At 66.6% G+C, this 113,488-nt stretch carries 107 protein-coding genes, 2 tRNA genes, 1 pseudogene, 1 riboswitch and 1 other annotated feature; of the genes and pseudogenes, 56 read left to right on the plus strand and 54 right to left on the minus strand.

All coding sequences use genetic code 11. The features are described 5' to 3' along the window. Window positions 1-73: 73 nt before the first annotated feature. Genes ACWAUG_RS06345 through ACWAUG_RS06355 form a run of 3 tightly spaced genes read right to left on the minus strand, consistent with a single transcriptional unit; the run spans window position 74 to window position 2,455 of the window. A complete protein-coding gene (locus ACWAUG_RS06345; RefSeq protein ID WP_460801861.1) occupies window positions 74-496 on the minus strand; it encodes an NUDIX hydrolase in 423 nt (140 codons plus the stop codon). 30 nt (window positions 497-526) lie between these two features. Continuing rightward, the gene (locus ACWAUG_RS06350; RefSeq protein WP_460801862.1) at window positions 527-1,657 is read right to left on the minus strand and encodes an aminotransferase class V-fold PLP-dependent enzyme; all 1,131 of its coding nucleotides are present in this window, start codon (window positions 1,655-1,657) and stop codon (window positions 527-529) included. Window positions 1,658-1,675: 18 nt separating this feature from the next. Beyond that, window positions 1,676-2,455: a hypothetical protein gene (locus tag ACWAUG_RS06355; protein WP_460801863.1), complete on the minus strand. Its 780-nt coding sequence runs from the start codon at window positions 2,453-2,455 to the stop codon at window positions 1,676-1,678. A gap of 277 nt (window positions 2,456-2,732) precedes the next feature. Here ACWAUG_RS06355 and ACWAUG_RS06360 point away from each other — a divergent pair, with 277 nt between their 5' ends. After that, complete coding sequence (locus tag ACWAUG_RS06360; protein WP_298040800.1) at window positions 2,733-3,812, plus strand: 3-deoxy-7-phosphoheptulonate synthase; 1,080 nt, start codon at window positions 2,733-2,735, stop codon at window positions 3,810-3,812. Window positions 3,813-3,834: 22 nt separating this feature from the next. On the opposite strand, the gene ACWAUG_RS06365 is transcribed toward ACWAUG_RS06360, so the two are convergent. Further along, window positions 3,835-4,113: a hypothetical protein gene (locus tag ACWAUG_RS06365; protein WP_460801864.1), complete on the minus strand. Its 279-nt coding sequence runs from the start codon at window positions 4,111-4,113 to the stop codon at window positions 3,835-3,837. Window positions 4,114-4,278: 165 nt separating this feature from the next. Here ACWAUG_RS06365 and ACWAUG_RS06370 point away from each other — a divergent pair, with 165 nt between their 5' ends. The 3 genes from ACWAUG_RS06370 to ACWAUG_RS06380 all read left to right on the plus strand — a co-directional run bounded on the left by ACWAUG_RS06370 (window position 4,279) and on the right by ACWAUG_RS06380 (window position 6,499). After that, complete coding sequence (locus ACWAUG_RS06370; RefSeq protein WP_460801865.1) at window positions 4,279-4,452, plus strand: YiaA/YiaB family inner membrane protein; 174 nt, start codon at window positions 4,279-4,281, stop codon at window positions 4,450-4,452. An 81-nt stretch (window positions 4,453-4,533) separates the two neighbouring features. After that, window positions 4,534-5,697, plus strand: a complete 1,164-nt coding sequence (locus ACWAUG_RS06375; RefSeq protein WP_460801866.1) for an alpha/beta fold hydrolase — start codon at window positions 4,534-4,536, stop codon at window positions 5,695-5,697. 88 nt (window positions 5,698-5,785) lie between these two features. Further along, the gene (locus tag ACWAUG_RS06380; RefSeq protein WP_298040808.1) at window positions 5,786-6,499 is read left to right on the plus strand and encodes a hypothetical protein; all 714 of its coding nucleotides are present in this window, start codon (window positions 5,786-5,788) and stop codon (window positions 6,497-6,499) included. A gap of 55 nt (window positions 6,500-6,554) precedes the next feature. Here the strand turns inward: ACWAUG_RS06380 and ACWAUG_RS06385 are convergent. After that, window positions 6,555-6,627, minus strand: a tRNA-Ala gene (locus ACWAUG_RS06385). A 120-nt stretch (window positions 6,628-6,747) separates the two neighbouring features. Here ACWAUG_RS06385 and ACWAUG_RS06390 point away from each other — a divergent pair. After that, window positions 6,748-8,082: a ClC family H(+)/Cl(-) exchange transporter gene (locus ACWAUG_RS06390; protein WP_460801867.1), complete on the plus strand. Its 1,335-nt coding sequence runs from the start codon at window positions 6,748-6,750 to the stop codon at window positions 8,080-8,082. Between the two features lie 63 nt (window positions 8,083-8,145). Here ACWAUG_RS06390 and ACWAUG_RS06395 read toward each other — a convergent pair. The 11 genes from ACWAUG_RS06395 to dnaA all read right to left on the minus strand — a co-directional run bounded on the left by ACWAUG_RS06395 (window position 8,146) and on the right by dnaA (window position 21,066). Beyond that, window positions 8,146-8,219: transfer RNA gene (locus ACWAUG_RS06395), tRNA-Ile, on the minus strand. 54 nt (window positions 8,220-8,273) lie between these two features. Then, on the minus strand, window positions 8,274-9,089 hold the full coding sequence (locus ACWAUG_RS06400; RefSeq protein WP_460801868.1) for a hypothetical protein: 816 nt from the start codon (window positions 9,087-9,089) through the stop codon (window positions 8,274-8,276). Beyond that, window positions 9,086-9,778, minus strand: coding sequence for a response regulator transcription factor (locus tag ACWAUG_RS06405; RefSeq protein ID WP_460801869.1), 693 nt, complete (start codon window positions 9,776-9,778; stop codon window positions 9,086-9,088). Before ACWAUG_RS06405 ends, ACWAUG_RS06400 begins: the two co-directional genes overlap by 4 nt. Continuing rightward, window positions 9,766-11,031 carry a sensor histidine kinase gene (locus tag ACWAUG_RS06410; protein WP_460801870.1) on the minus strand — a complete coding sequence of 422 codons (1,266 nt, stop codon included), beginning with the start codon at window positions 11,029-11,031 and terminating at the stop codon, window positions 9,766-9,768. The genes ACWAUG_RS06405 and ACWAUG_RS06410 overlap by 13 nt, the downstream gene beginning before the upstream one ends. A gap of 123 nt (window positions 11,032-11,154) precedes the next feature. Next, window positions 11,155-11,559 (minus strand): DUF3566 domain-containing protein, encoded by a 405-nt coding sequence (locus ACWAUG_RS06415; protein ID WP_460801871.1) that lies wholly within the window; start codon window positions 11,557-11,559, stop codon window positions 11,155-11,157. Continuing rightward, window positions 11,556-14,114, minus strand: a complete 2,559-nt coding sequence (gene gyrA / locus ACWAUG_RS06420) for a DNA gyrase subunit A (protein WP_460801872.1) — start codon at window positions 14,112-14,114, stop codon at window positions 11,556-11,558. Before gyrA ends, ACWAUG_RS06415 begins: the two co-directional genes overlap by 4 nt. A gap of 25 nt (window positions 14,115-14,139) precedes the next feature. After that, a complete protein-coding gene (gene gyrB / locus ACWAUG_RS06425; protein WP_460801873.1) occupies window positions 14,140-16,185 on the minus strand; it encodes a DNA topoisomerase (ATP-hydrolyzing) subunit B in 2,046 nt (681 codons plus the stop codon). Window positions 16,186-16,304: 119 nt separating this feature from the next. Next, window positions 16,305-16,787 (minus strand): DciA family protein, encoded by a 483-nt coding sequence (locus ACWAUG_RS06430; RefSeq protein ID WP_460801874.1) that lies wholly within the window; start codon window positions 16,785-16,787, stop codon window positions 16,305-16,307. Further along, on the minus strand, window positions 16,784-17,995 hold the full coding sequence (recF, locus tag ACWAUG_RS06435; RefSeq protein ID WP_460801875.1) for a DNA replication/repair protein RecF: 1,212 nt from the start codon (window positions 17,993-17,995) through the stop codon (window positions 16,784-16,786). Before recF ends, ACWAUG_RS06430 begins: the two co-directional genes overlap by 4 nt. 63 nt (window positions 17,996-18,058) lie before the next feature. Then, window positions 18,059-19,201 carry a DNA polymerase III subunit beta gene (gene dnaN / locus ACWAUG_RS06440; RefSeq protein WP_460801876.1) on the minus strand — a complete coding sequence of 381 codons (1,143 nt, stop codon included), beginning with the start codon at window positions 19,199-19,201 and terminating at the stop codon, window positions 18,059-18,061. A 473-nt stretch (window positions 19,202-19,674) separates the two neighbouring features. Next, complete coding sequence (gene dnaA / locus ACWAUG_RS06445) at window positions 19,675-21,066, minus strand: chromosomal replication initiator protein DnaA (protein WP_460801877.1); 1,392 nt, start codon at window positions 21,064-21,066, stop codon at window positions 19,675-19,677. 324 nt (window positions 21,067-21,390) lie between these two features. Between dnaA and rpmH the strand changes: the two genes are divergently transcribed. The 10 genes from rpmH (at window position 21,391) to ACWAUG_RS06495 (ending at window position 31,465) form a co-directional block, all read left to right on the plus strand. Beyond that, the gene (gene rpmH / locus ACWAUG_RS06450; protein ID WP_013584598.1) at window positions 21,391-21,528 is read left to right on the plus strand and encodes a 50S ribosomal protein L34; all 138 of its coding nucleotides are present in this window, start codon (window positions 21,391-21,393) and stop codon (window positions 21,526-21,528) included. A 5-nt stretch (window positions 21,529-21,533) separates the two neighbouring features. Next, entirely contained in the window at window positions 21,534-21,884 is a 351-nt protein-coding gene (gene rnpA, locus ACWAUG_RS06455) for a ribonuclease P protein component (protein ID WP_460801878.1), read from the plus strand. Beyond that, window positions 21,881-22,231: a membrane protein insertion efficiency factor YidD gene (gene yidD / locus ACWAUG_RS06460; protein WP_460801879.1), complete on the plus strand. Its 351-nt coding sequence runs from the start codon at window positions 21,881-21,883 to the stop codon at window positions 22,229-22,231. The genes rnpA and yidD overlap by 4 nt, the downstream gene beginning before the upstream one ends. 3 nt (window positions 22,232-22,234) lie before the next feature. Then, complete coding sequence (gene yidC / locus ACWAUG_RS06465) at window positions 22,235-23,305, plus strand: membrane protein insertase YidC (protein WP_460801880.1); 1,071 nt, start codon at window positions 22,235-22,237, stop codon at window positions 23,303-23,305. After that, the gene (locus tag ACWAUG_RS06470) at window positions 23,305-23,799 is read left to right on the plus strand and encodes a Jag family protein (RefSeq protein ID WP_460801881.1); all 495 of its coding nucleotides are present in this window, start codon (window positions 23,305-23,307) and stop codon (window positions 23,797-23,799) included. Before yidC ends, ACWAUG_RS06470 begins: the two co-directional genes overlap by 1 nt. 31 nt (window positions 23,800-23,830) lie before the next feature. Beyond that, the gene (gene rsmG, locus ACWAUG_RS06475) at window positions 23,831-24,457 is read left to right on the plus strand and encodes a 16S rRNA (guanine(527)-N(7))-methyltransferase RsmG (RefSeq protein WP_460801882.1); all 627 of its coding nucleotides are present in this window, start codon (window positions 23,831-23,833) and stop codon (window positions 24,455-24,457) included. 3,260 nt (window positions 24,458-27,717) lie between these two features. Continuing rightward, complete coding sequence (locus ACWAUG_RS06480) at window positions 27,718-28,641, plus strand: ParA family protein (protein WP_460801883.1); 924 nt, start codon at window positions 27,718-27,720, stop codon at window positions 28,639-28,641. Then, window positions 28,641-29,618, plus strand: a complete 978-nt coding sequence (locus tag ACWAUG_RS06485; protein ID WP_460801884.1) for a ParB/RepB/Spo0J family partition protein — start codon at window positions 28,641-28,643, stop codon at window positions 29,616-29,618. The genes ACWAUG_RS06480 and ACWAUG_RS06485 overlap by 1 nt, the downstream gene beginning before the upstream one ends. Before the next feature lie 71 nt (window positions 29,619-29,689). Then, entirely contained in the window at window positions 29,690-31,129 is a 1,440-nt protein-coding gene (locus ACWAUG_RS06490) for a sugar porter family MFS transporter (RefSeq protein WP_460801885.1), read from the plus strand. 9 nt (window positions 31,130-31,138) lie between these two features. Continuing rightward, window positions 31,139-31,465 carry a tryptophan synthase subunit alpha gene (locus tag ACWAUG_RS06495; RefSeq protein ID WP_298041016.1) on the plus strand — a complete coding sequence of 109 codons (327 nt, stop codon included), beginning with the start codon at window positions 31,139-31,141 and terminating at the stop codon, window positions 31,463-31,465. A gap of 103 nt (window positions 31,466-31,568) precedes the next feature. On the opposite strand, the gene trxA is transcribed toward ACWAUG_RS06495, so the two are convergent. The 4 genes from trxA to ACWAUG_RS06515 form a co-directional block, all read right to left on the minus strand. After that, entirely contained in the window at window positions 31,569-31,892 is a 324-nt protein-coding gene (gene trxA, locus ACWAUG_RS06500; RefSeq protein WP_460801886.1) for a thioredoxin, read from the minus strand. Window positions 31,893-31,951: 59 nt separating this feature from the next. Continuing rightward, window positions 31,952-32,923, minus strand: a complete 972-nt coding sequence (gene trxB / locus ACWAUG_RS06505; RefSeq protein WP_460801887.1) for a thioredoxin-disulfide reductase — start codon at window positions 32,921-32,923, stop codon at window positions 31,952-31,954. A gap of 113 nt (window positions 32,924-33,036) precedes the next feature. Beyond that, window positions 33,037-34,653, minus strand: a complete 1,617-nt coding sequence (gene murJ / locus ACWAUG_RS06510) for a murein biosynthesis integral membrane protein MurJ (protein ID WP_460801888.1) — start codon at window positions 34,651-34,653, stop codon at window positions 33,037-33,039. Continuing rightward, complete coding sequence (locus ACWAUG_RS06515; protein ID WP_298041026.1) at window positions 34,646-36,778, minus strand: DUF6049 family protein; 2,133 nt, start codon at window positions 36,776-36,778, stop codon at window positions 34,646-34,648. Before ACWAUG_RS06515 ends, murJ begins: the two co-directional genes overlap by 8 nt. A gap of 105 nt (window positions 36,779-36,883) precedes the next feature. Here ACWAUG_RS06515 and ACWAUG_RS06520 point away from each other — a divergent pair, with 105 nt between their 5' ends. The 4 genes from ACWAUG_RS06520 (at window position 36,884) to ACWAUG_RS06535 (ending at window position 39,582) form a co-directional block, all read left to right on the plus strand. After that, a complete protein-coding gene (locus tag ACWAUG_RS06520; RefSeq protein WP_298041028.1) occupies window positions 36,884-38,398 on the plus strand; it encodes a DUF7059 domain-containing protein in 1,515 nt (504 codons plus the stop codon). Window positions 38,399-38,470: 72 nt separating this feature from the next. After that, the gene (locus ACWAUG_RS06525; RefSeq protein WP_460801889.1) at window positions 38,471-38,752 is read left to right on the plus strand and encodes a type II toxin-antitoxin system RelE/ParE family toxin; all 282 of its coding nucleotides are present in this window, start codon (window positions 38,471-38,473) and stop codon (window positions 38,750-38,752) included. Between the two features lie 10 nt (window positions 38,753-38,762). Further along, a complete protein-coding gene (locus ACWAUG_RS06530; RefSeq protein ID WP_460801890.1) occupies window positions 38,763-39,059 on the plus strand; it encodes a HigA family addiction module antitoxin in 297 nt (98 codons plus the stop codon). 46 nt (window positions 39,060-39,105) lie between these two features. Then, window positions 39,106-39,582: a YbaK/EbsC family protein gene (locus tag ACWAUG_RS06535; RefSeq protein WP_460801891.1), complete on the plus strand. Its 477-nt coding sequence runs from the start codon at window positions 39,106-39,108 to the stop codon at window positions 39,580-39,582. 33 nt (window positions 39,583-39,615) lie between these two features. Here the strand turns inward: ACWAUG_RS06535 and ACWAUG_RS06540 are convergent, their stop codons facing one another. After that, window positions 39,616-40,938, minus strand: coding sequence for a DUF4041 domain-containing protein (locus ACWAUG_RS06540; protein WP_460801892.1), 1,323 nt, complete (start codon window positions 40,936-40,938; stop codon window positions 39,616-39,618). Beyond that, on the minus strand, window positions 40,935-42,185 hold the full coding sequence (locus ACWAUG_RS06545; RefSeq protein ID WP_460801893.1) for a hypothetical protein: 1,251 nt from the start codon (window positions 42,183-42,185) through the stop codon (window positions 40,935-40,937). Before ACWAUG_RS06545 ends, ACWAUG_RS06540 begins: the two co-directional genes overlap by 4 nt. A gap of 119 nt (window positions 42,186-42,304) precedes the next feature. Between ACWAUG_RS06545 and ACWAUG_RS06550 the strand changes: the two genes are divergently transcribed. Then, complete coding sequence (locus ACWAUG_RS06550; RefSeq protein WP_460801894.1) at window positions 42,305-43,357, plus strand: LLM class flavin-dependent oxidoreductase; 1,053 nt, start codon at window positions 42,305-42,307, stop codon at window positions 43,355-43,357. 9 nt (window positions 43,358-43,366) lie between these two features. Here ACWAUG_RS06550 and ACWAUG_RS06555 read toward each other — a convergent pair whose 3' ends face one another. Beyond that, window positions 43,367-43,762, minus strand: a complete 396-nt coding sequence (locus ACWAUG_RS06555; protein ID WP_460801895.1) for an SRPBCC family protein — start codon at window positions 43,760-43,762, stop codon at window positions 43,367-43,369. Window positions 43,763-43,984: 222 nt separating this feature from the next. Here ACWAUG_RS06555 and ACWAUG_RS06560 point away from each other — a divergent pair, with 222 nt between their 5' ends. Beyond that, the gene (locus ACWAUG_RS06560; protein ID WP_460801896.1) at window positions 43,985-44,782 is read left to right on the plus strand and encodes an alpha/beta fold hydrolase; all 798 of its coding nucleotides are present in this window, start codon (window positions 43,985-43,987) and stop codon (window positions 44,780-44,782) included. 16 nt (window positions 44,783-44,798) lie between these two features. On the opposite strand, the gene ACWAUG_RS06565 is transcribed toward ACWAUG_RS06560, so the two are convergent. Then, on the minus strand, window positions 44,799-45,245 hold the full coding sequence (locus ACWAUG_RS06565; protein ID WP_460801897.1) for a hypothetical protein: 447 nt from the start codon (window positions 45,243-45,245) through the stop codon (window positions 44,799-44,801). Window positions 45,246-45,283: 38 nt separating this feature from the next. Here ACWAUG_RS06565 and ACWAUG_RS06570 point away from each other — a divergent pair, with 38 nt between their 5' ends. Next, window positions 45,284-46,330: an FUSC family protein gene (locus ACWAUG_RS06570; protein WP_460801898.1), complete on the plus strand. Its 1,047-nt coding sequence runs from the start codon at window positions 45,284-45,286 to the stop codon at window positions 46,328-46,330. 77 nt (window positions 46,331-46,407) lie between these two features. On the opposite strand, the gene ACWAUG_RS06575 is transcribed toward ACWAUG_RS06570, so the two are convergent. From ACWAUG_RS06575 to ACWAUG_RS06625, 11 genes are all read right to left on the minus strand, one after another. Next, window positions 46,408-46,974 (minus strand): hypothetical protein, encoded by a 567-nt coding sequence (locus ACWAUG_RS06575; protein WP_460801899.1) that lies wholly within the window; start codon window positions 46,972-46,974, stop codon window positions 46,408-46,410. 4 nt (window positions 46,975-46,978) lie between these two features. Beyond that, window positions 46,979-47,794 carry a hypothetical protein gene (locus ACWAUG_RS06580; protein ID WP_460801900.1) on the minus strand — a complete coding sequence of 272 codons (816 nt, stop codon included), beginning with the start codon at window positions 47,792-47,794 and terminating at the stop codon, window positions 46,979-46,981. Then, window positions 47,794-48,831 carry a type IV pilus assembly protein PilM gene (gene pilM, locus ACWAUG_RS06585; protein ID WP_460801901.1) on the minus strand — a complete coding sequence of 346 codons (1,038 nt, stop codon included), beginning with the start codon at window positions 48,829-48,831 and terminating at the stop codon, window positions 47,794-47,796. Before pilM ends, ACWAUG_RS06580 begins: the two co-directional genes overlap by 1 nt. A gap of 40 nt (window positions 48,832-48,871) precedes the next feature. Next, window positions 48,872-49,687 carry a prepilin peptidase gene (locus ACWAUG_RS06590; protein WP_460801902.1) on the minus strand — a complete coding sequence of 272 codons (816 nt, stop codon included), beginning with the start codon at window positions 49,685-49,687 and terminating at the stop codon, window positions 48,872-48,874. Beyond that, the gene (locus ACWAUG_RS06595; protein ID WP_460801903.1) at window positions 49,684-51,228 is read right to left on the minus strand and encodes a hypothetical protein; all 1,545 of its coding nucleotides are present in this window, start codon (window positions 51,226-51,228) and stop codon (window positions 49,684-49,686) included. Before ACWAUG_RS06595 ends, ACWAUG_RS06590 begins: the two co-directional genes overlap by 4 nt. After that, entirely contained in the window at window positions 51,225-51,878 is a 654-nt protein-coding gene (locus ACWAUG_RS06600) for a PulJ/GspJ family protein (RefSeq protein WP_460801904.1), read from the minus strand. The genes ACWAUG_RS06595 and ACWAUG_RS06600 overlap by 4 nt, the downstream gene beginning before the upstream one ends. Then, the gene (locus tag ACWAUG_RS06605; protein WP_460801905.1) at window positions 51,863-52,495 is read right to left on the minus strand and encodes a prepilin-type N-terminal cleavage/methylation domain-containing protein; all 633 of its coding nucleotides are present in this window, start codon (window positions 52,493-52,495) and stop codon (window positions 51,863-51,865) included. The genes ACWAUG_RS06600 and ACWAUG_RS06605 overlap by 16 nt, the downstream gene beginning before the upstream one ends. A gap of 94 nt (window positions 52,496-52,589) precedes the next feature. Then, a complete protein-coding gene (locus ACWAUG_RS06610) occupies window positions 52,590-53,036 on the minus strand; it encodes a type IV pilin protein (RefSeq protein ID WP_460801906.1) in 447 nt (148 codons plus the stop codon). 286 nt (window positions 53,037-53,322) lie between these two features. Then, a complete protein-coding gene (locus tag ACWAUG_RS06615; protein ID WP_460801907.1) occupies window positions 53,323-54,570 on the minus strand; it encodes a type II secretion system F family protein in 1,248 nt (415 codons plus the stop codon). A 2-nt stretch (window positions 54,571-54,572) separates the two neighbouring features. Further along, window positions 54,573-56,441, minus strand: a complete 1,869-nt coding sequence (locus tag ACWAUG_RS06620) for a type IV pilus twitching motility protein PilT (RefSeq protein ID WP_460801908.1) — start codon at window positions 56,439-56,441, stop codon at window positions 54,573-54,575. Window positions 56,442-56,514: 73 nt separating this feature from the next. After that, a complete protein-coding gene (locus ACWAUG_RS06625) occupies window positions 56,515-58,437 on the minus strand; it encodes a GspE/PulE family protein (RefSeq protein WP_460801909.1) in 1,923 nt (640 codons plus the stop codon). 254 nt (window positions 58,438-58,691) lie between these two features. On the opposite strand from ACWAUG_RS06625, the gene ACWAUG_RS06630 reads away from it, so the two are divergent. The 7 genes from ACWAUG_RS06630 to ACWAUG_RS06660 all read left to right on the plus strand — a co-directional run bounded on the left by ACWAUG_RS06630 (window position 58,692) and on the right by ACWAUG_RS06660 (window position 66,167). Then, complete coding sequence (locus ACWAUG_RS06630; protein WP_460801910.1) at window positions 58,692-60,119, plus strand: CCA tRNA nucleotidyltransferase; 1,428 nt, start codon at window positions 58,692-58,694, stop codon at window positions 60,117-60,119. Between the two features lie 52 nt (window positions 60,120-60,171). Beyond that, complete coding sequence (locus ACWAUG_RS06635) at window positions 60,172-60,813, plus strand: hypothetical protein (protein WP_460801911.1); 642 nt, start codon at window positions 60,172-60,174, stop codon at window positions 60,811-60,813. 105 nt (window positions 60,814-60,918) lie between these two features. Then, a complete protein-coding gene (locus tag ACWAUG_RS06640; RefSeq protein ID WP_460801912.1) occupies window positions 60,919-62,250 on the plus strand; it encodes a GAF domain-containing protein in 1,332 nt (443 codons plus the stop codon). A 121-nt stretch (window positions 62,251-62,371) separates the two neighbouring features. Beyond that, a complete protein-coding gene (gene exaC / locus ACWAUG_RS06645; RefSeq protein ID WP_460801913.1) occupies window positions 62,372-63,922 on the plus strand; it encodes an acetaldehyde dehydrogenase ExaC in 1,551 nt (516 codons plus the stop codon). Window positions 63,923-63,939: 17 nt separating this feature from the next. Further along, window positions 63,940-64,329, plus strand: coding sequence for a DUF779 domain-containing protein (locus tag ACWAUG_RS06650; RefSeq protein WP_460801914.1), 390 nt, complete (start codon window positions 63,940-63,942; stop codon window positions 64,327-64,329). A gap of 183 nt (window positions 64,330-64,512) precedes the next feature. Beyond that, window positions 64,513-65,142, plus strand: a complete 630-nt coding sequence (locus ACWAUG_RS06655; protein ID WP_460801915.1) for an alpha/beta hydrolase — start codon at window positions 64,513-64,515, stop codon at window positions 65,140-65,142. Next, complete coding sequence (locus tag ACWAUG_RS06660; RefSeq protein ID WP_460801916.1) at window positions 65,139-66,167, plus strand: LLM class flavin-dependent oxidoreductase; 1,029 nt, start codon at window positions 65,139-65,141, stop codon at window positions 66,165-66,167. The genes ACWAUG_RS06655 and ACWAUG_RS06660 overlap by 4 nt, the downstream gene beginning before the upstream one ends. 230 nt (window positions 66,168-66,397) lie before the next feature. Here the strand turns inward: ACWAUG_RS06660 and ACWAUG_RS06665 are convergent, their stop codons facing one another. Further along, the gene (locus ACWAUG_RS06665) at window positions 66,398-67,522 is read right to left on the minus strand and encodes a hypothetical protein (protein WP_460801917.1); all 1,125 of its coding nucleotides are present in this window, start codon (window positions 67,520-67,522) and stop codon (window positions 66,398-66,400) included. An 18-nt stretch (window positions 67,523-67,540) separates the two neighbouring features. On the opposite strand from ACWAUG_RS06665, the gene ACWAUG_RS06670 reads away from it, so the two are divergent. Further along, window positions 67,541-67,894 carry a hypothetical protein gene (locus ACWAUG_RS06670; RefSeq protein ID WP_298041245.1) on the plus strand — a complete coding sequence of 118 codons (354 nt, stop codon included), beginning with the start codon at window positions 67,541-67,543 and terminating at the stop codon, window positions 67,892-67,894. Window positions 67,895-67,898: 4 nt separating this feature from the next. On the opposite strand, the gene ACWAUG_RS06675 is transcribed toward ACWAUG_RS06670, so the two are convergent. Continuing rightward, complete coding sequence (locus ACWAUG_RS06675) at window positions 67,899-68,423, minus strand: Lrp/AsnC family transcriptional regulator (RefSeq protein WP_460801918.1); 525 nt, start codon at window positions 68,421-68,423, stop codon at window positions 67,899-67,901. A 218-nt stretch (window positions 68,424-68,641) separates the two neighbouring features. On the opposite strand from ACWAUG_RS06675, the gene ACWAUG_RS06680 reads away from it, so the two are divergent. From ACWAUG_RS06680 to dnaB, 10 genes are all read left to right on the plus strand, one after another. Continuing rightward, entirely contained in the window at window positions 68,642-70,216 is a 1,575-nt protein-coding gene (locus ACWAUG_RS06680; protein ID WP_460801919.1) for an ABC transporter substrate-binding protein, read from the plus strand. 8 nt (window positions 70,217-70,224) lie between these two features. Continuing rightward, the gene (locus ACWAUG_RS06685) at window positions 70,225-71,283 is read left to right on the plus strand and encodes an ABC transporter permease (protein WP_460801920.1); all 1,059 of its coding nucleotides are present in this window, start codon (window positions 70,225-70,227) and stop codon (window positions 71,281-71,283) included. Then, window positions 71,280-72,197: an ABC transporter permease gene (locus ACWAUG_RS06690; protein ID WP_298041251.1), complete on the plus strand. Its 918-nt coding sequence runs from the start codon at window positions 71,280-71,282 to the stop codon at window positions 72,195-72,197. Before ACWAUG_RS06685 ends, ACWAUG_RS06690 begins: the two co-directional genes overlap by 4 nt. After that, entirely contained in the window at window positions 72,194-73,006 is an 813-nt protein-coding gene (locus ACWAUG_RS06695; protein ID WP_298041253.1) for an ABC transporter ATP-binding protein, read from the plus strand. Before ACWAUG_RS06690 ends, ACWAUG_RS06695 begins: the two co-directional genes overlap by 4 nt. Beyond that, entirely contained in the window at window positions 72,999-73,838 is an 840-nt protein-coding gene (locus ACWAUG_RS06700) for an ABC transporter ATP-binding protein (RefSeq protein WP_460801921.1), read from the plus strand. Before ACWAUG_RS06695 ends, ACWAUG_RS06700 begins: the two co-directional genes overlap by 8 nt. Window positions 73,839-73,996: 158 nt before the next feature. Further along, window positions 73,997-74,365 (plus strand): 30S ribosomal protein S6, encoded by a 369-nt coding sequence (gene rpsF, locus ACWAUG_RS06705; protein ID WP_298040339.1) that lies wholly within the window; start codon window positions 73,997-73,999, stop codon window positions 74,363-74,365. Between the two features lie 5 nt (window positions 74,366-74,370). Beyond that, window positions 74,371-74,883, plus strand: a complete 513-nt coding sequence (locus ACWAUG_RS06710; RefSeq protein ID WP_298040340.1) for a single-stranded DNA-binding protein — start codon at window positions 74,371-74,373, stop codon at window positions 74,881-74,883. Between the two features lie 46 nt (window positions 74,884-74,929). Further along, a complete protein-coding gene (gene rpsR / locus ACWAUG_RS06715) occupies window positions 74,930-75,184 on the plus strand; it encodes a 30S ribosomal protein S18 (RefSeq protein ID WP_071641238.1) in 255 nt (84 codons plus the stop codon). Between the two features lie 12 nt (window positions 75,185-75,196). Next, on the plus strand, window positions 75,197-75,649 hold the full coding sequence (gene rplI, locus ACWAUG_RS06720) for a 50S ribosomal protein L9 (protein WP_298040341.1): 453 nt from the start codon (window positions 75,197-75,199) through the stop codon (window positions 75,647-75,649). 258 nt (window positions 75,650-75,907) lie between these two features. After that, a complete protein-coding gene (gene dnaB / locus ACWAUG_RS06725; RefSeq protein WP_460801922.1) occupies window positions 75,908-78,718 on the plus strand; it encodes a replicative DNA helicase in 2,811 nt (936 codons plus the stop codon). Window positions 78,719-78,781: 63 nt separating this feature from the next. Here dnaB and ACWAUG_RS06730 read toward each other — a convergent pair whose 3' ends face one another. The 5 genes from ACWAUG_RS06730 to ACWAUG_RS06750 all read right to left on the minus strand — a co-directional run bounded on the left by ACWAUG_RS06730 (window position 78,782) and on the right by ACWAUG_RS06750 (window position 82,051). Beyond that, window positions 78,782-79,156 carry a cupredoxin domain-containing protein gene (locus ACWAUG_RS06730; RefSeq protein ID WP_460801923.1) on the minus strand — a complete coding sequence of 125 codons (375 nt, stop codon included), beginning with the start codon at window positions 79,154-79,156 and terminating at the stop codon, window positions 78,782-78,784. Then, window positions 79,153-79,374 (minus strand): RNA-binding S4 domain-containing protein, encoded by a 222-nt coding sequence (locus tag ACWAUG_RS06735; RefSeq protein WP_298040344.1) that lies wholly within the window; start codon window positions 79,372-79,374, stop codon window positions 79,153-79,155. The genes ACWAUG_RS06730 and ACWAUG_RS06735 overlap by 4 nt, the downstream gene beginning before the upstream one ends. Window positions 79,375-79,526: 152 nt before the next feature. Then, on the minus strand, window positions 79,527-80,525 hold the full coding sequence (gene zapE / locus ACWAUG_RS06740; RefSeq protein ID WP_460801924.1) for a cell division protein ZapE: 999 nt from the start codon (window positions 80,523-80,525) through the stop codon (window positions 79,527-79,529). After that, complete coding sequence (locus ACWAUG_RS06745) at window positions 80,522-81,454, minus strand: J domain-containing protein (RefSeq protein ID WP_298040346.1); 933 nt, start codon at window positions 81,452-81,454, stop codon at window positions 80,522-80,524. The genes zapE and ACWAUG_RS06745 overlap by 4 nt, the downstream gene beginning before the upstream one ends. A gap of 42 nt (window positions 81,455-81,496) precedes the next feature. Continuing rightward, window positions 81,497-82,051 carry a TetR/AcrR family transcriptional regulator gene (locus tag ACWAUG_RS06750; RefSeq protein WP_460801925.1) on the minus strand — a complete coding sequence of 185 codons (555 nt, stop codon included), beginning with the start codon at window positions 82,049-82,051 and terminating at the stop codon, window positions 81,497-81,499. A gap of 98 nt (window positions 82,052-82,149) precedes the next feature. Between ACWAUG_RS06750 and ACWAUG_RS06755 the strand changes: the two genes are divergently transcribed. Next, on the plus strand, window positions 82,150-83,181 hold the full coding sequence (locus tag ACWAUG_RS06755; protein WP_460801926.1) for a hypothetical protein: 1,032 nt from the start codon (window positions 82,150-82,152) through the stop codon (window positions 83,179-83,181). A gap of 54 nt (window positions 83,182-83,235) precedes the next feature. On the opposite strand, the gene pnuC is transcribed toward ACWAUG_RS06755, so the two are convergent. The 4 genes from pnuC to ACWAUG_RS06775 all read right to left on the minus strand — a co-directional run bounded on the left by pnuC (window position 83,236) and on the right by ACWAUG_RS06775 (window position 86,729). Beyond that, window positions 83,236-83,946: a nicotinamide riboside transporter PnuC gene (pnuC, locus tag ACWAUG_RS06760; RefSeq protein WP_460801927.1), complete on the minus strand. Its 711-nt coding sequence runs from the start codon at window positions 83,944-83,946 to the stop codon at window positions 83,236-83,238. Window positions 83,947-84,012: 66 nt separating this feature from the next. Beyond that, a riboswitch (FMN riboswitch) is annotated at window positions 84,013-84,141 on the minus strand. 52 nt (window positions 84,142-84,193) lie between these two features. Beyond that, on the minus strand, window positions 84,194-85,114 hold the full coding sequence (locus ACWAUG_RS06765; RefSeq protein WP_460801928.1) for a DUF808 family protein: 921 nt from the start codon (window positions 85,112-85,114) through the stop codon (window positions 84,194-84,196). A gap of 38 nt (window positions 85,115-85,152) precedes the next feature. Then, entirely contained in the window at window positions 85,153-85,983 is an 831-nt protein-coding gene (locus ACWAUG_RS06770; RefSeq protein ID WP_460801929.1) for an SDR family NAD(P)-dependent oxidoreductase, read from the minus strand. A 35-nt stretch (window positions 85,984-86,018) separates the two neighbouring features. After that, complete coding sequence (locus ACWAUG_RS06775) at window positions 86,019-86,729, minus strand: FadR/GntR family transcriptional regulator (RefSeq protein WP_460801930.1); 711 nt, start codon at window positions 86,727-86,729, stop codon at window positions 86,019-86,021. Between the two features lie 133 nt (window positions 86,730-86,862). On the opposite strand from ACWAUG_RS06775, the gene ACWAUG_RS06780 reads away from it, so the two are divergent. The 8 genes from ACWAUG_RS06780 to ACWAUG_RS06815 all read left to right on the plus strand — a co-directional run bounded on the left by ACWAUG_RS06780 (window position 86,863) and on the right by ACWAUG_RS06815 (window position 95,892). After that, window positions 86,863-88,464: an ABC transporter substrate-binding protein gene (locus ACWAUG_RS06780; RefSeq protein ID WP_460801931.1), complete on the plus strand. Its 1,602-nt coding sequence runs from the start codon at window positions 86,863-86,865 to the stop codon at window positions 88,462-88,464. 81 nt (window positions 88,465-88,545) lie between these two features. Next, the gene (locus tag ACWAUG_RS06785; protein WP_460801932.1) at window positions 88,546-89,502 is read left to right on the plus strand and encodes an ABC transporter permease; all 957 of its coding nucleotides are present in this window, start codon (window positions 88,546-88,548) and stop codon (window positions 89,500-89,502) included. A 5-nt stretch (window positions 89,503-89,507) separates the two neighbouring features. Continuing rightward, window positions 89,508-91,574, plus strand: coding sequence for a dipeptide/oligopeptide/nickel ABC transporter permease/ATP-binding protein (locus tag ACWAUG_RS06790; protein ID WP_460801933.1), 2,067 nt, complete (start codon window positions 89,508-89,510; stop codon window positions 91,572-91,574). After that, the gene (locus ACWAUG_RS06795) at window positions 91,571-92,371 is read left to right on the plus strand and encodes an ABC transporter ATP-binding protein (protein ID WP_460801934.1); all 801 of its coding nucleotides are present in this window, start codon (window positions 91,571-91,573) and stop codon (window positions 92,369-92,371) included. The genes ACWAUG_RS06790 and ACWAUG_RS06795 overlap by 4 nt, the downstream gene beginning before the upstream one ends. A 29-nt stretch (window positions 92,372-92,400) precedes the next feature. Further along, window positions 92,401-93,339, plus strand: a complete 939-nt coding sequence (locus ACWAUG_RS06800; RefSeq protein WP_460801935.1) for a dihydrodipicolinate synthase family protein — start codon at window positions 92,401-92,403, stop codon at window positions 93,337-93,339. After that, on the plus strand, window positions 93,339-94,274 hold the full coding sequence (locus ACWAUG_RS06805; RefSeq protein ID WP_460801936.1) for an ROK family protein: 936 nt from the start codon (window positions 93,339-93,341) through the stop codon (window positions 94,272-94,274). The genes ACWAUG_RS06800 and ACWAUG_RS06805 overlap by 1 nt, the downstream gene beginning before the upstream one ends. Then, on the plus strand, window positions 94,274-94,978 hold the full coding sequence (locus tag ACWAUG_RS06810) for an N-acetylmannosamine-6-phosphate 2-epimerase (RefSeq protein ID WP_460801937.1): 705 nt from the start codon (window positions 94,274-94,276) through the stop codon (window positions 94,976-94,978). The genes ACWAUG_RS06805 and ACWAUG_RS06810 overlap by 1 nt, the downstream gene beginning before the upstream one ends. Next, window positions 94,975-95,892, plus strand: a complete 918-nt coding sequence (locus ACWAUG_RS06815) for a DUF4862 family protein (protein ID WP_460801938.1) — start codon at window positions 94,975-94,977, stop codon at window positions 95,890-95,892. Before ACWAUG_RS06810 ends, ACWAUG_RS06815 begins: the two co-directional genes overlap by 4 nt. Before the next feature lie 47 nt (window positions 95,893-95,939). On the opposite strand, the gene ACWAUG_RS06820 is transcribed toward ACWAUG_RS06815, so the two are convergent. The 7 genes and pseudogenes from ACWAUG_RS06820 to ACWAUG_RS06850 form a co-directional block, all read right to left on the minus strand. Then, window positions 95,940-96,878: an alpha/beta hydrolase gene (locus ACWAUG_RS06820; RefSeq protein WP_460801939.1), complete on the minus strand. Its 939-nt coding sequence runs from the start codon at window positions 96,876-96,878 to the stop codon at window positions 95,940-95,942. A 75-nt stretch (window positions 96,879-96,953) separates the two neighbouring features. Further along, window positions 96,954-97,538, minus strand: coding sequence for a hypothetical protein (locus ACWAUG_RS06825; RefSeq protein WP_460801940.1), 585 nt, complete (start codon window positions 97,536-97,538; stop codon window positions 96,954-96,956). A 117-nt stretch (window positions 97,539-97,655) separates the two neighbouring features. Beyond that, a pseudogene (locus ACWAUG_RS06830) lies at window positions 97,656-98,916 on the minus strand (IS3 family transposase). Then, window positions 98,483-98,617: a sequence feature (AL1L pseudoknot), on the minus strand. (Overlaps the previous pseudogene by 135 nt.) Window positions 98,917-98,957: 41 nt before the next feature. Beyond that, complete coding sequence (locus ACWAUG_RS06835) at window positions 98,958-99,230, minus strand: hypothetical protein (protein ID WP_460801941.1); 273 nt, start codon at window positions 99,228-99,230, stop codon at window positions 98,958-98,960. 138 nt (window positions 99,231-99,368) lie between these two features. After that, on the minus strand, window positions 99,369-100,061 hold the full coding sequence (locus ACWAUG_RS06840) for a DNA-3-methyladenine glycosylase (RefSeq protein ID WP_460801942.1): 693 nt from the start codon (window positions 100,059-100,061) through the stop codon (window positions 99,369-99,371). Beyond that, window positions 100,058-101,026 carry an arsenic resistance protein gene (locus tag ACWAUG_RS06845; RefSeq protein WP_460801952.1) on the minus strand — a complete coding sequence of 323 codons (969 nt, stop codon included), beginning with the start codon at window positions 101,024-101,026 and terminating at the stop codon, window positions 100,058-100,060. The genes ACWAUG_RS06840 and ACWAUG_RS06845 overlap by 4 nt, the downstream gene beginning before the upstream one ends. 47 nt (window positions 101,027-101,073) lie before the next feature. Continuing rightward, window positions 101,074-102,273: an ROK family transcriptional regulator gene (locus ACWAUG_RS06850; RefSeq protein ID WP_460801943.1), complete on the minus strand. Its 1,200-nt coding sequence runs from the start codon at window positions 102,271-102,273 to the stop codon at window positions 101,074-101,076. A gap of 366 nt (window positions 102,274-102,639) precedes the next feature. Here ACWAUG_RS06850 and ACWAUG_RS06855 point away from each other — a divergent pair, with 366 nt between their 5' ends. The 6 genes from ACWAUG_RS06855 to ACWAUG_RS06880 all read left to right on the plus strand — a co-directional run bounded on the left by ACWAUG_RS06855 (window position 102,640) and on the right by ACWAUG_RS06880 (window position 111,852). Beyond that, window positions 102,640-104,040 carry an ABC transporter substrate-binding protein gene (locus ACWAUG_RS06855; protein ID WP_460801944.1) on the plus strand — a complete coding sequence of 467 codons (1,401 nt, stop codon included), beginning with the start codon at window positions 102,640-102,642 and terminating at the stop codon, window positions 104,038-104,040. Window positions 104,041-104,130: 90 nt separating this feature from the next. Continuing rightward, on the plus strand, window positions 104,131-105,123 hold the full coding sequence (locus ACWAUG_RS06860; RefSeq protein ID WP_460801945.1) for a carbohydrate ABC transporter permease: 993 nt from the start codon (window positions 104,131-104,133) through the stop codon (window positions 105,121-105,123). Further along, on the plus strand, window positions 105,120-105,995 hold the full coding sequence (locus tag ACWAUG_RS06865; protein ID WP_460801946.1) for a carbohydrate ABC transporter permease: 876 nt from the start codon (window positions 105,120-105,122) through the stop codon (window positions 105,993-105,995). The genes ACWAUG_RS06860 and ACWAUG_RS06865 overlap by 4 nt, the downstream gene beginning before the upstream one ends. Continuing rightward, window positions 105,995-107,323, plus strand: a complete 1,329-nt coding sequence (locus tag ACWAUG_RS06870; RefSeq protein WP_460801947.1) for an alpha-L-fucosidase — start codon at window positions 105,995-105,997, stop codon at window positions 107,321-107,323. Before ACWAUG_RS06865 ends, ACWAUG_RS06870 begins: the two co-directional genes overlap by 1 nt. Next, entirely contained in the window at window positions 107,320-110,268 is a 2,949-nt protein-coding gene (locus ACWAUG_RS06875; RefSeq protein ID WP_460801948.1) for a glycoside hydrolase family 2 TIM barrel-domain containing protein, read from the plus strand. The genes ACWAUG_RS06870 and ACWAUG_RS06875 overlap by 4 nt, the downstream gene beginning before the upstream one ends. A gap of 72 nt (window positions 110,269-110,340) precedes the next feature. Next, window positions 110,341-111,852, plus strand: coding sequence for a right-handed parallel beta-helix repeat-containing protein (locus tag ACWAUG_RS06880; RefSeq protein ID WP_460801949.1), 1,512 nt, complete (start codon window positions 110,341-110,343; stop codon window positions 111,850-111,852). 70 nt (window positions 111,853-111,922) lie between these two features. On the opposite strand, the gene ACWAUG_RS06885 is transcribed toward ACWAUG_RS06880, so the two are convergent. Beyond that, window positions 111,923-112,624 (minus strand): FAD-dependent monooxygenase, encoded by a 702-nt coding sequence (locus ACWAUG_RS06885; RefSeq protein WP_460801950.1) that lies wholly within the window; start codon window positions 112,622-112,624, stop codon window positions 111,923-111,925. A gap of 67 nt (window positions 112,625-112,691) precedes the next feature. Between ACWAUG_RS06885 and ACWAUG_RS06890 the strand changes: the two genes are divergently transcribed. Beyond that, a partial coding sequence (locus ACWAUG_RS06890; protein ID WP_460801951.1) for an IS256 family transposase occupies window positions 112,692-113,488 on the plus strand: 797 nt, incomplete at its 3' end.

Raw genomic sequence — 113,488 nt, forward strand, 5'->3', positions numbered from 1 at the left:
ATCCGACAGCAACTGGAATCGCGACACCATCCCAGACTCTCAGCCCGACCCCGAACAATTTATCAGACACGCCCTAGAGGATGTCGGCCATCCGCAGTGCGATGTCGACGAGCTTGACCCGCTGCAGCGGCTTCACCTCGGGCAGGGCGAACCATGCGGCCATGTCGGTCGACCCGTTCTTCTCGAAGCGAAGGCTCCCGCCCGTTATCGTCGCGCGGTAGACGATGCGCAGCGTGTGCAGCGGAACCTTCGAGCGTGGAACGCGCCGTCCCGCGGGGATCACCCGTGAGTGGACCCCGAGGAGTTCGTCAACACGCACATCGAAACCGGTCTCCTCGCGAACCTCCCGGCGCACGGCGTCGAGCGGGTCCTCACCGGATTCGATTCCGCCGCCCGGCATCGTCCATGCGGTGCGCCGGCCCTCCGTCCATCGCGCGAGCAGGACACGACCGTCATCGTCGGTGATGACGGCATACGCTGCGACCCGCAGATCCATGCGTACACCCTACTGGCATCCCGGCAGACCTCAACGTCTGATGACGTCGAGCGCGCGGCGCAGCCGTTCCACGGTGCCGTCGATGTCGGCGAGCTTATCGAGTCCGAAGAGGCCGATGCGGAATGTCGAGAACCCTTCGGGCTCCTCGCAGTGCAGAGGGACGCCCGCGGCGATCTGCAGTCCGTGTTCACGGAATGCCGCCCCGCTTTTCAGCGCCGGGTGATCGGTGTGAACCACCACGACGCCGGGTGCGTCGAAGCCGGGCGCCGCGACGGAGGCCAGGCCATGCTCGGCCAGCAGCGCACGGATACGACCGCCCAACTCGATCTGGGCCTCGCGCAGCGCGTCGAAACCACGATCGCGCGTCTCGATCATCGCTGACAGATTGCGCACGAGGGAGTCCGTCGGCATCGTCGCATGGTAGCCCGCTCTGCCGTCCCGATAATCGTCGGCGATCCGGAGCCAGCGGCCGAGGTCGAGCGCGAAACTCGTCGTTCCGGATGCCTCGACAGCTGCCCGCCCTGCGGCGTTCAGCATCACGTACCCCGCCGAAGGGGTGCCGCTCCAGCCCTTCTGCGGCGCGCTGATCAGGACATCCACGCCGACGGCATCCATGTCGACCCACATCGCGCCGGACGCGATGCAGTCGAGGACGAGGACACCGCCGACCTCGTGAGTCGCCTCCGCCACGGCCCGCAGGTAGTCGTCCGGCAGGATCATGCCGGCCGCGGTCTCTACGTGCGGTGCGAAGACGACCTCCGGTCTGCGTGCGCGGATCGCGGCGACGACCTGCTCGATGGGCGCCGGCGACCACGGCGCCTGCACGTGCTCGGACTCCGGGCGGGCGATCATCACGGTGACGTCTTCGCTGATGCCTCCCCCCTCGAGGATCTGCGACCACCGGTAGGAGAAGAGTCCGTTGCGGATCACGAACGCGCGACGGCCGGTCGCGAGCGTGCGAGCGACCGACTCCATCGCGTAGGTGCCGCCACCGGGGACGATGGCGGCACCCTCCGCATTATATGCTTCTTTCAGAATATTCAGGATCTGCTGCATCGAATCGATGAAGCGCGATGACATGTGGTTCAACGAGCGATCGGTGAACACCACCGAGTACTCGAGCAGGCCATCGGGGTCGACATCATCGTGAGGCAGATTCATGGGGCCAGCATCCCATAATCACTCCACCGGAACGATCTCCACCGGCTCGCCCAGCTCGTACCAGGTCTGCGTCGTCGTCTCGGTCATTCCGAACATCTCGACCGTGCCCCGCACGCCCACGGGCACCCAGCCCTCGGCGAACCAAGCGAGCGACGCCGTGACCGGAATGTCGTTCCAGGTGAAGGGAGCGGTGACGGCGATCGGGTAGGCCTCGATGTTCTCGCCGTTCCCCAGTGTCACGCTCTCGGCCGCGCCGACTCGCCATTCGGCGCCCGCGCTGATGAGGTCCGCGTAGTGGACCGGGTCGGCGTACGTTCGGAAGATTTCAGCCGTCGCGCCGATCATCTGCGCCTCCTGGTCATCCGAGTTCACATCGCCCTTGACCCAGCCGGAACCGGAATCCATCCACATCGTCCCGTCGAGCATCGTGAACTGCGTGGTGCCACCGTCGCCATCGAAACCGCCCTGCATGTCCAGTTCGGTGCCGCTGTAGCGGAACACGACCTCGCCGGACTGCATGCTCGTCTCGACGAACTCCTTGCCGGTCACGAAACTAGGCAGCGCCTCAGCGATGCAACCGCCCAGCACGCTTCCGGGCACGATCACATCCGGAGTCAGGTCGATGTCCTGGCAGACGGCCGGTGCCGCCCAGGTGGGCTCATCGCTGGGGTCCTCCGCAGCAGGCGTCTCCGCAACGGCATCCGGGGTCTTCTGCGTCGGCGTCTCCGATGCCGCGCAGCCCGACAGCACGACGACGATTCCCAGGGCTGCCAGCGCGGCAGCGGTATTGATCTTCACTGATTCCCTCTTCCTGTTCAGGACGCCTTCCCACAAGGCGCGCGTGAAGATTATCAGCGTCATCGACCGTCATGTGGATCCGACAGCCCCGGGAATGGGGTATGTTCTTTCGCATGACAACCCGTTGGTATGCGTATTTCGAGTCGGCTCTGGAGGGGCCGACGCCGATGTAGCGTCTACCGACCCCTTCAGAGCCGACAAGCCAGAGCATTGCTCTGGCTTTCGCCGTTTCGGCGGGCTCTGAATCCGGGTCCGCCCTCATCACAGGACAGGACCCATGAACACCATCGATACCGCCGAAGCGACCAGCGACCTGCACGTCGCGAAGTTTACGACTCTTCCCACCCCGGCAGAACTCAGCGAGACGCTTCCGATCGGTGATGAGCGCACCGCACTGGTCGCCCGCACCCGCGACGAGGTGCGCGCCATCATGAACGGCCAGGATGACCGTCTCCTCGTCGTCGCAGGCCCCTGCTCGATCCACGACACGGAAGCAGGTCTCGAATACGCCGGGCGCCTCATGATGGAGGCCGAGAAGCACCGCGACGATCTGCTGATCGTCATGCGCACCTACTTCGAGAAGCCCCGTACGACCGTCGGATGGAAGGGCCTCATCAACGACCCGCACCTCGACGGCAGCCATGACATCGAAACGGGGCTGCGCATGGCACGCGCGTTCCTGCGCGATGTGACCGCGCTCGGAATGCCGTGCGCGACCGAGTTCCTGGAGCCGATCAGCCCCCAGTACACCGCCGACCTCATCACCTGGGGCGCCATCGGCGCGCGGACGACCGAGAGCCAGATCCACCGTCAGCTGGCGTCGGGATTGTCGATGCCGATCGGTTTCAAGAACGGAACCGACGGAGGATTGCAGGTGGCGCTGGATGCCGCGACCGCCGCATCCAGCCCGCAGGCGTTCCTGGGCATCGGTGCGGACGGGCGTGCGAGCCTGGTCTCCACGACCGGAAACCCCGACACCGCGGTCATTCTGCGCGGCGGCGCGGATGGTCCCAACTACGACGCAGAAACCGTTCTCCAGGCGGCTCAGCGCCTGGATGCTGCGATGCTGACGCCGCGTCTCGTCGTCGATGCCAGCCACGCCAACAGCGGCAAGGATCACATCCGTCAGGCGGAGGTCGCCCGTGAGATCGCGGCGCAGATTGCCGCCGACGGCCGGGCGATCGCGGGCGTCATGCTCGAGAGCAACCTGGTCGCCGGAGCGCAGAAGCTCGACATCGACGCCGGACGCACCCGTCTCACCTACGGGCAGAGCGTCACGGATGCGTGCATGGGGTGGGAATCGACGACCACCGCGCTGTCGCAGCTCGCCGCGGGTGTGCGCGAACGTCGTGCCTGAGCGCTGCCGGCTGGCCTCCGGGTCAGCCGGCGCTGCGCACGCTGAGCAGCTGCCATCCCTCGGGGACCTGGGCCAGGAGTACATCCATGTCGTCGCCCTCGATCTCCCGGATGCCATCGCGGCGCGCGAACGTACCGGTCGCCTCGAGCACCGGAGCGCCCTTGATCATGCGCACGGGGGCCGAGATGAGGTCGAACCCCTCGGGGCGAAGCGCTTCGAGCTGATTCTGGACACCGGCGAGATCGGCGGATTCGACGTCGAAGGTCTGAACCTCGACAGGACGCATGAGACCGATGAGCACTCTCCGATTCTACGTCGAACAGAAACGCGAGGATTTATCCCCCCTACGGAATATATAGGTGGCTATGTTCATTGCCAATCAGGAATTCTTTGATTCCTGATCTGATACCCAGTGGGGACATTTTATCTGAGCGCCACAAGCAAGAAGCACTCGGCCGACCGGAACGTGCTTCTGTCAGAGAAGGGCTTCTACCTGACGGTCTTCCTTCTCGGTCTGTTCGCCGCGATCTCTGTCCAGAAGAACGTGCGCGACATCGCCGCGCACCGCGATGTGTACCCCGATCTGCACCGTCGCCCCGAGCGGAACGAGCCGCCGGCCCCGCCGCAGTGGACTGTCTAACACCCCCAGCCCCTTGTTAACAACCTTGTTAACACCTGTGGATAACGGCCAACCGCAGCGTGTGCGGGTAGCATCCTCACGATGAGACGAGTGCTTCGCCCCGCGGACGCGAACGGTCCGGCCTTCACCTCCGCATATGTCCGGACCGGGCCTCGCACGCCCCATCCCACCGTCGTCATCCCGGGCGGCCCCGGCCTCGGCTCGATCCTTCCGTATCGAGGACTGCGCCGACAGGCCGCCCGGGGTGGCCTCGACGTCATCATGATCGATCATCGCGGAGTGGGCTTCTCCCGCGATGACAGGCACGGGCGCCGGCTTCCGCAGTCGGCCATGCGCATCCGCGATGTCGTCGACGACATCGCCGCGGTCCTGGATGCAGAGGGCGTCGAACGCGCGTATATCGCCGGATCGTCATACGGCAGCTATCTGGCCGGCTCATTCGGTGCGCAGCATCCGACCCGTGTCGCAGGGATGCTGCTCGACTCCGCATTGCAATCCACCGATGACATGCGGATCGAGCGCGAGATCATCCGCGCGCATTTCTGGGATGCCGATACCGCCGTCGCTTCCGCCGTGCACGCGTTGGCGGCCGAGGGCGTACCGGACCGCCCTCTGCTCGACGGGATTCGTGCGGCTTTCGAACTCGGCGGCGATGACCTGGTGATCGCCATCGCGGAGGCGAAGCTCCGGCATCCCTGGAGCGCCGTCTGGCGGGGACTCGGGATCTATGCAGCACGAGACGAATCGATCATCCGCATCCCCGGCTTCTACGAGTTCGACACGGTGGGCGCCATCGGCTTCCGCGAGCTCGGCTACGGGGGAGAGGCGGATGGTCTCCCGCTCGATCCCGCGCTGACCTATGCACGTCTCGCCGATCGTTTCCCGCCGTTCTCCGGCGCCCCCTACGACCTGACGAAGGAGATCGCCGCATTCGACTGGCCGCTCGTCGCCCTGAGCGGCCGTCGGGACCTGCGAACCCCTCCCGTGATCGCCCAACGCGCTGTCGACACGGCACCGGATGGTGTGCTCGTTGAAATCGAGAACGGCCATAGCGCACTCGACATGCATCCGCTCGCATTCCTCAACGCCGTTCGGGCGCTGGTGCATGGAACACAGCACCGTCTGCCCGCGCTGGAGGACCGCCTCGACGCACTGCCCCTGCATGGGCTGTCCGCCAATCTCCCGCGTGTGCTCCGCGCGGGTGCAGGAATCGAACGGATGCTTCCCCCAGCGCCCTGGCGATGAACGGCGCGTCACGCCCCCGTACACTGGGCGTCGGCGCATCCGTTCGGGTGCGTATCGACCAGCGATACGTCCACAGGAGCACGTCGGGATGGCAGAGATCTTAGGGTGGGCCACCGCGCTCCTCTCCCTCATCGGGTTCGGACTCTCCCTGGGGCTGAACCCGGCCCTGTACGGGGCGACCGCCGACATGCTGGCGCGCAAGACCTCGGTACCGGTGCACCTGGGGTCCATGATCCTCGGGCTTTACATCGGCGCGAGCGCCCTGTTCCTGCTCCTGCAGGCGTTCAACCCGACGAGCTTCGTGAGCGCGGTGAAGCAGCGCGCTCACGATGAGCTGTTCAACCGCGCCGTCGATCTCGGTGCCGGTCTCGTATTCCTCGTATTGGCGATCGTCATCGCGGTGTGGGCGCTGCGCGTCCCCGAACGCGCTCCGAAGCCGACGAAGGATACGAACACCGACAATGCGCAGGGGTCCCACCCATGGACCTACCTGCTCATCGGCTTGTCCAGCTCGGTGATCGGCTTCACGACTTTGCCGATCATGTACCTCGTCGGACGCGTCACCACCTCTGTGACACCGCATCTCCTGCTGCGTCTGCTGGCGTTCGCCGTGTTCCTCGTCGCCCTTGCCGCACCCTTCATCGCCATGGCCTGGGTCTGGCGCCGATTCCCGAACCGTGCGAACCAGGTCAGCGAGCTGTACGCGCGCGCACTCGCCCGGGACTACCGCTGGGCAGGAGCCGGCATTCTCGCGGTGTGCGCCTGCATCTTCTTCGCGCTGGGGTTCTTCCTCCCCCGCTGACCGGTCCAAAACGAGAGAACCCCCGGGCTTTCGCCTCGGGGGTTCTTCTTGACTGTGGAGCCTAGGAGATTCGAACTCCTGACATCCTGCTTGCAAAGCAGGCGCTCTACCAACTGAGCTAAGGCCCCATGTGGGGTGTCCCAACTCGACTACTCTACCCGGGTGCGCGCACTGGCGCAAAACGAGCCGCGCCGGGCCGCAGCCGATCGATCCTCCACCATCGGCAGACCGGACGCTATGGTGATCCCGTGATCAAAGTCGCGGATCCTCGGGGGGAGGGTTCCGAACCGGATTCCTCCGGCCGGGCCCTCACGATCCTCGCAGTGCTCGCACTCATCGCCGGAGTGGTCACGGGTCTCATCGGCGGCGCGTTCCGTTGGACGCTGCTGCGCGCCCAGGACCTCCGTGAGTCACTGCTCGACTGGGCGCATGACCTGGGCGCTGTCGGAGTCATCGTGATGATGCTGGCCGTGGCCGTCTGCGCAGCAGTCGCAGCTCTGATCGTGCGCTTCGTCCCCCGCACGGGCGGCAGCGGCATCCAGATCATCGAGGCGGTTCAACGCGATCAGGCCGAGGCGCCGCGTCTGCGCGTGCTGCCCGCGAAATTCTTCGGCAGTCTGCTCGCCCTCGGATCCGGCCTCGTCCTTGGACGCGAAGGGCCGACGGTGCACATGGGCGCGGTGATCGGTGCCGAAGCCGGCCGGATCTCCCGTCGCAGCAGCGCCGACATCACCACCCTGCAGACGAGCCTCGCCGGGGCCGGTCTCGCGGTGGCGTTCAACGCCCCGATCGGCGGGGCGCTGTTCGTCTTCGAAGAGGTCACCCGGTCGTTCCACCTGCGAACAGTGGTCCCGGTGACGATCGGCGTCTCATCGGCGGTCTGGACATCATGGGCGCTCGTCGGCACGCGGACCGACTTCAGCACGGTGCAGTTGGATCCGCCTCGCCTGGATGTTCTCCCTCTCTTTCTGTTCTTCGGTGTGCTGACGGGCCTGATCGGCGCCGTTTACAACCGGGCGGTGATGACCAGCCTCACAACGGTCGACCGGTTCTCGCGCATGCCGCGTGAAGCCACCGCCGCCATCATCGGTCTCCTCATCGGATGCGCGCTGTTCATCGACCCGAATCTCGCCGGCGACGGCGACTCCATCGTGCAGTCGCTGCTCAGCGGCACCGCCTACGCAATCCCGATCATGCTGCTGTGGGTCGTCGTCCGATTCGGGCTCGGCCCGCTGTCTTACGCGGCGGGCACCCCGGGCGGACTCTTCGCCCCCATCCTGGCGGTCGGCGCGCTCTGGGGTGCGATCTTCGCCGCAGTCGTCTCCTGGTTCATCCCCAGCGACCCGCTCACGATCCCCTTCGCGATCGTCGGCATGGCGACGTTCTTCGCCGCCACCGTCCGTGCACCGTTCACCGGAGCGGTGATCGTACTCGAGATGACGGGGGCGACGGTGCTCGCCGTGCCGTTGATCATCGCCGCCGGATGCGCGGTGCTCACAGCATCCCTCGTCCGCTCCGAGCCGATCTACGATTCTCTGCGCGCCCGGATGCTGGGCGATTCTAGACCTGCCGATGCGCGATGAACCGCGACTAGACAGGAACGACGAAAGCCACGCGATTCCTCGCGTGGCTTTCGTGTTGAAGTGTGGGGCTACCAGGACTTGAACCTGGGACCTCTTCATTATCAGTGAAGCGCTCTAACCGCCTGAGCTATAGCCCCGTCAACCTCATAAACTTTACCCGAAGATTCCGAAGATTCCGAATCGAGCCCGACCTACCGGGCGGGTCGCAGCACAGCGGTCCCGGCGGAGAGGCTGACCACGACGGAGTTTCGTGCTTCAGAACTCGTTCGCAGACGATTGTCGAGAACCCCCGCGCTGACCTCCTGACGCACGTCGTACGCGGTATCCGGCAAAGACAGCTCGAGTGAACCGGCGCTGACCTCGATCTCGGTCAAACGCGGAGCCTCCCCGGTGAAGACGGCGATGAAGCGCCCGGCCGAGACCGCGATATCCGCCTCGGAGACGTCGGCGAGCGAAAGATCCGCGCGCCCGGCGCCGAGGTCCGCGTCCAGACTCCGTGCTGATCCGTCGATCGTGACGCCACCCGCGGAGATGTCGAGATCGAGCTCGCCGAACTCGCCGCGCGCATCGAGGCTCCCCGCCCCCAACGACAGATCCGCGTCGATTCCCGCGAGCGAGTTCGGCAGGACGAGCTCGATCTGCTCAGCGCCGATCCCGCTTCCGAACCATGACCAGTCCTGTCCGCCCCACCCGAACCAGCCGTTCGAGTCGCGGAGCACGAGATCCTCGTCGTCCCGCTCGAGGACCCAGCTCGCCTGCTGCGCCCCACTCACGATGAGCTTCGCGTCCTCCACGTCGTCGAAGCGGATCATGACATCGCCGGCGGCGACGTCGACGCTGAGCGCCTCGACGCCGCGCACATCGGCGGTCTGCGCGTCATCCGTGTGAGAGAGCGCGTGGACCGAGGCGACTGCGGCCTGCGTTCCCGAACCGATCAGCGCGACCCCGCCGATCACGGCTGTGATGATCCCGATGGTCTTCGCGGCGGGGTTCTTCGTAGCGGTCATCGTCCTGATCCTGTCTGCGGGGGCGTTCCGTTCGCGGATCCGCCGGTGTTCTCGATGTGTGCAAGGACCGCGAGCACGCGCCGGTTACCCGACTCGTCCTGCTCGAGCCCCAACTTCTGGAAGATGGAGGTGATGTTCTTCTCGACGCTCGCCTCCGAGAGGAAGAGCGTCACGGCGATCGCCTGATTCGACTTGCCCTCCGCGATGAGCGCGAGAACGGTGCGCTCCCGATCTGTGAGCGACAGCATCCGATCGTCACGATGACGACGGGTGAGCAGCTGGGCGACGACCTCCGGGTCGAGGATGCTGGTGCCGGCGGCGATCCGCTCGACCGTGGCGACGAACTCGGAGACGTCCGCGACCCGGTCCTTGAGCAGGTATCCGAGCGCTCCACCCTCCGCGGCGATGAGTTCACTCGCGTATCGCTCCTCGACGTACTGCGAGAGCACGATCAGGGGCAGCGATGGATGTGTGGAACGCAGCGCGAGCGCCGCACGGATGCCCTCATCGGTGAACGTCGGGGGAAGACGCACATCGAGGATGCAGAGCTCGGGATCCTTCTCCCGGATGCTCTCGCCGAGCATCGTCGTGTCGGGCAGCGCCGCGACGACCGCGTGGCCGGAATCCTCGAGCAAGCGGATGAGTCCCTCTCGGAGGAGGACGGAATCCTCACAGATCAGGATGCGCACGGCACACTCACCTCCAGCGACGTCGGTCCGCCCTGAGGGCTGTCCAGCCAGAACGTGCCCCCGGCCGCGAGCACACGGTTCGAGATCCCGTCCAGGCCTCCGCCGGGTTGGATCTGCGCGCCGCCGAGTCCGTTGTCCTCGACCCGCACCCACAGCACATCGCCCTCGCGCATGCGCACGATGACCCGGCATTCGCTGGCCCGGGAGTGCTTCGCGGCGTTCGTGAGCGACTCGGCGATCGAGAAGTAGACCGCCGCTTCCGCATCCCGGCAGCGGACGCCGCCCTCCGGCAGGCGAACGTCGAGTTGAACCGGGATGTGGGATCGGCCGGCGAGGGCCGACAGCGCAGCGTCCAGACCCCGATCATCGAGCACGGAGGCGTGGATGCCGCGGGCGAGCTGTCGCAGTTCGGTGATCGCCGCCTTCGTGGAGGTGTGCGCCTCGCCGATGAGTTCCTTGGCGGCATCCGGATCCGTGTCGATCTTCTGCTGCGCGAGCCCCAGGGTCATCCCCACCGAGACGAGACGCGGCTGGACGCCGTCGTGGAGGTCGCGCTCGATGCGGCTGCGCTCGACATCGGCCGCGCGGACGGCTCCCTCGCGCTGTGCGCTCGTGGCGCGCACCTGCTCGGTGAGCTCCGCTTCACGACTGGGGACGACGATCGCCCGGGTCAGTGTGCGGTGCAGAACAGCGAGACCGAGGATCGCCGCGATCGCGAGGACAGCACCGAGGATCCCGACCACCGGCGCCCACGATGCCGCCGCCGGGACGCCGAACGGCCCGATCACGCTGTCCACGCCCGTGAGCGGTGCGAACACGATCGCCACCGAACGGATCACCATGACCAGTAACTGCAGCACGAGAGCACCCATGAAGCATGCGATCACAAGGTTCGCGACAGCGCGCCACATCCGGCCATCCCCCAACTGACGCCACAGGGAGTGCAGCCAGCCGCCGAATCCCTTTCGGGGGCTTCCCCGCCACCGCAACGGCTCCAGGTCGAGGTGGTACAGCCCCGAAGCGCGTGCGATCTCGAACCACCCGGTCGCGAAGAGCCCGTAGATGAAGCCGACCAGCAGGATCAGGCCGACGCCGAAAACCAGTGCGAGACCGAGACCGACGCCGAGCAGTGTGCTCAAGACCGTGAGGATGACGGCACCGATCACGCCGAGACCCGCGAGATGCAGCACCGTCGGGAACAGGCGCAGCGGAGGCGCGGGAGCCTGTGCCGGGGAAGCGGGATGAGTTGTCATGCTTCAAAGGTAGGCCGCGGGCCTTCCGCACGACACCGAGGAAACCGGAGAGCTCGATTCGGGTTTTCCCTACCGACGACGACGGGCGGATGCCGAAGCATCCGCCCGTCGTGAAGAAAACCGTCAGTTCGACATGAAGCCGACCAGCAGACCGCCGGTGACCTTGACCGCCAGGTTGTAGATTCCGGCGACGACCGCGCCGAGAACCGTGACGACGATCAGGTTCAGGATCGCGACGACCGCCGCGAACGCCATGACCTGTGGCAGACCCATGAGAGCCGCGATCGACACCGCGCCATCCGTGATCTGCCCGACGAACTCATCGGCCCCCGCCAGGATCCCCGTCGCCTGGAGAACCAAGTAGATGAGGAAGAACGACACAATCGTCACGATCGCCAGCGCGACCGCGGCGAGGAAGGACAGCTTCACAGCCGACCAGAAGTCGATGTAGACCAGGCGCAGACGGACCTGCTTGCCGCCGGTCTTGCGCGTGGACTTCTTCGCCAGTTTGTCGGCTACTGTGCTCATGCGTCTGTTTCCTCAGTGGTCTCTGTGGCGGGGTTCTCCGCAGCCTCGACAGGCTCTTCCGCCTCGTCGTCTTCGGCCAGGCCCCGCTCGCTGTTGCGTGCGATGGCGAGGATGCGATCCTTCTCGGATGTCCGGGCGAACACCACTCCCATGGTGTCTCGACCCTTCGCAGGCACCTCGGCCACGGCAGAGCGTACCACCTTGCCGCTGGAGAGAACCACCAAGACCTCGTCGTCCTCGCTCACGATCAGACCACCCGCGAGAACCCCCCGATCGTCGTTGAGCTTGGCGACCTTGATGCCGATTCCGCCGCGTCCCTGAACACGGTATTCCGTGATCGAGGTGCGCTTGGCGTAGCCGCCATCAGTCACGACGAAGACGAAGCCGTCCTCATCGGCGACGGATGCCGAGAGCAGAACGTCATCGCCGCGGAAGCCCATGCCCTTCACACCGGCTGTCGCGCGTCCCATCGGACGCAGCGCCTCGTCCGTCGCGTTGAAGCGCAGGGACATGCCATGACGGGAGATCAGCAGGATGTCATCGGTGTTGTCGACGAGCATCGCGCTGACGAGCTCATCCTCCTCGCGCAGGCGGATCGCGATGACGCCGCCCTGACGGTTGGTGTCGTACTCGCTCAGACGCGTCTTCTTGACCAGGCCGTCGCGGGTGGCGAGCACGAGGTACTCGGCCTCCTCGTAATTCGGAATGGCGAGGATCTGAGCGATCTTCTCATCCGGCTGCAGCGCGAGAAGGTTCGCGACGTGCGTGCCCTTGGCATCGCGGCCGGCCTCGGGCACTTCGTACGTCTTCGTGCGGTAGACGCGGCCCTTGTCGGTGAAGAACAACAGCCAGTGGTGCGTGGTCGTCACGAAGAAGTGCTCGACGATGTCATCGGCACGCAGCTGCGCGCCCTTCACGCCCTTGCCGCCGCGGTGCTGCGAACGGTAGTTGTCGCTGCGCGTGCGCTTGATGTAGCCCTCGCGCGTGACCGTGACCACCATCTCCTCTTCGGCGATGAGGTCCTCGATCGACACATCGCCGTCGAAGCCGTGCAGGATGTGCGTGCGGCGGTCGTCTCCGAAACGGTCGACGATCTCGGTCAGCTCTGCGCGGATGATCTCCCGCTGGCGGGCGGGGGTGACGAGGATGTCGTTGTAATCGGCGATCTTCGCCTCGAGCTCGGTGGCCTCGTCGATGATCTTCTGCCGCTCGAGGGCAGCGAGCCGACGCAGCTGCATCGCGAGGATGGCATCCGCCTGGATGTCATCGATCGCCAACAGGTCCTTCAAACCGTTGCGGGCATCCTCCACCGTGGGGGAGCGGCGGATCAGTGCGATGACCTCGTCGAGAGCATCCAACGCCTTGAGGTAGCCGCGCAGGATGTGCATGCGCTCCTCCGCCTTGCGCAGACGGAACTGCGTGCGACGGATGATGACGTCGATCTGGTGCGCGAGCCAGTGCGAGATGAACCCGTCGAGGGCCAGCGTGCGCGGCACACCGTCGACGATCGCCAGCATGTTCGCGCCGAAGTTGTCCTGAAGCTGCGTGTGCTTGTACAGGTTGTTCAGAACGACCTTGGCGACGGCATCCCTCTTCAGGACCACGACGAGACGCTGGCCCGTGCGATCACTGGTCTCATCGCGGATGTCGGCGATGCCCGTGATCTTGCCATCGCGGGCCAGATCACCGATCTTGACCGCGAGGTTATCGGGGTTGACCTGGTAGGGCAGCTCGGTGATCACCAAGCACGTGCGGCCCTGGATCTCTTCGACGTTCACGACCGCGCGCATCGTGATCGAGCCGCGGCCCGTCCGATAGGCCTCGTGGATGCCCTTCGACCCGAGGATCTGCGCACCGGTCGGGAAGTCCGGGCCCGGAACACGCTTGATCAGACCCTCGAGGAGCTCCTCGCGCGGCAGATCGGGGTTGTCCATGGCCCACAGAGCCGCCTCGGAAACCTCGCGAAGGTTGTGCGGCGGGATGTTCGTGGCCATTCCGACCGCGATGCCCACCGAACCGTTGACGAGCAGGTTCGGGAAACGAGCCGGCAGAACCGTCGGCTCCTGCGTCTGACCGTCGTAGTTGTCCTGGAAATCGACGGTCTCCTCTTCGATGTCGCGCACCATCTCGAGCGCGAGCGGAGCCATCTTCGTCTCGGTGTAGCGGGGAGCAGCCGCGCCCATGTTGCCGGGGGAGCCGAAGTTTCCCTGCCCGAGGGCGAGCGGGTAACGCAAAGACCAGGGCTGCACGAGACGGACGAGCGCGTCATAGATCGCGCTGTCGCCGTGCGGGTGGTACTGGCCCATGACCTCGCCGACGACGCGGGCGCACTTCGAGAACGACTTATCGGGTCGGAACCCGCCGTCGTACATGCCGAAGAGCACACGGCGGTGCACGGGCTTGAGACCATCGCGCACATCGGGCAGCGCACGACCGACGATGACGGCCATCGCGTAGTCGAGATAGCTGCGCTGCATCTCCGACTGCAGATCGACCTGATCGATCTTGCCGTGGTCGTGCGTCGGAGTGAGGTCGGGGCGTTCTTCGTCAGTCATATCGTTCTCTTCTCGGCTTCCCGGATCAGATGTCCAGGAAACGGACGTCCTTGGCGTTGCGCTGGATGAACGTACGGCGGGACTCCACGTCCTCGCCCATCAGCACGCTGAAGATCTCATCCGCACTCGCGGCATCCTCGATCGTGACCTGACGCAGAGTGCGCGTCGTGTGGTCCATCGTGGTCTCCCACAGCTCCTTGGCGTTCATCTCGCCGAGACCCTTGTAGCGCTGAACGCCAGAATCCTTGGGAAGACGCTTGCCGTTGGCGAGACCGTGCTCCATGAGAGCATCGCGCTCGGCATCGGAGTACACGTACTCATGCGGCTGATTCGACCACTTCAAGCGATACAGCGGCGGCATCGCGAGATACACGAAGCCAGCCTCGATGAGCCCGCGCATGTAACGGAACAGCAGCGTCAGCAGCAGGGTCGTGATGTGCTGGCCGTCGACGTCGGCGTCCGCCATCAGCACGATCTTGTGATAGCGCGCCTTCTCGATGTCGAAGTCCTCGCCGATGCCCGTGCCGAAGGCCTGGATCATCGCCTGGACTTCCTTGTTGCCCAGAGCCTTGTCGAGACGCGCGCGCTCGACGTTGAGGATCTTTCCGCGCAACGCGAGGATCGCCTGCGTGTGCGGGTCGCGCCCCTGAACGGCGGAACCACCGGCCGAGTCACCCTCGACGAGGAAGATCTCGCTGATCGACGGGTCCTTGCTCGTGCAGTCCTTGAGCTTGTCGGGCATCGCGGCCGACTCGAAAACGCTCTTACGACGCGCGGTCTCCCGGGCCTTGCGAGCAGCCATGCGCGCGGTCGCGGCATCGATGGCCTTGCGGATGATGTTCTTCGCCAGAGCCGGGTTGCGGTCGAACCAGTCGCCGAGCTGATCGCCGACGACCTTCTGCACGAACGCCTTCGCCTCGGTGTTTCCGAGCTTGGTCTTGGTCTGACCCTCGAACTGGGGTTCGCCGAGCTTGATCGAGATGACGGCCGTCAAACCTTCGCGGACATCGTCGCCGGAGAGGTTGTCGTCCTTCTCCTTGAGGAGGTTGTTCGCACGGGCGTATTTGTTCACGAGGGTGGTCAGCGCTGCTCGGAAGCCCTCTTCGTGGGTTCCGCCCTCATGCGTGTTGATCGTGTTCGCGTAGGTGAAGACGTTCTCGGTGTACCCGGTCGTCCACTGCATCGCGATCTCCAGAGAGATCTTGCGTTCGACGTCCTCGGCGTCGAAGTCGATGATCTCCTCGGTGACGACCTCGGCGTGACGCACCCTGTTGAGGTATTCGACGTAGTCGACGAGACCGCGCTCGTAGAGGAAGACATCCGATCGCTGCTTCGTGATCGTCGTGCCGTCCTCCTCGATCTCGATCGTGGCGCCATCTCGCTCGTCATGCAGCTCGATGCGCAATCCCTTGTTCAGGAACGCCATCTGCTGGAAACGGGTGCGCAGCACGTCGTACTCGAAATCAACCGACTCGGTGAAGATCTCGGGGTCGGGCCAGAACGTGATCGTCGTTCCGGTCTCATCCGTGGCCGGGCCCTGGACGAGAGCCTGCTGGGGGTGCCCGCCGTTGGCGAAGCGGTGGTTCCAGATGTATCCCTGACGCTTGATCTCGACGTCGAAGCGCGTGGAGAGAGCGTTGACGACCGAGGATCCGACGCCGTGCAGACCACCGGAGACCGCATACCCGCCGCCGCCGAACTTGCCACCGGCGTGCAGGATCGTCAGGACGACCTCGACGGTCGACTTCGACGGATCGGAGGAGTGCGGATCGACGGGGATGCCTCGACCGTTATCGACGACGCGGACGCCGCCGTCCGGGAGGATCGTGACGACGATCGCATCGCAGTATCCGGCGAGGGCCTCATCGACGGAGTTGTCGACGATCTCGTACACCAGGTGGTGCAGACCGCGCGGTCCGGTGGAACCGATGTACATGCCCGGGCGCTTGCGAACCGCTTCCAGACCCTCAAGGATCTGAATGGCGTCGGCGCCGTAATCAACGGGCACGTTCTCCGCGGGGGAGCCCCCGGTTGTCGATTCAGGCTCGTCAGCAGGGGATTCAGTCGTCATCTGAAAGCAATCTCCACATCGATATCTCGATTGCCCAGTCTACCCTCACAAATGGGGTAACACGCGGCTGAACGGCCGCGTGTGGCCCTGAAATCGATCGAGAGGGCTCCGTCGATGCCCTACCCGTAGGTATCGCGCGGACCCCGCCCTGGGACGGCTCTCGGCCCCCATTTCCAGGAGGGGACGTCCGGTCCGATGAAACGCAGGTTCTTCACACCGGCCTGCGGATACCTCAGAGTGATCTCCGTCATGATCGTCGCACGCATGAACTGCAGGTTCTTCGCCCAGGCCGTCGAATCGCACTTCACTGTCAGCATGCCGTTCTCGAGCGAAACCGGCTCGGAGTGCTTCGCGGTATCGGCTCCGGCGAGCTCGCCCCACTGACGCACGAGGTCTTCGCGGGCGAGCGTGATCTCCCACCCGGAATCCCGGCTGAGCTTGTCGAGCACCGCACCGAGGGTTCCCGGGTCGCGCCCCGGGGTGAAAGGAGCATTGTCATCATCGACGATGCGCTTCTTCCGCTTCCAGGATGACGAACTCGGCTTCAGACCGCGCAGACGCAGGTAGGTCGCGACGGTTTCCGGAGTTCCGGCGTCACTCATGCCCCTTCCTCCTTCTCCTCGGCGTCTCCATCGGACTGGTGAGCCCGAGCATCCGTGATCTTTCCCGCATTCACCCTCACCACATGCCGGTGCAGCACGTCCGGAATGTCCTCCTCGACGGCCGCCGTCACGAGAACCTGCTCATATCCGGCGGTCAAGGACGCCAGTCGCCGACGACGATCTGCATCGAGCTCGGCGAATACGTCATCGAGGATCAGCACCGGGTCGCCGGCGGGGGATTCTGCGCGCAACAGCTCGGCCGAGGCCAGCCGCAGCGCAAGGGCGACCGACCAGGACTCTCCGTGCGAGGCGTAACCCTTCACGGGAAGGTCGCGTACCCGAAGAATCAGGTCGTCGCGGTGCGGCCCCACGAGGGTGAGCCCGCGATCCAGCTCGGCGGAGCGCTTCTCATGCAGCGCGCTGCGGAACATCTCGGCGATCTTCGCCCGAGATCCCTGCGCTTCGCGCAGCGTCGTGCCGTCTTCGGGATCGCCGTCTTCGGGATCGCGACCGCCGATGGACAGGGCCCAGTCGATCTCCGGATTGTGATCGGCGCCGGCGATCGCACTGTATGCGTCGATCAGCGGCTGGGTGAGATCGGATGCCAGCCGAATGCGCGCATCGATGATCTCGGAGCCGAGAGCGATGAGCTTGTCATCCCAGACATCGAGGGTGTTCAGCCCCTCACCGCGGATGCCACGAGCCCGAGCAGACTTCAGAAGAGCGCTGCGCTGCTTGAGAACGCGGTCGTAATCGGCGAGCACACCGGCCAGGCGAGGAGTGCGCTGAATCAGCATCTGATCGGCGAATCTTCTTCTCGATGAGGGATCGCCCCGTACGATCTGCAGGTCTTCCGGTGCGAAGAGGACGACGTGGGCGTACCGGGGGAGCTCACTGGTCTTCGACGGTGCACCGTTGATGCGGGCCTTATTGGATCCCTGTCGATTGATCTGCACCTCGGTGAGGACCTGGCGCTCTCCGACAGCGAGACGAGCGCGGATCACGGCGAATTCCCGACCGTCCTTCACCATCGGCGCATCCGAGGAGACCCGGTGCGAGCCGAGCGTCGCCAGGAAGACGATCGCCTCGGCAAGGTTCGTCTTGCCCTGACCGTTGCGGCCCACGAGAACGTTCGGCCCGGGGTGCAGACGGAGTTCGGCGGTCGCGTAATTGCGGAAATCGCCCAGACTCAGGTGCTCCACAATCACGGAATCAGCCTACCTTCGAGGTCTGACACCGCCTCGGAGACCTGTCTCCGAGGCGGTTGGCGATCAGCGCAGCAGGAGATTCGGCTGCAGCAGGTACTTGTACGAGTCGTTCCCCGCCTGGTCGACAGAGGTCTGGCTCGTGATCAGCACCGGGCTGAGCTTGTTGGCGTTGTCGCTCGAGGTGAACGTCACGCGGACGAATTCGCTCTTGACCGCGCTGAGCGCTTCGGTCAGGTACTGCGGGTTCAGACCGAGAGTGACATCGGACCCACCCGAGAGGTGAGCGTCGACGGATTCGGATGCTCGGGCCTGCTCACTGCCCGAAGCATCCATCGTGACGCTGTCCGAGGTGAAGGTGAAACGCAGCGGAGCGGCACGGTCCAGGACCAGCGCAACACGGCGTACCGCTTCGATGAGGTCGGCCGTGTTCACGACGGCGTAGTGCTCGGTCTGCTCCGGGAACAGACGGCGGACCGGCGGGAAATTGCCCTTGATCAGCAGAGAGGTCACGGTCTTGTTGCCCGCGGTGAACGCGATGATCTCGCGATCGCCCTCACCGGAGAACGAGATCTGAATGGTTCCCGCGTGGCCGAAGGTCTTACCGACCTCGGTGAGTGTGCGGGCCGGGACGAGTGCCGTCTGCTCTGACGCCTCACCGTCCCACGGGACATCGCGCAGCGAGACGCGATAACGGTCCGTCGCGACGAGACTGAGGTTGTGGCCCGAGACTTCGAGCTGAACGCCCGTGAGCACGGGGGTGACGTCATCGCGCGAAGCGGCGAATCCGACCTGGGCGATCGCGGTTCCGAAATCGTCTGCGGGAACGACGCCGGAAGAGCCGGACACCTCAGGGATCGAGGGATATTCCTCGACCGGCATGGCTGCAAGGGTGAATCGTGCTGAACCGCAGGTGACCGCGATGCCGCCGTCTTCTTCCACGGCGATCTGGATCGGAGCGTTCGGCAGCCGGCTCGCGATGTCGGAGAGGAGCCGACCGTGCACGAGGATCGTGCCGGGAACATCGACAGTCGCCTCAATGGTCGTACGAGCGGATGCCTCGTAGTCGAAGGCGGAGAGGGTCAGTCCTTCTGGGCCGGCTTCGATGAGCACACCGGCAAGGATCGGCTGAGGATTGCGCTGCGGAAGCAGTTTGACGACGAAGGACACAGCTTCGCTGAACACATCGCGGTTGACCTGGAACTTCACTGGCGCTCCCTCGTCGTGAATGGCAGAAAACCTGACGTGCGTGTTTCCGCGTCAGGGGATCCCATCGTATCCCCAGACCTGTCGTCGTCCCTACGCCGGGTTCTTCACACTCGGGAGGTGATCGAATCGCCCTTTCAAGGATTAACTTCTTAACGGTGTTAACAGCTGTGGAAACTGTGGATAACTCGGTGGATAGCAGTCGCGAGTAGGGAACTACACGCTTGTTACTTGTGGAATCAGTGAGGAAACCGCGTGAACAGTGGGATCGCGGTCGACCGGCTTCCCCCGGGGTTATCCACAGGTTGGGGGGATTCCCACACATCCGTCCCGATGTTAAGACCCATTCATCCACAGGTTATCCACATGTGCAAAGACGCATTTTTCTCGCTCCCACGGCGCGTCGTGCGCCTCGGAGAACGACAAAACGCCCTCGGACCTTCTTCAGAAGGGTCCGAGGGCGTTGCGAGCGCCAGTCAGCGACGACCGAGCTGCGTCGTGATCTCCGTCACCTGGTTGTAGATCGAACGACGCTCCTTCATGAGGTCGCTGATCTTCTTGTAGGCGTACATGACTGTGGTGTGATCGCGGTTGCCGAAGAGCTGTCCGATCTTCGGAAGAGACAGATTCGTGCGCTCGCGGCACAGATACATGGCGATCTGACGCGACGTGGCGATCTGCTGAGAGCGGCTGGAACCGTAGAGATCGTCGACCGTGAGCTTGAAATACTGCGCCGTCGCCGTGATGATGTCCGTCGGCGAGATGATGTTGTCCTCAGCCGTATCGACGATGTCGCGCAGCACTGTCTGCGCCAGGGAGATGTCGAGCGCCGAGCGGTTCAAGCTCGCGAACGCTGAGACGCGGATCAGTGCGCCCTCCAGCTCCCGGATGTTCGATGAAACAACTGTGGCGATGTACTCGAGCACCTCATCGGGAACGTGCAGTGCCTCGCTCTGCGCCTTCTTCCGGAGGATCGCGATGCGGGTCTCGAGGTCGGGTGCCTGCACATCCGTGATCAGGCCCCACTCGAAGCGACTGCGCATGCGGTCCTCGAAGCCAGTCAGGTGCTTGGGCGCGACGTCACTGGTGATCACGATCTGCTTGTTGTGATCGTGCAGCGTGTTGAAGGTGTGGAAGAAGCTCTCCTGCGTCTCCGCACGACCCTGCAAGAACTGAATGTCGTCGATGAGCAGGATGTCGACATCGCGGTAGCGCGCTTGGAAGGCGGAACCGCGGTTGTTGGCGATCGAGTTGATGAAGTCGTTCGTGAACTCCTCGCTCGAGACGTACCGGACCTTCACGCCTGTATAGAGGGACTGCGCATAGTCGCCGATCGCATGCAGGAGGTGAGTCTTGCCCAGACCCGAATCGCCGTAGATGAAGAGCGGGTTGTACGCCTTCGCCGGCGCCTCGGCGACCGCGACGGCCGCCGCATGGCTGAAACGGTTGGACTGGCCGATGACGAAGTTGTCGAACGTGTACTTCGGGTTCAGACGCGAGTCATGCCGGGCCGGCGTCGGAAGCTCCGTCGGCAGATCTGTGCGCGGAGCTTCGGGCCGGCCGAAATCCGCGACCGCGATCGGAGCCGTCGGCTGATCAGCGAGATCGTGATTCACCACGACTCGGAAAGAGGTGACATCTCCGCCGATCTGCGCGAGCGCCTCGACGAGGGGAACCCGCAACCGCTTGTTGATCTGCGCAGAGGTGAGATCGTTGGGCACATCGAGATAGAGCGAACCGCCCATGACGCCGGCGGGTACAGCCAGGTTGAGGAAGCCGCGCAGCTGCGGCGTCACGCGCTCGTCCCGGTCGAGAAGCTCCATGACCTGCGCCCAGATCGGGACATCGGGCTGGGCGGAAGAGGACATGGTGCTCCGGCGGGGGTAGCGGAGGGCGCGGCTGTTCTGCCGCTGTTCCCCCCTGTGGATAACTTCGGATGCAACGGTAGCCACCCAACCTGTGAACGGCAACCTGCCCACGGAATATCAAGCGTGTGTCGAAGCATCCGCGAGTGTTGAGGTTGTGGATAATTGTCGTAACGACCGATGAGTCACACACCTCTCCCCGCGTTGAGATTTGCTCTCTGCGCCGCCAGGACGTACCCTTAATCGGTTGACTTATGCCCGGTCCAGGGCAGTTCCCTATGTCTCCGGTCGTATTCATCCGGTGACAGCGTTCCCGGAGTGATCCCCATGAGCAAGCGTACTTTCCAGCCCAACAACCGTCGTCGCGCCAAGAAGCACGGCTTCCGCGCCCGCATGCGCACCCGTGCCGGCCGCGGCATCCTGGCCGCACGCCGCGCGAAGGGCCGCACCGAGCTCTCGGCGTAAGCCTCGTGCTCGCCCGCCCGCTCCGATTGACGCGAGGCACCGACTACCGGTCGGTCGTTCGTCGCGGCATCCGGTGCGGGGGCGCCCGTGTCGTCACCTCGATGTTGACGACCGGTGAGACACGTGAACCCCGATTCGGGTTCATCATCAGCAAACAGGTGGGCAACGCTGTTGTGCGCAACACCGTGCGTCGACGGCTTAAAGCCGTCTGCGCGGAAGCGCTCTTGAGCGTGCCCGAGGGCACGGATGTCGTCATCCGTGCCCTTCCTGCATCCGCCACAGCGACATACGGCGAGCTCCTCGCCGACGTGACCCGTTGTTTGGCGCGTCTCAACCGGACAAGGGCGTCGGTATGAGCGCTCTGCCGTCCTATGCGATGGGAACAGCCCGTCTCCAGAACCAGGATTTTCTGCGAAGCATCCCTTTGCTTCCCCGCAACCTGGTTCTCGGGTTGCTCGCCGTATACCGCACGGTCATCTCCCCCATCTATGGAGACGTCTGCGCCTACTACCCCTCGTGCTCTGCTTACGCTGTAGGAGCGGTGCAGCAGCACGGTGCGGTCAAGGGAGCAGCGCTCTCGGCGTGGCGAGTGCTGAGATGCAATCCCTGGACTTCCGGCGGCGTCGATGACGTTCGGCCTCACGACCATTTCCGACACGACCTGACCGCCCGAGGTTTCGTCGTACCCTCTCGAAAGGACTGAACAGTGGGTCTTGACCTTCTGCTCGCCTCCGCAGCGACCGCGTCTTCCTCTGATGAGGGCGCCGGCTTCGACCTGTTGGGCACCATCCTGTGGCCGTTGAAGTGGGCCGTCGAGCTCATTCTCGTGGCATGGCACTGGCTTTTCACCGCTTTCGGTATGGATGCGGCCTCGGGTCTGACCTGGGTCCTCTCGATCGTCGGACTCGTGATCGTGGTCCGCGCCGCCGTCTTCCCGCTCTTCGTCCGGCAGATCAAGAGCCAGCGGAAGATGATGGAAGTCGCTCCTGAGATGAAGAAGATCCAGGAGAAGTACAAGGGCAAGAAGGACCAGCTCTCTCGCGAAGCCATGAGCCGCGAGACCATGGCGCTGTACAAGAAGCACGGCACCTCGCCGATGTCGAGCTGTCTGCCGCTCATCGTGCAGATGCCGATCTTCTTCTCGCTGTTCAGCGTGCTGCGGGATGTCTCGGCGCACGCGCTGGCGAAGACCGGTGGTGTCGGTCTGCTCAACGCCGAGCTCACGCAGGAGTTCTACGACGCGAAGCTGTTCGGCGTCGTCTCGCTGCACGAGACGCTCGGCGATGCGGTCAACAACAAGAACACGACGGCGATCATCCTTCTGGTGATCCTCGTCGTGCTGATGATCGCCTCGCAGTTCATCACGCAGCTGCAGATCATCTCGAAGAACCTGTCGCCCGAGGCCAAGACCGGCCAGGCGTACCAGATGCAGAAGATCATGCTCTACGTTCTGCCCTTGGGCTTCATCTTCTCGGGTGTCTTCTTCCCGCTCGGCGTGGTCATCTACTGGTTCGTCTCGAACCTGTGGACGATGGCTCAGCAGTTCCTCGTCATCCGTGAGATGCCGACCCCCGGCTCGGAAGCCGCGAAGGCTCGCGAAGAGCGTCTCGCTCGGAAGGGCAAGGCGATCGATTCCTCCGGCAAGGTCGTGCCCATGGCCGCCTATGAAGCAGAGCAGCAGCGGATGCTCGAAGAGGCTGAAAAGGCCAAGGCCGAGGCGCCGAAGCGTCAGCAGCCGGTCGGTAAGAAGCGCGCGAAGAAGAAGGGCTCGAACTGATGACCACGGAGAACACCATCGAGCGCGCTGAGCCGACGATCGACGAGCTCGAGCACGAGGGCGACGTCGCGGCTGACTTCCTCGAGGAGCTTCTCGATATCGCGGACATCGACGGAGATTTGAATCTCGACGTTCGTCAGGGACGTGCCTATGTCTCGGTCGAGTCCGAGGATGAGAGCATCGCCGTTCTTTCAGATCCGAATACGGTGCAGGCACTGCAGGAGATCACTCGTCTCGCTGTTCAGAGCAAGACCGGATCATTCTCGCGCCTGATCCTCGACGTCGGGGGTTCGCGCGATGCACGGCGCCGGCAGCTCGAGAAGCTCGTGGATGCCGCGGTCTCCAAGCTCGACGAAGGCGCGTCGCAGGCGTCGCTTCCGTCGATGTCGAGCTATGAGCGCAAGCTCGTCCACGACATCGTGGCTGATCGCGATTTGGTCTCGGAGTCCTACGGCGAAGGCGCTGAGCGCCACACCGTGATCCGTCGTCGCTGATGTTTCACGTGAAACATCACGGGAGGATGGCATGACTGAGGTTGAGAACGAACCTGCTGTTGCGGCGACGCTTTTCGGAGATCGCATTGACGTTGCACGTGCATTCACAGCGCACCTCGCCGATCAGGGGGAGGAGCGCGGGCTGATCGGCCCGCTCGAACTGCCCCGTTTGTGGACGCGACACATCCTCAACAGTGTGATTGCCGCTCCATTGTTCTCGGGCAGCGTTGCTGACATCGGATCAGGAGCTGGTCTCCCGGGTCTCGTTCTCGCGATCGCCCGACCTGATGTGTCATGGACACTCATCGAACCGATGGAACGACGAGTCACCTGGTTGAACGAGCAGGTCGAAGCGCTTGGCCTCGAGAACGTCACCGTGCTGCGAGCTCGGGCGGAAGAAGCTACGATCGGTGACGGCTTCGACATGGTCACGGCTCGTGCAGTGAGTGCTCTGCGCACCCTTCTTCCGTTCACCGCTCCTCTCCTGAAAGACGGCGGTGAGCTCGCGCTACTCAAGGGGAAGAACGCGGAGGCAGAGATCGAGGCCGCTGCGAAGCAGATCAAGAAATTCAAGCTCAGCGATGTGCGCGTCGAGGTCCTCGGTGAAGGCATTATCGACGAGACGACGCGCGTGGTTCGCGCCACGGTCCGCGGCTGATCAGCACCGATATCCGGAGCGCCATGAGTGCGTCTCGTGTTGATCTGTGTTCGTCCTCCCTTTTTCAGCGGCGATTATTCGTCCACGACTGCGGCTGATGCAACGGCGCTGAGCATTCGCTTCTCTGCAGCGGGGGATGAAGCACGGTTTTCCTGTGCGATCTCGTCTTTTTGCCGTGCTGAGTCAGCTCCAGTTTCGCGGCAAGATCTCACTGAGAGCGGCCTTGGCTTGGCATCTCACGTGAAGCAAATCGATGACTCAGCAGGGCGCATGGAGAGTAGCCAGTCCTGAGGCTGGAGGTCTCATCGCGCGACTGATGATCATGGTCGGAGCAGCGGTGCTGTTCGTATGAGGTTTTGGGTCTTGGGGCTGGTGATGCGCGGTCGTCAACGAGAGCCTTCCGTTCATTGATCGCGTCCGGATGGATAGGTCTCTCAATTCTCGGAGCAGGTAGTTTCACGTGAAACGCTGAGTTGTGCTGGCGTCATGAATCCGAATACCAGTCGCCGATCTGGCGCAGGTGCCGGGGAATGCCGAGCCTTGAAGCGCTCGTGCTCGAGTTTTGTCTACTGCAATCACGGGTTCGTGCCGATTGATTGGGGACTCGGGAACGCCGCCGCCACGGAAGAGGGGGAGGACAGGTTGGTTGGGGATACGAGGCGTTACTGTATTTCTGCGCTTTCGGCTGAGGGTTGTTTCACGTGAAACGCGGGAAATCTCACCAGGGATCCTGGAAAGCCGGCAGCGGGCGGTTCCTGTTCCGGCTGCGCTGGTGGCCTCCCTGCGTCACATGGGCTCGCGCATCCAATCGCCGCGCCTGTCGCTGCATTGCGTATGGGTCAGGAAGCCAGGCGGTTGGGAGTGGATGGATGCCGACCTCATAGGGTGTGGAGTCCTCAGAAAGTGGGTCACTGCGTGAGGCCTGTAGGTTTCTGTTCTCCTGTGACGCCGCGACATAGTTGCGTTCGGGCTGGTTCATGCGCTGGTTCAACGTGTGCGTTCCAGTACGGAAGACCGGGTAAGTGGCGACGTGGATGGGCGGGATGCTGGCGCACGTACGTGCCGACTCGAAGCTCCCGTTCGATGAGGGAACCGCAGGCGCCAAAGCATTATCCGGGCACTCCCGCGAGGGGTTTCTTCTGAGTGGCCACGAAGCGACAAAGTCCAGCTCGAAGAAGATCGTACTGACCTCGGGAATGTTTCACGTGAAACATAGCGATCTTCTTCGACCAAAAGCCATGTGGGGCGAAAGGGTGATGATCTCGTGTCGCAGCGGCAGGGAGAACTAACGCGCTTCGCGATCGAACATAGTCAGTCAAGTGAGATCCAGACCCGTGCGTCGGGGGAGTGGATCCTATGGGGCTTGGCCTCCTAAAATGAAGGTCTCACAGGTGAGCGATTGGTGCGCTCATGAGGTCATGAGTTCGTCGGTGGTGGTCACCCCTTGTGTCCACTGGTTCAATGGTTGGTTCTTGCGATTACTGGCTCGCCCGGGTGTTCGCATCGACGGGATCGAACACGCAGCGACCTGGGGACATCCACTTCAGATCCCCGTCGCGGCTGGCCCACACGGGGTTGGGATCGGTGCGCGTTATCGCGGCACGAGAAGTGTCCTGGGCATCGTGGATTCGCGAATAGAAGTAGCTGAAGGACGGCAGGTCTCACTCGAAGCGAGAAATGGCTTCTTCAACCATGAACCTTTTGCCGTCACCGAACTGGAGTAGCACCCGTCCCAATGGGTCGCGTAAGAGCGTGACAACCCCGAAGATTGCTCTGACACGGTGGATCAGTAGGAACGCTTCGTGTCCGGTGACGTGACCTGATCCGCGGACGCCATTGATGAAGTCGCGCCCGAAGACATTGCGGCCCTTGTCGTTCTTGTCGTCGGGATCGATGAGACGGTGCGGGATCGGACGCGAGATGATGACGCCCCGGGTCGGAGTGTTTCACGTGAAACTGTTGGGCCGACGGCGAGGATTGATGCGGCCGCGGAGGAGGCGCCGTCTTTGACGAGGTGGTGGCCGAATCTCGTTCGACGGGTTGTGCGGTATTTGCGGGAATGGCTGTGGCCGTGGCCCGCGGTGCGGTGGCCGGCATGCGCGGTGGCGCCTCGCACATGTCGGCTTCGTACCAGCGCGATGCAACCGATAAAGGCCGATGCGCGGCTCCGCACGGAACGTACGGAGCCCAGTCCGCTGCATCGTGAAGTTCAGCGACGCTATGCCAGATGAAGCCCGGGGAATCCCGCAATCGTCAGTTGTCAGTGTGATGTTTCATGTGAAACACCCCTGGGGAACACCTCGCGCGTGATCCCCAATTCGACTCCTCCTTTGCTGCCGATCGCCGGAGATCAGGATTGCACGCACTCTGAGATCTAACGCGTGGGTGTGCCGGGCGTCCGCAAGAACCGGCCCGGTGTGTTCGTGCACAAGAACGACGCCTCACATGAAACCGTCGGAGCTGTTGCTCGGTGCTATCCAGATGTATCTTTTCGTCGCACCTGTTCGGAGGTGCTCGCCGACAGCGCGTCTAATATCAGGGTGTTCTGTGCGCGGATCGACTCTGCGTCGCGAGCATCTGGCCGCGCCGGCCACCCGGGTTCGCGAAAGCGAGCGAAAGGTGAGGCATATGCATCCACAGTCAGCATCCTCCCGTTTCACGTGAAACAATTCAGACCGACCCACGTGCGGCGGTCTCGATACCGAGGATGTCCTCCAGCTGGTCTGGGCATGGGGCATCAACCATGACGTTTCACGTGGAACACTCCAAGCTTGATTGCGACGTGAGAGAGCCGAGGCCGAAGACAGCTGGAGGAATGGACGAGACATCAGACGAGCGGCGCTCCTGTTTCACGTGAAACAATGCACCTCGACGAGCGACCGCGATGAGCGGGACGGTAGTGCACGACGAACGGATGCTGAACCCTGGGCGCCCCACGAAGCACCGAATCCCACTCCAAGCACCGACAATGCGCGACGTTTCACGTGAAACATCTCGACCACGTCGCCACCGCAGAGCCGCGACGGTGCACCTCGAGGAGTGATCTTCCGCGACGCGGTGACTCGCAGCTGAGACGCAGCGTAGCGGAACGACGGTCAACGGGGCCTACGGGAGAACGAGAACCGACGGACGAGAGCCGGGGGAGGGGAGCGGACACAGGAGATGTACCCGGTTTCGGCAGAAAGATCGCGCTTCCGGGCACGGCATTCTGAAACGTCCGTGCCAACGATTAGAGTGGATTGCGTCCCCGGAAGGAGTGGATGTTTCACGTGAAACAGTCCGAGAAGGCAACGCCGAACGAAGATTTCGGGGTCGATACGCCGCTTGCGCGCGAGATCGCCGACCTGAGTGCGCGCCGCCAGAAGCTCGAAAGCACCTCCGTCGAGTTCACGGGTAAGACCCGTATCCTCACGGTTTCAAACCAGAAGGGCGGCGTGGGCAAGACCACCTCAACGGTGAACATCGCCTCCGCACTGGCGGGGATGGGTGCCCGAGTGCTCGTCATCGACCTCGACCCGCAGGGCAATGCGTCGACGGCACTGGGTGTCCCGCACAGCGCTGATCTTCCGAGCATTTATGAGGTGCTGATCGATAGCATCCCGCTCGCGGATGTCGTTCAGCCGAGTCCCGAATCCGAGAACCTGTTCTGCGCCCCCAGCACGATCCACCTTGCCGGTGCCGAGATCGAACTCGTCTCCCAGGTCGCTCGTGAGCACCGTCTGCGCACCGCGCTGCAGGACTACCTCGCAGAGCACGACCTCGACTTCGTCATCATCGACTGCCCGCCGTCGCTCGGCCTGCTGACCATCAACGCCTTCACCGCGGCGACCGAGGTCTTCATTCCGATCCAGTGCGAGTACTACGCGCTCGAGGGACTCAGCCAGCTGCTCGGCAGCATCCAGATGATCCAGAAGCACCTCAACCCGTCATTGCACCTGTCGACCATCCTGCTCACGATGTACGACGGGCGCACGCGCCTCGCGCAGCAGGTCGCCGATGAGGTCCGCGGACACTTCCCCGAGCAGGTGCTGAACACGGTCATTCCGCGTTCCGTCCGCGTCTCGGAGGCACCCAGTTTCGGCCAGACGGTCGTCGCGTACGACGGGACATCCGCCGGCGCGATCGCCTACCGTGAGGCCGCTGTCGAAATCGCGTCCTCGAAGACGCAGAGCAAGGAGAACTGATGGCTAAGCGCACTGGACTGGGTCGAGGAATCGGCGCACTCATCCCCACCGCGGATCAGACAGAACGCCCCGTCGATGTTTTCTTCCCCGGCGCGAAGACCGAGACCGCCCCTGCAGCTTCCGAGAAGAAGAGCGAAGAGCCGACGGTTGAGGAATCCGCACTGACGGTCGTTCCCGGCATTCACCTCATTCAGATCGACCCGAACGATATCGTTCCGAACCCGCGTCAGCCGCGCACGCACTTCGACCCGGAAGACCTTGCAGAGCTGGTCCACAGCGTCCGTGAGTTCGGGGTGCTCCAGCCCGTCGTCGTGCGCAAGAACGGCGACGGCGACTATGAGCTGATCATGGGCGAGCGCCGAACCCGGGCATCGCGCGAGGCCGGCCTCACGGCGATTCCGGCGATCGTCCGCGAGACTGCAGACGAAGACCTGCTGCGCGATGCGCTTCTCGAGAACCTGCACCGCTCCGAGCTCAATCCGCTGGAAGAGGCATCCGCCTACCAGCAGCTGCTCGACGACTTCGGCATCACGCAGGAGGAGCTCGCGACCCGGATCGGGCGCTCGCGTCCGCAGATCAGCAACACGATCCGTCTGCTGAAGCTGCCCGTGCCGGTGCAGCAGCGCGTCGCGGCCGGTGTTCTCTCGGCCGGGCATGCACGTGCGCTGCTCGCACTCGACGACCCGGCGCAGATCCAGAAGCTCGCCGACAAGGTCATCAACGAGCAGCTCTCGGTGCGTGCGACGGAGGAGGCGGCGAAGGCGCTTCCGGCTTCGGGGCCGAAGAAGGTCAAGCCGCAGGCGGGGGCGCGTCGGGCATACCTCGACGAGGTCTCCGACAAGCTCGGCGACCGCCTGAACACGCGAGTGAAGGTGACTCTCGGGGCGCGCAAGGGGCAGCTGTCGATCGAGTTCGCCTCGATTCAGGACTTGAACCGCATTCTTGCGGAGCTCGGCGAAGAGAAGTTCGGCGCTTAACGGTCATGGCGAGGTCTCGCCTTTGAGCGGGGCCGCGCTCTAGAGTGAAGGCTCACGGGGGAGAAGGACGCATGGCTCAGAAGACGACGGCGGAGCGATTCAACGCTCGGGTCATCGGGATCACTATCGCTGCGGCGCTCGGAGGATTCCTCTTCGGGTTCGATACCTCCGTGATCAACGGCGCTGTCGCCGCTCTCGCGGGGGCGTTCTCGTTGGGGGCGGGACTGCAGGGCTTCGCCGTCTCCTCGGCGCTCATCGGATGCGCGGTCGGCGCCTGGTTCGCCGGGAGTCTCGCGAACAAGCTCGGCCGCATCCCGGTCATGCTGATCGCTGCGGTGCTGTTCTTCGTCTCGGCGATCGGGTCTGGTCTCGCGTTCGGCGTGATCGATCTGATCATCTGGCGAGTGGTCGGCGGGCTCGGCGTCGGCGCGGCGTCGGTGATTGCGCCGGCGTACATCGCCGAGGTTTCGCCGGCGAAGATCCGTGGCCGTCTCGGTTCTCTGCAGCAGCTGGCGATCGTTCTGGGTATCTTCACGGCGCTGCTATCGAACGCCCTGCTCGCGAACATCGCCGGCTCCGCCGCCAACGTTCTGTGGCTGGGTATCGACGCATGGCGTTGGATGTTCATGGTGGAGGCGATTCCCGCTCTCATCTACGGACTCATGGCGCTGCGTCTGCCGGAGTCGCCCCGCTTCCTCGTGGCGCGAGGCAAGATCGATAAGGCCTCTCAGGTGCTCTACGACTTCAGCGGTGAACCCGATGTGAATCTCAAGATCGAGGAGATCCGCAAGACGCTCAATGCGGAGCAGGGCGAGTCGCTCAAGGATCTGCGCGGCGACAAGTTCGGGTTGAAGCCGATCGTGTGGGTCGGCATCCTGCTGAGCGTCTTCCAGCAGTTCGTCGGCATCAACGTGATCTTTTACTATTCGACGACCCTGTGGTTGTCGGTGGGCTTCGATGAATCGCAGGCGCTGCAGACATCGGTGATCACGTCGATCACGAACATCGTGGTGACGATCATCGCGATCCTCCTCGTGGATAAGGTCGGTCGCCGTCCGATGCTGTTGATCGGGTCGGTCGGCATGGCGATCACGCTCGGCATGATGGCCGTCGCATTCTCGTTCGGTACTTTGCAGGACGGGGCGGTGACTCTGCCCGATCCGTGGTCGATGATCGCGTTGGTGTGCGCCAACGGTTTCGTCGTGTTCTTCGGTGCCACGTGGGGTCCGCTGGTGTGGGTGCTGTTGGGCGAGATGTTCCCGAACAGCATCCGTGCCGGGGCGTTGGCCGTTGCGGCGGCTGCCCAGTGGATCGCGAACTTCTTCATCTCGACGACGTTCCCGGTCTTCGCCGAGATCGGACTCACCTTCGCCTATGGCTTCTACGCGTTCTTCGCGATCGTGTCGTTCTTCTTCGTGTATTTCCAGGTGCCGGAGACGAAGGGCCGGGAGTTGGAGAGCATGACGGATGCTGTGGATCTGCCGCGCCGGCGGCGCAAGGAGTCCGCGTAGGCTGAAGGGATGTCTGATGGTGTCCCGCGTCGCGCGAGTCTCGAAGTTCTTCGCGCCGAAGCATCCGATGAACTGGCTGTTCTGATCCAGGAGCGTCTGCTCAGCGGTGAGGACCCGTGGGAGTTCATGGAGGAGCTCCCGAGCATCGATGAACTGGTCGTATACCTGCTGCGCGCCGAGAACATCACCGCTAACGGCGGTGTGCGCCCGAATGCCGAACGCAACTATCGCGTGATGCGTCAGATCGCCCTGGAGTATCCGGAGCTCACAGAGGCCGTCTGGGGGCTTCTGGGGGAGGGTTCGCGGCATCGCCGCTGGGACACGACCGTGGCTTGAGGCATGACGGCTCGCGAAGACCGAGCAAAGACCGAACGAAGAAGCGCCGGTCGACATCATCACGATGTCGACCGGCGCTTCTTCGTTCAGAGAGGGTGGCGGCTCACGCGAGGTAGGCCGCGAGCTCCTTCTCGAGGGCCGGCTTCGCCTTGGCGCCGATGATGGTCTCCTTGACCTCGCCGCCCTGGAAGACCTTCATCGCCGGGATCGACGTGATCTGGTACTTCATGGCGAGCTCGGGGTTCTCATCGACGTTGAGCTTGACGATGGTGATCTTGTCTTCGTTCTCGGCCTGGATCTGGTCGAGGACCGGTGCGACCATGCGGCAGGGGCCGCACCATTCGGCCCAGAAGTCGACGAGGACGGGGCCTTCGGCCTGGATGACGTCCTGCTCCCAGGTCGCCTGGCTGGTTGCCTTGGCAGTCATAGTTGCTCCTTTTGGTTGAGACACTCGCTGAAACAGCGGATGCGTCGAATATGTTCCGGTCAGGCGATGATCTCGGTGGCCTCGGCCGCGGGCTTCTCGACGGAGGCGTCCTCGAGGTCGGCGAGGAAGTGCTCGGCGTCGAGGGCGGCGACCGTTCCGGAGCCGGCAGCGGTGATCGCCTGGCGGTAGGTGGGGTCGATGACGTCGCCGGCGGCGAAGACGCCCGGGACGGAGGTGCGCGAGGAGCGTCCATCGACCCAGATGGTGCCCTCGTCGGTGAGCGTGAGCTTGTCGTGCACGAGGTGGGTGCGCGGGTCGTTGCCGATCGCGACGAAAAGGCCGTCGAGGGCCAGTTCGCTGGTGGTGCCGTCGACCGTGCTGCGCAGGGTCACACCGGAGACGCTGTCGCCGCCGGTGATCTCGGCGACTTCGCTGTTCCAGAGGAACTCGATCTTCTCGTTGGCGAAGGCGCGCTCCTGCATGATCTTGGAGGCGCGGAGGGTGTCCTTGCGGTGGATGACGTAGACCTTGTCGGCGAAGCGGGTGAGGAACGTGGCCTCTTCCATGGCGGAGTCGCCGCCGCCGACGACCGCGATGGTCTTCTGGCGGAAGAAGAAGCCGTCGCAGGTGGCGCACCAGGAGACGCCGAAGCCGGAGAGACGCTCTTCGCCCTCGACGCCGAGCTTGCGGTATGCGGAGCCGGTGGCGTAGATGATCGACTGTGCTTCGTGGGTGTCGCCGCTGCCGAGGACGACCTTCTTGACGGGGCCGTCGACGTTGAGTTCGGTGACGTCGTCGTAGACGATCTCGGTGCCGAACTTCTCGGCCTGCGCCTGCAGCTTCGCCATGAGCTCGGGGCCCTGGATGCCGTCGGGGAAACCGGGGAAGTTCTCGACATCGGTGGTGTTCATGAGTTCTCCGCCGACCTCGACGGAGCTGGCGATGAGCAGCGGCTCGAGGCTGGCACGCGCCGCGTAGATGGCCGCGGTGAAACCGGCGGGACCGGAGCCGATGATGATGACCTTGCGCATGTGCACTCTCTTCTTGCCTGACGGGTGGTGTCGGACGGGACTCAATGGTTCAAACCCATCGTAACCGCGTCGCATTCCCGCGTTCGGGCGTGAGTCGATGGGGTCCAGGGCGCTCAGCGGCCGGGCAGGAATCGCTTGACCAGCGCGGTGGCCGTCTTCAGCTCGGGCGCGCGCATGAGCGCGAGCAGCAGGATGTAGACGATGACGACCGCGGCGCCGATGAGGCACGTGCTGACGACGGCGGCGAGGATCGAGGATGCTGCCCACCCGGGGACTCCGCCGAGGAGGAGGAACGTTCCCCAACCCGCGAGGCCGGCGGGGACGGCCGCGATCGTGAAGCGCACGATCGCGAGAAGCCAGGTGCGAGCATCCAGGCTGCCGATCTTGCGGTGAAGCAACCAGGTGGCGAGGAGCAGCTGGAGGGTGCTGGCGATCGACTGGCCGAGCGCGACGGCGGCGGCGAGCATCGTTACGGGGAGGATGTCGGCGGCGAGCAGTGCCGCGGCTGTCAGCGCGGTGATGACGATGAGCGCGCACTGGAAGATCGTGAACCAGAAGGGCGTGCGCGTGTCGTCGTAGGCGTAGAAGGTGCGCTGCACGATGAAGAGGATCGTGAGGGGCAGCAGGCCGATCAGATAGGCGATCAGCACGAGGGCTGCGGCCGGGGCATCCTCGGCGGTCTGGGTGAAGATGCGGGATGCCGGAATCGCGGCCGCGGCGACGGCGGCGATGGCCGCGGCCATGAAGAAGCCGAGGGTGCGGATGCTGCGGCTGATGTCTGCGCGGACCTCATCGTGGCGGCCGGCGGCGGCATGCTCGGAGATCTGGGTGAAGTAGGGAGTGCCGATCGAGAGCACGATCACCGAGTAGGGGAGCATGAAGATCAGCCAGGCGTTGTCGGTGACCATGGCGGCGGCGCCGAGGTCGGATGCGGCGCTGACGATGTTCGTCTGGAGGAAGCCCGCGGCGAGGCCGGCGAAGGCCATGAGGAGCGTCCATCCGGCGAGGCGGCCGACGTTGCCGAGGCCGACGCCGCGCCAGCGGAAGTCGGGGCGCAGGGAGAGGCCGGTGCGCCGCCAGAAGAGCAGCAGCACGACGGCCTGCAGCACGATGCCGCCTGTCGCGGTGGCGCCGAGGACGGCGATCATCTCGGGGGTCCACTGCGTGGCATCCGTCGACACCGGTGCGAAGACGGCGCCGAGGATGAGGAAGCCGATGATCGAGATGATGTTGTTGACGACCGGCGACCAGGTGAAGGGGCCGAAGATGCGGCGGGCGTTGAGGGCTTCGCCGAGGAGCGCGTACAGGCCGTAGAAGAGGATCTGCGGAAGGCACCAGTACGCGAGCGCGACGGCGAGGGCGATGACCGCGTCGGGGGCGTTCCCGGCGGCGAGATGCACGAGCCAGGGGGCGATGAGCATCGCCAGCAGCGTCGTGCCGACGAGCACGACCGTGCCGAGGGTGAACAGTTTCGAGATGAAGGCGTTCCCGCCGTCACGATCCGCGGTGGCCTTGACGATCTGCGGGACGATCACCGCGGTGAGAACACCGACGGAGATGATCTGGAAGACGCTGTTGGGGAGCTTGTTCGCGTAGGCGAAGGCGTCGGCGGCGCCGGAGCCGACGGACCCGACGACCGCGACGAGGACGATGCTGCGCAGCAGCCCGGTGACGCGCGAGACCATGGTGCCGGCGGCGATGATCGCGCTGGCGCGCCCGAGGCTACTCATTCGTGTCCTGTTCTGCCGGGGCATCCGACTGCTCGACGGAGCCGGCGTCCTTGCGTCGACGGCGCACTGTGCGCACGACGCCGAAGACGAGGAGGAGACCGATCAGGCTGCCGAGGATTCCGAGGCCGATGCCCTCCCATTCTGCGCGCACCGTGACGGTCGCGGTCTGGTCGGCACCGATCGCGACGCCGGTCGGCGAGGTGAGGCTGAAATCGACCGTGAGCACACCGCTGCCGACGCGGGCTTCGACGGGCACCTTCACGCGCTCGTTGCTGCCGGCCTGCGCCACGACATCGCGGCGGGGCTGCACGTCGAGTCGGGCGTCCGAGGGCTTTGCCGTGAGGGTCAGATTGACCGGCCAGGGCAGGTCGTTGCGCACCCAGACGGGCAGGGGTGCCGCGGAGGTGAACAGCTGGATCGGGCTCGGTTGCTGCACACCGACCGCATTGAGGGTTGTGTCGGTCGTGGACTGGTGCGCGGCGACGGCCTCGGTGAAGTCGGCGGTCCGGCCGACGCCGATGAGGCGCAGCAGGCGCAGGCGTTCGGGGGCGCGCAGATTCAACGGTTCGTCGAGGATCGACGCGAACGCCGTCAGGTCGGCTTCTTCGGACAGCAGCGCGGTGAGGGCTTCGGCGCGTTCGCCGGATGTCTCGGCGGTCAGGGTGACGGAACCGGTCTCCGTCGTGCGCAGCGTGTTGAGGGAGACCGTGTCGGCGACCGCTGACAGCGACAGGATCGCCTCGCGCAGTGCAGCTGCCGATCGTGTCTCGGCCCGGTCGAGCCCGATGAGGACGGAATCGGAGCCGGAGAGGACGACCTGGGCGATCCCGGCCGCGATGCTCTGGTCGCGCATCGCGTCGTCGTCTTCGACCGTGGCGGCGGAGACAGCGGCGGATGCAGCGGAATCCAGCACCAGCAGGTCGTGACCGTCGACTTCGGCGAGGGCGTTGCGCGATCCCGAGATGGCGCTCGAGGGCAGGATCGTCGTCGCGTCGGTGCCGAGGAAAGCATCGAAGACGGCGAGATCGGCGGTCTGGAGATCGGCGACGGGCCAGAGGATGCCGGGCTCGGCCGAGCGGACGGAGAGCAGTTCTTCGGCCGAGGGGAGCGCTGGTTCGGATGCCGTGGCCGCCGGTGAGGGGGATGGCGTTGCGGCATCCGGCACGGCGAAGTCCGCGGGATCGAGGTAGGTGGTGAAGGCCAGCGGCTCGAGCGGCTCGGTCAGGCCGGCCCGGACCTGGACGGTGGCATCGGCATCGCCGGGCTGGAGGGCGAAGCGTTCGTTCGGCAGCAGTTCGAGCCGATCGAGCCAGGTGAGGGCCGTGGCGGGCGCCGAGGTGCCGAGGGCCCGGATCGCAGCGGGGATGAGGGGATCGACGGCGATGATCGCCGAGGTGCCGGCGACACCATCTAGCTGCGCGGTGAGGGCTCCATCCGGGGCGGTGAGGACGGTGAGCTCATCGTTCGTGAGAAGCGTGCCGTTCGCGGGGGTCGCGGTGATGGGGACCATCACGCTCACCTGGCGGGCGGAATCGCCGGTGACGATGAGAACGCTGTTCGCGCCGAGGTCGAGGGTCTCGGCATCCGCCTCGTCGTCGGCCTCGCCATCGGGAGAGGCATCGGTATCGGTGAGCGCCTCGGGGGTCAGCGTCGCCCGAAGAGGGTAGACACCCTCGGAGATCGTGCCCAGGACCGTCGGGGGTGTGAGGACGGACACGATCGCGGTGTCGTCCGCGGCGACCGCGTCAACGTCTTCTGAGCCGAGTGCGCTGAAGGTTCCCGCGACCTCGGCGCCGTCGAGCCAGGCGCTCAACGCCGCCGCATTCGTCAACGGCGTGCGGTTGATCTCGACGGTGACCTGACCGGCCGCGAGATCGGCATCGGAGTCGTTCGCGATTGTGACCGAGGAGCTCAGCGTCGCATCGGGCTTCACGACGCCGTGCAATCCGGCGGTGAGGGCGAGCGAGATGAGGCCCGTCTCCTCGTCGTCGACGGTGTCTGCCGCGGCGGGGGAGAAGGGCGTCAGAACCGGACCGAGGACCAGCCCGGAAGCGAGCGCGAAGACGACGGAACCGCGCGCACAGCGATGCGCGCGCTGAGGACGGCCGGTTCGGGGGCTGATCAACGTCTCTGGTCTTCCTCGGGCACGGCGGAGTCGGCCCGTGAGTTGTGACCTGGCAATTCTAGAGCGACGCCATCGGGGAAGTCTGAAGGCGCGTAGAGTGACGCCGTGTCCGATGCTCTTCCGACCTCGCCCGATCCCGCTCTCGTCACGGCCCTCGCAGCCGATCTCGATGACGCCGATTTCCGTTCCGAACCGTTGCGCCGGCTCTGGGGCGAGGAAGCCGACGATGCCCTCGGTCGCGGTGTGCGCGAACCGTTGCTGCGCGCTATCGCGCGCGATGTCGGTGCTCTGGCCACGCTCGGACGCTTCTTCGTTCTCGGGATGCCGCAGCCCGCCGCACTGGTTGCCGAAGCGTTGCCGCGTCTCGGCGTCGATGGTCTCGTCACGATGGGATTCGCGCGGATCGATGATGCGGATGCTGTTCCCGCGGTCCTGATCCGCCCCCAGTCCTTCGTCGACGCGGACGGGATCGGCGAGTGGTGGTTCGCGAGCGACCTGGACGAGCTTGCGCTCGGCACAGCGCTTCCCTCCGATCACGTGCTCGGAGTCGGGGGCGCCTCCCGCACGCTCGCGGAGCTGATCATCCCGCAGAAGGTCGGCCGTGCTCTGGACCTGGGCACCGGATGCGGCATCCAGGCTCTTCTCGTCGCCCGTCATGCGGACGAAGTCATCGCGACCGACATCTCCGAGCGCGCTCTCGCATTCGGGCGGCTCAATGCCCTGCTCAACGGGGTGCAGAACGTCTCGTTCCGTCTCGGGAGCATGTTCGAACCCGTCGCCGGGGAGACGTTCGATCTGATCGTCTCGAACCCTCCGTTCGTCATCACGCCCCGCGTCGAGGGCGTCACCGAGTACGAGTACCGCGATGGCGGGCTGATCGGCGATGCGCTCGTCGAGCAGTTCCTGCGCACTGTGCCCGCGCACCTCGCCCCCGGCGGGGTCGCCCAGATGCTGGGCAACTGGGAGTCTCGGGGAACGGGCGAGGATGCCGCGGGTCTGAGCCGCCTCGAAGGCTGGATCGACCCGGCGCTGGATGCCTGGATCGTCGAGCGCGAGGAGCTCACGCCCCTCTCCTATGCCGAACTGTGGATCCGTGACGGCGGCACCACACCCCGTGAGGCCGAGTTCGGGCGCATGCTCGAAGCCTGGCTCGACGACTTCGCCGACCGCGGCGTCACCGCCGTCGGCTTCGGGTACGTGCTCGTACGGCGCCCGGCGGATGCCGCGGCTGCGCCATTGCGCCGCTTCGAGAGGCTCTCGCAGCCGCTGTCATCGCCCGGACGCGCGCTGCGCGACGGCCTCGTCGCGCACGATGTGCTCATGGCGGGCCTCCCGCAGACGCTGGTCACAGCATCCGATGTCACCGAAGCCCGCCATTACATGCCCGGCGATGACGACCCGAGCGTGATCGAACTCCGCCAGGGCGGCGCCTTCGGACGCACCGTCTCGGTCGACTCGGCCCTGGCCGGATTCGTCGGCGCCTGCGACGGAGAACTGACCGTCGCGCAGATCGTCGCGGCCCTCGCCGACCTCTTCGACGTTCCGCTGGCAGACCTCTGGGCCGACCTCGAGCCGCGCATCCGGGCGCTCGTGCTCGACGGTTTCCTCGCGGGGGAGTGACCGGGCAGCCCGCCGCATCACCTCGCGATAGTACCCATTGTGGGTACTATCGCATCGCGATATTATTGTGTGGTGATTCGGTCCTTCCGTGACAAGGCGACTGAACGCGTGTGGCTGCGAGAGCGAGAGCCAACGCTCTCGCCGGATATTCAGCGCGCAGCTCAGAAGAAGCTGCGCCTGATCAACGCTGCATCACAACTGAACAGCCTTCGCATACCGCCGGGGAACCGGCTTGAGAAGCTCTCGGGAGACCGTACCGGTCAGTATTCGATCCGGGTCAACAGCCAGTACCGGATCTGCTTCCGGTGGGAGGCGTCGGGGGCGGAAGACGTTGAGATCACCGACTACCACTGAAGGGTTAGGCATGAGTACCGTTCATGAGCCGATCACGCCCGGCGAGATTTTGCTGACCGAGTTTCTTGAGCCGCTCGGCATAAGTCAGTACCGCCTCGCGCAGGCGACGGGTCTTTCTCAGACGCGGATCAGCGAGATCATCCGGGGCAAACGTGCGATCACCACGAACACTGGGTTGCGGCTGTCCCAGGCTCTGAACGTTGATGCCAAGTTCTGGATCAATCTCCAGGTCGACTATGACATCGAGGTTGAGCGAGATCGCAGAGGTGATGCCTTGAGTCGGGTGACAACTCTGGTGGCTGGCTAAAGAACGGTTTCTGGTTGAGTTCGCCGGGATTCCTATACTGGGGCGCATGCTGACTCGAAATCCCGCACTGGTCACCGTGGAGAACGCGCTGACGGCCGCCGGGCTGACGGACCGGATGGCGGAGCTGACCGAGAAGGTGCCCTCTGCTGCGGCCGCCGCCGAATACCTCGGGTGCGAAGTGGGGGCGATCTGCAACAGCATCGTGTTCCGTGCGGGCGATGAAGCCGTCCTCGTGCTCTCGAGCGGCGCTCACCGGATCGATAAGGCGAAGGCCGCCGTGAACTTCGGAGTCGACAAGCTCAGTCGGGCCGACCCGGAGTTCGTGCACGCCGCGACCGGGCAGCGCGTGGGCGGTTGTGCTCCGGTCGGGCACCCGCAACCCCTGCGCACCCTGATCGATGAGAGCCTCGCCGACTACCCGCACGTCTGGGCCGGCGGCGGCGTCTCCCACGCGGTGTTCCGCATCACGCACGATGAACTCGTCGCGATCACCGGGGCGCCGTCGGTCGATATTCGGGCGTGACGCAGCGAGTTACTTCGGTAGCGGTCGTCTGACTTACCCCTGCTCGGGCCAGAGCCCCACCGACTGCCGGTACTCGGTGGCCTCGACATCTTCCGTGAACTCGAGGATGTTGCCCACTTTGCCGAGGAGAACCTGCCGGACCTCACCAGGAGCCGCGAAGAAGAACTCCTTGCGCGAGTTGGCTCGGTTCAGAGCTCGATCGGCAAAATGACGATGAAGTTCTGCTTCAAGGGATACGGCGTCCTCGGAGAAGAAGAGTGCGTGCGTGTCGAACCTGAAGGGCACCGACGCGCCACCGAGCTCAAAGATTCGCTCGCGAGGCTCGAGACGCCGCGTCAACCCGATCTTGACGACGTTCTTGCCGAAGGCCCCTTGATTCGAGATCACGTAGACGTAGCCGGCCCGGATGTTCGCGGCACGATAGTCGTTCTGCTCGATCGCCCGCTGGACTTCGTCGAGTCGTAGCGCGAGTGCGTCGTCAATGGTTCCCGTCTGGTGCAGGACAGCGAGAGTGTTGACAAGGTGCAGGCGCTCCTTCTCGAGGCGCGCGCGTTCCTCCGCGAGTTCCTTCGCAACGCGCTTCTCTTCGCGAAGCCGTGCCCGCTCTTCGCGTTCGACTTCGCGTTCTTCCTGCTTCTTCATCAGCCAATCGGCGGTGAGCTCGATCTCCTTCAAACGGAGAGCATGGAACTCATCGCTGATGCGCATGTCCATCAGACGGCCAAGTTTCGCGATCGCTGCGCGGGATGCTTCCAATCGGCGTCGAGCCGTCTCGACATTGCCAGCCCGGAGTGCGCGGATCACGTTATCGGCTTCTGCGTTGTACGCACGGAGCATCAGTTTGCCGAGGTCGTCGCTCATTCTGCGGCCCTGCGCGAGCGAGTTGTTGAAGGTGAACACTTCGGAACGCGTGAAGGCACTTTCCGCTCTCACCATCTCCGCGATCTGCTGCTCAAGTGCTTTCAAAGCATCTCCGTAGCCGGCGGCAGATTCCAGCGGGTGGTGATATCGGTAGATTCCGACCTCCTGCAAGATCCGAGCGTCGTCTAGATCGATGAGGTCAGTTGCGGTGTCGCCGGTCATCTGCTGTTTTAACGCGGCGTTTTCTGCTTCTAGTGCTGCCACGCGCTGTTCCAACGTCGACGGTGTCGAGCTGTGAGTATCCGCATGTGGAGCATCAGGGATCTCAAGCCCCTTCTCGAGGGATGGAGAGCCGTCTACCGGAAGCCAGAGCTGCCAGCCTGGCGGCGGCTCCGGCCAGCTCGGGTCGGGAGTCCACCCCGCGGGAGGAACCCATCCGGCCGGTGGTTTCGGCCAGCCGGGAGGTGGATTGAACGACTTCGACGACGGGTTCATCGTGCTCGTCGGATACCCGCGGATGAAATCGGGACCAACGTGTACGGGCTCTTCGATACAGTCGCCCCGAGATGCTCCAGGGTAGCTGCCGGTACAACGGAGGAGAGATCAAACTTGTCGAACTCCTCACGCCGGGCAGCGACAGCGATGAACGGGACGTATGTCGGCAGGCCCGTTGCGGGGCTGATCGTCTCGGTGCCGAGCTCAAGCGAGATGCTCTGAATGATTCCCCGTCGATCGGCTTCGAAGACCTCGTGCAACGACCGCAGCGCAACGTTGTTGATCAGTGATGCATAGCGCTCCTTTGTTTCCTTCTGCGTCGCTGCCACAGGGGAGATTTCATCTGTCGACTTCGTGTACTTGAAGTGATTGATGGCGGGGATGAGTTCCGGACCAGGAACGAGGACACGCATCGAGAGCTCTGCCTGACTGGGATCGAACTCCGCTTCGCTCGAGACCTCCAGCCATTCCGGGTAGATGGAGTTCGCGAGCACGATCGCCACGTATTCCTGCACGGCTTCGACCGTGCCGTATGCCAGACCACTGATCAACTGGTCGAGCTCTTCATTCTGCTCGGCTACATCACGGTCGCGGGCGGCAGTCTCCTCTGCGTATTGAGCTTCGGCTTCGGCGAGCTTCCGCTCTCGCTCCTGCTCTGCAAGCGCATGGCCTTGTGCTTGTCTAGCGCGTCGATGAGGCAACTCATCGGATGCCGTCTTCCACGTCCAGTAGTCGGCTGCGTACTGCTGCTCGGCATCGACGATCGCCTGCTGCTCCTTCTGCTTGCGTCCGAACAGAGCTCGCACCGGTTTCGGATCATGCTTCACCGGGAGCGGGGGATCCGGGATCGGCGCCGGAACAGGAATTGGCCGGCGCAGATGCTCAGCGGGGAACGGCGGGTGCTCTGCGGTGATGCGGAGTGCTTCAAGGTCCACGAAATCATCGATGTCCAATGTCGCTGTGAGGATTCCATCAAGCTCCTCGAATTTCGCATGAAGCTCCGCAGTTGCATCTTCTGCTTCAGCGATGCGCGCCTCGACGTGGGCCTGGGCGGCTTCACGATCCAGGCGTTTCCGGTCCTGTTCGGATGCGCGCTCTGCGGCGAGACGGGCCCGCTCCGCGGCGCGCTGGGCAGCTTCTGCCCGTTTCTCTGCCTGGGCCCGCTCTCGTTGCTTCGCGTTCTGCCGTCTTTCGGCCAGCTTCGCCTGATGCTGCATCTCTGCAAAGAACCCGCGACGACGCGCCATGATCACTCCTTCGTTGATGCCGGTGAGTCTATCCACCGTGCAACCTACGCGGGACGGCTGACATGGCGGGCGTATGTAACAGGGGAATAATCCCCGGCATCCATTCGGTTGCATAGGGCATGAAGGCTTTCGGATTCCTTTCGTTCGGGCACTACGCCGACGTGCCCGGTTCTGCGACGCGCACCGCCGGCGACATGCTGCACCAGATGATCGACCTCACGGTCGGCGCTGATGAGCTGGGTGTCAACGGCGCGTACACGCGGGTGCACCACTTCGCGCGCCAGGCCGCGTCGCCCATGCCGCTGCTGGCAGCGATGGCGGCGAAGACCGAGCGCATCGAGGTCGGCACCGGTGTGATCGACATGCGGTACGAGAACCCGTTGCAGTTCGCGGAGGAGGCCGCCGCCCTCGACCTCATCGCCCGCGGTCGAATCGCCCTCGGTGTGAGCCGTGGCTCACCCGAGCCCGCGCTGCGCGGCTGGGAGGCCTTCGGCTACGTCGGCTCGGAAGACCCGCGTGGTGCGGATCTCGCCCGCGACAAGTTCGACCTCTTCCTCGAGGCGATCGACGGCGCTGCCGTCGTGCAGGGCGACCCGAAGCAGGTCGACGAGGGCCGCTATCTGCCGATCGAGCCGCAGTCCGAGACTCTGCGCGACCACATCTGGTGGGGTTCCGGTTCCCGCGCGACCGCTGAGGAGACGGGGCGCAAGGGCCTGAACCTCATGAGCTCGACGCTGCTCACCGAGGCGACCGGCGACGAGTTCCACCGGCTGCAGCGCGAGCAGATCGACCAGTACCGTGCCGCATACAAGGCCACCGGTCACACGGGCACGCCCCGCGTCTCGGTGAGCCGCAGCGTCTTCCCGATCGTGTCCGACATGGACCGCGCCTACTTCGGGCTGCGCAGTGAGGATTCCGACGACCAGATCGGCATCATCGACGGCTACCGTTCCACGTTCGGCAAGACCTACGCCGCCGAGCCCGATGTACTCGTGCGCCAGCTGCTCGCTGACGAGGCCGTCATGGCCGCCGACACCCTCATGCTGACCGTTCCGACCCAGCTCGGCGTCGCCTACAACCTGCACGTGCTCGAGTCGTTCGCGAAGTACGTCGCGCCCGAGCTCGGCTGGAAGCCGAACACCGAGGGGCCGGTGCAGGGCGACGCGGTCTGACCCGCCGCCTCACCCCTCGAGGATGTCTCGCAGCCGGCGAAGGTCGTCCCGGATGAGTGCGGCATCCGCCTCGAACGCCGCATCCTCGACACCCGGCATCCGATAGAGGGTGAACACGACTTCACTGCCGTCGCCGTTGCGCAGCACCCGCAGGGGGTTGTGCACGACGTCACCATTCGGGAGGACGACGTCGTGATCGAGGGTGCCGAGACCGATATCCCCGGTGAACCGCACTTCGACGATCCCCATGGGCGACTCCGTGATCCATCGGCCTTCGTCGTATCGGATGCCGTTGGACAGTCCCGCTGCCCACTGCGGCAGGTTCTCCGGTGACCCGGCGAATGCCGCGACGGCCTGCGGCTCGCGACGGATCGTCTGGGAGATGTGGCGCGCCTCGTAGGTCATGCCGTCACGATAGCTGCGTGCCGGAGCCGCGTACAGGTGTCACGAACCGGCTGGGCGCGGCGAGAGAAGGCGTGTCGGGTTCGTTCGCGAACGTGAAACGCCGTGGGCATCACCGGGCATCTGATTCACGGAACGCGGCGGGCACGCGCCACCGTGGGAGCAGCATCCGACGGGCGGAACGCCGACGGGCAGGGGCGAGCGGCCCGCCGATACCCTCGAAGGATGATTGCTCTCACGCGCGGCGAGGGGATTCCCCTGATCGCGATCCATGGCTTCGGCGTCGATCACCGGATCATGCTGCCGCTCGAGGACATGGTCCCGGATGCCGGATGGCAGCGCGTCTACATCGATCTTCCGTGGGCCGAGGGCGCCGCCGACACGGGGGCGAGGACCCCACGGGAAGTCGCCGCACAGACGCTCGACGATGTGCGCGCGTTCGTCGGCGACGGCCCGTTCGCGATCATCGGCAACTCCTTCGGCGCGATGGTGGCGCGCCACATCGCGCACGCACTGCCCGACCAATGCTGGGGTCTCGCGACGCTCGCGGGCGTCTTCGAGATGGACCATGCGCTGCGCGCCCTTCCGCAGCACGAGGTCATCGTCGCCGATGATGCGGTTCTGCAGGCGGCGGGCGAACAGAGGGATGACTTCGCCGCCATGGCGGTCGTGCAGAGCCTGGCGACGCTCGAGGCGTTCCGTCGTTTCGTGGTTCCCGGTGCAGCCGGCGCCGACCTGCGCGTGCTCGAACGCTTGAGCCGGACCTATGCCGAAGCATCCGCTCCCGAAAGAAACGCGACGGGACCGTTCACCGCACCCGCCCTGCACGTTTTCGGCCGCCAGGACCACGTCGTCGGATTCGAGGACGGCCTCGCGCACCGCGCGCACTACCCGCGCGGCACATTCGTCGTGCTCGACGGTGCGGGGCACAACCTGCACCTCGAACAGCCCGATGTCGTCGGCGCACTGGTGCGCGACTGGCTTTCGAGCGCCCGGGCGGACGCCCGAGTGCGCGGCCTCTGAACGATGCGGGCCGGGTCTACTCGACCTCGCCGAGCACTCGTGCGACGAGGAAGCCACCGCCCCCGGAAACGAGGGTGCCGGTGACCGTCACCGACCCGACCCCGCGGATGACGTCCTGGGGGACGACCGCGAGCACGCTTCCGTCGCACCGAACCTCCGCCTCTGCGCCGACCGATCCCGATTCCGTCTCAGCTGTGTAGGCGAACCGCGCGCGACCATCACCGAAGCAGGCGACGTCGACGCCGGTGACCGTACCTCGCTCGGAGAACTCGAGGGTGACACTGCCGCCCTCGTCCGCTGATACGTCCGCGAGCCGCAACGATGCGATTCCGAGCCCGTCGTACTCCGCACCGATGAACGCATTGGCCTGAGCCTCGGCATCCGCCCAATCCACCTCGGCGGAGCATCCGGACGCCGTGACGAGGACGGCGGAGACGATCAGGGCGGAGAGAAGACGGCGCATGGGACGAGGATAGTGCCCGGTGAGAGAATGGAAAGGACATGACCGATACCACGCTGATCCAGGCCATCACCCGCTTCCATCCGCGTCAGGGCGAGTGGGCGGTCGCGCTGCGAGCCACGTTATCGGCCATCATCCCGCTCGTCGTGCTCTACGCGACCGACCGCCTCGACTGGGCGCTGTACGCCGCATTCGGTGCGATGGCATCGCTCTACGGGCGCAACCAAGCTCTTCCCGGACGCCTGCGCATGCAGCTCGAGGCCGGCGCCTCGCTGCTCGCGGCGATCCTGATCGGCGCGTGCGTCGGGATGTCCCCGGCCCGCGACTGGCTGGCGATCCCGGCCGTCGCGATCTTCGCGACCGTGCTGGCGATCATCGTGCACCGACGCAACTGGCACCCCGGCGGCGTGATCCTGCAGGTCTTCGCGATCGGCGGTCTCTCGTCGTCGGCGCGGACCGTGAGCGATCTCGTCCCCGCCTCGCTGGTGACGATCGCGACGATCGCCTTCGTGCTGCTGCTGACGCTCATCATGTCGTCGATCGCCCTGCTCTGGCAGCGGCGCAACGGACAGGCGGCGGCCCCGCGCCCCGCGCCGGTCGCGGCGGCAGCGGCCGAGTGGCCCTGGCACCACTACGTGATCCGTTATGCGCTGGCCATCGCGGTCGCCGGCGCGATCGCCACGGCGATCGGTATCGGGCACCCCTATTGGGCGATGGTCTCGGTGACGGTCCCGCTCGCGGCGGCGGATGCCAAGGGGCGGTCGCTGCGCGGAATCCAGCGCGTCATCGGAACACTGCTGGGTGTTCTCGTCACCTGGGCCGTGCTGTCGTTCGACCCCTCTCCCGTCGCGCTCATCATCGTGATCGGCATCGCGCAGGCCGGCGCCGAGATGTTCGTCGGCCGCAACTACGGCTTCGCGCTGCTGTTCATCACGCCTCTCGCGCTGTGCATGGTTCAGCTGGTGCATCCGATCCCCGTCACCCAGCTGATCGCCGACCGGGCCATCGAGACGGTCCTCGGCGTCGCCGTCGGCCTCGCCATCACCCTCCTGACGCACGAGCGCAAGCAGGCCGGCGACACCGACTGACCTCCACCCGCAACGACGAAGGCGGGGTGCTCGCACGGATACCGTGCAAGCACCCCGCCTTTCGCGGTGTCAGCGGATCATTCCGTGGGCTGCAGGACCCAGGTGATGCCGTTCAGAGTCAGGACAGCATCTTCCGGCCCGGTGTAGATGCTGTCGACGACGGTCACGAGCCGCTTCGAAGCCTGCAGGCGGGCAGCGAAATCCTCGAGGCGTTCACGATCCCCCTCAGCCGAGATCGACACCGTGACGGCTACGAGGTCACCGCTGGAGACGGGGGCGATCGTGACGCCGGTGGGCGGTGTATAGCGGATCGTGGAGTCGAAGGTGAGTGAGCGCATCATGACATCGGCGTTGTCCGCTGCGGCATTGATCTGGTCGACCAGGCCCTGCTGGGAGCGCGTCTGCGGGATCTCTGCCTGCGTGGCGGTGATCTGTGCCTTGTACTCGTCGAGGCGCTTATGGTCCTCGGCCAAGGCAGCATTCTTCGCAGCCTGCACATCGTTGATCTGGCGGGCGTTCTCGGTCTGCTTATTCGCCTCGCCCATGCGGTCGAGCTGTGGCTTCATGCCGACGAACCAACCGGCGGCGAGGATGATCGCCGCGAGAAGACCGATGGCGATGAGACTGAAGTTGTATTTGCTCATGTGCTTATTCCCCCGTGCTCGTCTGATCGGCGTCTTCCGTGGCCTCCGCGGCCGGTGCGACGGCGGCGGGCGGCGCGATGGCGACCTGCTCGAGCTGCTTGTGCAGCTGCTCGAGTGTCTCGGCATCTAGCGAACCGGTGCGAGAGGTGCCGCCGAGTGCGCCTGCGTTCAGCTGCACAATGCCGGTGACGACATAGCCGTCCTCGCGCGCGCCGACCACGGAATCGACGTTGGCGCTGGTGAATCCGGTCATCGTCTTCGCGAGCGCGTTGAGGATCGCGGTCGGTGATTCGAAGATGTCGGACTGTGCAGTGAAGGCGACTTCGATTACCCCCGGCTTATCGATGACGATCGCGTTCGCGTCCTTCGTCGATCTGTTGGCCGTTCCCAGGCCCTTGACGGCGATGGCCTCGGCGGTGATGTCGACGCCATCGGGCATGGCGCTGTCGAGTTCGCGCATGATGCGCGCCCAATCGGCCTCGGAGTACAGCGCCGCCCAGCGGGCCGTCTCGTAGTCGATGAGCTGCGCCTTGATGCCGGCGACTTCGGAGTACTGGTTCTGCTCGACGATCAGCTGCGCGCCGCGGGTCTGCTCAGCGGTCAGCTTCTTCTCGGCGCCGTTCGCGAAGAACGAGACCGCGAGGCTGATCACGATGACGATGATCGCCAGCAGGACGAGACCGGTCATGAGTGATCGGATCTGCGCGTTCTGCTTGCGCCGGATGCCGACGATCGGCGGGATCAGGTCGACGCGGGCGACGGAGGCGACAGTGGCGAAGCCACGCCGCGGGGTCGATTCGGTGGAGTCCTTCTTCTTCATCACTTCTCTCCCACTGCGACGCCGAGGGGGGCTGCGAGCTCGAGGGCCCAGCGGTCGACGCCCGAGGCACGGACCTTGTTGCTGACCGAGAACGCCTCGAGCGGGTCGCCATAGCCGGTGGGCAGGCCGAGGGCTCGTGTGAGCACGGGCGCGAGGCCGGTGAGGCGGCTGCCGCCGCCGGTGAGCACGACGTTGCCGATCGGCTTGTTCGGGTGCGCGTTGTTGTAGAACTTCAGGGTGTTGCGGATGCTGTCGATCAGCGCCGCCACGTTCTCGCGCAGAACCGTCTCGGCCTCGATATCACGGGCGCTGGTCGCGCCACCCTGGAGACCACGGGTGATCTTGTCCTGCTCGGCCTCGGCGAAGCTGATGCCGAGGGCGCGCTCGATGCTGCGTGTGACGTCGTCACCGCCGCTGGGAACCATGCGGACGAACTCGGGCATGCTGCCGGTCGCGATCACCACGGTCGTGCTGGAGGCGCCGATATTGATGAGCGCCTGCGTGCCGCTGTTCGGGCTCGTCAGCGTGCGCAGCAGCGAGAAGCCCGCGAAGTCGACGGCGTCGATGTATCCGCCGCCCTTCTCGATCGCGTTGACGGTGATCTCGAGGCTGCTGCGCGAGGTCGCGACGAGCAGACCCTCATGCTGGGCCTCGCCGCCCTCGCTGGACTGTCGCAGCGGCAGGAAGTCGAGGATCGAGTCGTCGAGGTCGATCGGGACCTGGCCCTCGACGGCGAACCGCAGTCCGGCCTTGCGCTGGCTGGTGGGCATCGCCGGGAGGGTGAGCTCACGCACGACGACCTTGCGGTTGGAGATGCCGAGAGCGACCTTGTTGGTCGAGAAGCCCGCGGACTTCCACAGCTCCTTGATGGCGGCGGCACCGCGGCGCTCGTCGATGATCTCGCCATCGGCGATCACGCCGTCGGCGACGTTGACGGCCCCGAACTTCGTGATCTTCGGGCGGTTCGTGTACGCGCCGTCGATCTGTACGCCCCGCAGCCCCCGTCTGCTGAGGTCGAGTGCGACTACTCCTGCCATGTGTGTCCTCCGTGATGTGTTGACGTGGAACCGTCGAGGGTCATGCGAGACCCACGAGGGTGAGATAGAAGTCGGCGATGGACTGACCGGCGAAGATGCCGATCGCCGCGCCGATGAGCATGAACGGGCCGAAGGGCAGGCCCGACTTGCGGCCCGCGCGGCGGGCGATGATGAGCGCGACGCCGACGATCGCGCCGACGATGAACGCGCTGAAACCGCCGACGATGAGCTGCGGCCAGCCGAACCAGCCGAGCGTCATACCCAGGGAACCGGCCAGTTTGACGTCGCCGAGCCCCATTCCCTCCCGCCAGCCGAAGGCCAGCAGCAGATAGAGGCCGCCGAGCGCGATGAGTCCGATGAGCGCCGACAGCAGGCGGGAGAGATCGCCGGTGAGGGCTGTGGCCAGCATGATGAAGACGAAGCTGACGATGTAGGCCGGGAGCGTGATGGCGTCGGGGAGCCGGTGGTGGTCGAGGTCGATCATCGCGAGGGCGATGCCGGCGCCTGCCCAGAAGAGCAGGAGCGGCAGGATGGCCGCCGGGTAGACGCCCTGGTAGGCGCCGATCGTGACTCCGGCGAAGGCGGCGGCGGTGAGCAGTTCGATCGCCGGGTAGCGCGGCGAGATCCGCGTAGAGCAGGTGCGGCAGCGGCCGCGCAGCATCAGATAGGAGAGCACCGGGATGTTGTCGTACCAGGCGATGGGGCGCTTGCAGACGGGGCAGGCGCTGCGCGGGTGCACGATGCTCATGCCACGCGGCAGCCGCCAGATGACGACGTTGAGGAATGACCCGATGAGCCCGCCGAACACCGCGGTGACGGTGATGGCGAACCAGGCCGGGATTAACGGGTCGATCATCCGATCTCCTTGTATCCGCCGAGCGACGATCCCATCGTCTGCGCCGGGGCGTTCCACTTCTGCGCGGTCGAGCCGTTGCAGGAGAGCAGCTGGATGACCGAGTAGGAGTCGCCGCTCGTGGAAGGCGTGCTGACGGCCGTCAGACACAGAGTCGGGTCGCCGGCGAACTGGATCGTGTAGCTCGTGCGGTTGTCGCCCGTGTCGCCGTTGCGGATGAACTGCTGCAGGGCGCTGAGCGAGGTGGTGTTGTTCGGCGTCGCGCAGGAGGTCGCGTGAACGCGGGGGTCGCTGCCCATGCGTGCGGTCAGGCAGTACGGGCGGACCTCGTTCTCCTTGACCCAGATCGCCTGCGGGGCGGTGGACGTGGCGGTTCCGGTGGGCTCCGTGTAGGTCCACTTGTGGTTCCAGTTGACCGCGGCGCCCGTGCCCGTTGGGTCCTGCTTGCAGGGGTAGGCGATGAGGTAGCCACTGGAGATCGCGTTGAGGGCCACGTCGAGGCAGCGCCCGAACTCGCGGTAGTTGACGAGCTGCTGGGTGGCGGCGCTCGCGGCACCGGCGCCCACGGCGGGGGCGGGATCGAAGGACTTCACCTTGGTGCGACCGTCGACGAGCGTGTCGCCGTTCATGCTCAGCCAGCGGTTCGAGCGGATCGAGTTGGTCTTGTCCTGGCCCTCCCACGAGTCGGGGAAGTCCCAGCTCCAGAGCTGGTTGCCGGGGGCGGAGCTGTTCTCAGCGGCGCACAGCTGCAGGGTGGCATTCGCCGTGCTGGAGGTGATGCCGGTCGGGGTGGCCGCCCACTGCTGGCCGGTGATGCACAGGACATCCGCCGTCCCGACCGTGTTCGCGAGCTTGATGCGGTAATCGGTGTCGTACACCCACATGTCTCGGGTGTCGTCAGTGCACTCCGACAGCGGCACCATCTTGATGAGGCTGCCGACGCTCGGGGAGACGGCCTTGAGACAGCCGGTCGAATCGGCGCTCTTGATGAGACCACCGGGGATGTTCACGTTCGTCGTCGTGAAGGTGTACAGCGCCGAGACCGTGCGGTCGGCGACGTCACCGCCGAGACCCGTGATCGCGGCATCCGTGCCCGAGGCCACGATGCGCGCGTACTTCGGCTGCTGACCGGTCGCGGAGGAGAGCGGGTAGGGCAGAGCGTTCGCGGCGAGCCAGGAGTCGGACTGCCCCGAGGGATCTGTGCTGTAGTAGGCGATCGTGACGTCATAGCCGAGGTCGCTGTCGGGCAGGCCGTCGACGGTTCCGCTGAGCGTGTTCGGCAGGCGGGACGGGTCGCCGTAGGTGGTGCCGTTGATGCTGACAGTGCTGGAGCGCAGCACCGAGAGGGTCGCCTGGATGCCGGCCTGCGCCGCGTATCCCGTGCGGGTGTTCTTCTGGGCGAGCCCGGAGGCCTGGGCCTGGGAGAGCAGCACCGACAGCAGCACGAGCATGAGGCCGCCGGCGAGCACCGAGAAGATGATGGTCATGAGCAGGGCGGAGCCCCGCTCGCTCGTGTCACGGTCGAGACCACGGAGACGGATCATGGGCGATAGCTCATTCCTGTGCAGACCGGAGTCATGCTCTGGCCATTTGCTGCGGCGGTGTTCGAGGGGGAGTTGACGGAGCTGTTCTTCGCGTAGATGGTCGTGCGCGTCGAGGTTCCGGCGGCATCCGAGATGCCGGCCGAGATATCGAGCGTGAGCCCCTGGTAGTTGCTCGTGACGCCATCGGCGGTGACCACACGGAAGGGCATATCGTCGGCCGCCTCGCCCATCACATCGCGCAGGAGCACGCTCCACGTGCCGGAGCTGGGGGACTCGTTCGCGGGCCAGGAGCGCATCGCGATCGTGCCCTCCTCCTCGCTGTAGCGCAGCTGAGTACAGGTGACGGCCCCGGAAGTCGCGGACACCGCATCGGTTCGCCATTCGACGTAGGCGAAGCCCGCGGTGGCGCCGGGGTAGTTGATGGTATCGGCATAGCGGACGGAGCGCTCGACGCGCTGCACGGCGATGCCGATGGCGCTCGAGGTCTGAGCGTCGACCTTGGCCTGGGTCGTGGCGCGCGTGACCGAGATCACGGTGCCGAGAAACATCGCGAGGAAGAGCGAGAAGATGCCCATCGCGACGATGATCTCGAGCAGAGTGAAGCCCGCATCGCGTTCGCGCCGATCGAGGCGCTTCAGTCGGTTCGCCATGTGAGATCGCCCTTCGTGTCGAACAGTCCGCTGGTGGTGTATCGGCACATCGAGGCGCTGTTGCAGTTGCCGGGGTAGTCGACGATGACGAAGACGCGGACGAGCTGGCTGCTGGAGAGCGCCAGCGGAGAGGTGGGGCCCGGGTCGGTGTCGCCGCTGCCGGGGAGAGTGGTGCAGGAGCCGCCCTGGAGCGGCTGATAGCAGGTTCCGATGAGCACGGTGGACTCGTAGTCCGAGCCGCTGCGCGTCGTGGTCTGATAGACGGGGATCGCGGCATCGGCGCCGGGGTCTCCCGCGGTTCCCCAGGCGGGGTACGTGTTCTCGAGGCCGGTCACGCCGGTGGCGGTGTTCCAAGCATCCTCGACGGTGGCCTCGACCCGGCCCTTGACGAGGGTGGCGAGGTCGGTGGTGGAGGTCGTGGGGATGAGGCGCTGCACCTCGTCCATGCGCTCGGTCGCGACGGTGACGGCGACCTGGGTGCGCTGCTGTTGCGCCGCGAGGCGCAGGCCCTGGACGACGAACGCGCCGATGGCGACGGAGGCACCCATCAGCAGGGCGACGGCGATGATCACCTCGATGAGGGTGAATCCCTCATCGCGCTTGACCTGTGCACGCATCGGAGCGCTCGCTTTCTTGTCTTTCGGGCCGGACGGCTTTGTGCCTGCACGGAGAACCGTGCAGGCACAAAGCCGTGTCACTCGGAGAGGGGGATTAGTTCCACTCGCCCTTACCGGTAGCACTGTCGTACACGTAGCTCTCGGTGGTGCCGAGGTTCGCGTTGGTGCCGGTGATGGTGTAGCTCTGGGTACCCGGCGTGAACGCGATGACGATGGTGTTGTCGGGGGTCACGGTGCCGTCGATGGTGTTGGCCGATGCGTCGGTGATGGTGTAGTTGGCACCATCCGCGCCGCCGGCGAAGGTGAGGTCCTTGACGCTCCCGTTGTTGGCGGTGGTCGCCTGCTCGACGACGAGGACGGCGTTGGTGACGTCGCTCTCGACCGAGGAGCGCCAGGCGCCCTGACGCATGTTCAGGAAGATCGGGATGGCCACGGCGGCCAGGATTCCGATGATGATGACGACGACGAGGAGCTCGATGAGGGTGAAGCCCTTTTCGCCGTTTTCCTTCTTGGCGAGAGCGTCGGAGACACGCTTGATCATGTGCGTTTCCTTTTCGGGTAAAAAGATCTTTTTCATCGACGTGGGTGCAGTCGACGACCGTAAAGATAGCAATGAATCTGCTCCAAGAAAGAAAACCGCGAATTCTCGGGCGTGTCGGGAAAAAACCTGATCAGGCTACATTTTTCAGGGTCAATAAAGAGCGCGAGGATTTCACGGGGGATTCGCCGTCGGGTAACGGTGATTCGGGAAATAGTTCGCGTTATCGGGTGTCCGTGCGCACGGGTATGCGCACGGACAGAAAGGGGAAAAGAAGTGAGAAGGGGTATTACATGGTCTGGATGGACTCGAAGATCGTGAACGTCGGCAGGTACAGCGCGACGATCATGTATCCGAGCAGGCCACCCATGACGACGATCATCAGCGGCTCGAGCATGGCCGTGAGGCTCGAGCTCATCGCCTCGACCTCCTGGTCGTAGAAGTCGGCGGTCTTCGACAGCATCGTGTCGATCGATCCCGACTCCTCACCGATGCCGACCATCTGCACGAGCATGTCGGGGAAGACATCGCTCTCGGCCAGAGCCTCGGCGATCGGGCGGCCCTGGCGCACGGCATCCTGCACCGCGGTGAGGGAGTTGTTGATGACCCAGTTATCACTGGTGGCACCCACGATCGCGAGCGACTGCAGGATCGGCACACCCGAGGCGAGCATCGTCGAGAAGTTGCGCGTGAAGCGCGTCAGCGCGATCTTGCTGTTCAGCTTGCCGAACACGGGCGCCTTGAGCTTCAGCGGGTCCACGACCCGGCGCACAGCATCCGTGTTCTTATTGCGCGTCCACCAGATCGACACGGCGATGATGATGACCAGCGCGATCGGGCCGATCACCGGCATGGCGTGCGACAGGTCGACAAGACCCTGCGTCGCCGCCGGCAGATCGCCGCCGAGATCGGCGAACATGTTCTCGAACACCGGCACGATGAAGATGAGCATCGCGGCGACCGCCACGACCGCGACCACGAGCACGACGATCGGATAACTCAGAGCCGACTTCACCTGGCTGCGCAGCTTGTTCTCGGCCTCGAAGTTGTCGGCCACCATGAGCAGCGACTTGTCGAGGAATCCACCGGTCTCACCAGCGCGCACCAGGTGCACCATGATCGGCGGGATGATGCGCGGGTGCTCCTCGAGAGCGATCGAGAAGGCCATACCGCCCTCGACGCGCGTCGCCACGGTCTCCATGGCCTTGCGCAGCAGCACATTGTCGACCTGGCCCTGAACGATCGACAGGGCGCGCAGGATCGACACACCGGAGTTCACCATGGTCGCCAGCTGACGCGTCAGCAGCGCCAGATCCTTCAGCGACGGGTACTTCTCGAAGCCGGGGATGTTGATCTCCATCTGGAGACCCGTCGCCTCGCCCTTGCGCTCCAGGGACTCGGGCATGATGCTCTGCGCCCGCAGCTGCTGGATCGCGTGCGACTCGGACTGCGCCTCGAGCACGCCCTTGACGCGCTTGCCACCGCCATCGACGCCCTTATAGCTCCACTGCGGAGTCTTCGTGCTGGATGCAGCCATGGTCAGTGCGCTCCTCCCTGGCCACCCACGGATTGGCGGGTGCCCTCAGGGGACATGTCGCCGGCGGCGGCACGGGTCATGCCGCGGCGTCCGACGAGCTGGTCGAATTCGGTGACGTCCTGCGCCAGCTCGTGCGCAGCGGCGTACTCGATGTCGCCGGCGCGCACGAGACGCGCGAGATCCTGGTCGAGCGTGTGCATGCCGATGTCGTTACCGGCCTGCAGCGCGGTGCGCAGCTGGTGCGTCTTGCCGGCGCGCACGAGGCTCTGGATCGCGGGGGTCATGAACATGACCTCGGTCGCGACCGCACGGCCCTTGCCGCTCGCGCGGGGGATCAGGGTCTGCACCACGACCGCACGCAGCGTCGCCGCGAGCTGGGTGCGCACCTGAGCCTGCTGGTGCGAGGGGTACACGTCGATGATTCGGTCGATCGTCTGCCCGGCATCCTGCGTGTGCAGGGTCGCGAAGACGAGGTGACCGGTCTCGGCGGCGGTCAGCGCCGTCGAGATCGTCTCGAGGTCTCGCATCTCACCGACGAGGATGATGTCGGGGTCCTGACGCAGCGCGTGCTTGAGAGCGTGCGAGAAGCTGTGCGTATCGGCGCCCACCTCGCGCTGGTTGATGATGCCGCGCTTGTGGTGGTGGAGGAACTCGATCGGGTCCTCGACCGTGATGATGTGCGAAGCGCGGCTGGAGTTGGCCTTGTCGATGATCGCGGCGAGCGTCGTGGACTTTCCCGAACCGGTCGGACCGCACACCAGCACGAGACCGCGCGGCAGGCTCGCCAGCTCGACGAGCTCGCGCGGCAGACCCAGCTGCGCCACCGACTTGATCTCGGTGGGGATGATTCGCAGGGCAGCGCCCATACCGCGCTGATCCTGGAAGATGTTGACGCGGAATCGGGCGACCTCGCCCACAGACCAGGCGAGGTCGAGCTCGAGCTCGCGCTCGAACGTCTCCATCATCTCGGCCGGCACGAAGCCGCGGATGACGCTCTCGATGCGCTCGCGATCCCAGATCGATGTGCCCGCGACGGACTTCAGCTGACCGTCCAGGCGCACGACCGGCGTCGACTCGGAAACCATGTGGAGGTCGGAGGCGCCCAGATCGATGATCGCCGTGACGGCGGCGATGAACTGGCGGTCGGCCTCGGGGTTCTCGGCGAGGATCGCCTGCTCGATCTCGGTCGCGCGGCTCGCACGGGTCGGCTTGGCGCGCTCGCTGAAATCGGGCAGCGCCGAGTTCAGGCTCTGACCGGCGCCGGGAGTGACGCCGCCGTACATCTGGCTGACGGGCAGCTGGGCATCCATGACCTGCGTGCGCGCATCCGCCGCACCGCCGGCGTAGGCGCCCATGGTCGGCAGGGGAGCGGTCGTCGGCGCGGCCGAACGGCGAATGCCGGAATCCTGCTGCCGCACGGCCTGCTGCTGCACGGCCTGCTGCTGAGCCGCGTACTGCGCCTGCTGAGCCGCGGCCTGCTGCACGGCGAGCTGCGCCTGCTGGGCGGCCTGCTGCTGCGCGCGCTGCTGCGCGGCCATGGCCTGCTGCTGCTCGTTCGCACGCATCTGCTCGGTGAACTGGGCCTGGCGTGCGGCGAGTTCGGCCTGCTGCTGGGCGACGAGCTGAGCCTGCTGCTGCGCGGCGAGCTGAGCCTGCTGCTGAGCCTGCTGCTGGCGTGCCGCCTGGTCCTCGAAGTCGGAGAAGTAGTCCGGGATGCTGCTGCTCGACGCCCCAGAGGAAGCAGTCGGCAGGGTGACGCCGGGGACGCCGCCGAGGACGTTGCGCAGCTCGGGGTCGACCTCGGGGCCGCCCAGCAGGGCATCGAATCGGGAGCCGCCCATGGCGGACGCAGACGCGTTATCGATCGTCACGTGCGGTGCCTTTCACAATGAAGAATGTCTGGATGCCGAGCAGCGGGCGCTCGGGAAGATGCGGGCCTGCGCGTCACACGGTGACGCGCAGGATCTCCTCGATGGAGGTGTGCCCGAGCATGGCCTTCGCCCAGCCGTCCTGGCGGAGGCGGGTCATGCCCTTGGACTCGGCGTACTCGGCGATCACAGCGGTCGGCGCGTTCGCGACGGCCATGCGTTCGATCTCCTCGTCGACGGCCATGACCTCGTGCAGCGCGATTCGTCCGCGATAGCCCGTGTTGGAGCACTGGGGGCAGCCGACCGGGCGGTAGATCGTCGGCGGGTTCTGGTACTGAGAAGCCGGCGCGTTGACGATGCGCAGCTCGACCTCGGTCGCGACCGACTCCTCCTTGCACCGCTCGCACAGGCGGCGGGCCAGACGCTGGGCGACGACCGAGTCGAGCGCCGTTCCGACGAGGAAGGGCTCGACGCCCATCTCGATGAGACGGGTGACCGAGCTGGGCGCGTCGTTGGTGTGCAGGGTCGACAGCACGAGGTGACCGGTCAGCGACGATTCGACGGCGATCTTCGCCGTCTCCTCATCACGGATCTCACCGAGCAGGATGACGTCGGGGTCGGATCGCAGGATCGAGCGCAGCGCCGCGGCGAAGGTGAGGCCGGCGGTCTTGTTCACCTGGACCTGGTTGATGCCCGCCATGCGGTACTCCACCGGGTCCTCGACCGTGATGACGTTGACCGTGGGCTTCGCGATGGCCGCGAGCGTCGTGTACAGCGTCGTCGACTTTCCCGAACCGGTGGGGCCGGTCACGAGCATCATGCCGTAGGGCTTGGAGAAGCTGCCGCTGTAGACCTCCATGTTGCGCTCGAGCATGCCGAGGTCGCTGAGCTTGAGGCTGCCGACGGGGGAGTCGAGCACACGGGCGACGACCTTCTCGCCCCACACAGTGGGCAGGGTCGCGACACGCAGGTCGACCGTGCGGCCGCCGTGCGTGATCGAGATGCGGCCGTCCTGGGGCTTGCGGCGCTCACCGATGTCGAGCTCCGACATGACCTTGATGCGGCTGATGACGCCGGCGATCATGTTGCGGGGGACGCGCTGCACCTCGGTGAGCACGCCGTCGATGCGGTAGCGCACACGGAGGTCTTCACGGCCCGGCTCGATGTGGATATCCGAGGCGCGGTCCATGATCGCCTGGCTGATGATCAGGTTGACGAAGCGGATGATCGGGGCCTCGTCATCGCCCGCGGCATCCGTGACGTCCTGCGTCCAGGCCTCGCTGTCAGCGCCGGCCTCGTTCTCGAAGGCGTGCGTGAGCTCCTCGAGCTCGGAGTCGACGCGGTGATAGCGGTCGATGGCGGCGAGGATGGCCTGGCGCTCCGAGACGACGGGGGCGATCGGCATGCGCGCGACGGCGGCCACGTCGTCGAGGAGGACGACGTTCTCCGGGTCGGAGACGGCGACGACCAGACGCTCCCCCACGCGGGAGATGGGCAGCACCGCCTGGCGGCGGCACATCTGGTCGGGGATCAGGTTGACGACGCTGGGCTCGACGACGAACTCGGTGAGGTCGATGTACGCCAGGCCGAGGCGCTCCGCGAGAGCGACGGCCTCGTCGCGCGGCGACGGGCCCTCCGGCTCCTCCTCGGGCGCCGGGGCGGCGACGGGCTCAGGAGCTGCAGGCTCCTCGTGGACCGGGGGCTGGACCGGCAGCTCCGTGCCCGCGATCACGGGCGCCTCGCCGATCGTGGCGACGGAGTCGGCGCGGCGACGGGTGCGGCGCGAGTGCGAGGGGGTCTCGACGGGTTCCTGCTCGACGGCGACATGCTCGACGGCGATGCCGCTCGCGTTGACGTGCTGGTTCGCACGGCGGCGCTGGGGAGCGGCCGGTGCCACGGCGACGCTCGCGTTCGCCGAGGTACGGCGCATCGGGACTGTGGCGGCGTTGGCTTGCGCCTCGGACTGGTCATCCGAGCGCTCACGGCGGAGGTTCGCCACGGGTTCTCCCTTTTGTTTTGTCGTCGACAAGGCACCCTGAACGGGCGCATCGAACGTCGATGCGATTCAGGGGGTGGTCTCGAACGATTGGGGTGTGTTCGAAACAGCGGGTATGGCGGGTCGGGTAATCAGCCGTAAAGGCGTTCGGGTAGACGCCGCACCCACCTACTATGCCGTAACGACACGCGCGGCACCAATCGAGTTGGACATCCGGCCGCCCATCCGCCCGGTCGAGCCCCGGTACGCTGGAACCCATGCTGAATATGGCCGAGGGGCTCGCGCGTCTGCGCGCGCTCGCACAGGGACCGGTCGTCTCGGCCGTCGCCGATGCCTTCCACGCCGCGGGATTCGAGCTCGCCGTCGTCGGGGGCCCGGTCCGCGACGCGCTGCTGGGGCGTCCCGTCCACGACCTCGATTTCACGACGAACGCCTCTCCCGACGAGATCCTGCGCATCGTCACGCCGATCTCATCCGCGCAGTGGGACATCGGCCGTGCCTTCGGCACGATCGGGGCCCGTGTGCAGGGAGAGCAGGTCGAGATCACGACCTACCGCGCCGACAGCTACGACGGGGTGACGCGCAAGCCGACCGTCGAGTTCGGCGACACGATCGATGGTGATCTCGTGCGTCGCGACTTCCGCGTGAACGCGATGGCGCTGCAGGTGCCGGGCATCAAGCTGGTCGATCCGACCGGCGGCGTCGAGGACCTCGTCGCCGGTGTGCTGCGCACCCCGGCCGACCCTAACGTCAGCTTCGGCGACGACCCGCTGCGCATGCTCCGGGCTGCGCGCTTCAGCGCCCAGCTCGGCTTCTCCATCGAGGAGGGCACTCGCGAGGCGATCGCCCGCCTTCGACAGACGCTGAAGATCGTCAGCCCCGAGCGGGTTCAGGGCGAGCTGGTGCGTCTCATGCAGACCGACGACCCCGTCCGCGGCATCCGCGTCCTCGTCGACACCGGACTCATCGAGGAGTTCCTCCCCGAGGTCAGCGCCCTCCGCCTCGAGGTCGACGAGCACCATCACCACAAGGATGTCTACGAGCACTCGCTGACGGTCCTGCAGCAGGCGATCGCGCTCGAGAACTCGCGGAACCCGGATGCTGAGCCGGACGTGCCGCTGCGCATCGCAGCACTTCTGCACGACATCGGAAAGCCCCGCACCCGCAAGCTGGAGGACGGGGGAGCGGTCACGTTCCACCACCACGACGTGGTCGGCGGGCGCATGGCGCGCAAGCGCCTGCAGGCCCTGCGCTTCGACGGCGACACGATCGACGCCGTCTCCACCCTCATCGAGCTGCATCTGCGGTTCTTCGGCTACGCCGAGGGCGCCTGGACCGATGCGGCCGTGCGCCGATACGTGCGCGACGCCGGCGACCTGCTCGAGCGCCTGCACATCCTCACCCGCGCCGATGTCACGACGCGCAACCGTCGCAAGGCGGCCCGGCTGTCGTCGGCGTACGACGACATCGAGAAGCGCATCGCCGATCTCAGCGAGCAGGAGGAGCTCGACGCGATGCGTCCCGAGCTCGACGGCAACCGTATCCAGGAGGTGCTGGGCATCCCGCCCGGACGCGAGGTCGGCGAGGCCTACCGCTTCCTCCTCGACATCCGTCTCGATGAGGGCGTGATCGGCCCGGATGCCGCGGAGCAGCGCCTGCGCGAATGGTGGGCGGCCCGGGGCTGAGCCGCGTTCTCCTTAGGATTGATGCGTCTCATCGATTCACCGGAGGAATACCATGCGTCTTCATCGCACCCTTGTCCCGCTCGCCGTGATCGGCGCGCTCGCCCTGACCGGATGCTCGTCCAGCGGCTCTGCCGATGCCGAACCCGCCGTCGACTACGACTACGACTTCATCGCCATGGGCGAGCCGGGTGAGATCACCGCGGCCGGCAGCGCCCTGTCCTTCGGGGAGGTCGCCTGGTTCGAGGGGCCGATCAACGAGGGCGAGGATCCGTACGAGATCGGCGTCGTCGTGCACGACGTGATTGAGGCGCCCGAGGGCTTCCTCGAGGACGCCGTCAGCAACCCCGAGGACTTCACCCAGTACACGCCGTACATCATCATCACGCAGTTCCACGCCGCGCAGGACGTCGTCGATGCTCATGGGGGAATGCGCAACCTGTCGTTGCAGCCCCTGCTCGCCGACGGCACGCCGGGGGCGTACCTGACGACGATGGCCGTGTCGAAGACCGACGAGTGCGGTGCCAGCGTTCCCGAGTGGGAGGGCGGCGAGGACATGTTCTCCTGCCTGATCGGGTTGGCCGAGGAGGGGCAGCAGATCACGGGAGCCCTGTTCGATGACACGACTCAGGCGACCGTCGTCCTCGACCCGGAGAACCCCTACCAGGCCTCTCCCGTCACCTGGTCGGCACCCTGACCGGCGGATAACCCACCGATGACCGGGGAACTTCATGGAATCGCGCGAAGTTCCCCGGTTTTCCGTAGACTGGCGGCCCACTCCGTCATCGAAGATCGGAGACCAATGACTTCTCCTTGGTCCGTGTCGCGGGATGCCTCATCAGAGGTTCCGAGGTCGATCATCGAGCGTGCGCATGAGGAGCTCGTCGCCGGAAATCTTGACGATCGGCGGCTCGAGCAGGTGCGACCGCTGGTGCGTCAGTCGTGGGAGCGGTCGTGGAATCGGCGCATCGGCGCCGAGGTTCTCGCACCGCTGGCACTGACGGAGGAAGAGCTCGAACGCTATCGGCTCGAGCATCCGCTGGCCGGCACGATGCCGATGATCCGTGGTCTGCTGCTGCCCGGCGACCCGGATGATTCGGGCGTGATGATCGCGGTCGGCGATCATGCGGGGCGGCTGCTCTGGGTCGAGGGCGATCGGCAGAAGCGCGCGCTCAGCGGCGATATGGGTTTCGTCGCCGGGACGAATTGGGCGGAGTCCGTGGTCGGCACCTCCGCTCCGGGCACCGCGCTGGAGATCGGCGAGTCCGTTCACATCCACGGCGCCGAGCATTACAACCGGCTGGTGCACCCGTGGTCGTGCACGGCGGCTCCCGTCTTCGACCCGGAGAGCCGCGAGGTTCTCGGCGTGATCGACGTCACGGGCGGACCCGAGGCGGCGACGCCGCAGGCGCGTCTCCTCGTGAATGCCACGGCTCGGGCGGTCGAGTCGGAGCTGCTCGTGGCACGGCTGCGCGCACGCAGCTCGACACCGCTGGTCCCGCCGCCGACGCGCCGACGTCGCCGTTCGGAGCCGCTGCGCGCCGTGCTGCGCGTCCTCGGACGCGATCGGGCGCAGCTCGAGGTCTTCGCCGAGGGGGCCGAGTCGATCATCGAGCTCAGTGCACGGCACGCCGAGATCCTGCTCGTGCTCGCACTGAACCGGCACGGAGTATCGGCGGAGCGGCTCGCAGCGCTCGTCTACGGGGAGGGGTCGTCGACCGACACACTGCGCCCCGAGATGGTGCGCCTGCGCAAGGTGCTGCAGCGGATCGCCCCGGAGCTGGCCCCGGAGTCGCGTCCGTACCGGTTGAGCTTCCCGCTCGAGACCGACGCGCACGATGTGCTCTCGCTGATCGACCGGGGTGCGCACCGTGTCGCGCTCACGGCGTATCGGGGCGCGGTGCTGCCGGTGTCGACCTCGCCCGGCGTGGAGGAGTTCCGGCAGTCGGTGCGCTCGGCCCTGCGGGAGGCGATGCTCGCCGAGGCGAACATCGACGTGCTGCTCGCCTACGCCGATATCCCCGAGGGCGCGGATGACGTCGAAGTGCTGAGGCTGTGCCTGGAGATGCTGCCGGCGCGCTCTCCTCGACGCGCGGGAGTGGTGAGTCGTCTTGAGCGGCTCGAAAGCGACTGAGGAGCGCTCCGGCCCGACGCAACCTTCTGCAACGCAACGCATGGACATGCAACGTTGCGCGAATTATCGTCGGTGAAAGGGCGTGCGGCAACGAGGCCGTGCACCGTCGAAGGAGACCCCCATGACGATCGTCGAAGAAACCGCATCCACTGCTTACGCCGCTCCGGGAACAGCCGGGTCCATCGCGTCGTATCGAGCCCGTTATGGGCACTACATCGGGGGTGAGTTCGTCGATCCCGTCAAGGGCGGGTACTTCGAGAACGTCAGCCCCGTCAACGGCAAGCCGTTCACCGAGGTCGGTCGCGGCACGGCCGAGGACATCGACCGGGCCGTCGAGAACGGCTGGAAGGCATTCGAGGGCTGGAAGCGCACGACGCCCGCCGAGCGCAGTGTGATCCTCAACAAGATCGCCGACCGCATGGAGCAGCACCTCGAGGAGATCGCGGTCGCCGAGACGTGGGAGAACGGCAAGCCGGTGCGCGAGACGCTCGCCGCCGACATCCCCCTCGCCATCGATCACTTCCGCTACTTCGCGGGGGTGCTGCGGGCGCAGGAGGGTTCGCTCAGCCAGATCGACGAGAACACCGTCGCGTACCACTTCCATGAGCCGCTGGGCGTGGTCGGGCAGATCATCCCGTGGAACTTCCCGATCCTCATGGCGACATGGAAGCTCGCTCCGGCCCTCGCGGCGGGCAACTGCGTCGTGTTGAAGCCGGCGGAGCAGACTCCGGCATCCATCCTGTTCCTGTTCGAGATCATCGGCGACCTGCTTCCTGCCGGCGTCGTAAACATCGTCAACGGGTTCGGCATCGAGGCCGGTGCCCCGCTCGCACAGCACAAGCGCATCCGGAAGATCGCGTTCACGGGTGAGACGACCACGGGCCGACTCATCATGCAGTACGCCTCGCAGAACCTCATCCCGGTCACGCTGGAGCTCGGGGGAAAATCGCCCAACGTCTTCTTCGAGGACGTCGCGCTCACGACTGACGACGCCTACTACGACAAGGCGCTCGAGGGCTTCACGCTGTTCGCGCTCAATCAGGGCGAGGTGTGCACATGCCCGTCGCGCTCGCTCATCCAGCGGTCGATCTACGACTCCTTCCTCTCGGATGGTCTCGAGCGCGTGGGCAAGATCGTGCAGGGCAATCCGCTCGACAAGAACACGATGATCGGTGCTCAGGCGTCGAACGATCAGCTGGAGAAGATCCTCAGCTACATCGACATCGGAAAGCAAGGCGGGGCGAAGCTGCTCACGGGCGGCGAGCGGGTCGACCTCGGCGGGGACCTCAGCGGCGGCTTCTACGTCGCGCCGACCGTGTTCGAGGGGACGAACGACATGCGCATCTTCCAGGAGGAGATCTTCGGGCCGGTGCTGTCGGTCACGAGCTTCGACGACTTCGACGACGCCATCTCGATCGCGAACGACACGCTGTACGGTCTGGGCGCGGGCGTGTGGAGCCGTTCGGGCGATGTCGCCTATAAGGCGGGCCGGGCGATCGAGGCCGGTCGCGTATGGACGAACACCTATCACCAGTATCCGGCGCACGCGGCGTTCGGGGGGTACAAGCAGTCGGGCATCGGTCGTGAGAACCACCTGAAGATGCTCGATCACTACCAGCAGACGAAGAACCTGCTCGTGTCCTACGCCGAGGGCGCGATGGGCTTCTTCTGAGCCATCAGGAGGTCATCATGGTGAGTATCGGCACGTATCAGCGGGTCGATGTGACGGATGCCGCGGCCGAGCTGCTGCGGGATCTCACGGTGCAGCACGGTCCGCTGATGTTCCATCAGTCCGGCGGATGCTGCGACGGCTCATCGCCCATGTGCTACCCGGTGGGGATGTTCCTCACCGGTCCGAGCGATGTGCTGCTGGGCACGCTCGATGTGAAGCTCGATCAGCCGATCGAGGTCTACATGTCGGAGAGCCAGTTCGAGTATTGGAAGAGCACGCATCTCACGATCGATGTGGTTCCCGGCCGTGGCGCGGGGTTCAGCGTCGAGGGGCCGACGGGGATGAGGTTCCTCATCCGTTCGCGCATGCTGAACGATGCGGAGCTGGAGTATTTCGGGTTGGCCTGATCGCATCGGGAATAACTCTGCAGGGTAGTTAGTTGCACATGCAAGTAACTACCCCGCAGAGGAGATCAGCATGACCGCCAAGGCCCCCGCATCCGCCCCCGTCGCCGAGCGCACGCTGAACGCGAAGACCGCGATGGATGCCGTGACCCTCCGCGTCGGCGACGTCGACGAGGTACTGGCACGATGACCCTGCACGCGATCTCCGCCGAGCCCATCCCCTCCGACGCCACGATCGTCGCCGTGCTCCTGCACGGCTACGGATCCAACGAGCGCGACCTCGTGAGCCTTGCGGCGTCCCTTCCCGCAGGGATGCCCTGGGTCTCCCTGCGCGCCCCGATCGAGGTGGCCCCGGGCGGGCACGCCTGGTTCCGGATCGTGACTCCGGGCCATCCCGAGCAGGACGCCCTGGATGCCGCGACCGCCGCCATCCTCGACTGGGCCGATGCCGCACTCCCGGCGGGTGCGCGGCTCGTGCCGATCGGATTCTCGCAGGGCGGTCTCATGGCGACCCAGCTGCTGCGCACGGCGCCCGAGCGTGTGCTCGCCCCCGTCGTCCTCGGCGGCTTCGTGCAGGCCGGCGAACAGCCGGCGGATGCCGCGCTGCGCGAGGAGCGCCCCGCGATGTTCCTCGGCCGAGGGGCGGAGGACCGCGTCATCCACCCCGCCGCCATCGAACGCACTGACCTCTGGGCGCCCCGGCACACCACCCTCACCGACCGCCGCTACCCCGGACTCGGGCACGGCATCAGCGCGGAGGAGCTCGCCGATGTGCGCGACTTCCTCGCAGCATCCGCCACGGAGCAGACACGATGACAACGCAAACCCCCTTCGAGATCGGCATCTTCACCTTCGGTGAGCTCAACCGAACGCCAGAAGGTGGCCTGACCGATCCGGCGGCCCGACTCGAGCAGATCCTCGAATGGGCGCGCGTCGCCGACGAGGCCGGCCTCGACGTCTTCGGCGTCGGTGAGCACCACCGCCCCGACTTCGCCGTCTCCTCGCCGCAGATGGTGCTCGCCGCCGCCGCCCGCGAGACCCGCAGCATCCGATTGACGAGCACCGTGACGGTGCTCTCCAGCACCGACCCCGTGCGCCTGCACGAGGACTTCGCGACCCTCGACCTGCTCAGCGGCGGGCGGGCCGAGATCACCGCCGGTCGCGGCGCCTACGTCGAGTCGTTCCCGCTGTTCGGGCAGGACCTGCACCGTTACGACGAATACTTCGACGACCGCCTCGACCTGCTGCTGGCCGCCCGCAAGAGCGCCGAGGTCACCTGGTCGGGGACGACCCGCGCACCCCTGCAGGATGCCGGAATCTACCCGCGTCCGCAGCAGGACGAGCTTCCCGTGTGGATCGCGGTCGGCGGTACGCCCGAATCCGCCGTCCGCGCCGGAACCCTCGGTCTGCCGATGTATCTGGCGATCCTCGGCGGCCCGGCACGCTTCCGCAGCCTCGCCGCCCTCCACCGCGAAGCCGCAGCGGCCGCCGGCCATGCCGCACCGCGCCTGGGCGTCACCTCGCACTTCCACGCAGCTGAGACCACGCAGGCCGCACGCGACGCGTTCTTCCCGCACTACGCCGCCTACTTCGCCGAGAACATGCCGCGCGCCGGGCGCCTGGACCGGGCGACCCTCGACGCCTGGGCCGGGCCGGAGGGCGCGCTCTTCGCCGGCAGCCCGGCCGAGATCGTCGACAAGATCCTCTGGGAGCACGAGATGCTCGGACACACCCGATTCCTCGCGCAGGTGGGGCTCGGCGGCATCAGTCAGCGCGACACCCTGCGTTCGATCGAACTGCTCGCCGCCGAGGTGCTTCCCCAGGTGCGCGCTGCGCTCTGAGACCAGACCCGCGAGCGCGGGAATATGCCGACGAATGCACCTGGTGCTATGCAACCCGATGCAACGTTGAGTGGTATACCGTGTTCGCCATACGCCGGGATCGTTCAGTCCCCAGCTGACAATCGGCGTCGGACGGCTCAGCCGTCCTTGCGGAGGGAGTACGTCTTCTTCTGATCCGGGGGGATGGGGTGAGCGCAGTTCCCCAGACAGCGCTCACCCTCAACACCTGCCTACGGCAGAAGGTTCATGACGCCCGTGATGAACATCGGGATGATCCACAGGGCGACGAGCGCGACCACGATGATGAGCCACGTCCGGCGGCGCTTGAGTCGTCGACCCGGCGCCGCGACGCCGGCAGGCGGCGTCAGCATGCCCGCGGGCGCCGCGAAGGGCAGTGCGCCACCGGTGGGCGCGGCGGCGGCCGGAACCGCGGCCGGTCCGTGACTCGCGCGCAACCGGTCGTCGCGCCAGCGGGCCCACTGATCGAACTTCGTCATCAGGGCCCCGACCACGCCGAACAACCAGGCCCACGTCTGCGGATCCAGCGTCGACACCTTGCGCTTCGTGTACAGGAACATCCAGTCGTCGACGATCTCGACATCGAGTTCGGCCGCATGGTCGATGAAGCGCGCCATGATGTCGGGGGTGAACAGGTAGAGCGCATCCTGCTCGTAGCCGGCGGGGCAGTAGAGCGAGAAGTAACGGTCGAAGTCTCCCTCGAGCGAGAGCCGCTGATCCTTGCGGAACGATGCCGGCAGATTCGTGCGGAAGCTGTTGTTCCCGAGCGCATCGAGCACGATGTTCGGCAGCGGCACGTCGAGCTTCACCGCGATATAGCCCCAGTTGTACGTGTTCGAATCCTCGCCGGAGCCGGTCGTGTACTGGTAATTTCCGAACTCCACGAAGCGGGGTGAGACGCCGCGGACGATCCGGTCGGCGCGCCGGGAATGCCCGATCTGGAAGATCATCCCCGGCAGGGGAGGGGCGGTGATGCGGTCGATGTAGGTCATGTTGTTCGCCGCGGCGAAGGTGCTCAGCCGGTAACGGGCGATGCGGCCGCGTCGCTGCGCGCTCACGATGATCGCGATGATGCCGGCGATGAGAGCGCCCAGCACGACGGCGCCGAGCAGGGCGAACGGGCCCACCATCGTGAAGAGGAGCGGCACGAGCACCAGGAGGACCGGGAGTGCGATCGCCCCGCCGACGATGCCGACGATCAGACCCGCAGAAGGACCCCGTCGGGCGGACTGCGCCGCACGGACGAATGCCGAGACCGCTTTCGGGTCGACCGGGTCGGTCAGCGGGCGCGGGTCGAAGGCGATCGGTTGGGATGCGGGCATCGTCACCCTGTCCACGTTGCCATAATCGGAGGTGTGAACACGCAGACTCTCCCGTCGCTGGACGGACGCACCTTCCGCATGGTCTCCTCGACCACCTCGGCCGTGAACCCGGACGCCCCGAGCACGTTCCACTACTTCGAGAAGGACGGTGCGGTCTGGGGCGACTACACCGGTGACACGGTGACGTTCGGACGCTTCATCGGCACCCGCACGGGCGATTCGATCAGCATCCACTTCGTGCACGTACTCGTCGCCGACGGCACCGTCGTCACCGGTGCCGGCGATAGCGACATCGAGCGGGATGAGAACGGCCTGCGTCTCATCGAGCACTACGAGATGCACGGCGCGCCGCAGCTGAGCGTGTGCGCCGAGGTCCCGATCGTCTGAGGCGTCAGCGCGGGGGCAGGGGCTCCCGCGCGCCCGGGGCCGGTGTCCAGCGTGTCATGCCGAGGGTGTCGACCGGCTCCCGAGGAGGGATATCGGTGGGCAGGATGTACGGCCGTCGCACCACCTCGTCGAGGATCACCACGCTCACGACCGTGCGCACCTCGGGCAGCTGGGCGATGACGCCCGTGGAGAAGTCGTGCACCCCGCCAACATCCGTCGCACGGATCATCAGCATCGCGTCATGCTCGCCGGTCGTCACGGCGCAGTACTCGACCTCGGGCATGTGCAGAACCCGCTCGCGGAACGAGGGCCACGATTGCGGATGAACAGTGACGAACACGTGCGCGCCGATCGACAGGCCGACGCGGGCCGGATCGACGGATGCCGAGAACCCGGTGATCACACCGGATGACAGGAGCGCCTCGACGCGCGAGTACGCGTTCGCCCGGGAGATGCCGACGCGCTCGGCCAGCGCCGCCATCGACAGGCGCCCGTTCTCGCGCAGAGCGGCGAGGATTCGGTAGGCCACATCGTCCAGCGCGGGCGCACTTCGTCCAGCGGATACTGAGTCCGCGGGTCGTTCATTGGACGTATCGCCTCGCATTCCCGAAGTCTAGAGCGAAATGTTTGCGCAGATGTCGTCTCATTGGACAGATCGTCGGGCATCGTGTCAATCTGAACTCGGTCGTCCACAGCCGTCCGACCTTTCCCGAATCACTCCCTTCCCAAGGAGGGCCCATGTCATCGATGTCTCGTAAGTCACTGGTCGCGTTCGGAGCCGTCGCGCTCCTTGCCGTCACGGGCTGCTCCGGGGGGAACTCCGCCAACGGCGGCGGCAACAGCTCGGCCTCCTCGCTCGTGATCGACACCGCCTTCTCCATCGAGACCGCCGACCCGGGGCACAGCTACGACCCGACCGGAAACATGCTCGCCAAGGCGCTCTACGAGACGCTCGTCGACTTCGAGGGCTCCGACGTCTCCACGCCGATCCCGGGCCTTGCCACCTGGGAGCAGAACGACGAGGCGACCGAGTTCGTCTTCACGCTCGAGGATGGCCGCGTCTTCTCCGACGGTTCCCCCGTCGAGGCGAAGGACGTCGTCTTCTCGCTGCAGCGCATCCAGGGCATGGTCGAGGCCAAGCCCAACTTCCTCCTCACCGGCGTCACGATCGAAGAGGTCGACGACAAGACCATCCGCTTCACCACCGAAGCGCCCATGCTGCAGCTGCCCGCGATCCTCGCGAACGCCGCCCTCGGCATCCTGAACTCCGACGTCGTGATCGAGAACGGCGGCACGACCGACGGCACCGACACCGCGCAGGCCTTCCTCGACGGCACCTCCGCCGGCTCCGGACCCTTCGTGCTCGACACCCTCGACCTGTCCTCGCAGATCGTGCTCTCCCAGAACGAGGAGTACAACGGAGACGAGGCCAGCGCCTACGACCGCGTCGTCATCCGCAACGTCACCGAGTCGGCCACCCAGCTCGCCAACCTCAAGGGCGGCGACACCATGGTCGCCCTCGACCTCAACGGCGACCAGGTCGCGACGCTCGGCGACGACCTGAACGTCGACTCCGTGGCATCCGCCCAGACGATCTTCCTGCTCCTCAACCAGAGCGCTGACGTTGCCGGCGACCTCGCCAACGTCGAGATGGCCGAGGCCATCCGCTACGCGCTCGACTACGACGGCCTGCTCGAGCTCGCCGGCGCCGGCTCCGTGCAGGCGACCGGCGTCATCCCGCCCGCCTTCGAAGGCGCGCTGGATGCCGGTGTCGAGCAGGACCTCGACCGCGTAGAGGCCGCCCTCGCCGCTGCCGGCTACGACGGCCAGACCTTGAAGCTGCAGTTCCCGAACGACTACCCGGTCGGCGGCGTGGAGTTCACGCCGCTCGCGGAGCGCATCCAGGCCCAGCTCGGCGACGCCGGCATCGAGGTCGAGCTCGCCCCGGCGCCCTTCGCCAGCGAGCTCGACGCCTATGTCAACGGCACCGAGGGCTTCGGCCTGTGGTTCTGGGGGCCGGACTACGCCGATTCCGCGAACTTCCTGCCCTTCGCCCCCGGCCTGAAGGTCGGACTGCGCAGCGGTTGGGACGCCGAGGCCAACCCCGAGATCGGTGCCCTTGCGGCCGCCGCCGCCGGAGCGACCGACGTCGACGAGCGCACGGCCGCCTTCACGGCCTTCGCCGAGGCCATGCAGGCGGACGGGCCCTTCGTGCCGCTGATCGTCCCCGGCCGCAACATCGCGACAGCCGGCGACGTGACCGGCGCCGTCTACAACTCGGTGTGGGAGATCGACATCGCCGAGATCAAGCCCGCCGGCTGACCAGTCCGATGAGCACGGCCACCATCGCGCGCAGGCGCCCGACCCGCTCACCGCTGGTCGGGTACCTGCTGCGCCGCCTCGGCACCTCGATCCTGCTGCTGATCGGCGTCACGATCGTGACGTTCCTGCTCACCAACCTCGTGCCCGGAGACCCCGTCTCCGCGGCGCTGGGCGAGGGCGCGGCGCAGAACCCCGCGACGCGGGAGGCGTTCATCGCCTCCCGCGGGCTCGACAAGCCCCTGATCGTGCAGTACTTCGTCTACATGGGCAACCTGCTGCAGGGCGACCTCGGCACCTCGCTCGTGACCGGCCGCGCCGTGACCACGGATCTCGCCACGGCCGTGCCCGCCACGATCGAGATCGCCGTGTGCGCGATCATCGTCAGCCTCGCCGTCAGCCTCGTGCTCGGAACCCTCGCGGCCTATCGCCGCGGCCTGGTCACCGACCAGGTCGTTCGGGTCGTGACCCTCGTCGGGCTCAGCGTCCCGACGTTCTGGCTCGCGCTCGTCAGCTACTACTTCTTCTTCCTCGAGCTCGGCATCGCCCCCGGATCGGGACGCATCTCGCCGGCCATCACCCCGCCGCCGCGCGTCACCGGCTTCTACACGGTCGACTTCCTCCTCAACGGAGACAGCGTCGGCTTCTTCGACGCGGCGGCCCACCTGGCGCTTCCGGTCATGGTGCTCTCGCTCGTCACGATCGGACTGCTCACGCGATTCGTGCGCACCTCGGTGCTCGAAGTGCTCGACAGCGACTACGTGCGCGCCGCCCGTGCCAAGGGCCTGTCCGGCCCCCGGGTCGTGCTCGGCTACGTGCTGCGCGGCGCCTCGCTGCCGATCCTCACCGTCGTCGGCGTCGCCTTCGGATCGCTGCTGAGCGGCACCGTGCTCGTCGAGTCGGTCTTCGCCTGGCCGGGCCTGGGCACCTACGCCTACAACGCCGCCGCCAACCTCGATCTGACGGGCATCATGGGCGTCGGCCTCGTCGTCGGCGTCATCTACCTCGTCATCAACCTCGTCGTGGACCTCCTCTACGGCGTTCTGGATCCGAGAGTGAGGATCGCATGAGCGCCCTCGACGACAAGCGGGTCGCATCCCGCTGGACGATCCGCTTCCGCTGGCCGCGCGCCTGGCGCACACCGCTGGGCATCATCGGCACCGTCATCGCCCTGGCCTGGGTCATCGTCGCCTTCACGGCGCAGTGGTGGGTGCCCTTCGGCCCCAACGCCCAGGTGCTGCCGCGCCTGCAGGCGCCGGGCATCGACACCCTCATGGGCACCGACGGCACGGGCCGGGACATCTTCTCGCGCCTCATGACCGGCGCGACCGTGACGATCCCGCTCGCCCTCATGCTCGTGATCTGCGCCCTCATCATCGGAACGATCCTCGGAGCGGTCGCCGGATACTTCGGCGGCTGGGCCGACGAGGTGCTCATGCGCATCACCGACCTGTTCATGGCGTTCCCGACCGTGATCCTCGCGATGGTCATCGCCGCATCCCTCGGGCCCTCGCTCTACAACGCCGTGATCGCCGCGGTCATCGTGTCATGGCCGCAGTACGCCCGCGTCACCCGCAGCATCGTGCTGAGCCTGCGCCAGCAGAACTACGTCGTCGCCGGGCGGCTACTCGGACACTCGCCGCTGCGGAGCCTGTTCGTCGACATCCTCCCGAACATCGCCGGGCCCGTGCTCGTACTCGCGACCCTCGACATCGGAACCGCGATCCTGCTGCTGTCTGGCCTGTCGTTCCTGGGGCTGGGCGCACAGCCGCCGACGGCCGAATGGGGATCCATGATCTCGGCGGCCATGTCGAACTTCGACGCCTGGTGGCTCGGAGTCTTCCCCGGCCTCGCGATCCTCTCGGTCGTCGTCGCCTTCAACTTCATCGGCGACGCGATGCGCGACGTTCTCGACCCCACGGCCGAGATCGCCCATGAGAACCAGGCCGATCTGACGGCATCCGCGAAGGGGGCGAGCGCATGACCGCCGCATCGACCGCGCTGAGCATCGCCGATCTGCACATCTCGATCGGCCGCCCGCTCGTGCACGGCATCTCCCTCGACCTGCACCGCGGACGCGTGCAGGGCCTGGCCGGAGAATCCGGCTCGGGAAAGACGCTCACCTCGCTCGCGATCCTCGGCCTGCTGCCGCGAAAAGCGCAGACCTCCGGATCCATCCGTCTCGGCGACGACGAGCTGCTCGGGATGCCGCGCCGCGCCCTGAACCGGGTGCGGGGCAAGCGGATCGCCATGGTGTTCCAGGACCCGTCATCGTCGCTGCACCCGCAGATCACAGTCGGCAAGCAGCTGACCGATCACATGCGCGTGCACCTCGGCCTGAAGGGCAAGGAGGCCGATGCGCGGGCGATCGAGCTGCTCGAGCGCGTGCAGGTGCCGCGCCCCGAGGAGTCGCTGGGCCGCTACCCGCACCAGTTCTCCGGCGGACAGCGACAGCGCATCGCGATCGCCTGCGCCCTGGCCTGCGATCCCGACGTCCTTCTCGCGGATGAGCCCACCACGGCCCTCGACGTCACGGTTCAGGCCGGCATCCTGCACCTGCTCCGCGGGCTCGCGGTCGAACGCGACCTCGCCGTGCTCCTCGTCACCCACGACCTCGGAGTGATGAGCGCGATCGCCGACGACATCGCCGTCATGAAGGACGGGCGGATCGTCGAGCGCGCCGACCGGGCCACCCTGTTCGCCCACCCGCAGCACGAATACACCCGCACGCTGCTCGCGGCGCTGCCCGGCTCGCGCCTGGCCGCCGAGACCGAAGGAGACGACGATGAGTGACGCGTTCGTCCTCGACGCGCAGGGTGTGACCGTGCGCTATCCCGGGAACCCTCCTGTGGTCGCCGTCGACGACGTCTCGGTGCACGTCGCCGCAGGCGAAACCGTGGCGCTGGTGGGAGAGTCCGGCAGCGGAAAGTCGTCGCTGGCACGCGCCGCCGCCGGCATCGAGAAGATCGTCGCCGGAGATGTGCGCTTCGATGGCCGCCCCGTGACGCCGATGGGGATTCGCCGCCGACCCGTCGAGCTCACCGGCATCCAGATGGTGTTCCAGGACCCCTCTACCTCGCTCAATCCGCGCCGGCGGATCGGCGACCAGATCGCCGACGGCATCCGCACGGCGCTCGACCGCGGGGACGAAGGATCCCGTGTCGAGGAATGGCTCGAGCGCGTGGGGCTGAACCCGGCGTGGACAACCCGCTTCCCGCACCAGTTCTCCGGAGGGCAGAAGCAGCGCATCGCCATCGCCCGCGCCCTCGCCGCGCGGCCCCGCCTGCTCATCGCCGACGAACCGATCTCCGCTCTGGACGCATCGACCCAGACGAGCGTCGCCGCCCTCATGCGCGACCTCGTCGCCGAGGTCGGCGCCGGCATGCTGTTCATCTCGCACGACCTCGCGGTCGTGCGCCGCATCGCGGACCGCACCCTCGTCATGTACGCCGGTCGCGTGCTCGAATCCGGTGTGACGTCCGAGCTGTGGGAGGACCCGCGTCATCCGTACACGCGTTCGCTGCTCGCAGCGATCCCCGAACCCGATGGGCTCGGACGGATCCCCGCCGCACCGTCGGCGGAGGACCGTGCATCGTGGGGGAACGTTCCGCCGATCGTGCGCTGATTCATCACGAACGTCGCGACACGCCCGCCGTTTCCGCTAGACTGTTGTGGTTGTCTGCCTATCGATCCGCATCCGGCGGTGAGAGAGCAGGCACGTGCACACACCCTCCTGCTCCCGGGAAAGTCCCGGAAGCCGTTAAGTCCGAAGGAGGTGGGTAAGTGACGCACCAGTACGAACTCATGGTCATTCTGAACCCTGAGATCGACGAGCGCCAGGTCGCACCCACGCTCGACAAGTTCCTGAAGGTCATCACCAACGATGGTGGCTCGATCGACAACGTCGACGTCTGGGGCAAGCGCCGTCTTGCATACGAGATCCAGAAGAAGACCGAGGGCCTCTACGCCGTCGTCAACTTCACCGCGACGAGCGAGGCCACTGCCGAGCTCGACCGCCAGCTGAAGCTGAACGAGCAGATCATGCGCACCAAGGTCCTGCGCGCCGAAGAGGCACAGGCCATGATCGCTTCGGAGGCCAAGCGCTCCGAGGAGAAGGCTGCCCGCAAGGCCGCCAAGGCTGCGAAGGCCTAAGACTCATGGCAGGCGAAACCGTCATCACCGTGGTGGGAAACCTCACGGCCGACCCCGAACTGCGTTACACGCAGAACGGGCTGCCGGTGGCGAACTTCACCATCGCATCGACCCCGCGAACCTTCGACCGTCAGGCGAACGAGTGGAAGGACGGCGAAGCGCTGTTCCTCCGTGCGTCCGTGTGGCGCGAGTTCGCCGAGCACGTGGCGGGTTCTCTGACGAAGGGCATGCGTGTTGTCGCGCAGGGCCGTCTGCGTCAGCGCTCCTACCAGGACCGTGAGGGCAACAACCGCACGGCCATCGAGCTCGAGATCGACGAGATCGGCCCGTCGCTGCGCTACGCGACCGCACAGGTCACGCGCGCAGCATCCGGCGGAGCCGGTGGCGGCGGTGGGCAGCGTCCCGCGCAGCAGCCGCAGCAGCAGGTGTCGGAGGAGCCGTGGTCCACGCCCGGTTCGTCGACCAGCGCTGATGCCTGGAGCACTCCGGGCAGCTTCGGCGACGACACGCCTTTCTAAACAACTTCTGGATGCGACAGCATCCGCTCATTCATAAGGAAAAACCATGGCTGGAAAGTCGAGCGGCGACCGCCGCAAGCCGCGGAAGGGTGGCAAGCCCACCGCTCCCGCGAAGTCGATCCGGGTTGGCGTCATTGACTACAAGGACGTCGCCACGCTTCGCAAGTTCATCTCGGAGCGCGGGAAGATCCGCGCCCGTCGTATCACCGGAGTCTCGGTTCAGGAGCAGCGTCTGATCGCCAAGGCGATCAAGAACGCACGCGAGATGGCACTCCTGCCCTACGCCGGCGCTGGCCGCTAAGGGGTACCGATAATGGCAAAGCTGATTCTCACGAACGAAGTTTCCGGGCTCGGAAGCGCCGGTGACGTTGTCGAGGTCAAGAACGGGTACGCCCGCAACTACCTCATCCCCCAGGGCTTCGCTACGGCGTGGACCCGTGGTGGCGCCAAGCAGGTCGAGTCGATCCAGGCGGCCCGCAAGGCCCGTGCGATCCACGACCGCGAAGAGGCACTGGCTCTCAAGACGTCCATCGAGGACGTCAAGGTCCGCCTCACGGTCAAGGCCGGCAACGGCGGCCGTCTGTTCGGTTCGGTCAAGACCGACCACATCGCAGACGCCGTCGAGGCTGCAGGTCTCGGCAAGATCGACAAGCGCAAGGTGACCATCACCTCGCCGATCAAGTCGACCGGCATCCACGAGGCCACCGTGCGCGTGCACGACGACCTCGTCGCCGTCATCACCCTCCAGGTCGTCGCCGCGAAGTAATTCCGCGACGCCTGTCAGAAGCCCTCCGCCCTTCGGGGCGGGGGGCTTTCTGTGTGCTGAGCCCTCCTTTTTTGACCGTGCGGGCGAGCATCAAACGGGAAGCGACCCCAAAAGTCAAGACTTGACTTCTCCCCAGGTCAGCCGCGTTACCCACAGGTGGGCAAACCTTCAATCTCACATTGAAGTCGTTAGCCATCCACAGGGTGTGAAAAATCAAAAGCCGAGGTCATGGTCGATATCTGCATCACTAATTTTCTGATGCCACAGGGTTATCCACACCTGTTCTACACAGACACTCCATGGTTTTCCGCACCCTCTCCACAGAGTTATCCACAGGCTGGTTTGCGGGGGTGGGGACCCGCTCGTAGCGTGAGAGAGCGACGCGATGTCTGTGGTGCGTGGTTTGCTGGGCGCAACCGCGAAGAACGTCACCATCGCACGGCACAGGGAAGGGCATCCCCGTGCCGGATCAGCATTCATTGCACCGGAAGGAGCACCGTGTCGATTGCCGACATCTCAGAGGAACGCCTCGGCGGTCAGCGCAAGCCCGAGCGGACTCCGCCGCATGACCTCCTCGCCGAGCAGAGTGCCCTGGGGGGCATGCTCCTGTCGAAGGATGCCGTCGCCGATGTGATCGAGTCGCTCAAGGGCGCGGACTTCTACATCCCCAAGCACGAGCTCATCTTCGAGGCGATCCTGTCGCTCTACTCGCACGGAGAGCCCACCGATGTCGTCGCCGTCACCGACGAGCTCATCAAGACGGGCGAGCTCGGGCGTGCGGGCGGTGCCGACTATCTGCACACGCTCACCTCGATCGTGCCGACCGCGGCGAATGCCGGCTACTACGCCGGCATCGTCTCCGAGCGGGCGATCCTGCGCCGCCTCGTCGACGCCGGAACCCGCATCGTCCAGATCGGCTACGACGGCCAGGGCGACGCCACCGACCTCGTCAACAACGCCCAGGCCGAGATCTACGCGATCACCGGCAATGACGCCGTCGAAGACTACGTGCCCCTGACGATCGCCGTCGACGCGGCCCTCGAGGAGATCGAGGCCGCCAGCGGTCGCGACGGATCGATGACGGGTGTGCCGACCGGCTTCAAGGAGCTCGACGAGCTCACCAACGGCCTCCACGGCGGTCAGATGATCGTCGTCGCAGCGCGACCTGCTATGGGTAAGGCGCTCGCGCTCGACACCCCCCTGGCGACGCCGACCGGCTGGACCACGATGGGTGAGGTCGCGGTCGGTGACGAGCTCTTCGATGCAGACGGTCGACCGACCCGCGTGGTGGCCGCAACCGAGGTCATGACGGGTCGCCCCTGCTACGAGATCGAGTTCTCGGATGGCACGACGATCATCGCGGATGCCGAGCACCAGTGGGTGACCGAGACGCGGGCCACGCGCCGATCAGCGGCCGGCGGGTCCGTCACGGTCACCACCGAGCAGATGCTCGCGACGCTCACCGTCGGCTCTGACGAGCGTGCCAACCACTCGATTCGCAACGCCGGTGCGCTGCGGACGGCCGACGCACAGCTGCCGGTCCCGCCCTATGCGCTGGGTGCGTGGCTCGGCGACGGGCACTCCGATGGTGCACGCCTGACGAGTGAGACTGATGAGATCCCGTCGTACATCGCGCAGGAGGGCCTGCGGGTCGAGTCGCGCGGCGGAATGCTCTACGCCGTCAAGCTGCCCGCACGCACGGTGCTCATCCGTGACTGCGAGGTCTGCGGTGCGGAGTTCATCGCCCGCCACCCGCACGTGCGCACATGCGGGCGTACCTGCGGCCCGAAGAACAAGGGCGCTCATCCCGAGCGACTGACCTGCCCCGAATGCGGTGAGGCGTTCTCCGGTGAGGCGCAGCGCTGCGCGAGCTGCCACCGCGGCCATGGTTCGTTCACGGCGCTTCTGCGCAGCGCCGGCGTACTCGGCGACAAGCACATCCCGGCCGACTATCTGCGGGCATCCGTCGCTCAGCGGCGTGCCCTGCTCGCCGGCCTCATGGACACCGATGGCACCGTTGTGCGCGGTGTCGGCTCCTGCCAGTTCGCGGTGACCAGCAAGCGCCTCGCCGATTCGGTGTACGAACTCATCGTCAGCCTCGGCTACAAGTGCGGACGTACGACCAAGCGGGTCGCGGGTCGCACCGAAGAGTCGTCGACCTGCTACATCCTGAACTTCTCGACGGTTGATGATGTTTTCCGCCTTGAGCGCAAGCGTGCGCTGCACGCCGCCGAGCGGCCGGTCAACGAGGTGCGCATCGGCCGCCGCTTCGTCAAGGCGATTCGTCCGATCGACAGCGTTCCTGTTCGCTGCGTTCAGGTCGACAACGTCGATCACCTGTATCTCGCCGGCACCTCGATGGTGCCCACCCACAACTCGACGCTCGCCCTCGACTTCGCGCGTGCGGCCTCGATCGGCAACAACATGCCGTCGGTGTTCTTCTCGCTTGAAATGGGTCGCAGCGAGATCGCCATGCGTCTGCTGAGCGCCGAGGGCGCCATCCCCCTGCAGAACATGCGCAAGGGAACCCTCGACCCGCGCGACTGGACCACGGTCGCATCCACGCGCGGCCGCATTAACGACGCTCCGCTCTACATCGACGACAGCCCGAACATGACGCTCGTCGAGATCCGCGCCAAGTGCCGTCGACTCAAGCAGCGCGTCGGCCTCAAGATGGTCATCATCGACTACCTGCAGCTCATGACGAGCGGTAAGCGCGTCGAGTCGCGTCAGCAGGAGGTCTCGGAGTTCTCCCGTGCCCTGAAGCTGCTCGCAAAGGAGCTCCAGGTGCCCGTGATCGCGCTCAGCCAGCTGAACCGTGGTTCGGAGCAGCGCACCGACAAGAAGCCCCAGGTGAGCGACCTGCGAGAGTCCGGCTCGATCGAGCAGGACGCCGACATGGTCATCCTGCTGCACCGCGATTCCGTCTACGACAAGGACGTGCGCCCGGGCGAGGCCGACCTCATCGTCGCCAAGCACCGTAACGGTCCGACCGCGACCATCCAGGTCGCGTTCCAGGGCCACTACTCGCGCTTCGCCGACATGGCCCCGGGCGGGGACTTCAACTGACCCGAGCCTGCTCGTGCGTCCGGTCGGCTTCTCGATGAAGCACTCCGGCGCGCGGGCCTGTGCCTACTCGATGACCTGAACCGTGAGCTCCATGCCCATGGCGCGGTGGTTGCCGACCGAGCACCAGCCGTCGATGTCGGCGGATATGACACCGACCTCCATCACATGGCTCTCGCCCGGAGCGAGATGCCCGGTCTCGAGACCCGTCGCGAGCACGAGATCATGCATGTCGGTGCCGGTGTTCTCGAACGTGATGACGAGCTCGTCGCCGGCGGGCACCTCGATGACATCGGGGATGAAGTGCATGCCCTGCACGGTCACCGTGACCTCGGTCACATCGCCCGTGGGCGTCACGGCGGGTTCTGCGGAGCATCCGGTGACGGCGATAAGGGCCAGGGCGCCGAACAACGCGCCGGCCGCGCGCCAGCGGCCGGTCACGGCTTCACGCGGGCGCTGCGGCCCTCGAACGCGACGACGTCGCCGTCGTGCAGCTGGCGACCCCGGCGGCGCTCGTCCTCGCCGTTGACCGACACGAAGCCATCGATGATGACCTCCTTGGCGTCACCGCCGGAATCGAGCAGCCCCGAGAACTTCAGGAACTGGCCGAGGCGGATCATCTCGCCGCCGATCGAGACGTCTTCGATGTGTTCAGTCACCCTTCGATGCTATCCCGCGGGGTCCGGGCCCCGGAGGCCCCGACACCTGTCAGTCCAGAAGACAGATGTCGGTGCAGATCGGCCGAATGGCCCGACATCCGTCATTTCGGCAGACAAGTGTCGGGGCAGGGGAGGGGCCGAGCCGGCCGGCGTCACCGCCGGACGAGCTGCAGCCGGCTCACCATACGGAACGCGTCGGGGCGCCGGTTCGTGCCGGCGAGGAACTCGTCGAGCGGATGCTGCGACACGAACGTCGTCGGCACCTCGAGGTCGGCGAGCACGTCGACGACGTTGATGAAGCGCTGCTGGGCCTGCGGGTCGGCATCGGCGAAGACGGGCAGGTCGGTGATGACCCAGCGCGGATGCCGCTGCGCCCACTCCAGGTATTCGATCGTGGCCGTCGGGGTTTCGCAGAGCTGCGCGAACGTGACCCACAGGGCGTCGTCGCGGATCGCGCGCACGGCGAAATCGCGCCCGTTGACGATGGAGGTCTCCGTGGCGTCGGCGGCCGGGGCCTCCGTCGGCTCGATCGTCGTCCACGCGCCGGAGGCGAAGCCGCGCGGCGCAGTCCGCGCCACCCCGCGGTAGTCGGTGGCGCCCGCGAGTTCGAACGTCGCCATGTTCTCGGTGATCAGGGCGATGCCGTTCTCGAACAGGTGGTGCCAGAGCGGATCGGGCAGGAGGTCGGAGGGAGCATAGTTCGAGGTGATGATGACCGAGACGCCGCGTGAGAAGACGTGTGCGAGAAGGAGAGTCAGAAGGCGCGCGTCGCCGGCGTCGTGCACATGGAACTCGTCGAAGAACAGCAGGCGGGAATCGCCGACGGCATCCGCGATTGCCTGGGCGACGGCATCCTCGTTCTCGTCGCGGTCCGGCGCGGTGCGCCGCCGATGGATGCTGCGATGCAGCTCCGCGAGGAAGCCGTGGAAGTGCACCCGGGTCTTGCGCGACGTCGGAACCGCGTCGAAGAACGCATTCGTGACCCACGACTTGCCGCGTCCGGCGGGGCCGTGCACGAACAGGCTCGTATCGGTGCGCACGGCGTGCGCGAGAGCGCGCACGAGCTCGATCTGGCGCTCGTCGAGGGAGAACCCGGTATCCGTGGCGCGCGTCTCGATGCGCTTGAGGATGCGACCGGTCGAAGCCCTCACACGAACCGCACGGTCTGCTGCAGGCGCGTGCGCACGTCGAAGAGCTCATTACCGCCGATGTCGCGCGCGCCCGGAACTCCCCGGCGCAGCACGGTCGACAGGGCGCTGCGGCGCACCACGACGACGGGCAGGCCCTTCACACGACCGAGTTCGGTGATGGCCTGATCGAGGTCGTCATCGGGGAGCACGACGATCGCCCCGCCGAACTTCACCCGTGCCGCTTTCGCGATGACGCGCATGCGGGAGAGCAGGTCGGAGACGGGGGAGGCGTCGACCGCCTTGCCGATGATCTCGCCGCGCCGGAAGCGCACGACCTCGTCGAAGTCCTCCGACATGACGCCGTACAGGCCCGAGGGGCTCAGCACGACGTGGTCGATCTTCGCGGGGTCGTTGGCCCGTCCGCCGGTACCGGCGGCGACGTCGTGCCAGACGGTGAATCCCATGCCGAGGTCGGAGATCGTGCGGGCGGTGGACTCTTCGGCGAGAGCGTCGGCGAGCAGGCGCCGCACCTCGCGGGGCGCCGAGCGCACGAGCGCCGGGTCATAGGGATCGGCGAGCTCGACGCCGTGGCCGGCCCACTCTCGCATCAGCGTCAGATAGCGCTCGCGTCGCCATCCTCCCGGATGGCCGTAGGAGCGGGCCCGCGGCCGGGTATCTGCCGGCGGTCGGGGCGGCTGCCAGCCATCCCAGGCGGGTTCATCGGATGCTGCGCCGAACCCGTGCCCGCGGTCGTACACGGCACGCGCCTCGGCGGTTCCGACGAGCTCCCACGCTCGTTGCACGCGGATGAAGTCGGCGGCATCGCCCCCGGCATCCGGATGCGTCTGACGCAGGCGCAGGCGGAAGGCTCGCTTGATCTCGTCATCGGTGGCGGAGGGGTCGACGCCGAGCACCTCGTAGGCGGAGGCGGAGAGCGGACTGTCGAACATCACTGACCATTCTCGCCCGTCTGCGGGCCTGTCGGCGCCGGTTCAGCACGCGGGGCGGCTCCAGGCGAGGAAGGCGTCGACGAGGTTCTTCTGCACGGACGGCGCGGCGCGGCGGATCGCGTCGGGCTGCGGGCGGGTGACGGTCGCAACGGCGACGATCGTGCCGAGCGCATCGACCCGATCGTGAACGATGCCGGCCGTGTGCAGGTCGGAGAGCAACCCGTCGAGTGCGCTGACGGCACGGCTCTGAATCGTGCGCAACTCTGCCGCATCGCCCTGCGATGACCCGACGGCATCTGTGAGGGCGCCGAGGTCCATCTCGACGAGGGCGTGCACCAGGGCGGACCAGGCTGTGGCGGCATCGGCCGCGCGGGCATCGTGCGCAGCATCCACCGCTCGGCAGATCTCGTCGACGATGTCGATGGCTACGGCGTGGGCGAGTTCCTCCCGGGAGGGGAAGTTTCGGTAGAGGGTCGCGATGCCGACACCGCTGTGCGCGGCGATCGTCTCGAGGGCGAGCCCGTCGCCGTGTTCGGCGAACAGCTTGCGGGCCGTCGTCACGATCGTCTCTCGTCGCCGCAGGGCATCTGCTCGCACGCGTTCTCCTCGTCTCGGGTTGACAACCATCTTAAACCGGAGGAAAATCATCCGCATAGTAAGTGGAGGAAAGTCCTCCACTGTGAAGGGTCCACGCGATGTCCGACACGAGCGCACCGAAACCCCGCCTCCACCCCGGCTTCCTCTGGGGCGGGCTCATCATCGGGCTCTCGGCCATCCTCATCGGACTGCTGTCGCTGTTCATCCTCCCGTCGCTGCACTCCGGCGCCCGCGACGTCGCGCTCGGCATCGTCGCCGAGCAGCAGACGACCGACACCATCGAGCAGACCCTCACAGCCGAAGCCCCCGACGCCTTCGATCTCGCCTCCTACGACTCGGCCGACGACCTCGCCCGGGCCATCGAGGAGCGCGAGGTCACCGGCGGCTTCGTCATCGACGCCTCTGGGATGCAGGTGCTGACCGCCAGCGCCGGATCGACCGCAGTCTCGGCCACGATCTCCGCCACCGGAACGGCGATCGCCGCGAACCTCGGCGTCGAGGCCCAGGTCACCGACGTCGTGCCGCTGCCCGATGCCGACCCCAGCGGCGTCGGCATCGGCGGCCTCGCCTTCCCGCTCGTCTTCGGCGGCATCGTCCCCGCCGTCGCCTTCCGCTCACTGCTCCCCGGCCGTCGCGGCTGGATCCTCAGCGGCCTGCTCGGCTTCTCCGCCGTCGGCGGACTCATCGTCGCCGGCGTCCTCGCCCTCATGTTCGGCAGCATCGCCACCAGCGCCATCGTGCCCGTCGCCGCCGGCGTCGCCCTCGGCATCGCCGCCCTCGCCCTGCCCCTCGCCGGACTCTTCGAATGCTTCGGCGGCAAGGGCTTCACGATCGCCGCCATGCTCATGATGTTCGTCGGCAACCCGTTCGCCGGCATCTCCACCGGTGCCCAGTGGCTGCCGGCCGGCGTCGGCCTGATCGGACAGCTCCTTCCCCCGGGAGCAGCCGGAACCCTCGTGCGCTCGCTCGCCTACTTCGGCGGGGCGGGTGGGGGAGCGGCCGCGCTCACCCTCTCCATCTGGGTGATCGCCGGTCTCGCCCTCTGGTTCGCCGGCCCCGCGATCCGACGCGCAAAATCAACCGCCGCCGTCATCGAAGCGGACGCGGCTGAACCGGTTGTCGCAGCCTGAGACAGCGGTCGCCTGATGAGTCGGATGCCGCGGCGCGCAGCCGCGGCATCCGACTCATCGTTCGTCTGACGAAGAAATCCGAGGATCCGGCATGATCGTGTCGATCGTCGGCTTGGTGCCCGCCTGCGCCCGCCACCACACGACGAAACCGATCGCCGTGAACACGCCGTAGAAGACGTACATGAAACCGGTCGCGTAGTAGCCGGCGCTGAACAGCAGCGGCACGCCGACGACATCGACCGCGATCCAGATCAGCCAGAACTCCGTCCAGCCCTTCGCCATGCCGTACGTCGCCAGCAGCGAACCGACGAAGGTCCAAGCATCCGCCCACACCGGCTCGTATGAGCCGAGCACTCGGAACAGGGGAGTGAGGGCGACCGTCCCCGCCACCAGCACGACGACCAGGCCGATCCGGGCACCGTTCGGCGCCCACCGCGGACTCACCTGCCCGCTGTCATCGCGCGCCTGACGCCACCGCCGCCAGCCGTAAACAGCGACAGCGATGAACATCACCTGACGCCCCGCCTGGCCGAGCAGGTTCGGCAGCGAATGATCGGGGTTCAGGATCGTGCCGAGGAACACCGTCAACAGCAGAAGGTTGCCGATGATGCCCACCGGCCACGCCCACACCTTCCGGCGCATGCCGCCGAGCGCGCTCAGCAGGCCGAAGACGTTGCCGACCACCTCGCGGATCAGCAGGCTCTGCCCGCCCGGGAGCACCCAGTGCGAATTGAAGGCGTCGACGATGAAACGCAGGAATTCCAAGTTCTCTCCTCTCGGTCGTAGCTGCCGAGGGAAGAGGACGCCATGCGCGTCGCCGCGCACGGGTCACTCGTGCTTCTCCCATCCAGACTGTGACTGTCGGTACCGGAGTTCCACCGGTTCAACCTCGGCCCGTGAGGGCCTCGGGTCGCGGACTATGACCGCCGGTTCGGAATTTCACCGACCCCGGAGCACGTGTGTGTTCACGGGCAATGCTACTCCTGCAGCCCGTGGGCTCCGCCGCGTCGGCTCAGTGGGCCGCGACCTTCGCGGGGGACTCGCCGCCCTCGGTGAAGCTCGGGCGCTTGCCGATCATCCGTCCGATGAGCAGCACGACACCGACCACGACGAGCCCGACCGCGAGCCCGGCGATCGCGGAGACGATCGTCTCGCCGATCCAGGCGATGACGGCGCCGGCGGGGGCCAGCGCATCGTGGACGCCGTGCAGCATGTCGCTGAAGAGCACCAGCCCGACCTCGCCGAGGTTCGCGAGCAGCAGGTGCCCTCCGACCCAGAGCATCGCGACGGTGCCGACGACGCTGATCACACGGAACACCGCGGGCATCGAGCGAACGATCCGGGCGCCGGTGTGCCTGACCCGCTTCGATTCGTTCTTCGCCATCTTCAGGCCGATGTCGTCGATCTTCACGAGCAGCGCGACGGCGCCGTAGACGATGAAGGTCATGAGCAGGGCGATGACGGCGAGCACGGCGAGCGTCTGGCCCATGCTGAGCCCCTTGTCGAGGTTCGACAGCGAGATGAGCATGATCTCGGTCGACAGGATCAGATCGGTGCGGATCGCGCCGAAGACGAGCTTGTTCTCGTTGCGCGCGCCGCCCTCCTCATGCCCGTGGTGCAGGCCGAACCACTCGAGCACCTTCTCGGCGCCCTCGAAGCAGAGGTAGGTTCCGCCGATGATCAGCAGGAACGGCAGCACCCAGGGGGCGAAGGCGGTCAGCAGCAGCGCGATCGGGATGATGATGACGAACTTGTTGACGAGTGATCCGAGTGTGATCTTGCCCACGACCGGCAGCTCTCGGGCGGGGGAGATGCCCTGCACGTATTGCGGGGTGACGGCGGCGTCGTCGATCACGACGCCGGCGGATTTCGCGGAGGCCTTCAGCGCTGCGCTGAGGATGTCGTCGACGACGGCGAGCAGACCAACGGACATGCGTCCTCCTCAGGGGCGGAGAGTTCAGGGAAGCAAGACTACTGGCGTCCGGTGAACTCATCCATCGAGGAGTACACGTGGAAGACGCGGTCGGCGACGACGTCCCAGGCGCGCGTGGGCAGGATGCCGCGCAGCGCCATCGACAGCTTCACCGTCCAGGGTCGCAGCACCATGGGTGTTCCGCGCAGCATCCCGTTCCAGGCCGCCTTCGTCGCGCGGCGCGGGGTCATGATCGGGGTCAGCAGCGGGCCGCGGGCGCCCTCGAACATGCCGGTGGAGATGTAGCTCGGGCAGAAGGTCGTCACGGAGATGTGCCGGTAGTCGTGGGCGGCGAGCTCCAGGCGCATGGATTCGCTCCAGCCGATCATGGCCCACTTGGATGCCGCGTACACGCTCATATTGGGGTTGGCGAGGGTTCCGGCGGCGGAGGCGATGTTCAGGATGCGCTTGGGGCGGGAGGCGTCGGCGATCATATCGGGCAGCACTTCGCGGGTCAGCCACATCGCGGCCAGCGTGTTGACGCGCATGGTGCCCTCGATATCGCGCACGGGGTCGTGCTCCCAGAAGGGGGCGCCGCGCACGATGCCGGCGTTGTTGATCAGGATGTCGGGTGAGCCGAAGTCGGTGCGCACACGCTCGAGGCCGGCGACGATCTCCTCGTGGCGCGAGATGTCGACGCGGTAGGCGCGCACGCCGACGCCGGAGCGGGAGAGGTCCGCGGCGAGGGCTTTCGCGGCATCCTCATCGATGTCCCAGAGGGCGACGGCGCGGGCGCCGGCGGAGACGGCACGGCGAGCGTAGAGATCGCCCATGCCGCGTGCGGCACCGGTGATGAGGACCAGGGCATCGGTGATCGAATTCGCAGCCATGATGCCACCGTATGGCACCCCGATCCCCGAGGCGGTCAGCGGCTCTCGGCGAGGACCCGCTGCAGCGGTCGGTAGTGCTCGATGACGGCCTGGCGGTAGGCCTCCACGTCGCCGGCTCGGGCGGCGGCGATCATGTCGCCGTGCGCCTTCGCGGTGTGGTGGATGTCGTCGGGCTGGTCGATGTCGAGCTGGGGGAGGACTGCCGTGTGGACGTCCCAGAAGGCGCCGACGAGCTGGCCTGCGAGGTGGTTGCCGGTGGCCTCGAACAGTGCGGTGTGGAAGTGGCGGTCCTCTTCGAGGAAGCGCGCGCCTCGCGAGGCCTTGTCGACCATGGCTTCGACCATCTCGTCGAGTTCGCTGTAGTCGGCGCCGCGGGATGCCTCGACCACGCGCTCCGCCATGGAGAGGTCGAGCGCGAGGCGGACTTCGACGACCTCGCGGAGAGCGTCGAGGGAGCCCTCGGGGTTGATGACGCCGCGGAAGACGAGCGTCTCGACCATGGGCGCGAGCGACATCTCGCCGACGAAGGTGCCGTGGCCGTGGCGCACGGTGACGATGTCGAGGGTGGAGAGCGTGCGGATCGCCTCGCGGACCGAGGAGCGGGAGACGTCGAGGGTCTCGCAAAGCTCGGCCTCGGTGGGCAGCGGGTCTCCGGGGGCGAGGTTGCGCGAGAGGATGAGCTGCTTGATCTGACTCGCGGTCGTGGAACGTCGCATGCGTGACGCACGACTCGTGGTGGAGCTCATGGATGCACCCTCTCGTGGCTGGCGTGGAGATGTGCCGATCTTCTCACTCTTGTGTTTCGAACCGACATGTGTTTAAAGTACATCAGACATCAGATGTCCTCAAGATGTCACCTCCCACCACACAGGAGTTCACATGAATCGAAACATCACCCCCAGGCGCGGGGGTCGATTTGCCCTCGCGATCGCCGGCACAGCGGCCGCTGCGATCGTTCTGGCCGGTTGCGGCGCAGGAGCCACGACCGACAACGGCAACGCTGCAAGCGGCGAGATCGACCCGGATGCCGTCATCGAAGCGGGTATCTCGTACGCGCTCAGCGGCAGCTTCGACCCGATGATCGCCTCCGGCGCCGTCACGGTCGCCGCCAACTGGCACATCTTCGAGGGTCTCATCGACCTCGACCCCGCCACGCGCGAGCTCTACCCGGCTCTCGCGGCGGACTTCCCCACGAAGGTCGATGACACGACCTACGAGATCGACCTGCGCGAAGGCGCGACGTTCCAGAACGGCGACCCCGTCACCGTCGAAGACGTCATCTTCAGCTACGAGCGCGTTCTCGACCCGGCGAACAACTCGCTGTTCACCAGCTACATCGACTTCATCGACACGGTCACGGCCGTCGATGAGGACACGATCCAGATCACGACGGACTTCCCGTTCTCGCTGACCGAGGACCGCCTCGGCATCGTCAAGATCGTCCCGAAGGCCCTCGTCGAGGCTGACGCCGAGGCATTCGGCGCGAACCCCGTCGGCACCGGCCCGTACTCGCTCGTCTCGGCCACCCCCGAGGACAAGGTCGTGTTCGAGCGCTACGAGGACTACAACGGTCCGCGTCCGGCCCTCGCCGCAGGCATGAACTGGAACCTCCTCGCCGATGCATCGGCTCGCGTCACCGCGATGTCGACCGGCACCATCCAGGCCATGGAGGACGTCCCCTACATCGACGTCGACACCCTGGCCAACACGCCGGGCGTCGAGGTCGAGAGCGTGCAGTCCTTCGGTCTGCTCTTCTCGATGTTCAACACGCAGGCCGCTCCCTTCGACGACGTCCGCGTCCGTCAGGCGGTCATGTACGCGCTCGACACCGACAAGGTCATCGAGACCGGCATGCTCGGCAACGCCGAGGCCACGACCTCGTTCCTGCCGGAGACCCACCCGGACTACCAGGAGGCCTCGACGGTCTACAGCTACGACGCCGAGAAGGCGAAGTCGCTCCTCGAAGAGGCCGGCGTCAGCGACCTCAAGATCGACGTCCTGACCACCGACACCGGCTGGGTCAAGGAGATCGCACCGCTGATCAAGGAGTCGCTCGACGCCGTCGGCATCACGGTCAACCTGGAGATCCTCCAGTCCGCCGCCATGTACGAGCGCGTCGACTCGGGCAACTACACCGTCGCCTTCGCTCCCGGTGACCCCTCGGTCTTCGGAAACGACCCCGACCTCCTCATGAACTGGTGGTTCGCACCGGGCGTCTGGACCGAGACGCGCACGCAGTGGGCCAGCACCCCTGAGTTCGCCGAGCTCGACGCTCTCATCACCGCCGGTGCACAGCAGGAAGGCGCCGAGCAGGCGGAGACGTGGGGTCAGGCATTCGACCTCCTCTCCGAGCAGATCAGCCTCTACCCGCTGTTCCACCGTCAGCTGCCCACCGCCTGGAACCCGGAGGAACTGATCGGCTTCAAGCCGGTCCCGACCACCGGACTGTCGTTCCTCGGCGTCGGCGTCGCCGCCAAGTAACCCGAATACTGCGGCATCAGCGGGGGTGCGTCCTGGCGCACCCCCGCACCTTTTCCCCCCAGACCCCGGAAGGATCGGCTCGTGTCCAACACGCTCCGCCTCATCGGCACACGGCTCCTGCAGCTGCCGCTGATGATCCTCGGCATCACATTCCTGGTCTTCTTCGTGATGTCCTTCTCACCCGTCGACCCGGCGCGCAACGCGCTCGGCGAGACCGCCTCGGCTGAAGCCCTCGAGGCCTACCGCGAAGCCAACGGACTGAACCTTCCCCTGTTCGTCCGCTACATCAACTTCCTGCTGGGCATGGTGCAGGGAAACCTCGGCACCTACTCCGCCCGCAGCCTTCCGGTCATCGACGAAGTCGGCCGGGCATTCCCGGTCACACTGTCGTTGACCTTCTTCGGCCTGTTCATCGCCGTCATCGCCGCATTCCTCATCGGTGTCCTCGCCGCTGTGTACCGTGACCGCTGGCCCGACCAGGTGATCCGCCTCTTCGGCGTCGCCGCCCTGTCCACCCCGTCGTTCTGGCTCGCGATCCTGCTGATCCAGGCGTTCACCCTCGGGCTCGGCGTGCTCCCGGCATCCGGGCCCCTGCCCGACTTCTGGTCGGACCCGTCCGGCTGGGTAGCCCGCATGACGCTTCCCGCGCTCGCCCTGGCCGTTCCGGTCATCGGACAGCTCTCCCGCGTCGTGCGCACCTCGATGGTCGAGGAGCTCGACAAGGACTACGTGCGCACGGCCCTCGGTGCCGGCATCCCGCGCGTCGTCGTCGTCGGACGCAACGTGCTGCGCAACGCCCTCATCACGCCCGTCACGGTTCTCGGTCTGCGCATCGGCTACCTCATCGGCGGCGCGGTGGTCATCGAGATCATCTTCGCGATCCCGGGCATGGGAACGCTGATCCTCAACGGCGTGACCAACAACGAACCCAACCTCGTGCAGGGTGTGACGCTCGCCGTCGCACTGGCCTTCGTGATCATCAACATCATCGTCGACCTCCTGTACGTCCTCATCAATCCCCGAATCCGGGCGGTGTGACACTCATGCGACGCAAACTCACTGAACGGCTCTCCGTTCCCGGCCTCCGTTTCGGCGGCCTGTCCATCGGCTCGATCATCTGCATGGCGATCCTCGCGATCATCGCTCTCGCGGCGATCTTCGCTCCCGTCGTCACCGGATACGACCCGCTCGCCTCGGGCTCGCCCGTGCAGGCGCCCAGCGCCGACCACTGGTTCGGCACCGACCGTCAGGGTCGCGACATCTTCTCGCGTCTCGTCTACGGAGCCCGTTACTCGCTGGTGATCGGTCTCGGCGCCACGCTCGTGGCCCTCGCCGTCGCCTGCGTGCTGGGAACGATCGCCGCCACGGCGCCCAAGTGGATCGCCGAGATCCTCATGCGCATCATGGATGTCGTCATGTCGTTCCCCGGCATCGCGCTGGCCGCGGTCTTCGTCGCCGTGTTCGGCAAGTCCCTGCCGGTGCTCGTGCTGACGATCGCCTTCCTGTACGTGCCGCAGCTGACGCGCATCGTGCGCGCCAACATCATGGACCAGTACGGCGAGGACTACGTCTCCTCCGTCCGTGTCATGGGTGCTCGCACGCCGCGCATCATCATCAAGCACGTGGCCCGCAACGCCGCCGCTCCGGTGCTCGTGTTCGCGACGATCCTCGTCGCCGATGCGATCGTCTTCGAGGCGTCGCTGTCGTTCCTGCAGGCCGGTGTCCCGGACCCCGAGCCCAGCTGGGGCAACGTGATCGCCGCCGGACGCAGCCTGCTGATGGCCGGCGCCTGGTGGGCGACGTTCTTCCCCGGCATCCTGATCATGATCACGGTGCTGTGCCTGAACATCCTCTCCGAGGGCATGACCGACGCGATGGTCTCGCCGCGCGCCCGCAAGATCACGGCGGATGCGGCGAACACCGAGGAGTCCACGTCCGAGCTCGAGGGCGTGGCCGGCGCGCAGGACGACACGAATGTCATCCGCACGGTCGACACGGCCGTCAACCTCACGGTCCCCGACCAGGTCGGGGAAGCAGTGCCCGAGGTTCTCGTGCCCCAGACCAACGTCATCCCGCTCGCGGAGCGCCTGGAGCAGCTGCGCGAGACGGAGCTGGCCCGCACCGACCGCCTGGTCTACACCGGCGACGACGCCCCGCTGCTCGAGGTTCAGGATCTGTGCATCTCGTTCCCGCGCCACGGCGACGTCGACGTGGTCGACCACGTCAGCTTCACCGTTCGCCCCGGCGAGACGATGTCGCTGGTCGGCGAGTCCGGCTGTGGAAAGTCGATCACCTCGCTCGCGATCATGGGCCTGCTGGATGCCAAGGCCGATGTGCGCGGCAAGATCATGTTCGACGGCAAGGATCTGCTGCAGATGGATGCCAAGGAGCGCAACGCGCTGCGCGGCCACGACATCGCGATGATCTACCAGGACGCGCTCAGCTCTCTGAACCCGGCCATGCTCATCCGATCGCAGATGAAGCAGCTCACCTCGCGCGGCGGCACCCGCACCGCGGAGGAGCTCCTCGAACTCGTCGGCCTCGACCCGCAGCGCACGCTCGCGTCGTATCCGCACGAGCTCTCGGGAGGCCAGCGCCAGCGCGTGCTGATCGCCATGGCACTGACCCGCGACCCGCGCCTGGTCATCGCCGACGAGCCGACCACGGCACTCGACGTGACGGTGCAGAAGCAGGTCGTCGATCTGCTCATGCGCCTGCAGCAGGAGCTCGGCTTCGCGATGGTGTTCGTCTCGCACGACCTCGCGCTCGTCGCCGAGCTCACCCACCGCATCACCGTGATGTACGCGGGTCAGGTGGTCGAGCAGGGCACCACCCGCGAGGTGCTGACGCAGCCGGTCCATGAGTACACGCAGGGTCTGCTCGGCGCCGTCCTCTCGATCGAGGCCGGATCCGACCGTCTGCACCAGGTCACGGGCGTCGTCCCGTCGCCGCGGGACTTCCCTGCGGGCGACCGGTTCGGGCCGCGTTCCTCCGACCCCGCGCGCTACGCGGGCGTCACCCCCGAGCGCCGGCTCATCCCCGGCACCGAACACAGCTACTCCGCGCATCCCGAGGATGCGCCCGTCGAAGCGATCGGAGCGGGACGATGAGCGAAGCCGTCATCGAACTGAAGGACGTCCACGTGCGTTACAAGACGCGCACATCGACGATCTTCCAGCGCAACTACGTGGATGCCCTCGCGGGCGTCTCGCTCACCGTGAAGCGCGGGCAGACGCTCGGCATCGTCGGCGAGTCCGGGTCGGGCAAGTCGACCTCGGCGAAGGTGCTCATCGGGCTCGAGAAGCCCACGAGCGGTCAGGTCGTCTTCGGCGGCGAGACCGTGCGCTCCTTCACCCCCGCGGTGCGCAAGCGCCTGGGACGCATCCTCTCGGTCGTGTTCCAGGACCCCGCGACGGCGCTCAACGCCCGCATGACGGTGCGCGATGCGCTGATCGACCCGATGCAGGTGCACCGCCTCGGCACGCCGGCATCGCGCGACCGCAAGGTGCGCGATCTCATCGGACTCGTCGGGCTCCCGGCATCCGCTCTGGACGCCCTGCCCAGTCAGCTCTCGGGCGGCCAGCGCCAGCGCGTCGCGATCGCCCGTGCGCTCGTGCTCGACCCGCAGGTCATCGTCGCGGATGAGCCGACCAGTGCGCTCGATGTCTCCGTGCGCGCACAGATCCTCAACCTGCTCACCGACCTCAAGGACCAGCTGGGGCTCGGAATGGTGTTCATCTCGCATGACATTCAGACCGTGCGCTACCTGTCCGACGAGATCGCGGTCATGAACAAGGGGCGCGTCGTCGAGTTCGGCGATGCTGCACAGGTCTTCGACAACCCGTCGAACGACTACACCCGAACGCTGCTGGGCGCCGCGCCCTCGCTGCTCGAACTCAACCACTGATACCGCACTACCGAAACGACCGGATAATCATGTCTGCACCCATCACCTTCACCGGTGTCATCCCGCCCGTCGCGACCCCGATGCTGCCCGATCACTCGATCGACTTCGCTTCGCTGGAGCGCCTCGTCGACTACCTGATCTCCGCCGGCTGCTCCGGCCTGTTCGCCCTCGGTTCGACCGGTGAGACGGCCTACCTGACGGACGACCAGCGCGTCGAGGTGCTGCGCACCATCGTCGCGACCGCCGAGGGCCGCGTCCCGGTCATCGCCGGCGCGATCGAGCTGACGGCGGCGCGCACCGCGCACCTCGCGCAGCGCCTGGTGGAGGCGGGTGCAGATGCGATCGTCACGACCGCGCCGCTGTACACGCTGAACTCGCAGTCCGAGATCGCCGACCACTTCCGCACCATCGCCGCCGCGATCGACGCACCCCTGTGGGCGTACGACGTGCCGGTTCGCGTGCACTCGAAGCTCGGCATCGACCTGCTCATCCAGCTCGGCAAGGAGGGCGTCGTCCACGGCGTCAAGGACTCCTCGGGCGATGACGTCGGATTCCGTCGTCTGCTGGCGGCCAACGAGGCCGCGGGCCGCCCGCTGCAGCTGCTGACCGGTCACGAGATGGTCGTCGACGCGATGCTGCTGGCCGGCGCCGATGGCGTCGTCCCCGGCGTCGCGAACGTCGAGGCCGAGGGCTACGTGCGCCTCTTCGACGCCGCGGCCCGCGGCGACTGGGATGCTGCGCGCGCCGAGCAGGAGCGCATCAACCGCATGTTCGACATCGTGTTCCAGCCCACCGGCCTGTCCGGTGACGCGACGGGCGTCGGCGCCTTCAAGGCCGCCATGCACGCCCGCGGTCTTATCGATCACGCGACCATGGCCGCGACCGTCACCCCGCTGGATGACGAAACCGTGCAGAAGGTCCGCGGCATCCTCGCGGGCGTGGATCTCCTCCCCGTCGCAACCGCCTGATGGCCGAGGTCGTCCTCGCCGTCGACATCGGCGGCACGAAGACCGCGGCGGCACTGGCTGATCGCAACGACGTGCCCCTGGCCACCGTGGTGGCGCCGACTCCGGCGGCGGAGGGGGCGACAGCGGTCATCCGCACCGTCATCGACCTGGCCGAGCAGCTGCTCGCCGCCGCTGATCCCGACACCCGCCTCGTGGGCGTCGGGATCGGCACGGCCGGCGTCGTCGACACCACCCGCGGCATGATCGTTTCGGCCACCGACACGTTCGCCGACTGGCCGGGCACCCGCGTCGCCGACCTCGTCCGCGAGGGCCTCGGCGACCGCCTGCCCGCCGGAGCGCCCATCGCCGTGCAGAACGACGTCGACGCGCATGCGTTCGGCGAGTTCACCCATGGGGCGGCGGCCGGAGCATCCAGTGCCCTGATCATCGCGGTCGGCACGGGCGTCGGTGCGGGCATCGTGCTCGGCGGTCAGCCGCTGCGCGGGGCTCACCACGTCGGCGGCGAGATCGCCCACCTGCCGGTTCCCGGCGCCGAGCACCTGCGCTGCCCCTGCGATCGCATGGGGCACCTGGAGGCCATCGGCAGCGGCATCGGCCTCTACAACCACTTCCTGTCGCTCGGCGGCGACACCTCGGTCGTCAACGCCCGCGGCGTGGCGGCCCGCGCCGCCGAGGACCCGATCGCGGCGCGAGCGATCGCCGAGTCGGCGGCATCCGTCGGCCGGGCCATCGCCGGGGCCGCGACCCTGCTCGACCCGGAGCGCGTCGTCGTCACCGGCGGCGTGCCGAACATCGGCGACGCCTGGTGGGAGCCCATGCTCGCAGCCTTCCGCGCCGAGGCGATCGACGCCCTGCAGAACACCCCGATCCTCGCCGGTACGCTTGGCGATGACGCACCGCTGCGCGGAGCCGCAGCCGCCGCTTGGAGAAACTGATGCGATTCACCGACACCCTCGAGCGCCTGCGCGGCGGTCTGACCGTCTCCTGCCAGGCCTACCCCGGGGAGGCGATGCGAGACCCGAACACGATGGCCCAGATCGCCCAGGCGGCGATCGTCGGCGGCGCTTCCGCGATCCGCGTGCAGGGCATCGCGGACATCCGCGCGGTGGCCGATCTGCCCGTGCCGATCGTGGGCCTGTGGAAGGACGGCGAGGATGACGTGTTCATCACGCCGACCCTCGAGCATGCGATCGCCGTGGCGGATGCCGGGGCCGACATCGTCGCGATCGATGGCACGCGTCGTCCGCGCCCGGATGGCCGCACGCTCGCCGAGACGATCGCGGGCCTGCGCGCCCACTTCGCCGAGACGGGGCGGGATGCCCTGATCATGGCCGATTGCGGATCCCTCGAGGATGCCGTCATGGCCGAGGCGGCGGGCGCCGACATCCTCGGCACGACGCTGTCGGGCTACTCCGGTGAGCGTCCGAAGACGGACGGGCCCGACCTCGAACTGATCGGTCTGATCGCCGAGCAGTGCACCAAGCCCATCTGCGCCGAGGGGCGCATCCATACTCCGGCGCACGCCGGCGCCGCCATCGACGCCGGCGCGTTCACGGTGTGCGTCGGTACTGCCATCACGCATCCGTCGACCATCACGTCGTGGTTCGCCGCGGCCGTGAAGGAGGCGGGCGCAGAATGACCGCTCCGATCCTCGTCAGCGCCTATCCGGTCTCGCCCGCGTTCGTGAACTGGGACCCGGTTCTCGAGGGCGAGCTGCTCCCGGCGATCTGCGCGCTGGAGGGGGTCGCGGGTCTCGAGATCCCGTGGCTGGGCGGGATCCACAAGTTCGATGACGCCTGGTTCCTCGAGAACGTTCCGGCCGTGCCGCTGGCCGTGACTCCGATCCCGTTCGTGATGGGCCGGCTCGCGGCATCCGCGGACTACGGCATCGCCTCGACCGATGAGGGCGGCCGTCGCGCCGCGATCGAGGACCTGCGCCGCGTCGCGGCGGATGTCGCCCGCATCGAGGGCGAGAGCGCCGCGCACACGGCCGTCGTCACCCTGCACACGGCGCCCCGCGCGACCGGGTCGGTCGAGGCGCTGGCCCGCTCTCTCGATGAGATCGCGGCGATCGACTGGTCTGGCGCACGCCTGGCGATTGAGCACTGCGATGCTCACATCGAGGGGCAGATGGCCGAGAAGGGCTTCCTGTCGCTGGCCGACGAGATCGCCGCGATCGAGAGCTCGGCAACACCCGTGGGCGTCTGGATCAACTGGGGCCGTTCGGCGATCGAGCTGCGAGATGCGGATGCCGTGACCGAGCAGATCGCTCAGGCGGCCGAGTCAGGGCATCTGCTGGGTATGGCGCTGTCGGGCGCCGCGGCGACCTCGACGCCGTACGGATACCCGTGGATCGACGCGCATCTGCCGATCGCCTCGACATACCCGGCATCCGAATCGATCCTCGATGACGCGCATGTCGCGGCGGCGATCGCCGCCGCCGGCGACGTCCCCTGGCTGGGTCTGAAGGTCGCGCGCCGTCCGGATGACGAGACCGCGGCTGCCGCCCTCGCCACCGTCGAGCGCAACCTCGCGGTCGTTCAGCGGGGCTGAGCAGGCCTCTGCGGCGCCTCAGGGCGCCGCAGATCCCGTTCGGGTGATCAGAGCCCGCCGTCGATGAGGCGGCGCAGCCAGCGTTCGTGAGCGCGGTGCGCCTCTTCGGAGACGACCGTGTCCTCGACGACGCAGTCGGAGGCGTGGAAGGCCCCCGACCAGACGTGGAGCTCGGCCTGGTTGCCGGCCGCCCACAGGGCGCCGGCGAAGCCGGTGACCGAGTCGCGGAAGATCTCGGCGGAACCGACGTCGAGGAACGTCGGCGGAAGGCCGTGCAGGTCGGTGCGCTCGCCCGGAGGCGTCGATGCGGACCCGCTCAGGGCCGCTTCCCAGCAGGATTCGTTGGAGGCCCGGCTCCAGGAGGGGTCTTCGGCGAACTGCGCGGCCGAGACGGTGTCGCGCCGGTCGAGCATGGGGCAGATGAGCAGCGATCCTGCGAAGGGGATGGCGCGATCACGGCATTCGAGTGCGACGGATGCTGCGAGCCCGCCGCCTGCGCTCTGGCCGGCGATGACGACCGGGAGGCCGTCTGCGGCCGCCTGTTCGACGATGCGGACGAGGTGCTCGATGATGCGGTCGTGCGGCGTCTCGGGAACGAGCGGGTACTCGGCCGACCAGACCTCCAGCTGCAGGGCGGCGGCGTGGCGGGCGAGCACATCGGCGCCGTCGAGGCGGCTGCCGGCGATGAGCCCGCCGCCGTGGAAGAAGACCACCCGCAGGCGCGATTCGACGCCGGGGGAGCGGAAGACCGTGACGTCGGGGGAGAGATCCTCGGTGACGAGGCCGTGCGCCTGGCGGATCGCCTCGATCGTCGTGGAGCGCTCGACGGCGATGGCCCGGTAGGCGAGCATCTCCTCGTGCGTCGTGACGGCGGCCGGGAGCGCGTCGGCGATCGTGCGCCAGCCGTCGACGAGGGGCGCGGCGATGCGGGGTCGCGCGGCGTCGGGGAGGTTCGGTGTCGTGGGGGTGTGCAGCGGCTTAGACATCAGATGTCTGATACTTCCATGAAGTTCGGGGCGTGTCCACGCGGTTGTGCGCAGGTGCTTCGGAAGGGGGCGGGGTCACACGAACCCGCCGATGCGGAGGCGCCCTTCGTTCCAGTTGCTGTCCGTGCGGCGGGGGATCCATGTTCGGGTGCCGCTGTTGTAGGTCATGTCGTTGGTGACCAGGTCGGTCCAGCCGGTGAGCAGCTCGGCCATGCTCGGGGCGAGAACACGGAACCTGTCGTGGTCCCAGCGGCCCTGGACGGCGATCGATCCCGAGCTCAGCTGGAGAAGCACGGTCCGTTCACCGTCGGTTGCGAGCGGTATCAACGAACCGCGAGGCGCCGACTGGAGAAAGACCGGGCACCACGGGGTCGGTGAACCGCTTTCATCGTGGTAGTAGCTGTCGAATCCGTCTTTCAGGAATCGAGACTGCTCGGGTGTGAGCTTCTGGAAGCTCCCGAAAACGGGCGTGTAGCTCCCGTCTTCTGCGGGTGCCGGCCCTCCCCAGTCGAGCCACTGTTCGAGTTCGTGGCGGATGCTTCGCGCATGCGGATCGCATGGATCCCGGCGGACATCCGCTGCGCTGGGTGCCTGCATGGCCACTCCGGCCTCGATGAGGGCGGCTTCGAACGCCGCGAGGGGCAGGGTGAAATCGGACAAGAAGATCATCTCGCAGTGCAAATGTGAGTTGTTGGGACTCTGCCTGGCATTGGAATTACTAGGAATTCAACCCCGGGAATAGTTTGTGAAGCGCCCTGGGTCTGATGGAGACTCGCGCTATTTGATTCCGACCAGCAGGTTGCGGTCGCTCTGGACAGCATAGAACGCGTTCTCGAACTCCGCGGGCGGGACGTCGTCGAGGTACCCGTGGAGGCGTTGCGTGTTGTGCCAGTGCACCCAGCCGAGAGTCGCGAGCTCGAGGTCCTCAACGGTCTTCCACGGCCCGGACCTCGCGGGTCCGCGGACGAGCTCGGTCTTGTAGTACCCGTTGACCGTCTCCGCCAGAGCGTTGTCATACGAATCGCCGACGGTTCCGATCGACGGTGTAGCGCCGATCTCCGCGAGGCGTTCGCCGTAGCGAATCGACGTGAACTGACCGCGTCGCTGTGGCATCGGAGGTCGTCGTGGTGGGCGCCTCGGGACCAGCGGGCCATCTCGATCGCGTCGAGGACCATCTCGGTGCGCATGTGCGACGCGACCCGCCACCCCACGATCATGCGAGAGAACGTGTCGACGATGAAGCACACGTAGGCGACGCCGGCCCATGTCGGCACGAAGGTCAGATCTGTCACCCAGAGCCGGTTCGGCGCGGTTGCGGTGAACTCCCGCTTCACGAGGTCCGGGTGCCGCGACGACGTCGGATCCGGCCGCGTCGTCTTCACTCGCTTCGACCGTCTGGCACCCTCGATCCCGGCGACCCGCATCAGCCTGGCGGTCTGGTCTCGGCCGATCATGATCCCCGCGCGGCGGGCGGCCTTCCAGAGCTTACGGACCCCGTAGACGCGGTAGTTGCTCTCCCAGAGCTCAACGAGCTGCGGGATCAGCTCCTCGTCCCGCAGAGCGCGTGCCGACGGGGCGCGGGTCTTGGCGGCGTAGTAACTGCTCGGAGCCACCTGCAGCAGTCTGCAGATGAGCTCGACTCCGAGCCGGCGACCGTCAACCCGGTCGTCCTTGTTCGCGTCGATGAACGCGACTACTTCCGGTAGTGGCGGTCGAGCTCCGCCCCGAAGAAAGACGCGGCCCGCTTCAGCACCTCGTTGGCCCGGCGAAGCTCCCGGTTCTCTTGCTCGAGCTCTTTCACCCGCTGCGCCTCGGCGCTGCTCACCCCCTGGGTGACGCCGTCGTCGATGTCGGCCTGCTTGACCCACATCCGCACGGACTCGACGCCATAGCCGAGCTGCGTCGCGACCCGCTGCACCGTCCCTTGCGTGACGCCGAGCTCGGCACGCAACGTCCTCACCATCCGCACCGCGGCGGCCTTCTCCTCGACCGAGTAGCGACGCGTCGTCGGCTTCCCATTCGCCAGTTCCTTCGGCATAACCCCATCCTCGTTTCCAAAGTCAGGAGCCTCCAACAAACTCAGGGCGCTTCATACTCGCCGTCCTCGACGTCGAAGATGAAGTAGGTCTCGTTGTCGTGAGCGTCGGCGCACGGCACGGCGGGCACCTCGGTGACCATCTCGCCGCCTTCGTCGTCGAAGCAGTCGCCGACCTTCATCTCGAAGGCGCTGACGTCACCGGCTTCGGTGACCTCCTCGGTGGCGGCGTCGCGCGTTGCGGTCTGGCTACAGCCGGTGAGGGCGATGCCGGCGATCAGGAGGGTTGCGGCAAGGAAGGAGGTGCGAGGACTCATGTGTCGACTCTCTGAGTGAGGGCAGGGTGAAACCCGGCGAATGCTGGGCTATGCCTCATGCATTACCGAGGAGGCCGACGGCGATTTCGTGGACGGTGTGCGATCTGTGGATGGCGATCGGGGCTTCGTCGTCACGGTTCAGCGCGCTCCGCGTCCCGGCCGGAAGACGCTCACCGAGGGGTCCCCGAGGATCCAGAATCGCCAGGGGAAGGTCGCCGTCCCCGCCACCCCTGCCACGCCCACACGGGGTCCGCTCGCGACCTCCCGCACCGGTTCGTCGAGCAGGTCCAGCCGCGCGACGGAGCCGGAGGGACCCGGCTCTGCCGACACGGCATCGAGGCCGTCATCGACGGGATGGCGCAGCCCGCTCGCCTGACCGAACCGGCCGGGACCGCGGGCGAGATCACGTTCGCGGATGTCCGGGACGCACGACACGGCGTCCGCTCGGTCCCGTGTCCGCGCCTGGCGGCGTCGCCGAGCGTCATCCGATCCCACGACGACCTCGCCGGCGCGCAGCAGCACCCCTCCGGCGGACCCGGCGGACCCGGTCACGACGTTGACGCACGAGTGGATGCCGTGGCTGAGGTACACGTAGAGATGCCCGGGCTCGCCCCACATCGTGGCGTTGCGAGCGGTCATCCCCATGCGCGCGTGTGATCCGGGGTCGGCCACCGGCCCCGTCCCGAGGCCGTGATAGGCCTCGACCTCGGTGATCCGCAGCACCACCTCCGCACCGTCGACCACGGTGGCGAGGAGTCCGCCGAGGAGGCGCGGGGCGACGTCGACCGCAAGGCCGCCCAACTCCGTCCGCGTGGCGCGGTGGTGGCTCACCGCTCGCGCCTTCCCCGGGCGAGGCGCGGCACGAGCCGCACCAGGACGACCATGCCGATCAGCTCGACGAACGTCTGCGTGATGACCACGAGGGGTGTGAGGGCGAGCGGGGCGGGCAGCGCCGTCGCGAGCGGCAGGACCACGAGCGAATTCCGTGTCGTGCCGCTGAAGATCACGGCCCGTGTGCCGGCGTCGTCGACGCGAAGCATGCGGCCCACGCCGACCCCGGCGACGACCATGATCACGATGAACACCGCGAACACCGGTACCACGACGGCCAGGCGGCTGACCGAGCCGCCGACGGCACCCGCATGCGCGGCGACGACCACGGCGAGGGTGGCGGCCAGGAGCGGCACCATCGCCGCCAGCATGCCGTCTCGCACCGCCGCGGCGATGGAGTGCCGGTGCGCGAGCGCCTGGGTGAGTGCCGCGGCGGCGAGGGGGAGGACGATGAGCAGGACGAAGGCACGGACGAAGGGGGCCGGATCGATCGCCGCGACGGCGTCCTCACCGAGGAACAGCCACAGGTATCCCGGCAACGCGAGCAGCTGCGCGATCATCAGCACGGGGGTGAGCGCCAGAAGGCGATCCGCGGAGCCGCCCGCGAGCCGAGTGAACACGATCACGTAGTCCACGCACGGAGCCAGCAGCACCAGCAGCACCCCGAAGACGAGAGCGGGGTCGTCGGCGACGAAACGGGACAGCACGTAGGCGACCACCGGCACGACGACGAAGTTCGTCGCGGCGACAGCCCCGAGGAAGCGGCGATCGCCGAATGCGGCGACCAGGTCGGTGAGGGGAACACCGAGGAACGTGGCGAACAGCAGCAGCGCCAGTATGGGTTCGACGGCGACCGTGGCATGCGACGCGCTCGGCACCATCACGCCGATCACCGCGGCGACGGCGATGGTCACGAGGTAGATCGGCACCTGGCCGCGCTCGGCGCGCGCCGCGAACGACGTCATGCGATCGCCTTCCGGATCGGTGCTCACCCGTCGAGCCTACGGGGGTCTCAGAGCGCCGCGACGCCCCACAGCTGATCGCGCGCGGTCTGGCGGCTGAGGTGCAGGGCGCCGTGCAGCTCGACGTTCTCTCCCACGCGTCCGATGCGCATGTGCGCGGCGAGGGGAGACACCGAGGCGAACTCCTGCTCGACGCGGGCGGCGAGGGCTTCACCCCCGGCGAGGGCCGTGGAGCCCTGCAGCACGAACAGTCCGGGGTCCACCACCGATGCGATCGAGGCGCAGCCGACCGCGATGCGATGGGCGACCTCGGTGAGGAAGTCCTGATGGCCGGGGTCGACCGACGAGGCGGCCTTGCGCAGCAGCGATGCCGGCGTGCCGGTGAGGCCGCGCTCGGCTGCGAGGGCACGGAGGCCCGCGTTTCCGATGAGAGCCTGCAGGTCGCCGTCGAACCCGCCGGTGCGCGGCTGGATCGGCATGACGGGGGCTCCGGGAACCGGGGTGTAGCCGATCTGCCCCGCGGCTCCGTTCGAGCCGGTGAGCGGTGCTCCGTTGATCATGAGGCTCGAGCCGACGCCCGTGCCCACCCACACCAGGGCGAAGGTCTGGCGTCCGCGCAGATCATCGGTGAGGCCCTCGGCGTACGCGGCAAGGTGAACGCCGTTCATGAGGCTCACGGGCATGGGGAGTTCGGTGCGCAGAGGGTCGAGGAGCTGTCCCTGCAGACGCGGCAGGTCCCACGAGAAGCCGAGGTCACCGGTCGTCGGGTCCACGATCCCGGGGACGCCGACGATGCTCTGCTGCAGCAAGGCGACGTCGACGGAAGCCTGCGCGGCCGCCTCGCGAACCGTCGCCGCGATCTGATCGGCGAGCGGGCCGCGATCGATCGCGGCCGTCGTCGTGCCGAGGGTCGGGCCTCCCGCCACGTCGCCGATGGCGGCCGTGATCTTGCGGTCGCGGATGTTGACCGCGGCGACGTAGGCGCGTCCGGGCACGAGTGCATAGAGCAGGGCACGAGGCCCGGGGCGGGTCTGGCGCTCCTCGCCCACCGAGTGGATGAGGCCTGCCGCCTCCAGGCGCTTGAACAGGTCGATCGCCGTGGGCTGGGAGACTCCCAGGGAATCACGCACGTGGGTGCGACTGGCGGGGCCGTGCTCGGCCAGGAGGTCCAGCGCACGGCGTTCGTTGAACTGCCGGGTGATCACCGCTGCGCTCCGGGTGCCGACATCGGCGAGCGGAGTCTCTGTCATCGGATCACGCGGCCTTTCGGTGGTTGCTCGGAGTGTATCGCTCCGCATGCCTCGCGCGCACTTCGCGGGGCGGCGGTTGCGCTGACATCGGATCTCTGTAGATAATCTTGTCAGGCACCTACATGAAATGTGCGAAAAACGCCGGGAAACTGCGGGTTCGACTTTTGACGCCGCTGGTTAATTAATCAGCGAGTTACCTAATCGTGACGAGAAAAGGTCGGATGTATGTTGAACGACGGCATCGTGCATGCATAGGGTGAACGAGCGGAATCCTCCCGAAAAGGGCCCGCGAACCATGACTAGGGCGTCATTCGAGACGACGGTCATCCGATGTATGTCATGCGCCGTCGGCGCCGAAGGAGTTCAATGATGAGAAAATTCGTCGTCAGCACGGCCGCGATGGTCGCAGTCGCCGGCCTCGCCCTCACCGGATGCGCAAGCAACGCCGGATCCGATGACACCGCAGCCGGTGGCGCACCCGCGCCCGACGTGAGCTGCGAGACCCCCGCCCAGAACATCGACGACAGCGTCATCGACACCTCGAAGCTCGAGGGTGAGATCACGTTCCAGACCCAGGGCCTCAAGGGCACGTTCGACGACTTCTTCGAGAAGCAGATCGCCGACTTCGAGGCCGAGCACCCCGGCACCACCGTGACGTGGACCGACATGGGCGGCGACGCCGACTTCGACACCAAGATGGTGACGCAGGCCGCGAACTGCTCGATGGCCGACGTCATCAACGTTCCGTCCTCGACGGTCCTCGCCCTGTCGCAGGCCGACCTGCTGCTCGACTTCGACACCAAGGCTCCGGGCATCGGCGACAAGTTCGTCCCGTCGGTGTGGGAGTCCATCGGCCTCGGTGCCGACGGCGCACACACGGCCCTGCCCTGGTACTGGGGTCCGTTCATCACGACGTACAACAAGGACGTCTTCGAGCGCGCGGGCCTGGACCCCGAGGTCGCTCCCGCCACGATGGACGAGTACTTCGAGTTCGCCAACACCATCGCCGAGGCCGGCAAGGGTGACTTCGCGATCTACGGCAACACCGACTGGTACCTGCTGAACCAGTGGCGCAACATGGGCGTCGAGATGATGAACGCCGACACCGACGCGTTCACCTTCGCCGAGGACGAGCGTGCGCTCGAGTGGCTCGAGCAGATGGCCGCCCTCTACGAGAACGGCGGAATCCCGAAGGACTCCATCATCGGAGACCTCGACCAGTCCAAGGCCTTCAACGCCGGCAACCTCGCCTTCGGCACCCCGAACGCCTCGTTCCTGCGCAGCGTCCGCGAGAACAACGCCGAGGTCTACGCCTCGACCGGCGTCGGCTTCGACACGGTTCCCGAGGGTGAGAAGGCCCTCTTCTCGGGTCAGTACATCGGCGTCTCGGTGACGACGGAGAACACCCCCCTCGCCGTGGCCTGGGCCGAGCACATCACCTCGGCCGAGCAGGAGCTCGCCTGGGTGAACTACGGCATCGAGACCGAGACCACGGTCATCTTCCCGGTCGCGACCGAGGCTCTCGAGCAGCTCACCGACGTCGAGGTCGACGAGACCGACGCCATGAGCCGCGCCCGCGCGATCGCCGCCGAGTCGGCCCAGAACGCCACCGCCTACGCACCCGACTTCTACGTCACCGGTGCCGTACAGCGTGCGCTCGTGGACAACGTGAACCTCGCCATCGCCGGTCAGGCTGAGCCCGCCGAGGCTCTCGCGACCGCCGAGAAGGAGATGAACTCCCTGCTGAAGCGCCTCCTGGCCGACTGACGCACCCGACGGGCGTCGCCGAACTCCGGCGGCGCCCGTCGCCACCTCCGAGGATCACCCGATCCCCACCTCCGAGGAAAGGAAGCGAGCATGACCTCGCTCGACACCGCGGCAGCGGTCACGACACCACCGGAATCCGGTCCGCGCCCCGCGCGCCGACAGGGACGCGCCCCCGCCCGTGATCTCAACGGAGCAGCGCGGTTCCGCCCGTGGTGGATGCCGTGGCTGTGGCTCTGCGTGCCGATCGGCGTCGTCGCGGCGTTCTACCTCTACCCCTTCCTCAACATCGCGTTCCTGTCATTCACCGACGCCAGCCCCCTCTCGGGCAAGGGCGACTTCGTGGGCATCGAGAACTACGAGTACGTGCTGAGCGATCCGGACTTCTGGAACGCCGTGCTCAACTCCCTCGTGTACGCGGTCTGCGTCGTGCCGATCATCGTGATCCTGCCGCTGCTGCTCGCCCTCCTGGTGAAGGACCGCGTTCCCGGCATCGGCGTGTTCCGCGCCCTCTTCTACGTGCCCGCGATCAGCTCGACCGTCGTCGTGTCGCTGGCGTGGACGGCGCTGCTGAAGGACAACGGCTCCATCAACAACCTGCTGATGAACGTCGGCATCATCGATGAACCGCTCGCGTTCCTCACCGGCCGCTGGTTCCTGCTGTTCTCGGCCATGGCCGTGACCATCTGGCAGGGCCTGCCGTACTACATGATCATGTACCTCGCCGCGCTGTCGAACACCGACCGTTCGCTCTACGAGGCGGCCGCAATGGACGGCGCCGGCCCCGTTCGCCGCTTCTTCACCGTCACCGTTCCGAGCGTCCGCGTGATGATGACCCTCGTCGGCGTGCTGTCGATGATCGGCTCGATCAAGGTCTTCGCCGAGGTGCACCTCCTCTCCAACGGCTCCGGCGGCATCGGCGGACAGTCCGAGACCCTCACGATGTACATCCGCGCCGTGGGTCTGGACCCGACCTACGGTTCGCTCGGACAGGGCTCGGCCGGTTCGGTGTTCCTCTTCCTCCTCACGCTCGGCCTCCTGATCCTCAGCCAGCGTCTCGACCGAAAGGCGGAGGAGCAGTCATGACCACCGCGATCCGCCCCCCGCGCCGCCGCCGCTCTGCGGCCTTCGGTTCCCTGACGGGACCCGCCCTCGTTCGCCGCTACGTCATGCTCGTGGTGGTGGGCCTGCTGCTCCTCGGCCCTCTGGTGCTTCCCCTCATGGCCGCCTTCAAGGCGCCGGGTGAGCCGGTCTTCGGCCAGGGCGCCACCCTCCTTCCCCAGACCTGGTCGCTCGACGCCTTCGTGAAGCTGTTCGAGCAGACCGAGATCGTCCGCTACATCGGCAACTCGCTGTTCGTCGGCGTGCTGACGGTCATCTCCGCCGTCGTGCTGTCGACCCTCGGCGGATACATGCTGTCGCGGCGCGGATGGCGCGGACGCGGCGTCGCCGTGACGATGGTCATGGCGACCATGATCTTCCCGTTCGAATCGATCATGCTCTCGCTGTTCTCGCAGGTGCGCGACCTCGGACTCTACGACACGCTGTGGGGCATCTGGCTGCCGATGATGCTCGGGCCCTTCCACCTGCTGCTCATGCGCGCCGCGTTCATGGGCATCCCGGAAGAGGTCGAAGACGCCGCCTTCCTCGACGGCGCAGGTGAGTGGCAGCGCTTCTGGCACGTCTTCCTGCCCCAGGTGCGCGGCTCGCTCACGATCGTCGCGCTGACCGCGTTCATCGGCGCGTGGCAGGACTACCTGTGGCCGTTGCTGGTCACGCAGTCGTCCGAGAACACCACGATGATGCTCGGCATCGCCCAGCTGCAGTCGTCGTTCGGAACCGACTACCGCGTCGTGCTCGCCGGAGCCATCGCCGCGCTCGTACCCATCGCCCTGGTGTTCTTCTTCACTCAGAAGCACTTCTTCCGCGGCATCGAAGAGGGAGGACTGAAGTTCTGATGACTGCACATGAGACTCCGCAGATCGAAGGCGTCGAGATCGACCTCGGCGTCGACGAGGTCGACTACATCTGGCCCGAGGCCCCGCGCACGCGGGCAGCACTCGAGCACTGGCAAGACCTCAAGGTGGGCGTGCTGATCCACTGGGGCATCTACTCGCACATCGGCCAGGCCGGTTCCTGGTCGCTGCACCGCGAACACCTTGGGGACTTCACCGACACCCCCGCCGACTGGACGGGAACCGACGCCGAGTACCACGATTGGTACCGCGATCAGGCTCGGGCCTTCACGGGGGAGGACTACGACCCCACCGAGTGGGCCAAGGCATGTGCGGGCGCCGGGGCGAAGTACATGATCTTCACCGCCAAGCACCACGACGGCTACGCCATGTACGACACCCGCTTCTCCGACTTCAAGTCGACGTCGGAGTCCAGCGGCCTGCGCCGTGACGTGTTGGCGGAGACCTTCGACGCCTTCCGCGCAGAGGACGTCGAGGTGGGCGTCTACTTCTCCAAGGCCGACTGGAATCACCCCGGCTACTGGGATCGCGCTCTGCCGGTCACCGACCGCTTCCACAACTACGACATCGCCGAACGGCCGCGTCAGTGGCGCTCGTTCGTCGACTTCACCCACGCACAGCTCGACGAGCTGATGACGCGTTACGGCACCGTCAGCGCCCTGTGGCTCGACGCCGGGTGGGTGCGTGACGAGGCCGAGCCCATCGACATGCCGGCGATCGCCGCCGCGGCGCTCGAGGCGCAGCCCGACCTCCTCATCGTCGACCGCACGGTGCACGGACCCCACGAGATGTACCGCACCCCGGAAGAGGTCATCCCGCCCCGTCGCCTCGAGGGGCCGTGGGAGTCGTGCATCCCGATGACCGACCACTGGTGCTCGATCGTGGTCGACGAAGAGGCGCGATCGTTCGATGAGATCCTGCGCGAGCTCGTCGCCGTGGTCACGCGCGGCGGCAACTACCTGATCGGCGTCGGCCCCGACGCGACCGGACGCCTGTCGTCGTCGGTCGCCGAGCGCCTCGCCGAGCTGGGCCGATGGCTCGACGTCAACGGCGACGCGGTGTACGGCACGCGCCCCTCCGACGTCCCGGTCTCGGGCCCCGTCCGCGAGTGGGCGGCCACGCATCGCGGGACGACCGTCTACGCGTTCGGCGTCGGCGCCGGCGCGGAAGAGCGCCTGAGTGTCGGAGGCCCGATCGCGTCGGCTCGCCTCATGGACGGCACCTCCCTCGTCGTCGACGGTGAGGTCGTGATCGTCCCGGCGTCGTCCGACCTCGTGCGCGTCGTCGTGATCGAACAGGCGGACGTGTGACCGACCTGCATATTCCTGCTCCGGAATACACCCGCGCGGTACGCCCCTCGGCGCGCGTCGAGACGGATGCCGACGAGCTCAGCCTCAACGGCGAGTGGGGATTCCGCCTGCGTGGCGTCCCGGAGGCGGACGGCACGATCGCGGTGCCGAGTCACTGGGTGCTGCCCACGGGAACGGTCCGCGGAAACCCCGCGTACACCAACCTCGTCTTTCCGATTCCGGTGGACCCGCCCCATCTGCCGCAGGAGAACCCGACGGCAGAATACGCACGATCGGTCGTGATTCCGGATTCCTGGCTGGTCGGCGGACGGATCCTGCTGCGCACGGACGGCATCGAATCGCATGCCGAGGTGTTCGTCGGCGGTCGCCGTGCGGGATCGCGCTTGGGGTCGCGCCTCGTGCACGAGCTCGACATCACGGACCTCGTCACGCCCGGCGAGAACGAGATCCTGATCGTCGTGAGCCAGTGGTCGGTCGGAACGTACCTGGAAGACCAGGATCAGTGGTGGCTGCCGGGCATCTTCCGCGACGTGACCCTCCGTCACCGTCCTGTCGGCTCCCTCGACGACGTCTGGCTCGACACGGCCTTCGATGCCGAGTCCGGTACGGGCGAGATCCGCCCGGACATCCGCACCGACGGCTGGCCGGTGCGTATGCAGATTCCGGAATGCGGCGTCGACGTCGTGTTCGCCTCGGCTGACGACCAGGCCGTCGTGGTCGTTCCCGACGTGCGCCCGTGGTCGGATGAGAGCCCGGCCCTGTACGACGCGATCGTGTCGACCGCGGGAGAGTCGGTGTCGCTGCGCATCGGCTTCCGATCGGTCTCGGTCGTCGACGGCGTGCTCATCGCCAACGGTCGACCGCTGAAGCTCCGCGGCGTCAACCGGCATGAGACGCACCCCGACCGCGGGCGTGTGTTCGACGAGGCGTTCGTCCGGTCTGACCTCGAACTCATGAAGCGGCACAACGTCAACGCGATCCGCACCGCGCACTACCCGCCGCACCCGCGCGTCCTCGATCTCGCCGACGAGTACGGCTTCTGGGTCATGCTCGAATGCGATCTCGAGACGCACGGCTTCGAGCTGATCGACTGGCGCGGGAACCCGTCGGACGAGCCGGCATGGCAGCCGCATCTCCTCGACCGCATCGAGCGCACCGTCGAGCGTGACAAGAACCACGCGTGCGTGTTCTCGTGGTCGCTCGGCAACGAGAGCGGCCGGGGGCGCAACCTCGCCGCCATGGCCGCATGGGCGCGCGATCGTGATGAGCGCCGTCTCGTCGTCTACGAGAGCGACCACGCCGCCGAGTACACGCAGATCTACGCGCGCATGTACCCGGCCTTCGAGGAGATCGACGCCTTCTTCGCCGAGAGCGGCCCGATCGCGGTCGCCCATCACCCGTCGTCGGAGGTGACCGACGACGAAGCCCGTCGAGCCCGAGCGTTGCCCTATCTGCCGATCGAGTACCTCCATGCAATGGGAACGGGCCCCGGCGGGATCGCCGACTACGAGCGCATCATCGCGGCCAACCCGCGCATCGCGGGCGGATTCCTGTGGGAGTGGCGTGATCACGCGCTGCGCGCGACCGCGACGGACGGCCAGACCTTCCTCGGCTACGGCGGCGACTTCGGCGAGATCCTCCACGACGGCACCTTCATCGCCGACGGCCTGGTCTCCGCCGACGGCGTGATCTCGACCGGGCTCGTCGAATGGGCCCAGAGCGTCGCACCCATCAGGGCATCCTGGGACGGTGCCGCGGTGATCGCGTCGCGCCACCTCTTCTGCGATGCTCGGGTCGCCGTCACCTGGCGCATCGAGGTTGCGGGTGAAGCCGTTCTCGAAGGGGCGACGAACCTCACGATCTCCGCCGGGGGCTCCGTGCGCGTCGATGTGCCGGCGTCCGACGTCCTCGGCGGGGCGGACGGACGCGAGGTGTGGGTCACCGTCGAGGTGCGCCACGCTGACGACGCTCCGGAGTGGCTGCGCGGGGCCCTGATCCATCGAGCACAGGCTCCGTTGGCCGCCGCGGGAGCGGTCGCAGAGCGCACGCCGACGGCGCTGAGCGCCCCCGGCGGGGAGCTTCGCTTCGGCACCGTTCGCGTGGACGGCGAGACCGGGGCGATCACCGGCATCGGGGGGCTCGCGGTCAACGACCTCGGCGTCACCCTGTGGCGCGCGCCCACCGACAACGACCTGGGCCACGGTGCGCTGGACTACTGGCAGGATCGCCCCGAGGACACCCTGGGTGCGGGCGCCGGACGTCGCGGAGCGTCCTCCGCCGAGCGGTGGACCGAGGCGGGTCTGGATCGCATCGTGCCCTCGAAGACGACGCGCTCCGATGCGGCCGATGCCGTCGTCTTCACCACGCGCTGGGGTGCTGCTGGAGCCGAGCCGCTGCTCGAATGCGTTCGCACGTGGCAGGAAGTGGATTCCCGGGCGCGCCTGCGCGTCGACATCCGTCCGCTCGCCGGTGCCGCCGGGATCTGGCCGAGGGTCGGAATCCACCTCGCCCTGCCGGTCGCCGACTGGTCGGCATCCTGGTTCGGTCTCGGCCCTGAGGAGAGCTACTCCGATATGCGGGAAGCGGCATACGTCGGGCTGCACGAGCGATCGATGGCTGAGCTCGTGCGAGCCCAGGTGCACCCGCAGGAATCCGGACATCGCTCGGACGTCCGCACCCTCACGCTGCGTGCCCCGGAATTCGAGGGAGTCGACATCGCTCGCATCGCGGGCGAACTCGGTTTCAGCCTGCGGCCCTGGAGCCCGGCTGAACTCACCGTCGCCGGGCACCCGCACGAGCTGCCGGAGCCGAGTGCGAGCCACCTTCTTCTGGATCTCGCGATGCACGGCCTCGGGTCGCGCTCGTGTGGTCCGGACGTCCGTCCCGAGCATCACCTTCGGCCCTGTGAGCTGACGGTGACCCTGGACGTGGGCGCTTCTTCTTAGCCCACGTCAGCCCCCCTCTGAGGCCGGCGATCGCGAGCTCGCCGGCCTCGCCTCATTTGCGAAGGAGCAATCATGACCGAATCAGCAGAAGCGAAGCCGGCGCTCAGCCGTCGAGCCCTCTTCCAGACCGGCGCGTTCGTCGCGGTCGGCGCAGGCATCTTCTTGGGCGGTGCGATCAATCCGACGATCGCCAGTGCCGCGGCCACGACGACCTACTACGTCGCCGCAGACGGTGATGACAACGCCTCGGGCACCTCGGCGCAGACGCCGTGGCGGACGCTGGCGAAGGTCAGCGCCACGACACTGGGCCCCGGCACCGCCGTCCTCTTCCGCGCCGGAGACACCTTCACCGGTGTGCTGAACCTGCGCGGGTCGGGTACGGCATCCGCTCCCATCACCATCGGCAAGTACGGCCAGGGCGCACGTCCCGTGCTGCACGGCGCGGGCGCGGTTCCCGCCACGATCCACATCACCGAGACCAGCCACCTGCTGATCAACGAGCTCGAGATCACGAACACCGCGGCCAGCCGCGCCTACCGCAGCGGAATCCTCATCACCGCCCCCGCGGCGGGCCTCGCGAACATCAGCCTGCGCAAGCTCACCATCCGTGACATCACGGGCGACCCGTACACGGGTCAGGGCAACTTCCCCGCCGCGGCCTGCGGTGGCATCGGCGTCACCAGCGCCGGCGAGAAGGTGGTGGACGGCCTGCTCATCCAGGACGTCACCATCACGAACGTCGACGACCACGGCATCCGCACCACCGCGACCACGCAGACCGCGCGAGGCACGAACTACGTCTTCCGCTACGTCGACGTGGTCAACGCCGGCGGAAACGGCATCGTCATGGCCAACGTCACGGGTGCGCTCGTGGAGGGTTCGACGGTTCGCGACAGCGGCGGGCGTTCGATCGCGTGCGCGGGAATCTGGCCCGTCTACAGCGAGAACGTCGTCATCCAGAACAACGGCGTGTGGAACCAGGACACCCTGCTGAGCGACGGCTTCAGCTACAACTGCGACTGGCAGAACACCAACGCGATCTTCCAGTACAACTACTCCAACGGCAGCAAGAAGGGCTTCTTCCAGTCGTTCTTCCAGTCCACCGCGGTCGTGCGCTACAACGTCTCGCAGGATGACTACTCGGGCTTCGCGCTCTACGGCGCCTCGGGCATCCACATCTACAACAACACCGTCTACCTCAAGAACGGCACGGACGGTCAGGTGATGCGCTCGTTCAACGATCAGGGACGCACGCCCTCCAACAACCGACTGACGAACAACATCATCGTCAACCGCGGCTCCGGCGGATTCACGAGCCCCGGAGTCTCGTACGACTACAACCTGTTCGCGGGCAACCAGGGCTCGGGCGAGCCCACGGGCAACGGCAACTTCCGCGGTGACCCCCAGCTCGTCGCGCCCGGAACGGACGCCACGTGGGCGGCGACGGGATACCGTCTGCGCGCCGGTTCCCCGGCCATCGCGGCGGGAACACCCATCACGAACAACGGCGGTCTGGACTACTTCACCCAGGTCGTCCCCGCCGGTGCTCCGAACGTGGGAGCGCACGCCGGCGCCGGCGTCTGATCCGACCGCACGGAGACGACGGGGCGGGTGCGCGATGCACCCGCCCCGTCGTCTTGCCCGGGCGGCGCAATCAGGCCAGCGGCCACCCCGTGTAGGCCTCGGCGAGATAGCGGGAGCCTGCCTCGGACTCCACGACCGAGCGCAGTTCGGCCATGCGACGCATGTCGTCGAACTCGGATGCGCCGTCGGCGGCGTGCAGCATCGAGGTCATCCACCACGAGAAGTGCTGGGCCTTCCAGATGCGCGCCAGTGCCGTCTCGGGATAGGCCTGCAGCAGCTGATCGTCGCCCTCGGTGAGGAGGGCCGCGATGGCTCGGTCGAGGAGGACGACATCGGCGACGGCGAGGTTCATCCCCTTTGCGCCGGTGGGCGGCACGGTGTGCGCGGCGTCGCCGACGAGAGCGATCCGGCCGTGCAGAAGGCGGTGGGCGACGAAGCTTCGGAAGCGGAGGATGTCGCGTTGGAAGATCGGTCCTTCTCGCAGCTCGACACCCGGAGTACGGCGCTGGAGCTCTGCCCACAACTCGGCGTCCGACATGCGGTTCGGGTCTTCATTCGGGTCGCACTGGAGGTACATGCGCTGCACGGTCTCGCTGCGCTGGCTGATGAGAGCGAACCCGTCGGGAGTCGTGCTGTAGATGAGCTCGTCAGCGCTCGGCGGTGCCTCCGTCAGGATGCCGAACCAGGCGAACGGGTATTCGCGGAAGTGGCCGCCCGTCGGGGAGACCGTGGCTCGGGCGACGCTGCGGGATCCGTCCGCACCGACGATCACGTCGGCGACGATCGGGACTGTCAGTAAAACGGTGGATCTGGGACTGGCCTGACTGAAAGGAAGGGCAATGACCCACACCATCGAGATGATCGATCCTGTGGCAGGAGAGATCATTGATGAGAAGCAGATCGCGGAGCAGCTGCTCACGCAAGCGAAGGAGCAAGGCGTCAGCCTCGTCGGGCCGGGAGGCCTGCTGGGCGGGTTGACGAAGACCGTGCTGGAGACCGCACTCGAGGCGGAGATGACCGAGCACCTCGGATACGAGAAGCACCAGGTCACTGACAGTGAGAACGCGCGCAACGGCACTCGTTCGAAGACGGTGCTCACTGAGGTCGGCCCGGTCGAGATCGAGGTCCCGCGGGATCGGGATGGATCGTTCGAGCCGAAGATCGTCCGTAAGTGGCAGCGCCGGTTGGACGGCATCGACGAGATTGTCCTCTCGCTCACCGCGCGGGGGTTGACCACGGGTGAGGTGGCCGCGCACTTCGATGACGTCTACGGCGCGTCGGTGTCGAAGGAGACGATCTCGAAGATCACCGACAAGGTCATCGAGGAGATGACCGAGTGGCAGAACCGGCCGCTGGACCGTGTCTACCCGGTGGTGTTCATCGACGCGATCGTGGTGAAGGTCCGCGACGGGCAGGTCCGCAACAAGCCGTTCTACGTCGCCATCGGTGTCACCACCGCCGGAGAACGCGACATCCTCGGCATCTGGGCCGGCGATGGCGGTGAGGGGGCGAAGTTCTGGCTCGGGGTGCTCACCGAGCTGAAGAACCGTGGCGTCGAAGACGTCTGCATCGTGGTCTGCGACGGCCTCAAGGGGCTGCCGGAGTCGATCACCACGACGTGGGAGTTCGCCGTGGT

The sequence above is a fragment of the Microbacterium sp. GXF6406 genome, from assembly GCF_054798215.1.

Excerpts from the sequence above, each read along its gene's own strand:
- ACWAUG_RS06345 (WP_460801861.1), bottom strand. The coding sequence starts at position 496 with ATGGATCTGCGGGTCGCAGCGTATGCCGTCATCACCGACGATGACGGT.
- ACWAUG_RS06350 (WP_460801862.1), bottom strand. The coding sequence starts at position 1,657 with ATGAATCTGCCTCACGATGATGTCGACCCCGATGGCCTGCTCGAGTAC.
- ACWAUG_RS06360 (WP_298040800.1), top strand. The coding sequence starts at position 2,733 with ATGAACACCATCGATACCGCCGAAGCGACCAGCGACCTGCACGTCGCG.
- ACWAUG_RS06375 (WP_460801866.1), top strand. The coding sequence starts at position 4,534 with ATGAGACGAGTGCTTCGCCCCGCGGACGCGAACGGTCCGGCCTTCACC.
- ACWAUG_RS06380 (WP_298040808.1), top strand. The coding sequence starts at position 5,786 with ATGGCAGAGATCTTAGGGTGGGCCACCGCGCTCCTCTCCCTCATCGGG.
- ACWAUG_RS06400 (WP_460801868.1), bottom strand. The coding sequence starts at position 9,089 with ATGACCGCTACGAAGAACCCCGCCGCGAAGACCATCGGGATCATCACA.
- ACWAUG_RS06410 (WP_460801870.1), bottom strand. The coding sequence starts at position 11,031 with ATGACAACTCATCCCGCTTCCCCGGCACAGGCTCCCGCGCCTCCGCTG.
- ACWAUG_RS06415 (WP_460801871.1), bottom strand. The coding sequence starts at position 11,559 with ATGAGCACAGTAGCCGACAAACTGGCGAAGAAGTCCACGCGCAAGACC.
- gyrA (WP_460801872.1), bottom strand. The coding sequence starts at position 14,114 with ATGACTGACGAAGAACGCCCCGACCTCACTCCGACGCACGACCACGGC.
- gyrB (WP_460801873.1), bottom strand. The coding sequence starts at position 16,185 with ATGACGACTGAATCCCCTGCTGACGAGCCTGAATCGACAACCGGGGGC.
- ACWAUG_RS06430 (WP_460801874.1), bottom strand. The coding sequence starts at position 16,787 with ATGAGTGACGCCGGAACTCCGGAAACCGTCGCGACCTACCTGCGTCTG.
- dnaA (WP_460801877.1), bottom strand. The coding sequence starts at position 21,066 with ATGTCCTCTTCCGCCCAGCCCGATGTCCCGATCTGGGCGCAGGTCATG.
- rpmH (WP_013584598.1), top strand. The coding sequence starts at position 21,391 with ATGAGCAAGCGTACTTTCCAGCCCAACAACCGTCGTCGCGCCAAGAAG.
- yidD (WP_460801879.1), top strand. The coding sequence starts at position 21,881 with ATGAGCGCTCTGCCGTCCTATGCGATGGGAACAGCCCGTCTCCAGAAC.
- ACWAUG_RS06470 (WP_460801881.1), top strand. The coding sequence starts at position 23,305 with ATGACCACGGAGAACACCATCGAGCGCGCTGAGCCGACGATCGACGAG.
- rsmG (WP_460801882.1), top strand. The coding sequence starts at position 23,831 with ATGACTGAGGTTGAGAACGAACCTGCTGTTGCGGCGACGCTTTTCGGA.
- ACWAUG_RS06480 (WP_460801883.1), top strand. The coding sequence starts at position 27,718 with ATGTTTCACGTGAAACAGTCCGAGAAGGCAACGCCGAACGAAGATTTC.
- ACWAUG_RS06485 (WP_460801884.1), top strand. The coding sequence starts at position 28,641 with ATGGCTAAGCGCACTGGACTGGGTCGAGGAATCGGCGCACTCATCCCC.
- ACWAUG_RS06490 (WP_460801885.1), top strand. The coding sequence starts at position 29,690 with ATGGCTCAGAAGACGACGGCGGAGCGATTCAACGCTCGGGTCATCGGG.
- ACWAUG_RS06495 (WP_298041016.1), top strand. The coding sequence starts at position 31,139 with ATGTCTGATGGTGTCCCGCGTCGCGCGAGTCTCGAAGTTCTTCGCGCC.
- trxA (WP_460801886.1), bottom strand. The coding sequence starts at position 31,892 with ATGACTGCCAAGGCAACCAGCCAGGCGACCTGGGAGCAGGACGTCATC.
- trxB (WP_460801887.1), bottom strand. The coding sequence starts at position 32,923 with ATGCGCAAGGTCATCATCATCGGCTCCGGTCCCGCCGGTTTCACCGCG.
- murJ (WP_460801888.1), bottom strand. The coding sequence starts at position 34,653 with ATGAGTAGCCTCGGGCGCGCCAGCGCGATCATCGCCGCCGGCACCATG.
- ACWAUG_RS06530 (WP_460801890.1), top strand. The coding sequence starts at position 38,763 with ATGAGTACCGTTCATGAGCCGATCACGCCCGGCGAGATTTTGCTGACC.
- ACWAUG_RS06535 (WP_460801891.1), top strand. The coding sequence starts at position 39,106 with ATGCTGACTCGAAATCCCGCACTGGTCACCGTGGAGAACGCGCTGACG.
- ACWAUG_RS06540 (WP_460801892.1), bottom strand. The coding sequence starts at position 40,938 with ATGAACCCGTCGTCGAAGTCGTTCAATCCACCTCCCGGCTGGCCGAAA.
- ACWAUG_RS06545 (WP_460801893.1), bottom strand. The coding sequence starts at position 42,185 with ATGGCGCGTCGTCGCGGGTTCTTTGCAGAGATGCAGCATCAGGCGAAG.
- ACWAUG_RS06550 (WP_460801894.1), top strand. The coding sequence starts at position 42,305 with ATGAAGGCTTTCGGATTCCTTTCGTTCGGGCACTACGCCGACGTGCCC.
- ACWAUG_RS06555 (WP_460801895.1), bottom strand. The coding sequence starts at position 43,762 with ATGACCTACGAGGCGCGCCACATCTCCCAGACGATCCGTCGCGAGCCG.
- ACWAUG_RS06560 (WP_460801896.1), top strand. The coding sequence starts at position 43,985 with ATGATTGCTCTCACGCGCGGCGAGGGGATTCCCCTGATCGCGATCCAT.
- ACWAUG_RS06565 (WP_460801897.1), bottom strand. The coding sequence starts at position 45,245 with ATGCGCCGTCTTCTCTCCGCCCTGATCGTCTCCGCCGTCCTCGTCACG.
- ACWAUG_RS06570 (WP_460801898.1), top strand. The coding sequence starts at position 45,284 with ATGACCGATACCACGCTGATCCAGGCCATCACCCGCTTCCATCCGCGT.
- ACWAUG_RS06575 (WP_460801899.1), bottom strand. The coding sequence starts at position 46,974 with ATGAGCAAATACAACTTCAGTCTCATCGCCATCGGTCTTCTCGCGGCG.
- ACWAUG_RS06580 (WP_460801900.1), bottom strand. The coding sequence starts at position 47,794 with ATGAAGAAGAAGGACTCCACCGAATCGACCCCGCGGCGTGGCTTCGCC.
- pilM (WP_460801901.1), bottom strand. The coding sequence starts at position 48,831 with ATGGCAGGAGTAGTCGCACTCGACCTCAGCAGACGGGGGCTGCGGGGC.
- ACWAUG_RS06590 (WP_460801902.1), bottom strand. The coding sequence starts at position 49,687 with ATGATCGACCCGTTAATCCCGGCCTGGTTCGCCATCACCGTCACCGCG.
- ACWAUG_RS06595 (WP_460801903.1), bottom strand. The coding sequence starts at position 51,228 with ATGATCCGTCTCCGTGGTCTCGACCGTGACACGAGCGAGCGGGGCTCC.
- ACWAUG_RS06600 (WP_460801904.1), bottom strand. The coding sequence starts at position 51,878 with ATGGCGAACCGACTGAAGCGCCTCGATCGGCGCGAACGCGATGCGGGC.
- ACWAUG_RS06605 (WP_460801905.1), bottom strand. The coding sequence starts at position 52,495 with ATGCGTGCACAGGTCAAGCGCGATGAGGGATTCACCCTCATCGAGGTG.
- ACWAUG_RS06610 (WP_460801906.1), bottom strand. The coding sequence starts at position 53,036 with ATGATCAAGCGTGTCTCCGACGCTCTCGCCAAGAAGGAAAACGGCGAA.
- ACWAUG_RS06615 (WP_460801907.1), bottom strand. The coding sequence starts at position 54,570 with ATGGCTGCATCCAGCACGAAGACTCCGCAGTGGAGCTATAAGGGCGTC.
- ACWAUG_RS06630 (WP_460801910.1), top strand. The coding sequence starts at position 58,692 with ATGCTGAATATGGCCGAGGGGCTCGCGCGTCTGCGCGCGCTCGCACAG.
- ACWAUG_RS06635 (WP_460801911.1), top strand. The coding sequence starts at position 60,172 with ATGCGTCTTCATCGCACCCTTGTCCCGCTCGCCGTGATCGGCGCGCTC.
- ACWAUG_RS06640 (WP_460801912.1), top strand. The coding sequence starts at position 60,919 with ATGACTTCTCCTTGGTCCGTGTCGCGGGATGCCTCATCAGAGGTTCCG.
- exaC (WP_460801913.1), top strand. The coding sequence starts at position 62,372 with ATGACGATCGTCGAAGAAACCGCATCCACTGCTTACGCCGCTCCGGGA.
- ACWAUG_RS06650 (WP_460801914.1), top strand. The coding sequence starts at position 63,940 with ATGGTGAGTATCGGCACGTATCAGCGGGTCGATGTGACGGATGCCGCG.
- ACWAUG_RS06655 (WP_460801915.1), top strand. The coding sequence starts at position 64,513 with ATGACCCTGCACGCGATCTCCGCCGAGCCCATCCCCTCCGACGCCACG.
- ACWAUG_RS06660 (WP_460801916.1), top strand. The coding sequence starts at position 65,139 with ATGACAACGCAAACCCCCTTCGAGATCGGCATCTTCACCTTCGGTGAG.
- ACWAUG_RS06680 (WP_460801919.1), top strand. The coding sequence starts at position 68,642 with ATGTCTCGTAAGTCACTGGTCGCGTTCGGAGCCGTCGCGCTCCTTGCC.
- ACWAUG_RS06685 (WP_460801920.1), top strand. The coding sequence starts at position 70,225 with ATGAGCACGGCCACCATCGCGCGCAGGCGCCCGACCCGCTCACCGCTG.
- ACWAUG_RS06690 (WP_298041251.1), top strand. The coding sequence starts at position 71,280 with ATGAGCGCCCTCGACGACAAGCGGGTCGCATCCCGCTGGACGATCCGC.
- ACWAUG_RS06695 (WP_298041253.1), top strand. The coding sequence starts at position 72,194 with ATGACCGCCGCATCGACCGCGCTGAGCATCGCCGATCTGCACATCTCG.
- ACWAUG_RS06700 (WP_460801921.1), top strand. The coding sequence starts at position 72,999 with ATGAGTGACGCGTTCGTCCTCGACGCGCAGGGTGTGACCGTGCGCTAT.
- ACWAUG_RS06710 (WP_298040340.1), top strand. The coding sequence starts at position 74,371 with ATGGCAGGCGAAACCGTCATCACCGTGGTGGGAAACCTCACGGCCGAC.
- rpsR (WP_071641238.1), top strand. The coding sequence starts at position 74,930 with ATGGCTGGAAAGTCGAGCGGCGACCGCCGCAAGCCGCGGAAGGGTGGC.
- rplI (WP_298040341.1), top strand. The coding sequence starts at position 75,197 with ATGGCAAAGCTGATTCTCACGAACGAAGTTTCCGGGCTCGGAAGCGCC.
- dnaB (WP_460801922.1), top strand. The coding sequence starts at position 75,908 with ATGCCACAGGGTTATCCACACCTGTTCTACACAGACACTCCATGGTTT.
- ACWAUG_RS06745 (WP_298040346.1), bottom strand. The coding sequence starts at position 81,454 with ATGTTCGACAGTCCGCTCTCCGCCTCCGCCTACGAGGTGCTCGGCGTC.
- ACWAUG_RS06755 (WP_460801926.1), top strand. The coding sequence starts at position 82,150 with ATGTCCGACACGAGCGCACCGAAACCCCGCCTCCACCCCGGCTTCCTC.
- ACWAUG_RS06765 (WP_460801928.1), bottom strand. The coding sequence starts at position 85,114 with ATGTCCGTTGGTCTGCTCGCCGTCGTCGACGACATCCTCAGCGCAGCG.
- ACWAUG_RS06770 (WP_460801929.1), bottom strand. The coding sequence starts at position 85,983 with ATGGCTGCGAATTCGATCACCGATGCCCTGGTCCTCATCACCGGTGCC.
- ACWAUG_RS06775 (WP_460801930.1), bottom strand. The coding sequence starts at position 86,729 with ATGAGCTCCACCACGAGTCGTGCGTCACGCATGCGACGTTCCACGACC.
- ACWAUG_RS06780 (WP_460801931.1), top strand. The coding sequence starts at position 86,863 with ATGAATCGAAACATCACCCCCAGGCGCGGGGGTCGATTTGCCCTCGCG.
- ACWAUG_RS06790 (WP_460801933.1), top strand. The coding sequence starts at position 89,508 with ATGCGACGCAAACTCACTGAACGGCTCTCCGTTCCCGGCCTCCGTTTC.
- ACWAUG_RS06795 (WP_460801934.1), top strand. The coding sequence starts at position 91,571 with ATGAGCGAAGCCGTCATCGAACTGAAGGACGTCCACGTGCGTTACAAG.
- ACWAUG_RS06800 (WP_460801935.1), top strand. The coding sequence starts at position 92,401 with ATGTCTGCACCCATCACCTTCACCGGTGTCATCCCGCCCGTCGCGACC.
- ACWAUG_RS06805 (WP_460801936.1), top strand. The coding sequence starts at position 93,339 with ATGGCCGAGGTCGTCCTCGCCGTCGACATCGGCGGCACGAAGACCGCG.
- ACWAUG_RS06810 (WP_460801937.1), top strand. The coding sequence starts at position 94,274 with ATGCGATTCACCGACACCCTCGAGCGCCTGCGCGGCGGTCTGACCGTC.
- ACWAUG_RS06815 (WP_460801938.1), top strand. The coding sequence starts at position 94,975 with ATGACCGCTCCGATCCTCGTCAGCGCCTATCCGGTCTCGCCCGCGTTC.
- ACWAUG_RS06820 (WP_460801939.1), bottom strand. The coding sequence starts at position 96,878 with ATGTCTAAGCCGCTGCACACCCCCACGACACCGAACCTCCCCGACGCC.
- ACWAUG_RS06835 (WP_460801941.1), bottom strand. The coding sequence starts at position 99,230 with ATGAGTCCTCGCACCTCCTTCCTTGCCGCAACCCTCCTGATCGCCGGC.
- ACWAUG_RS06845 (WP_460801952.1), bottom strand. The coding sequence starts at position 101,026 with ATGACGTCGTTCGCGGCGCGCGCCGAGCGCGGCCAGGTGCCGATCTAC.
- ACWAUG_RS06850 (WP_460801943.1), bottom strand. The coding sequence starts at position 102,273 with ATGACAGAGACTCCGCTCGCCGATGTCGGCACCCGGAGCGCAGCGGTG.
- ACWAUG_RS06855 (WP_460801944.1), top strand. The coding sequence starts at position 102,640 with ATGATGAGAAAATTCGTCGTCAGCACGGCCGCGATGGTCGCAGTCGCC.
- ACWAUG_RS06860 (WP_460801945.1), top strand. The coding sequence starts at position 104,131 with ATGACCTCGCTCGACACCGCGGCAGCGGTCACGACACCACCGGAATCC.
- ACWAUG_RS06865 (WP_460801946.1), top strand. The coding sequence starts at position 105,120 with ATGACCACCGCGATCCGCCCCCCGCGCCGCCGCCGCTCTGCGGCCTTC.
- ACWAUG_RS06870 (WP_460801947.1), top strand. The coding sequence starts at position 105,995 with ATGACTGCACATGAGACTCCGCAGATCGAAGGCGTCGAGATCGACCTC.
- ACWAUG_RS06880 (WP_460801949.1), top strand. The coding sequence starts at position 110,341 with ATGACCGAATCAGCAGAAGCGAAGCCGGCGCTCAGCCGTCGAGCCCTC.